Raw genomic sequence first — 115343 nt, forward strand, 5'->3', positions numbered from 1 at the left:
GAACGGTCATCGTCGGGGCTCCTCACCACGAGGCCCACATGCTTCACCCCGTCGTACTTCACCCCGTCGTACGAACGACCCCCGAACACGAAGCGTGAGCACTGATCACTTCTGGGTCACTCATCAGGGTGCGCCGGGGACGCCGGTCGCGCAACAGGGGGACCGTCCGTGCCGGTGGGGGCGGGGGGCGGTCACAGCAGATAGGGCAGCAACCGGTCCGGGGTGAGGGGAAGTTCGCGCAGCCGGGCGCCGGTGGCGTGGCGGACGGCGTTACCGATGGCGGCGGCGGTGCCGACGATCCCGATCTCGCCGATGCCCTTGCTGCCCATCGGGTTCAGATGACGGTCGTCCTCCTCGATCCAGTGCGCCCGGATGTCGGCCGTGTCGGCGCAGACGGGCACGTGGTAGGAGGCGAGGTCCTTGGCGGTGAAGTCGCCGAAGGCCGGGTCGATGCCGGAGCCCTCGGTGAGCGCCATGCCGATGCCCATCACCATGCCACCGGTGAACTGGGAGCGTGCGGTGGCCGCGTTGAGGATGCGCCCGGCGGCGTACACGCCCAGCAGACGGCGTACGCGCACCTCTCCCGTGACGGCGTCGACGGCCGTCTCGGCGAAGTGGGCACCGAAGGCATGCCGCGCGTACGGGGACTCGGCGGCGGTCTCCTGTTCGGTGTCGGCGCTCGCGGTGAGCCCCTCGGCGGGCAGCGGGCCGGAGTGCGCGGCGAGCCGGTCGGCCAGCTCCGAGGCGGCCTTGTGCACCGCCCAGCCCCAGGACGCGGTGCCGGAGGAGCCGCCGGCCAGCGGGGCGGTGGGCAGCTCGGTGGAGCCGATGGCGACGGCGACGGCGTCCGGGTCCGTACCGAGGGCGTCGGCGGCGATCCGGGCGAGAACCGTGCGGGCCCCGGTGCCGATGTCGGTGGCGTTCACCTCGACGCGGTACGTGCCGTCCACCGCCGCGTGGGCGCTCGCGGTGGAGCGGGAGACGAGCACCGGGTACGTCGCGGAGGCCACGCCCGTGCCGAGGAGCCAGCGGCCCTCCTGGCGGGCGGCGGGGCGGGGGTCGCGGTCGTGCCAGCCGAACCGCGCCGCGCCCTCGCGCAGGCAGGCGGCCAGGCCGTGGCTGCTGAAGGGGCGGCCGCTGTCCGGCTCGGTCTCCGGCTCGTTGCGCAGCCGCAGCTCCACGGGGTCGAGCCCGAGCGCGGAGGCGAGTTCGTCCATCGCGGACTCCAGGGCGTACATCCCCGAGGCCTCCCCCGGTGCGCGCATCCAGGAGGGGCTGGGCACGTCGAGGACGGCGACCCGGTGCGCGGTGCGGCTGTGCGGTGAGGCGTACATGACCCGCGCGGGCACGGCGGCCTGCTCGACGAACTCCTTCACCGTGGAGGTGTGGGTGACGGCCTCGTGGCAGACGGCGCTGAGCGTCCCGTCGAGGTCCGCGCCGAGCCGGACCCGCTGGACGGTGGGCGCACGGTGGCCGACGACCTCCGCCAGCTGGCCGCGGGGGAAGGCCAGCGTGACCGGCCGTCCGGTGTGCCGGGCGGCCATCGCGGCCAGGACCGCCTGGGGACGCGTGGTGCCCTTCGAGCCGAAGCCGCCGCCCACGTGCTCGGAGACGACGGTGATCCGGTCCGGGTCGAGGCCGAAGACCCGGGCGAGGCTGCCGCGCACGGTGGCGGACCCCTGGCTGGAGTCGTGGACGGTCAGGTGTCCGCCGCTCCACGAGGCCGTGGCGGCGTGCGGCTCCATCGGGTGGTTGTGCAGCGCGCCCATCCGGTAGGTCGCGTCGATCTGTACGGGGGCCGAGGCCAGGGCCTTGTCCACGTCGCCGCGCTCCCGCACGGCGGGGTGACCGCCGTTGGCCTCCTCGGGGGTGTACAGGCCGGGATGGTCCTCCGAGAGGGTCACGTCGTGCGGGTCGCGTTCATAGGCGACCAGCAGCTCCCCGGCCCCGGTCCTGGCCGCCTCGGGGCTTTCGGCGATCACCAGGGCGATGGGCCAGCCGTGGTGCGGGACGCGGTCGTTCTGAAGCACCGAGAGGATCGGGTCGTCGGGCTCTTCGAGCGTCGGCGCGTTGTCGTGGGTCAGGACGGTGTGGACCCCCGGGACGGCGAGGGCATCGACGGCCCGCACCGCGGCGACCCGCCCGGCCGCGATGGTGGCCGGGACCGGCCAGGCGTAGAGACAGCCGGGCGGAGCGACGTCGGCCGCGTAGCGGGCGGTACCGGTGACCTTCTCCCGGGCCTCTCTGCGGACGAGGCTCGCACCGGGGGACTGCGGGACGTGGGTCATGGGGCGGGTCCTCGGGTCGGGGGGCTTGGGGGGCCTCGGGGGGGGGCGGGAGCCGAGCGGCTCAGGCAGTGCGCGCGGGGGCTGGTTCAGCCGGTCCGGCCGGAGCTTGTCAGGCCGACGCGGACAGTCCGGCAGGGCGGGCGGCAGTCCGACAGGCCAACGGGGACAGTCCGGCAGGGCGGGCGGCCACCTGGCGAGTCGGGCGGCCGCCCGACGGGGCGGTTCAGCCCGTCCGGGTCGGCTGCTGTCTGCCGGTCAGTTCGCCGAGCACGTCCACGGCGAGCCGGCGGGCGAGGTCCACCTTGAAGGCGTTGTCGCGCAGCGGCCGGGCCCCCGCCAGCTCCGCGTCCACGGCGCGTTCGAAGGCGGCCGGGGTGGCCGGCGCCCCGCGCAGCTCGGCCTCGGCCCGCCGGGCCCGCCAGGGCCGGTGCGCGAGGCCGCCGAAAGCGAGGGCCGCGTGCGTCACGTACCCGCCCTCCACCCGGACGCTCGCGGCGGCGGAGGCCAGGGCGAAGGCGTACGAGGCCCGGTCGCGGGCCTTGCGGTAGCGGGAGAGGGCGCCCGGCACCGGAGGCGGCAGTATCACCCCGGTGATCAGTTCGCCGGGTCTGATGACGGTGTCCTGGTCCGGATTGCGGCCCGGGAGTCGGTGGAAGTCGGTGGCGTGGACCGTGCGTTCCCCCTCGGGGCCGAGCAGCAGCACGGTGGCGTCGAGCGCCGCGAGGGCCACGGCCATGTCGGAGGGGTTGGTGGCAACGCACTCCTCGGAGTGGCCGAGAACGGCGAGGTCGCGGTGGGTCCCCTCGCGGGCCGGGCAGCCGGAGCCCGGGAGCCGTTTGTTGCAGGGTTTGGAGACGTCCTGGAAGTAGCGGCACCGGGTGCGCTGGAGCAGGTTGCCGCCGGTGGTGGCGGTGTTGCGGAGCTGCCCGGAGGCCCCGGCCAGCAGCGCCTGCGAGAGCGCCGGATAGCGCTCCCGTACCTCGGGGTGGGCGGCGAGATCGCTGTTGCGGACGGTGGCGCCGATGGCCAGACCGCCGTCCGCCGTCCGGGTCACCCGGTCCAGGGGAAGCCCCGCGACGTCGATGAGGACGCGGGGCGCCTCCACGCCGAGCTTCATCAGGTCCACCAGGTTGGTGCCGCCGCCCAGGAAGCGGGCTCCGGGCCTGGCCGCGCAGAGACGTACGGCCTCGGCGGTGGAGGCGGGGCGTACATAGCCGAAGGGCCTCACGGGATCACGTCCTCGATGGCTTCGACGATCCGGGGGTAGGCCCCGCACCGGCACAGGTTGCCGCTCATGCGTTCGCGGATCTCCTCGGGGCCGAGGTCCGCCCGTCCGCCGGAGGGCGCATCCGGTTCGGTGGCGTGGGAGGGGAAGCCGTCGGCGGCCTCGCCGAGCATGCCGACGGCGGAGCAGATCTGGCCGGGGGTGCAGAACCCGCACTGGAGGGCGTCCCGTTCGACGAACGCCCGCTGCACGGGGTGCAGGGTCCCGCCGTCGGCGAGCCCTTCCACGGTGGTGATCGCGGCGCCGTCCTGGGTGACGGCGAGCAGCAGGCAGCTGGTGACCCGCCGCCCGTCGACCAGGACCGTGCAGGCTCCGCACTGGCCGTGGTCGCAGCCCTTCTTGGCGCCGGTGAGACCGAGTCGGTCACGCAGGGTCTCCAGGACCGTGCTGCGGTGGTCGATCGTCAGCGTCGTCGCGGTGCCGTTGACGTACAGAGTCACGGTGGAGCGTTCGTCGACGACCGGTTCCGGTTCGAGGTCCGCTCCCAGAGCGAGGGAATCCATGCGCCCGCCTTTCAACGCTTGCTGTTCTCCACGGGGGACCGTTCAGGCATTCAGCGGCTCTCCAGCCGCAGCCGGACCTCCAGCTCCTGGTCCCCGGCAGCCGTGCCGACGACGCTCACGGCGAAGGCGCCGCCGAGGTGGTCACGCAGCCGGTCGACCGCCCAGTAGCCGCCCTGGGCGTCCACCGTGACCGGTGCGGAGAGGCGGACGGGGGCGGTCGTGGGCCGGGGTTCGGACACGTCGACCGTGGTGACCCAGGCGGTCGGGTGGTGCCCCTGGGTCTGTCCGGGAATCTCGCCCGCCCGCCGGTCGGACTCGAAGGCGTCGGCGAGGACGTCGAAGACGGTCCGGACGTCCTGGGCTTCGCCCCGGCTGAGCGAGACCACCACCTCCCGGCCCGCCGGGTGATCCGCGCCGCTCTGCTCGGGTGTGCTGTTCACCGTGGTTCCTTTCGCTGGGGTGCCGGCCTTCGGGGACCCACTCCAGGCTGACCCCGCATCCGTCCGACGGCGACACGGGAGGGCGGCTTCGCCACGAAACGCTTTTCCGATGAGATACCCATAAAACATGAATTGCTACGAATAGCGGACTGACCCTCGCCCCGCGGGGTATGCGGACTGTATGGACGTTCTCAACGGAGTAGAACTTTCCGCCCCGGCCACCCTCGCCGACGGCGCGGGGCCCCTCGGGGTCCTCATGGGCGTCGCGGCCCTGGCCGTCGTGGGCATGCTGATCGGCGGCTTCATCCTCGGAAAGCGCAAGCGTGACGCCGAGCCGCCGCCGCCCCACCCGCATGAGCAGCCGCAGAAGCCGGACCACCGCACCCACATCGACCAGCACGACACCCACTCCTCCGACCGGTTCCCCGAGGACGGCCACGCCCTGTCTCCGTACGAGCTGAAGGACCACGGCAACGGGCCGCTGCCCCCCGACAGCGAGCCCCCGCGCAGCTGATCGGCCCCCTCCTCCGGGGGCGGTGCGTCGACCGCCTCCGGCCAGGAGGTCGTGATGGCCGGCACGCTGCCGACCGACGCACCCGCTTCACCGTCCTCGTATCGCTGGCGGCCGATCCGGTGATCGCCGCCGCCAAGACCGTGGGCGGTCCGGTCTCCGGATCGCCCGCCTGCTGTCGGAGGCCGCCCACTCGGTCGCCGACAGCCTCAACGAGGTCTTCCTGCTCGCCGCGCTTCGGCGCAGCCGCCGCCGCGCCGATGCGCGTATCAGGGAGGCGATGACCGACCGGTGGCCCCAGGCCGACCACGTCTTCCCCGACATCACGAACGCCCCGCCGCGCACCGGACTGTGAGGGCGCGGCCGCGTTGCGGGACCGGGCGGGCCGTTCGAGGCTGGTTGCTGGACCGCGGCGGCGGAACAGGGGCCGCCGCCCGAAGAAGGCAGTGGACATGACCGGAAGCGATCCTCGTACGGCCCCGTCGGCGGCTCCGCTGACCGGACCGGCCGCGCCGTGCTGGGTCAACCTGATGACCCGGGACCTGGGGGCCGCCCAACGGTTCTACGCCGAGGTGCTGGGCTGGTCGTTCCGGCCCGGGCGGCTCGGCGCGGAGTTCTCCGTGGCGCGCCGCGGGGAGGTACCGGTCGCCGGTGTCGTCGCCGTCTCGTCCGCGTATCAGGTCGCGGTGGCCTGGATGCCGTACTTCGCGGTGGCCGACGCGGACGTGGCCGCCGCCCGGGTCCGGGAACGCAGTGGGACGGTGGCGGTGGGGCCGCTGACGATCGCCACGGGGCGCGGTGTGCTGGCGTCGGACCGGGACGGGGCGGCCTTCGGCCTGTGGGAGCGCGCCGAGGCCGCCGCCTCGCCGCCTGCCCCGGCCGACCACGCGCACGCCTGGCTGCGGCTGCGGACCCGCAACGCCTTCGACGCGGCGATCTTCTACGGCGAGGTACTCGACTGGGCGAGCGGACGGCCCGGATGCTGCGATGTCGCGTACGAGGGCGAGGAGGTCATCGTGCGCTGCGAGGGGCGGCCGCTGGCCCGGATCAGTTCCGGGGCGGTGGAGTCCGCGGTCGATCCCCTGGTGCGCCCGCACTGGCAGGTGCAGTTCCCGGTGGCGGACCTCGCGGAGACGGTCACAGCGGCCGGCCGGCACGGTGGCGCGCTCGTCGAGGAGCGTACGGTCCTCGGTGGCACGGAGGTCACGCTGCGGGATCCCGACGGCGCGCTGTTCACGGTGACCGATGTACGTACACCGGTGGGCTCGGGCAGCGTCTAGGGCTCGCGCTGCGGTTCCCCGTCGCGCGCGCCGGACCGGTCCCGGGCCAGCGCCCAGACGGGCAGGACGAACCAGCAGATCACGAACCAGAGGGCCATCGCCCCGACCAGCCACAGGGCGAGGGCGTTCTCCACGGAGAGGCGCAGGATCAGCAGGAGCGTCGAGCACATCGTGCAGAACAGCATCACCAGCCCGAGGACGGTCAGCCGCGACGCCCAGATGACCGTCTGGGGCTTCATCCGGCGGCCGGTGAGCAGTCGGTGGTACGAGACGGGGCCGATGAGCGTCGCGGCTGTCCCTGACCCCAGCATGACCGTCACCACGTAGATGGTCCGGTCGGTGTCCCCCAGTTCCGTGAACCTCGACTGGAAGACCACCGCGAGCAGGAAGCCGAAGAGGATCTGCACCCCGGTCTGTGCGACACGCAGTTCCTGGAGCAGCTCGGACCACTGCCGGTCCGCCCGCTCCTCCTGGGTCTCCTGACGTCCACTGCTGGATGTCACGCGGCCTCCCTCTCCGTTCCGTGCACCGGGGCGTGCCGTCCGCTTAAGATCGTCCGCAGGGCATCGCGCGTCGGTCACCGACCGGGTGAGGCGTGGAGGTAGCCCGTGAGATGCCTGTTGGAGGCATTCCACCGTGTCAGTCGAGTTGAACCACACCATCGTTCATTGCCGGGACAACCGGGAGTCCGCCGAGTTCCTGGCGGATCTGCTGGGCCTGTCGGTCGGAGCGCAGTGGGGTCCGTTCGTTCCGGTCGTTCTCGCGAACAGCGTCACCCTGGACTTCGCGACGATTCCCGCGGAGTCGATCACCCCGCAGCATTACGCCTTTCTGGTCTCGGAGGCGGAGTTCGACACCGCGTTCGCGCGGATCCAGGAGCTGGGCATCGAGTATTTCGCCGATCCGCACGGAAAGCACCCCGGCGAGATCAACCGCAACGACGGCGGCCGGGGGGTCTACTTCCCCGATCCGAGCGGTCACGGTCTGGAGCTGATCACCCGCCCGTACGGCGGCTGATCACCAACAGACACCTTCGGGGCCCGGCCCGCTCCACGCGGCCGGGCCCTTCCCGTGATGCTCAGCCGGTGCGGAGCAGGAGCTCGGGGCGGTCCCACAGCACGGCGGGCGGGTCGGCCCGTACCGTACCGACGGGCTCGGCGCCCACACTGCGGTAGAAGCCCTCGGCGGGCGGGTGGGACACGATCCGGACGCCGCTCAGGCCGGCGCTCCTGGCCTCCTCGCGCAGATGGCCGATGAGCAGGCGGCCGATCCCGCGCCCCTGGGCCTCGTCCGCGACGAACATCAGGTCCAGCTCGGGCGGGTCGAGGAGCAGGGCGTAGAAGCCGAGGACCCGGTCCGTGCCGACGTCCGCGGCGACGAAGACCCGGTGCGTCTCGATGTAGTCGGGGCCGATCCGGTAGCCCTGGACCATCGGCGCGTACGGGCCCTCGTAGGCGCGGGAGGTGCGGACCAGCCGGGTCAGCCGTGCGGCGTCGCCCGCAAGGGCCCGGCGGATCGTCGCATCAGTGGATCGTGCGGCACGACGGGGCCGCGGCATGCCTGCTGTCATACGGTGAGTATGACGCACCGCAACGGCGACTTCGGGCCGGTCTCCGCTGTTTCAGCCACTGATCACGAGGCCCTCGCGCAACCGCCTCAGCGCTCCCTCGGGCACGCGCAGCCCGTTGCGCACATAGCCGTCGAGGCCGCCCCAGCGCTCGTCCATGGCGTCGAGCGCCGCCTCCAGGTAGCGGGGGCGGACCTCGATGATCGCCGCCGCCACTGCGGGATCACCGCCGCCGTCGAGGAACTTCTGGACGTAGGGGGCGAAGGCCCGCCGCGCCGCGGGATTCACCGCGAGGAAGTCCGCCCGCACGCTCGCGCGGGACGCCCCGAGGATCATCAGCAGGACGGCCGCCGCCCAGCCGGTGCGGTCCTTGCCCGCCGTGCAGTGGAAGAGCACCGGACGGGCGCCGGGGTCGGCGGCGGTCTCCAGGAAGGCCCGGTAGGCGGCCGCGGCACCGAGTGAGAGCACCATCTTGCGGTAGGTGTCGGCGAAGAGTTCCTCGGCCCGGCCGCCCCCGAGGGTCCGCTCCGCCTCGTCCGGGTCGGCGAGCAGGGACCGCAGTCTGGCGGGCGCGACGCCCGGGTGGTCGCCGAGCACATCGGCGACGAAGAGCCTGGCCCGGTCCGGGAGCCGGTCCGGGGCCCACTGGCGTTCGTCGGCGGTGCGCAGGTCGACGACGGTACGGATACCGAGTGCGGCCACCGCCCGGTCGCGGGCCGGGTCGAGCTCGCTCAACTGCCCCGAACGGAACAGGACGCCCTGCCGCACCCTGCTGTCACGGCCCAGGGTGATACCCCCCAGGTCGCGCAGATTGACAACGGTGGCGGCCGGAACGGTGCGGGCGGTCTGCACGATGAACTGCCTCTTTCCCCGATGAATTCCAGGAATTCCACATACCAGGCGGCGTCCGGACCCCGAGTCCGGCGGGAGCCCGGTCCGGCGGGAGCATCAGTCCGACAGGAGCTTCGTCTTCTGCTGCACGAACTCCTCGTCGCTGAGCACGTCCCGCTTCCACAGGTCGGCGAGCCGCTCCAGCCGGTCGATGATGTCGTCGCCCACGGCCTCCTCCGCGTCGGTCCCGTCCGTGCCGAGGCGCTCGTGCGCGACGAACGCGCCCCCCGCCGCACGGACGGCACGGGCGACCGGAGTGGTCCACAGGTCCTCCCGGACGACGAGCGCGGCGAAATCGCCCTCGGGCACGCTGCCGCCGAGCGCCTCGACGTCCTCGGGGTTCAGCTCCGGCGCCGCCCCGCCCTCCCCCGCGTCGAGCGGCACGATCCCTTCCGGGTCCAGCTCCCGCAGCCCCGCCCGGACCAGTGAGCCGTCCTCGGCCCGGCGGACGAAGGCCAGGTCCGCGGCGCGCGGGGAACCGGACGCCACGGCGTCGGCGAGGGCGGGAGCGACGGCCCCGGTGAAGCGGCTGCCGGGGAAGGCGATGACGAGGTACTCCACAGGTCCGACGGCCACGGTCGCGTCCTCTCCGTATCCCGGCGGCCTCGGGCGCGCCGGGGTGGATACGGGCATTCCAGAGAATGCATAAGAAATCGGGAAACTTCGCACATAATATGCATCTACATCCGATTTCATCCCGATACCGAGGGCCGCCGTGTTGCCCGAAGCCCGGCCACCGCGCCGGTTACGCGACCGTACGTAAAGGATCAAGTGCATACCCGAGAGGGCAAGGTCACAGCACGTGCCCCTGCTGCTCATTCCGCGCACTGGCCTAGCATCTGAGCATGACGGTCCAGCCTGCTGACGGGCTCTCTCAGGCCGCCGCGTTCCCCGACCCCTCCCATGACCAGTGGCAACGCCTCGTCGAAGGCGTACTGCGCAAGTCGGGCAAGGAAGTCTCGGGCTCGGCCGCCGAGGAAGCGCTGTCCACCACACTGGAGGACGGGCTCATCACCCGCCCCCTCTACACCGCGCACGACAGGTCGCCGGACACCGGCTTTCCCGGCTTCGCCCCCTTCACCCGGGGCAGCAGGGCCGAGGGGAACGCGGCGGGCGGCTGGGACGTGCGCCAACGCCACACCCTCACCGACCCCGCCCGGCTGAACGAGGCGGTGCTCGGCGATCTGGAGAACGGGGTCACCTCGCTCTGGCTCACCCTGGGCGGCCCGGCGGGTGTCCCCGCCGACGCGCTGGCCCGCGCGCTGGACGGGGTCTACCTCGACCTCGCCCCCATCGCCCTGGACGCCCCGGACGACACCGACGCCGCGGTGGGCGCGCTGCTCGCGCTGTACGAGGAGCGCGGCGTCGCGAAGGGCCAGGCGCGCGGCACGCTGGGCGTCGACCCGCTCGGCCACGAGGCGCGGACCGGCGTCGAGGGGGACCTCACCGCCGTGGTGCGCTGGGCGCGGGTGTGCGGCGCGGAGTACCCGGGCCTGCGGGCGCTCGCCGTGGACGCGCTGCCGTACCACGAGGCGGGCGGTTCGGCCGGTGAGGAGCTGGGGCTCTCCCTGGCCACCGGGGTCGCCTATCTGCGGGCCCTGACCGAGGCCGGGATGAACGTGGAAGCGGCCTGCGGCCAGCTGGAGTTCCGCTACGCGGCCACCGCCGACCAGTTCCTGACCATCGCCAAGCTGCGCGCGGCGCGCCGGCTGTGGGCGCGGGTCGCCGAGGCCTCGGGCGCGCCCGGGGCCGGGGCCCAGCGGCAGCACGCCGTCACCTCGCCGGTGATGATGACCCGCCGCGACCCGTGGGTGAACATGCTGCGCACCACGCTGGCCACCCTGGGCGCGGGTGTCGGCGGCGCGGACTCCGTGACCGTGCTGCCGTTCGATCACGCGCTGGGCCTGCCCGACGCGTTCGCGCGCAGGATCGCCCGCAACACCTCAACGATCCTGATGGAGGAGTCGCATCTGGCCCGGGTCATCGACCCGGCGGGCGGCTCCTGGTATGTGGAGCGGCTGACCGACGAGCTGGCCGCGGCCGCCTGGGCGTTCTTCCAGGAGACCGAGCGGGCGGGCGGGCTGCCCGCCGCCCTGCGCTCCGGAATGGTCGCGGAGCGGCTGGCCGCCACCTGGGCGGCGCGCAGTGCGAAGCTGGCCCGTCGCAAGGAGCCGGTCACCGGGGTGAGCGAGTTCCCGATGCCCTCCGAGCGCCCGGTGGAACGCGAGCCCGCGCCCGACCCGTACGCCGGGGCTCCTGGCGGTCTGCCCCGGGTCCGCCGGGACGAGGCGTTCGAGGCACTGCGGGCCCGCTCCGACGCGCACCTCGCCGCGACGGGCGCCCGTCCGAAGGTGTTCATCGCCGCACTGGGACCGGCCGCCGCGCACACCGCGCGGGTCTCCTTCGCCGTCAACCTCTTCGGGGCGGGCGGGATCGAGGCGGTGCACGATCCGGTGTCCGTGGACGCGGAGACGGCGGCCGGCGCGCTGACCGCCTCCGGGGCGGGCGTCGCGTGTCTGTGCTCGTCGGACGCGCTGTACGCCGAACAGGCGGAGCAGGTGGCCGGGGCGTTGAAGTCGGCAGGCGCGGCACAGGTGTTCCTCGCCGGACGCCCCGGCGAGTACGCCGGTGTCGACTCCTACGTCTTCGCGGGCTGCGACACGGTCGCCGTTCTCACCTCCGTACTCGACCGCATGGGAGTGGCGTGATGCCGACACCGCCCACGGACCGGAAGTCCTCCGTTCCCGACTTCTCCGACGTGCCGCTCACTTCCGCCGCGGCGCCCGCCGGCTCCGCCGAGGAGTGGCAGGCGGCCGTGGCGAAGGCGGCGGACGGCTCCGAGGCCGCCCCGCTGTGGGAGACGCCCGAGGGCATCACGGTCAAGCCCCTCTACACCGGCGACGACCTCGAAGGCCTGGACGCGCTGCACTCGTACCCGGGCATCGCCCCGTATCTGCGCGGGCCGTACCCGACGATGTACGTCAACCAGCCCTGGACGATCCGTCAGTACGCCGGGTTCTCCACGGCCGAGGAGTCCAACGCCTTCTACCGCCGCAACCTCGCGGCCGGGCAGAAGGGCCTCTCGGTCGCCTTCGACCTGCCGACCCACCGGGGCTACGACAGCGACCACCCCCGGGTGACCGGCGATGTCGGCATGGCCGGGGTGGCGATCGACTCGATCTACGACATGCGCCAGCTGTTCGACGGCATTCCGCTGGACCGGATGTCGGTGTCCATGACGATGAACGGCGCGGTGCTCCCCGTGCTGGCCCTGTACATCGTGGCCGCCGAGGAGCAGGGCGTACCGCCCGAGAAGCTGGCCGGGACCATTCAGAACGACATTCTGAAGGAGTTCATGGTCCGCAACACCTACATCTATCCGCCGACGCCCTCGATGCGGATCATCTCCGACATCTTCGCGTTCACCTCGCAGAAGATGCCGCGCTACAACTCCATCTCGATCTCCGGATACCACATCCAGGAGGCCGGGGCGACGGCCGATCTGGAGCTGGCGTACACGCTGGCCGACGGGGTGGAGTATCTGCGCGCCGGGCAGGAAGCAGGCCTGGACGTCGACGCGTTCGCTCCCCGGCTGTCGTTCTTCTGGGCGATCGGCATGAACTTCTTCATGGAGGTCGCCAAGTTGCGGGCGGCCCGGCTGCTGTGGGCGCGCCTAGTCAAGCAGTTCGACCCGAAGAACGCCAAGTCGCTTTCCCTGCGTACCCATTCGCAGACCTCGGGGTGGTCGCTGACCGCGCAGGACGTGTTCAACAATGTGACGCGTACGTGCGTGGAGGCGATGGCCGCGACCCAGGGGCACACCCAGTCGCTGCACACCAACGCACTGGACGAGGCACTGGCGCTGCCCACCGACTTCTCGGCGCGGATCGCCCGCAACACCCAGCTCCTGCTCCAGCAGGAGTCGGGTACCTGCCGGGTCATCGACCCGTGGGGCGGCAGCGCGTACGTGGAGAAGCTGACGCGCGACCTGGCGGAGAGGGCCTGGCAGCACATCGAGGAGGTGGAGGCTGCCGGCGGGATGGCGAAGGCGATCGACGCGGGCATCCCCAAGCTCCGGGTGGAGGAGGCCGCCGCCCGTACGCAGGCGCGGATCGACTCCGGGCGGCAGCCGGTGATCGGGGTGAACAAGTACCGGGTGGAGACCGACGAGCAGATCGACGTGCTCAAGGTCGACAACTCCTCGGTGCGCACCCAGCAGATCGAGAAGCTGCGGCGGCTGCGCGAGGAGCGCGACGAGGTGGCGTGCCAGGAGGCGCTGCGGGCCCTGACGGCCGCCGCCGAGCGGGACCCGGGGCCGGGCCTGGAGGGCAATCTGCTGGCGCTGGCGGTCGACGCGGCCCGCGCGATGGCCACGGTCGGGGAGATCTCGGACGCCCTGGAGAAGGTGTACGGGCGGCACGCCGGGCAGATCCGTACGATCTCCGGTGTGTACCGCAAAGAGGCAGGGGAATCCCCTTCGGTGGACCGCACACGCAAGCTGGTCGACGCGTTCGAGGAGGCGGAGGGGCGCCGTCCGCGCATCCTGGTCGCCAAGATGGGCCAGGACGGCCACGACCGGGGCCAGAAGGTGATCGCCACGGCCTTCGCCGACCTGGGCTTCGACGTGGACGTCGGCCCGCTGTTCCAGACGCCGGGCGAGGTGGCGCGGCAGGCCGTCGAGGCGGACGTGCACATCGTGGGCGTCTCCTCGCTGGCGGCGGGGCACCTGACCCTGGTGCCCGCGCTGCGCGAGGAGCTGGCCGCCGAGGGCCGGGAGGACATCATGATCGTGGTGGGCGGGGTGATTCCGCCGCAGGACATCGAGGCCCTGCACGCGGCGGGCGCGGCCTCGGTCTTCCCGCCGGGCACGGTGATCCCGGACGCGGCCCACGATCTGGTGACGCGGCTCGGCGCCGCGCTCGGCCACGAGCTGTGAGCCGCTGACCGGATGGCTGTGAAGATCGACATCGACGGTTATGTGCAGGGAGTGCTCGACGGCAAGCGGGCCTTCGTGGCCCGTGCGATCACGCTCGTCGAGTCGACGCGGGCCGAACACCGGCTGCTGGCGCAGGAGTTGCTGAGCCGGCTGCTGCCGCACGCGGGAGCGGCGCGGCGGATCGGGATCAGCGGGGTGCCGGGCGTGGGCAAGTCCACGTTCATCGATGCGCTCGGCACGATGCTCACGGGGCTCGGGCACCGGGTGGCGGTGCTGGCCGTGGACCCGTCCTCCAGCCGTACGGGCGGTTCCATCCTGGGCGACAAGACCCGGATGGAACGCCTCGCGGTGGACCCTGCGGCCTTCGTCCGCCCCTCCCCCACGGCGGGCACGCTGGGCGGGGTGGCGAAGGCGACCCGGGAGTCCATCGTGGTGATGGAGGCGGCGGGGTATGACGTGGTGCTCGTGGAGACGGTGGGGGTCGGGCAGTCGGAGACCGCGGTGGCCAACATGGTCGACACGTTCCTGCTGCTGACCCTGGCCCGGACCGGCGACCAGTTGCAGGGCATCAAGAAGGGTGTCCTGGAGCTGGCCGACGCCATCGCGGTGAACAAGGCCGACGGTCCGCACGAGCGCGACGCCCGCTCGGCGGCACGCGAACTGGCGGGCGCACTGCGGCTGATGCACCCGGCGGACGCGGCCTGGACTCCCCCGGTACTGACGTGCAGCGCACGCGAGTCGACGGGGCTCGACACGCTCTGGGACCGCCTGGAGCAGCACCGTACGGTCCTGGAGTCGACCGGGCGGCTGGCGGCCAAGCGCCGGGACCAGCAGGTCGACTGGACCTGGTCGATGGTCCGGGACGAGCTGCTGGACAGCCTGCGGTCCCATCCGGCGGTGCGGAAGCTCACGCCGGAGCTGGAACAGCGTGTCAGGGAGGGCACGTTGACGGCGACGCTGGCCGCCGAGGAGATCCTTCGGGTGTTCCGGGGGGACGCGGGGACGTCCGGCTGAACCGTCTCGCGCGCGGGGCGGCCGAGGTGTCGGCTGACGGGCGGCGGCGAGGTCGTGGACGCCCCGGACGATGGTCCGGCCCTCGGCGGCGACTTCGCGCACCGGGTCCAGGACCTCGACCGCATGGCCGAGGGCGGTGGCGGGCTCGTCGAGCAGGACGACACGGGGCCTGAACCGTCCGGGGCCGGGACACGGTCCGTCCCGGCCCCCGGCGGCGTACGAACTGCCGGTTCAGGCGCTGCCGAGCGCCTCCGAGACCAGGGCTCGCGCCTCTTCCTGGACCTGGGCGAGGTGTTCGGGCCCCTGGAAGCTCTCCGCGTACACCTTGTAGACGTCCTCGGTGCCCGAGGGGCGGGCGGCGAACCAGGCGCTGTCGGTGCAGACCTTGAGGCCACCGATCGGCGCCCCGTTGCCGGGTGCCTCGGTGAGGACGGCGGTGACGGGTTCCCCGGCCAGGGTGTCGGCCTTGACCTGCTGCGGGGAGAGCTTCGCCAGGACCGCCTTCTCCTCGCGGGTGGCGGGCGCGTCGATGCGCGCGTACGCCGGGCTGCCGAAGCGGGCGGTGAGCTGCGCGTAGTGCTGGGAGGGGGTGGAGCCGGTGACGGCGGTGATCTCCGAGGCGAGGAGGGCGAGCAGGATGCCGTCCTTGTCCGTCGTCCAGACGCGGCCGTCGCGGCGCAGGAACGAGGCCCCGGCGGACTCCTCGCCGCCGAAGCCGAGGCTGCCGTCGTAGAGGCCGTCGACGAACCACTTGAAGCCGACCGGGACCTCCACCAGGCTGCGGCCGAGGTCGTGGGCGACCCGGTCGATCATCGAGGAGGAGACCAGGGTCTTGCCGATACCTGTTCGGGCGGGCCAGGCGTCGCGGTGGGTGTAGAGGTAGTCGATGGCTACGGCCAGGTAGTGGTTGGGGTTCATCAGGCCGCCGTCGGGGGTGACGATGCCGTGCCGGTCGGCGTCCGCGTCGTTCCCGGTGGCGATGGCGTACGCGTCGCGCTGCTCGATCAGCGAGGCCATGGCGTGCGGGGACGAGCAGTCCATGCGGATCCTGCCGTCCCAGTCCAGCGTCATGAACCGCCAGGTGGGGTCGGCGAGCGGGTTGACCACGGTGAGGTCGATCCGGTGGCGTTCCGCGATGCGCCCCCAGTACGCGACGGAGGCGCCGCCGAGCGGGTCAGCGCCGATCCGGATGCCCGCCTCCCGTACAGCGTCCAGGTCCAGGACGGCGGGCAGGTCGTCGACGTACGTGCTCAGGAAGTCGTGCCGGTGCGTGGTGTCGGCGGCCAGAGCGCGGGCGTACGGAATGCGGCGGACCTCTCCGAGTCCGGCCTCGATCAGGGCGTTCGCCCGGTCCTGGATCCAGGAGGTGGCGTCCGATGCGGCCGGGCCGCCGTTGGGCGGGTTGTACTTGAAGCCGCCGTCGGCCGGCGGGTTGTGCGACGGGGTGACGACGATGCCGTCGGCCAGGTGCTCGGTGCGCCCCCGGTTGTACGTGAGGATGGCGTGCGAGACGGCGGGGGTCGGGGTGTAGCCGTCGGCGCTGTCGATGAGGGCGGTGACCCCGTTGGCGGCGAGCACCTCCAGGGCGGTGCCCCGGGCCGGTTCGGACAGGGCGTGGGTGTCGGCCCCGAGGTACAGCGGCCCGTCGGTGCCCCGGCGGGTGCGGTAGTCGCAGATCGCCTGGGTGGTGGCGGCGATGTGGTCGTCGTTGAACGCCGCGGCGAGCGAGGACCCGCGGTGGCCCGAGGTGCCGAAGGTCACCCGCTGGGCGGGGTCGGCCGGATCGGGGTGCAGGGCGTAGTAGGCCGTCACCAGTCGTGCCACGTCGACCAGGTCCGCGGACTGCGCCGGCTGCCCGGCCCGTTCGTGCGCCATCGGGTCTCCTCGTACGTCTTCGTCGTCGGCCGGGCCGCGGGGAGACGGACCGGCGCACCGGGGACAAGGATCACCCCCGGTCCGTACCCGATTCTGTCGCCTCGGCCGCCCCGGTGCGCGACCGGTTCACGCCTTCCTCGTGTCGCTCCCCGGCCGGGGCGGCACCGCGCCCCCGGTCCGCGGGGGGCCGGGGGCGGGGAGAGCGTAGGCACGCGTGCTCAACGGCCCTGCAGGGCCTTCACGTTGTCGCCGAAGGTCCAGCCCTTGGAGCCGTCCCAGTTCAGGGACCAGGTCATCAGCCCCTTGAGCGCGCCGTCGTAGTGGTTCCACGCCTGGGCGACGAGGCCGGTGGACATGTGGCCGCCGCCCGCTCCGATCTGGGCGGGCAGGCCCGGGACCTGCTTGTCGTAGGGCACCTTGATGGTGGTGCCCTGGATGACGAGCCCGGCGTCGAGGCAGTCGGTCTGGGCGACGAAGCCCGCGACCGTACCGGCGGAGTAGGAGTCGCCGGAACAGCCGTACATGCTGCCGTTGTAGTACTGCATGTTCAGCCACCACAGCCGGCCGTTGTCGGCGTACTTCTTGATGATCGGGAGGTAGGCACCCCAGATCGAGCCGTAGACGACGCTGCCGCCGGTGACGTACGCCGTCTCGGGGGCCATGGTGAGTCCGAAGCCGGGGGGCATCGCGGCGAGGACGCCGTCGATGATGCGGATCAGATTGGCCTGGGAGGCGGAGAGTTCGTTGATGTTGCCGGTGCTGATGAGGCCGGTCTCGATGTCGATGTCGATGCCGTCGAAGTTGTACTTCTTCAGGATCGGGACGATCGTCTCGACGAACCGGTCGGCCACCGCGCTGGAGCTGAGGTCGATCCCCGCCGTGGCGCCCCCGATCGACATGAGGATGGTGCTGCCGGAGGCCTTGGCCTCGCACATCTCGGCGGGGGTGGCGACCTTGACCGTGTTGTCCATACCGTCCTCCCACAGCACGGTTCCGTCGGAGCGGATGACGGGGAAGGCCGCGTTGATGACGTTGTAGCCGTGTTCGGCGATACGGGAGTCGGTGATCGGGATCCAGCCGAGCGGCGGGTGCACTCCGTTGGCCGCGCCGTCCCAGTTCTCCCAGTACCCCTGGAGCACCTTGCCGGCGGGCTTCGACTTGACCGCGCAGGTCTCGTCGGCGGCCTTCGGGGGTGCGGCCCCGACCAGCGTCGGTACGACGAGTGCCGCGGCCAGTGCGGTGCCCAGCAGCCGTGATGTCCTGCCCATGACGCATGTCCTTCCTGCCCGGGTCTGCCGCGCCGGTGCGAAGGGTTCGCACCGCCCACCCAATGGCGTGACCCTGACAAAACGTAGAATGGTCCAGACCTACGGTCAAGAGGTCTGGACCAAGTCGAGGCGGACCTGGCGGCGGAGATCGGGGGGCGCCCCGGCGCCCGCGTAGAAGGAATCCTTGAACCGGTGCGCCGGCGCCCAGGGCGCGCATGCCCCTGGCGGGGGCGGACGAGCGGCCCGACCAGGGATGATGCCCGTACAATACGACTGCCAGGGACCTCAGTTCGATACCCGAAAGGGTTGCAGTACCACTTGACATGCGATAGGCCGACCATAGCCGCGAGCCGCGAGCCGCGAGCCGCGAGCCGCGAGCCGCGAGCCGCGAGCCGCGAGCCGCGAGCCGCGAGCCGCGAGCCGCGATCGAGCGGTGTGCCCGTAGCCTTTCGGGGTGGCCATGCACGCTAGCCAGCCCCTCCGCGTCCCCGTCGGGACCGACGCCGAACGGTGGAACACCTTTCAGGGTGAGAAGACCCTGGTCGTAGCGGCCCGTACGGTCACCTCGACGGTACGGGTCCTCGAATGCCTCCCCGCCCTGCTGCGCGGGGACGCCCGGGTTACGGTCGTCTTCGCCCACGACCCCACCTCCGCGTTCAACGACGGAGTGCTGGAGCTGCTGCACGACGCGGGCTGCCGGGTCATCCCCTGGGAACAGGTAGGTCACGCCGAGCCCGACCTGATCCTCACCGCCAGCGAGAACATCGAGGTTCCCGAGGGGCATTGCCCGGTCCTCGTGCTGCCGCACGGCATCGGCTTCCAGAAGCAGGTACCGGACTCCCGGGGGCCCCGCGACCGGCTGTCCGGGGTCGTACCGGACAGCCTCCTGGAGTCCGGGCGCGCATGGCTGGCGATCTCGCATCCGAGCCAGGAGGAGCAGTTGCTCTCCTCGCACCCCAAGGCGGCCGGGCGCACCCTGCTCGTGGGCGACCCGTGCTACGACGAGCTGCTCGTCAGCGCCGGGCGGGCCGGGGCGTACCGGCGCGCACTCGGGGTTCCGGCCGGGCACCGGCTGGTGGTGCTCAGTTCCACCTGGGGCGGCAGTTCGCTGATCGGCCGGGACCCGGGGCTGGCGGCCCGGATGCTGGCGGCACTGCCCTACGACGAGTTCCGGGTGGCGGCGATCATTCACCCCAACGTCTGGGCGGGGCACGGTTCCTGGCAGGTACGCACCCTTCTCGCCCCGGCTCTGGAAGCCGGTCTGATGCTGGTCCCGCATGTGCATGCCTGGCGGTCGGCCCTGGTCGCGGCGGATGTCGTGGTCGGCGATCACGGTTCGGTGACCTTGTACGGGGCGGCGCTCGGCAAGCCCGTCCTGCTCGGGGCCTTCGGCAGCGAGGCGGTCGACGGCACCGCCGTGGCCGCGCTCGGGCGGGCCGCGCCCCGCCTCCACGGTCCGGGGGACCTGTACGAACAGATCACGTCCGCGCTGGCCGGCCGGGACCGGTTCACCGAGGTCGCTGAGGGGGCGTTCGACCAGCCGGGACGGGCCCTGACCCGGCTGCGTACCGCCCTCTACCACCTGCTGGACCTCCCGGAACCGACGCACACGCCCCCGCCGGACCGTTACCTGGGCGAGCCCGAGGAGACGGGAGCGGCGGTCACCTCCTGGCGGGTCACCACCACCGTCTCGGCGGACACCGTCACCGTACGCAGGCGGCCCGCGGCGGTGTCTCCGGGCGAGGACGAGACGGCCGGACGCTTCGTCCACCTCGCCTGCGACGAGCGGGAGGCGGACCGGAACACGAAGGAGAACGCCTCGGCGCTGCTCCGAGGCGCTCCCGCCCCTGCCGCGACGGCTGCGCTCCAGTGGATCGGGGACACGCTGAGCCGCTTCCCGGGGTGTCGTCTCGCGGCGACCTCCGTGCGCGGAGGCGGGCATCTGGTGGGACTGCGGGACGGGCGGATCGTGGAGGCGGCGATGACCGGACCGGCGACCGGTCCGGGCCTGCCCGCAGCAGCCGTCCACGCCCTGCTGCGGGCCGCCGCTCCGCTGGCGGACGCCCAGCTGACCGTCCGCTTCGGAGCGCGCGACGAGGACGTGGTAATCAGGCTGCGTACACCGCCGACGGGCGGCATCTCGGCCTGAGCACATAGCTGTTGGGCGGGTCAGTCGTCCGCCGGTCCTTCCTCCAGCCGCTCGCGGAGTTCCTGCGCCCGGGGGCTTCCCCCGGCCTCGAAGATCGCGAGCGCCCGTTCCAGATGGCCGCGCACCCGGCGGGGGTCACCCTGGGTGCGCTGTTCGATGTCGGCCAGCGCGACGAGCGCCTGGGCCTCGTAGTGGGTCGCCTCCTGCGCGCGGAGGACCTCGGCGGCTTCGCTCAGGGACCGGACCGCTTCCTCCGTCTCGTCCAGGCGGTTGTGTACGAGGCCGATGGCCATGCGGACCCGGGCCGCCATTCTCGGGTCCTCGCGGGCGATGAGCTGTTCGTGCGCGCCGCGCAGGGTGTCCAGCGCCTCGGCGGGGTTCCCGGCGGCGTCCTGGGCACAACCCAGGAAGTAGGACGCTATGGCGGCTCCGCGCCCCTCGTTCGCGGCCGTGTTGAGTTCGAGGGCACCGCGGTAGGCCTCCATGGCCCGGACCGGGTCGCGCTGGTCCCAGTACCGGCCGGAGAATTCCTGTACGGAGGCGCGGACGACCAGGTCTCCCGAGACCTCGGCGCAGGCCTGGGCCCGCTCCAGCTGGCTCCGTGCGGCCGCGTACTCGCCGAGGTCCATCAGTGGGCGGGAGAGGAGACTGCGGAGCCTCGCCTCCGCAGCGGGCACCACGGACTCGGCGGCCGCCGCCGCACCCAGTTCGAGCGACTCCTGCCAGTCACCGAGATGCCGGTGGTGGAGGAACAGTACGGTCAGTGCCTCGGCGAGCTGCCACACCTCGGTCTGCAGCGTCTCCTCGCGCGCGGCGGCCCGCAGTAGGCCGAGGATGTTGCGGTGTTCGGCCTCCAGCCAGTCCACGGGCTGCGGTGCGCCCTCGGCGGCGAAGGGGTCGGGAACGCCGGCGAGCAACCGCGTGTGGTCGGCGATGCGGAGCCGGTCCTCCCGCACGGCCCGGTCGGCCAGCGCGGTCAGGGCCAGATAGTGCAGGGTCACCCGCCGTACCAGCGCCAGCCGTTCACCGGGGCGCTCCTCCTCCGTCGCACGTTCCCGGGCGTGCAGGCGTACGAGGTCGTGGAAGCGGAGACGTCCGTCCGCCGTCCGGTCGAGGAGGCCTGCCCGGTGGAGGGATTCCAGCGCGTCCGCGGCCGGGCCCGGGGCCAGGTCAGCCGCCACCGCGGCGACCCCGGCGTCGAAGGAGGCGCCCGGGTGCCAGCCCAGCAGACGGTAGAGCCGGGCGGCTTCCGGAGCGAGTTCACGATAGGCGAGGTCGAAGGCGGCAGACACGGACCGTTCCTCTCCCAGGGACATTCCTGCCAGTCGGCGCGATTCCGCGGCCAGCTCCGCCACGAGCCCCGCGAGGGTCAGCCGGGTGTCGGCCGCCAGCCGGGCGGCGACCACGTGCAGCGCCACCGGCAGCCCGCCGCACAGCTCCACGAGGCGTTCCGCCGAGGCGGGGTCGGCCTCGACCGTGCCGGTTCCGCACCGGTCGGCGAGCACCTTCAGGCCACTGTCCTGGTCGAGCGGCTCCACCGGCATCAGCCTTGCCCCGTCCAGGGCGAGTTCCCCGATGAGGCTCCCGCTCGCGACGAGCAGCGCGCTGCCCTTTCCCTTCGGCATGAGGGCGGCTGCCTGGGCGGGGCCCGAGACGTTGTCCAGGAAGATCAGCAGCCGTCGGCCCGCCGACCGGGTCCGCAGCAGCCGGGTCCGGTCCTCCAGCGTCGCCGGGATGTAGGGGTCGTCGACCCCCAGGGACTTCAGACAGCGCCGTACGGCCTCGGAGATGTCGGGGGCCTTCGACTCCGTGCGCAGGGAGGCGTAGTCCACGTAGATCTGCCCGTCGGGGAACCGTTCCCGTTCGCGCTCCGCCCAGTGGGTCGCGAGGGCGGTCTTGCCGACGCCGGGCAGACCGTACAACGCGGCGAAGCCGACGCTCGCCCCGCCGTCGGCTCCGTTCCGGGCCAGCCAGGTGTCGAGCGCGGCCAGGCCCTTGGTCCGGTTGACGAACCGTACGGCCAGTGGCGGGATCTCATCGGGTGGAACATACGTTCCGGACGGCGGCGCCTCCTGGACGTTGAACGTGATGCCGCCGTGGATCGCCCCGGCCTGGACGGTCGGCCCGTAGGTGGTGCCGGACAGGTCGTTGCGCGAGGAGACCGGCTCGGACCCGCCCGGCCGCCCCGCCGTCACTCCGCGCCCGGCCGCTGCTCCGGGGCCGTCACACCGGAGCCGTTCAGCGTGAAGTGGGAGATGTTCTGCCCCTGGACCACCGGGGCGTACTGGGTGCCTCCGCTGACGGAGTTGGAGACCGACACCGTGGGGGCCGACGGCTGGAGGGGCGCCAGTTCGTCGAGCAGGGTCCGCAGCTCCTCGGCGGCCTCCGGGTTGGCGCGCAGGGCCCGGCGGAGCCTGGTCCGCCACTCCGCCTCGATGTCGGCCGCCGTCGCCTCGTCTGCGTCGGCCCGGGCCGCCGTCAGCTCGGCGCGGGACTCCTCCAGCTCGGCGTCGACCGCGTCGGTGTCCTCGCCTCGGGACAGGAACCGGGCCAGCCGCCCGCGTACCTGCGTCCAGGCCTCCGTCGCCATCAGCCCCACGACGGTCGTCGCACCCGATGCCGCCAGTGTCATCAACTCGGCTTCCACCGAACCCCCTCTGCCTCGCTCCTCACACCGTACGGGCGGGTGGCCCGTCACTGGTAGCAACCGTAGAGAGCGAACAGTCCCCGCGGAAGCGGAATCGAGGGCGCGGCGCGGTGCAGTTCCGGCCATGTCGCCCGTGGCGTACCGGCCCTGTGGAGGGCTGTGCTCCCGTGCGCGGGAAAGGCCGGTGCCGCGGCGGGGCCGCGAGGTCGGTCACTGACCGGCGTGCCCCGAGATCACGGAGTGAGTACTCACTCAGCCTGCGGCCCGCGGGCCGGAGGCTGCCTCGCGGCGGCCTCCGCAACCGTCGGGCCGCCCGGCGCGTGATGATGGGTAGGGGGCCGCGACGCGGCAGCGTTCCGCCGGCACCGCCGGCCGGCACCCAGGAAGGGCGGTCGTCATGTCCCCAGCCGGAGTGAAGACGTGGGCCGCAGCGCTGCTCACCACGCTCGTCCTGGCCCTCCTCTCGGTCGGGTGCACGGGCGGGGACGGCTCCGGGCCGACGCCCCGCGGCAGCTCCCCGTCCGGGACGGGCTCGGGCACCGAGGGCCACGTGCTCGCCGTGAAGATCGACAACGTGGCACCCGCCCGGCCCCACACCGGGCTGGAGCGGGCCGACATCGTCTACGTCGAGCAGGTGGAGGCCGGGCTCAGCCGCATCCTCGCCGTCTACTCCTCGGATCTGCCACCGGCCATCGGCCCGGTCCGCAGCGCCCGGGAGACCGATCTGGAGCTGCTGCGCCAGTTCGAACAGCCGACGCTGGCGTTCTCCGGCGCCCACAGCAGACTACTGCCGGTCATCGACCGGGCACCGCTGGAGGCCGTACCTCCGTCGAAGGCACCGCAGGCCTACTTCCGGGGGCCCGACCGGCCCGCCCCGCACAATCTCTACCTGCGGCCGGAGAGGGTCCCGTACACCGCGTCCGGTGTCAACGCCGTCGAGGCGCTGGGGCTGCGCTTCGGGGCGGCTCCGCCGGGCGGGGAGCCGGAGGACAGCCATACGGTCCGCTACCCGTCCGCCGCCGTCAGCTTCACCTGGTCCGCCGAGCGCGGCCGGTGGCTGGTCTCGCTGGACGGCTCCCCCGCCCGTACCTCCGACGGGGCGCGGATCGGGGCCGGTACGGTCATCGTCCAGGACGTGACCGTACGCCCTTCGGACTTCCGCGACCGGTCCGGGAGCGTCAGCCCGTTCACCGAGACCGTGGGCTCGGGCGACGCGCTCGTCCTGCGTGACGGCCGCGCCCACGAGGCCCGGTGGTCGCGCGCCTCGGCCGACGACCCCACCGGGTTCAGCACCCCGGACGGCGAGCGCGTCGATCTCGCCGAGGGGCCGCTCTGGATCCTCTACGCGCCGAGCGGGGGAAGCACCGCCCGCTGAACAGCCGGGGGCGGGGCCGACGAGACGGTACGGGGCAGTCCCTCGGGAGGGCGGCCGGGCGCCTGCCCCCTTCCAGCAGCGGGGCAGGCGCACCGGGGCCGGGCCGACGGTCTACGGTCGACTGCGTCGGGGGGCGGCAGCCCGCCGCACGCAGCCGCGCACAAGGAGCACGTACGTTGTCGTCGTCCCCGTCCGGCCTGGTCGCAGGCATGGAACGCCACCAGGTTGCCGTCTATGTCGGGGCCCTGGCCGCCGGAGGCCTGGTGGGCCGGTTCGCTCCGGATGCGGGACCGGGCCTGGAGCACGCCATCAACCCGGCGCTGGCCGCCCTGCTGTACGTGACGTTCCTCCAGGTACCGGCCGCGGAACTGGTGCGCTCGTTGCGGGCGGGCCGTTTCCTGGCCGCCGCACTGGTGGTGAACTTCGTCGTGGTGCCGCTGGTGGTCGCCGCGATGTTCGCCTTCCTCCCCGACGAACAGGCGGTCCGCGTCGGTGTCCTGCTGGTGCTGCTGGCACCGTGCATCGACTACGTGATCGTCTTCAGCGGGCTCGCCGGAGGCGACAACCAGCGCCTGCTGGCCGCCACCCCTCTCCTGCTGCTCGCCCAGATGGTGCTGCTGCCGGGCTTTCTGTTCCTGTTCCTGGGGCCGGGCCTGGCCGACGTGGTGGAGGCCGGACCGTTCGTCGAGGCGTTCGTCGTCCTGATCGTGATCCCGCTGGCTCTGGCCTGGCTGACCCAGGCCTGGACCGCGCGCCGCCCGGCCGGGCGGAAGGCCGTCGACGCCATGGGCACGGCGATGGTGCCGCTGATGGCCGCCGTCCTGTTCACGGTGGTCGCCTCCCAACTGCCGAAGCTCGGCGACACCGGCAGCGTGGCGTACGTGGCCCGCGTCGTCCCGTTCTACGTACTCTTCCTCGTCGTGATGGCGTTCGCGGGGCTCGGCGTCGCCCGCGCGTTCCGTCTGGGCGTTCCCGCCGGGCGGGCGATCGTGTTCACGGGCGCGACCCGTAACTCCCTGGTGGTCCTCCCCCTGGCCCTGGCGCTCCCGGACGCGCTCGCCGTCGCCGCGGTGGTCGTGGTCGCGCAGACCCTGGTCGAGGTGATCGGCATGGTGGCCTACGTGCGGGTCGTACCCCGGCTGCTTCCGCCCCGGGACTGACCCGCACCCGCCACGGCCGCGCGGGGGCGTGTTCCGGCCCACCGGGGCAGGGGCGGGCGCATCGGGAAGCAAGTTCGTTTGTTCATAGGCCAGTTCGGGTAGTCCACCCCTGCGCCCGTTGGGTTAGGGTCACCTGATGACGAGTGCCTCACCGCCTCCCCCCTCCGGCGCGACCACCGACGACAAGCGCCCCTTCGCCGCGTTCGGGCTGCTGTCCCGGCCCGGTACCGACGCGTTCTGGGCGGCGGCACGGACACCCGTGTCGGTACCCGCCGACGGCGGGGGCTGGCTGACCCTCTTCCTGTGGCGCGGCTCCGAGGCCGTACTCGACTTCGAGAGCTGGTCACCGCCCGTGCCGCTGCGTCGCTGGGACTCCACGGACTGCTGGTACGCCGAGGTGCGCATGCCCGCGCGGCTGCGGGTGACCTACCGCGTCCTCGCGGGAGGGGCCGCCCACGCCGATCCGTTCAACCCGGTCGGCGCAGGCGGCGAGCGGTCCATCGCCGCGACGCCGGATGCCCCGCCCCAGCCGCACTGGCCCGCCCTCGGCCCGGACGACGTCCTGCCCCTCCCCCGTACCCGGCTCCGCTGGAACAGCGACCGGCTCGGCGGGCGGCGCACCGTGCGCGTCCACCCGGTGGGCGGCGGCGGTCCCGTGGTGCTGCTGCTCGACGGGGACGACTGGCTCTATCTGCACCCGGCCATGACTGCCTTCGACGCGGCCTTCGACGCGGGTGACATGCCTCCGGTCACCCTCGTCTTCGTACCCGCCAAGGACCGGGAGGCGGAGTTCGGCTGCCGCCCCGCACTGTGGGAGGCGGTCCGGGACGAACTGCTGCCGCTGGTGGCCGAGTCCGGCGTGGTGGCCGATCCGGACCGGCTGGTGGTGGCCGGGCAGAGCCTGGGCGGGCTGAGCGCGCTGTACGCGGCTCTGGAGTTCCCGGAGCTGGTCTCCCGTATCGCCTGCCAGTCGGGGTCCTTCTGGTGGGCACCCGGGGCCATGGAGTCGGCGGATCCGCTGGGCGGGGCAGTCGGGGGCGCGATCGCCGGGCGGCTGCGGCGGGGCGCCGACCTGTCCCGGCTGCGGTGCGCGTTCGACGTGGGGGAGCACGAGGCCTCCATGCTGCCCCACTGCGAGCTGGCCGAGACGCTGACCGAGCGGTCGGGTGCCACCGTGCGCGTGTCACGTTCGGCTTCCGCGCACGACCGCGCGGGCTGGCGGCAGGCGCTGCTGAGGGATGTGGCCTGGGCGTTGGGCTGAGAGGCTCCCCGGGCGGGACCCCCTCGGTTCACCTCGCCACGGCCAGGCAGTACGCCTCGTCCCGTGCCAGCAGGTTGCGGTGCGTGTCCTCGGCGGTGATCACGCCCTCGTCGAGGACCAGGACACGGTCCGCCGCGTCCAGGAGCGGTGGGCTGCTGGTGATCACCACCGTCGTCCGGCCTCGGCGCAGTTTCGCGATGTTGCGCGCGATGAGCTGCTCGGTGACCGCGTCGACGGCCGTCGTCGGGTCGTGCAGGACCAGCACCTCTGTGTCGGCGGCCAACGCGCGGGCCAGTGACAGGCGTTGCCGCTGGCCTCCGGAGAGGTTCGCCCCTCGGTCGCGGACCGCGTAGTCCAGGCCCTCGCGGTGAAGGGCGACGACATCGGTGAGCATGGACGCCTCGACGGCCTCCTCGACCGTCCGGCTGGTGCCCGACGGGTCGATGTTCGTCCGGAGGGTACCGGCGAAGATCTCCCCGTCGTACGGGTTCACCAGCATGTGCTCGCGTACGGCTTCGACCGACAGGTCCGCGATCTCCTGGCCTCCGATGCGCACCACTCCACCGTACGTGTGGGGGGCGACGTTCACCGCGAGGACGGCGGCGAGGTCTGCCGCCGCGCGCGGCTGGTAGGCGGCGATCGCCACGAACTCGCCCGCGTTCACGGTGAACTTGAGCTCCCGCAGGGTGCCGTGCCGTACGCAGTCGACCTCCAGGGTTCCGCCCGGCTCCGGGCGGCCGGGGCCCGGTGTCGCCACCGGTGGGGCGGAGAGCACCAGCGCCATCCGCTCGGCCGAAGCCCGTGCGATCATCACGTACTTGGGCATCTCGGAGAACATCTTCAGCGGTTCCATGATGAACTGCGCGAGGCCCACGGCCATGACCAGTTCCCCGATGGTGATCCGGCCCTCGAACGCCAGCCAGCCCGCCGTCAGGGAGACCGCCGCGGCGAGGACCGCGTTGAGGGCCAGCGCGGTGCCCGCGTACCGGCCGTTCACCCGGGCCACGGTGACGGCCTGGCGCTTCGCGTCGGTGCTGACCTTGCGGTAGGAGCCGAACGCGGCGTGGTTGCCGCCGAAGCCGTGGAGCGGGCGCAGGCCGATGATGAGGTCGGCGACCTTGGCTCCGGCCCGTGCCACCTTGGCCTGCTGCTCCTGGGTGCTGGCGCCGATCCGCTTGGACATCACGGCCAGGACCGACAGGATCGCGACGGTCCCCACGACCACCAGCAGGCCGAGCCGCAGGTCGGCCAGGCTCAGTGCCACGGCCGCGACCGACACGGCGACCAGAGAGCTGATCAGCAGCGGTACCACTTCGATGATGTCGGCCGTCTGGTCGGCGTCCTCGGTGGCGATGGTCAGGATCTCGCCGGACTTGAGGCCGTCGACGTCCCTGGCCACCGGTTGGAGCCCGCAGGCCGCGACCTGGACCCGCCAGCGGTGCGCCTCGGTCGTGTTGGCCTTCTGCAGCACCCGCATGCCGAACCGCCACGACAGGGACACCGTCGTGATGATCACGGCCAGCGCGCCGATCGACACTCCGAGCGAGGGGAGGCTGCGGTCCTGCATCGTGTGCTCGACGATCATGCCGAGCGCGATGGGGAACGCGGTCTCCGCCGCCTGGTACAGGCCCATGAGGACGGTGCCCGCGATCATGGCGCCGATGTTGCGGCGCAGGGCGGTTCGCAGGATGGCGGCGCCCGGGCGGGGCCGCTGCGTGTCGGTCTTCATCAACGGACGTCAGTTCTCATCGAGGTGGCGGGCCATCGCTTCCGGGGTTCGCAGGGTGAACAGATCACGGATGGTGATCACAGGACCGTACTCCCGGCGGAGCAGCCCGATCAGCCGCACCGCCAGCATGGAGTGTCCGCCGAGGGACACGAAGTCGCTCACCGCACTCACCTCGTCATCGTCCAGGTCCAGCGCCTCGGCGAAGAACTCGCAGACCACCCTCTCGGTTTCGGTCTCCGGTCCGCGCTCCTGCGCCGTGGTCAGCGCGCCCAGCGGCCTGGCATCGGGAAGCGCCTTGGTGTCAGCCTTCCCGTTCACGGTGAGGGGGATACTGTCGACCTGTGCGTAGTGGGTGGGGCGCAGGAAGTCCGGCAGCCCCGCGCCGACTTCGGCGGCGACCCGGGCCAGGTCGGCGGAGTCCGCCAGGACGAGATAGGCGGCCAGCCGGTGAGCCCCGTCGACCTGGGGGTCCGGCTGGGCGACCGCGGCGACGAAGCGGACCGCCGGGTGGGCCGCGAACACGGCCTCGACCTCGCCCAGTTCGACGCGGTGCCCGCGGATCTTGACCTGCTGGTCGGTGCGGCCCAGGTAGGCGATGTTCCCATCGGGCCTGCGGAGCACCAGGTCCCCGGTGCGGTACATGCGCTCGCCGGGTGCGCCGAAGGGGCAGGCGACGAAGCGGTGCGCGGTCTGGGCGCTCTGGCCCAGGTAGCCGCGCGCGATGCCGACGCCCGCCACGTACAGCTCGCCGGCCACTCCGTCGGGCAGCGGCCGCAGCCAGGGGTCGAGGACGTACACGTCGGTATTGTCGATGGCCACGCCGACCACCGGGTCCTGGCATTCGAAGGTGCCGACGCCGAGGGTGTTGATGGTGTACTCGGTGGGCCCGTACAGGTTGTAGCCAACCGTGCCCTTCGTCCCGGCGAGCCGCCGCCACAGCGTCGGGGTGACGGCTTCACCACCCAACAGCACCAGCGCGGGGCGTCGTTCGGGGTTGTCGAGCAGCCCTTCGGCGACCAGCTGCTGGGCGTAGGTCGGGGTCACGTTGATGACGTCGATGCCGTGCTCGCCGCAGTACTCGACCAGCCGGGGTGCGTCGCGGCGCAACTCCTCGTCGCAGATGTGGACTTCGTGCCCGTCGGCGAGCCACAGCAGCTCCTCCCACGACATGTCGAACGCGAACGACACGGTGTGCGCGATCCTGAAGGTCCGGTGGCCGTGGTCGGCGAGCACCGGTTCGAAGATCCGTCGCTGATGGTTGATCAGCATGTTGGTGAGCCCTGCGTAGGCGGTCACCACGCCCTTCGGCTTCCCGGTCGATCCCGAGGTGTAGATCGTGTACGCGGGGTGGCGCAGCCGGTCCGGGTCCTCGGGCGTGAACGTCACGAACGGCTCCGCCTCGGGCAACGGGCGGTCCAGTTCGATCAGTTCGCCGCTCAGCCGGGGCGACACGCTGCTCACGGTGAGGATGACCTCGGGCCGCGCGTCCTCGACGATCGCCGCGATCCGCTCGTCGGGGTGGTCCAGTTCCAGCGGCACGTACGCGGCGCCGACCCGCAGGACGGCGAACAGCGCCGCGATCCAGTCGAGGGAGCGGGGGATCGCCAGCCCCACGGTGGTCTCCGGGCCGATGCCCCGCCCGGCGAGCACGCCCGCCACGGCCCGGCTGCGGTCCCGGAGTTCGGCGAAGGTCATCGTCGCGCCGTCGGCGACGAGCGCGATCCGTTGCGGATCGCGGTCGACCGCGAGGTCGAAGCGGTCCACGACGGTGTCCGTGCCGATGTCCGTGCGGTCGGCGGGCTCGGGGTCCGGTCCCGGACCGGGCAGCGCGCCCATCGGGCCGGTCGCCCCCGCCACGTCCTCCAGGACGCGCAGGTAGTCGTCGAGGAGCAGGCGGGCGGCTTCGGGGTCGCCGTGGCGGTGCTCCAGCTTGACCGTGAGCCGGTCGCCAGGCGTGACGACCCAGGTGTACGGGTAGTGGGTGGAGTCGTCCGCCCGGACGGATGTGATGCCGTGGCGGGCGTTCATCGCGGCGAAGGCGTCCCGGTCCAGGAAGTTCTGGAGCACGAACAGGTTGTCGAAGAGGGTGTCGTGGCCGCTGGCCCGCTGGATCTCTCCGAGCCCCAGGTGCTCATGGTCCATCGCCGCGACCCGCGCCGCCTGCACGGCCGCCAGGTAGGCGCCGACCGTGTCGTCGGGCCGGGCCCGCGTCCACATCGGGACGGTGTTCAGGAGTACGCCGACGATGCCGGAGCGCCCCTCGCCCTCACGGCCCGAGACGGTGACGCCGAAAACGGCGTCGGCGCGGCCGGTGCGGGCCCCGAGGAGGAGGCCGAAGGCCCCGGTCAGCACCGAGTTCAGGGTGACGCCGTGGACCCGGGCCGCTTCCCGCAGCAGCTCGGTCAGTTCGGCCGGGAGGGAGTGCACGAGCGGCTGCGGCAGCTCCTGGGCCAGGGCCGGGGCCGGTCCGGCGAGCAGCGTCGGCCCCGGCAGGCCCTTGAGGTGCTCCGCCCAGAAGCGCTCGGACTCGGACGGCTCCTTCGCGGCGAGCTCCCGGGCGTACTCCTCGAAGCCCGGCACGGCGGGGGCCGTGTCCCACGGCTCGCCCGCGACGACGGCCTCGTACGCGTCGAACAGGTCGCGCAGCAGGATCTCGCGGGACCAGCCGTCCCAGAGCAGCAGGTGGTAGCTGAGCAGCAGGTCGTCGTGGCCGTCGGGTCGCCGTACGACGGTGATCCGGATCAGCGGCGGCTCCCCCGGGTCGAAGCCTCGCTCGCGGTCCCGGGTGCGCAGGGCCTCGGTCTCGGCGTCCGTCGCCGCCTCGACCACCCGGACGCCGACCCGGCGGCTCGACTTCAGGACCTGGACCGGGTTTCCGTCGTCGTCGGTGGTGAAGCCCGCGCCGACGACCGGGTGGCGCGCGATGACGTACGCCATGGCGTCGGCCAGCGCGTCGGTGTCCAGGCGGCGGTCGAAGGTGAAGTAGCTCTGGGCGACGTAGTGCCCGGCCGCGCCCGCCATCTGGGCCTGGAAGAACAGGCCCCGCTGGAGCGGGGTGACCGGGGCCGTGCGTTCGGCCGTCGCGGAGGCGTGGGCGATCTGCTCCAGGGCGGCGAGCCAGTGTCCGGCGATCGCGTCCGGTACGCCGTCGGCGAGGGTGAAGGCCGCGTGCAGGCTTCCGGTGGCCTCGTCGGTCCAGGCGTTGACCTCTACGGCGTACGGGCTGCTCCGCTCGCCGCCGGTGAGGTGGGGGGCGCGGGATTCGGCGCCCCGGCCGAGGTAGTTGAAGAGGATCTGAGGGCGGGCGGTCAGCAGCGGGGCGGTCTGCGGGTTGAGGTACCGGAGCCGGCCGTAGGCGGTGTGCCCGTGCTCGTCCGGCTGGCGTTCGGCGACCTCGCGCGCGGCGGTGACCGGGTCGGTGTGGGCCGTGAGGCGTACGGGGGCGATGGAGGTGAACCAGCCGACGGTGCGGGAGTAGTCGTGGTGCTCCAGGGCCGGGACCCGGCCGTGGCGCTCAAGGTCGACGGCGAGGTCGGTGGGCGCGGCGGCCTGGATCTGCGTCAGCGCGGTGCGCAGGGCGCCGCACAGCAGCTCGGTGAGGCCGAGGCCGAGTGCGCCGGGCGCGGTGCGCGTCACCCGGTCGCTCGTTTCGGGCGGCAGGACCGCCGTGATCTCGCGCGTCCCCGTGACGGCGGGCAGCAGCGGCGGTGACTGAAGGATGGTGATCCAGTGGCCGAGGGCCTCGGCCGGCTCCCCCGACCGTACGGCCAGGGCTTCGGCGTACTCGGCGTACGAGGTCGTCGGCGGCGGTAGCGGGGAGCCGCCGAGGGCGGTGGCCAGGTCGTCGAGGAGAACGAGCCAGGAGACGGCGTCCACGGCGAGGTGGTGCACGGTGACGACCAGGGTGCGGCTCGGCTCCAACCAGGTGAAGGCGGTGACCTCTCCGGTCTCGGGGTCGAGCCGCCCGGCGGCCTCGTTCGCGGCGGCCGTCGCGTCGGTCGTGTCCACCTGCACGACGTCGGCCTCGCGGGCGGGTTCGGTGCGAAGGGCCCACACGCCGTGCTCGACCTGGAGGCGCAGGCGCAGGGCGGGGTGCGCGGCCAGGACGGCACTCGCCGCGCGCCGTACGTCCGCGAGTCCCGTTCCTTCGGCGGCGACGAGGGTCCTGGCCTGGGCGAACCGGGCGAGTGAGCCGCCGAGTTCGCGTTGACGCAGGATGATCGGTGTCGCCGGGAGCGGGCCGTCCTCGCGGCGGGGCGGCACGGGTGCGGCGCGTTGCGGGGCGCGCGTGGCGAGGTGGTCCGCGAGGGCGCGCGGGGTCTTGAGGAGGAATACGTCCCGGGGTGCGATCGGCAGGCCGAGTGCGCGGGCCCGGTTGATCACGGTGATGGCGACGATGCTGTCGCCCCCGGCGGCGAAGAAGTCGGTGTCGGCGTCCACGGCGGCCCCGGGCAGCGCGGCGGCGAAGATGTCGACCAGTGCGGTGAGCGCGGAGTCGCCGGTGGCCTGCTCCCGCTGACTGGCCTCCTGCTGTGCGGCGCGCTCGGTGAGGGCTTTGCGGTCGAGCTTTCCGTTGACCGTCAGCGGCAGCGCGTCGACCGGCAGCACCCGGCCCGGGACCATGTGTACGGGCAGCTTGGCGGAGAGCCGGGCGGTGCAGTCAGCGGGCACCTCGCCCACGACATGGGCGACGAGGTGGTCGCCGCTGTCCGCCACGGTGACGGCCACATCGACGACCCCGTCCAGCTCCCGTACGGCTCCCTCCACTTCGCCGAGCTCGACCCGGAATCCCTTCAGCTGTACCTGGTCGTCGGCGCGGCCCGCGAACTCCAGCTCGCCGTCGAGCGTCCGCCGGGCGAGGTCTCCCGTGTGGTACATGCGGGAGCCGTCGGCCGCGAACGGGTCGGCCACGAACCGTCCGGCGGTGAGCCCGGGCCGGCCCAGGTACCCCGGAGAGACCTGGTCGCCCGCGACGTAGACGGCGCCCACCCGCCCCGGCGGCACCGGGCGGAGCCGGTCGTCGAGCAGATAGGCGGTCAGGCCGGGGATGGGGCCTCCGATGGGGCTGGCGTCCGTGCCCCGGGCGAAGTCGTCGTCCGTCAGCACCCGGTGGGTGACGTGGACGGTGGTTTCGGTGATGCCGTACATGTTGACCAGTTCGGGCGTGCCGGTGCCGTGCCGTTCGACCCAGCCGCGCAGCCGCCCGAGGTCGAGGGCCTCGCCGCCGAAGATGATGCGGCGCAGCCCCGTGGCGGGCCGGTCGGCGTGCAGGTCGGCCTCGATGAACCGGTAGAACGCGGACGGGGTCTGGTTGAGGACGGTCACGCCGCGCTCGCGGACCAGCCGGTGGAAGTCGACCGGGGAGCGGGTCAGTGCGTACTCCGGGACCAGCAGCTCGCCGCCGTGTGCCAGCGCGCCCCACAGCTCCCAGACGGCGAAGTCGAAGGAGAAGGAGTGGAACTGGACCCACACGTCGTCGGGTCCGAAGCCCATGTCGGGGCGGGTGTTCGCGAGGAGCGCCGACACCGCGGAGTGCGGTACGACGACGCCCTTGGGCCGGCCGGTCGAGCCGGAGGTGTAGATGATGTACGCCGGGTCCTGCGGGGTCGCTTCGGGCGCGGCGGTCTCCTCGTCGGCCGGGAGCCGGTCGCCCTGGACGAGGACGCGGGCCGCCACGCCCGCCCGTTCCAGCAGCCGGGTGAGGCGGCCGTGCTGTTCGCGGTCCACGAGGACGACCTGCGGGGCGGCGTCGGCGAGGATGTACTCCAGCCGCTCGTCCGGGTAGGCGAGGTCCAGGGGTACGTACGCGCCTGAGGCGGTGACGACCGCGATCAGGGCGACGACCTGCTCCAGGGAGCGCGGCACGGCTACGGCGACCCGTCGGCCGGGGAGCACTCCGGCCGCGCGCAGGGTTGCGGCCAACGCGTCCTTCTCCGCGGCGAGTTCTCCGTAGGTCAGTGAGCGGGTACCGCCGTCGAGGGCACATTGCGTGACGGCGGTGGCCGCCGGGTGGCGCCGTGCCGCGGCGTCGAACAGCGCGCCCAGGGTCGCCGGGGCGGACCGTTCCGGTGCCCTGTCGGCCTTCGGGGCCAGCTCGTCGACCGGGGTGTCCGGGTCGGCCAGCAGCTCGGCGAGGGTCCGGGTGAAGGTGTGCAGGACCGCCTCGGCGCTCTCCCGGCGCAGCAGCTCACCGTCGTAGATGAGGTTGAAGCGCGGGCGGCCGTCGCGTCCTCGCTCGACCACCAGCGTCAACGGGTAGTGCGGGGCTCCCTCGTTGACGATGTCGGTGATGACGAGGGTGTCGTCCGGGCCGCGCAGGGCGTCGACGTCGGTCGCCACGTCGAACACCACCAGTGTGTCGAAGAGGGAGCCCGCGCCGTTCTGCCGACTGATCCTCGCCAGGGAGACATGCTGGTGGGCCAGCACCCTGCCCTGGTGCGCCTTGACCGCCGCGAGCAGGTCCCGTGCGGTGTCGGTGCCTTCCCAACGGGCGCGTACCGGAACGGTGTTGATGAATAGGCCCACCATGTCCCGGATGCCGGGCACGGCCGCGTCGCGCCCCGACACGGTGGAGCCGAAGACGACGTCCCTGCCGCGCAGGATGCCGCCCAGCGTCACCGCCCACGCGCTGTGCACGGCCACGCTGAGGGGCACCCCGGCCGACCGTGCGGCTGCGTCGACGTCCTCGGCGGGCTCGGCGGCGAGGTCGGCGAACCGCGCGGAGGGGGTGTGCCCTTCGGCCACGAGGGACGGGCCGGGCAGGCCGTCGAGTTCCTCGCGCCACACGCGGTCGCTCTCGTCCTGGTCGCGTCCGGCGAGCCAGTTCACGTAGTCGCGGTAGCCGCCGAGCGGGTACACCGTCCCGGGCGCGTGGTATTCGGCCAGCAGCGTACGGAGCATCGGAGGCACCGACCAGCCGTCGGCGATGATGTGGTGCACGGTCTGCACCAGGACCGTGCGGCCCGCACCGGCGCGGATGAGGGTGTACCGCATCAGCGGCCCGGCGGCGAGGTCGAACCCGGCACGGCGGTCCCGCTCCGCGAGGTCGCGGATCTCGTCGTCGGTGATGGAGGGACGGTCCAGTGTGGTGAAGGGCGCCCGTATGCCGCTCTCGACGACGGAGACGACCCGGCCGTCGGCGAGGGACGTGAAGCGGGCCGCCAGGCCGGGGTGGAGCGTGAGCAGCCGGGTGGCCGCCGCGGCGAGCCGTTCGGGGTCCACCTCGCCTTCCAGCGTGAGGAGTTGCTGTTCGACGTAGCTGCCCGTGGTGTCGCCGTCGAAGACCGAGTGGAAGTAGAGGCCTTCCTGCAACGGGGTGAGCGGAAGGATGTCGCGCAGGGCCGGTCCGTCGAGCTCGTCCACGTCGGCCTGGGTGAGCGGCACCAGCGGGAAGTCGCTGGGCGTGTGACCGCCCGTTTCGAGGGTGGCGAGTGCGGTGAGGGCCGAGCGGAAGTAGTCGGCGAGGGTGTCGATGTCGTCGTCGGTGAAGACGCCTTCGGGCCAGGAGATGGTGGTGACCAGTGCGTAGTGGCCGTTCGGGTCGGGCTCGGCGATCGCGTTGAACTCCAGGGCACGCGGCAGGCGCATGTCCGGGTCGCGCCTCTCGCCCAACTGCCCTGTGGTGCCCGCGAGCTGCCAGTCACCGGAGGCTCCCGCGTCATAGCGGCCCAGGTAGTTGAAGAGGACCTGGGGGGCCGGTCCGGCCAGGCCCGCTCCGGACAGATAGCGCAGGGCGCCGTAGGAGAGGCCGCCGGACGGGGTGCGGGCGAGGCCCTCCTTGACCGCCTTGAGGGCGGCGGCGAGGTAGGCGGGCGCGGTGAGGTCGGCGGCCGTTCCGGGGTCCACGGTGACCGGGAAGAGAGTGGTGAACCAGCCGACCGTACGCGACAGTTCGGGTTCGAATCCCGCCGCTTCAGCGACGAAGCGCCCTTCTCGGCCGTGGCCCTCCAGCTCGATGTGGGCGAACGTCTGGTCCTGCCCGTGGTCGCGGCGCCGGCGGGCGAGGGCGACGGCGAGGGCGGTGAGCAGGACGTCGTTGGCGCCCGCGTGGAACTTCGCGGGGACCTCGCCGAGCAGCGCGGCCGTGTGCTCGGGCCCGACGGAGACGGTCCGGGTCCGCTCGCGGGCCACGGTGTCGGTCTCGGCCAGGGCCCGCCTGCCGAGCGGCGCGTCCGGCGCGGGCAGCGGGGTCTCGTAGTGCGTACGGTCCGCGGCGAAGGGGGCACGGGCCAGCAGCTGGGTCCAGCGGCGGAACGAGGTTCCGACGGGCGGCAGGTCGACGGGGCTTCCGGAGGCCGACTGACGCCAGGCCGTGGCCAGATCGTCCATCAGGATGCGCCAGGACACGCCGTCGATCACGACGTGGTGGGCCACCAGGACCAGTTGCCGGGCCTCGCGGCGCCAGACGGCGCGCAGCATCACCCCGCCCGCCGGGTCGAGCCCGTCGGTGGCCAGCGCGACGCACTGCTCCAGCGGGGCGTCGCTCTCCTGCCACCCGATGGCGCCCTGGCCGGGCTGCGGGATGGCGAAGCCCCAGCGGTCGCCGCGCACCAGCCGGGCGCGCAGCATGTCGTGCCGGGCGAGTACGGCGGCGAGGACGCGGTCGAGCGCGTCGGCGGTGAGGGCGGCCGGGGTGTTCAGGACGACCGACTGGACGAAGCCGTCGATCGCGTCCGTGGTCTCGCCGAGCCACTGCACTATGGGCGATCCCATGACCGGGCCGGTGGCTACGTCACCGTGGTCCACGGCGGTGACGCCCTCACGGCTCGCCACCGCCGCCAGTGCCCCGATGACGGTGTTGGTGAAGATCTGGCGTGCCGTCACGTGGAGGCCCACGTCCCGCAGGGCGCTCAGCAGGGAGATCGCCAGGATGCTGTCTCCGCCGAGCTGGAAGAAGTCCTGGTCGACGCCGACCTCTTCCCTCCGCAGCACCGCCGCGACGGCCGCGCACACCAGGCGCTCGTTCTCGGTGGCGGGCGCCAACACCGTGCCGGTGCCGGTCGCGGGCTCCGGCAGGGCGGCCCGGTCGACCTTGCCGTTGGCGGTGAGCGGGAACCTGGCCAGCACCACGAGGTGGGCGGGGACCATGTAGTCGACCATGGTGGCGGCGGCCCACGCCTTGACCTCGTCGCCGCTCAGGCCCTCGTTCCCGGCGGACGGGATGACGTATCCGACCAGGTAGGTGCCGCCCGCCGTGTTCTTCTTCGCGACGACGCAGCTGTGCCGTACCCCGGGGTGCTCGGCGAGGGAGGCCTCGACGTCCTCGATCTCCAGCCGCATACCGCGGATCTTGACCTGGTTGTCGGCCCGGCCGAGGAAGTCCAGCGACCCGTCCGGGGCGTACCGCGCCAGGTCGCCGGTGCGGTAGAGCCGGGACCCGTCCGAGGCGAAGGGGTTGGCCACGAAGCGGGAGGCGGTGAGGCCGGGGGCACCGACGTATCCGCGCCCCAGGAGGAACCCTCCGACGTACAGTTCGCCGCCGACGCCGACCGGGACGGGGCGCAGTTCGTCGTCGAGGACGTAGAGCTGGGTGTTGGGGTTGGCCCGGCCGATCGAGGTCGACAGGCGTTCGGCCGCGCCCCGGTAGATGACGTGGGAGACGCCGATGGTCGTCTCGGCCGGGCCGTAGCCGTGGTAGAGGGGGATGTCGAGGTGGCGGCGGAACCGCTCGTACAGCTCCGGGGTGAGCACCTCGCCGCCGCACCAGACGTGCCGCAGGCTGTCGAGTCGGCCGGAGTCGCCCGCGATCTCCAGCAGCACGTCCAGCATGGACGACACCAGATAGGTGAAGGTGACGCGCTGTTCGGAGATGACGCTCAGCAGGTGGTGGGGGTCGCGTTCGCCGCCGGGCCGCAGGATCACCAGGCGGGCGCCGGAGACCAGCGGCAGGAAGATCTCGTTGACGGAGATGTCGAACGAGAGCGGCGCCTTGAAGAGCGAGGCGTCGTCGTGGCCGAACCGGAGGATCTCACCGGCCTGCCACAGGAGGCGCTCGCTGATCGCGTCGTGGCGGATCATGGCGCCCTTGGGCCGTCCCGTCGAACCGGACGTGAAGATCACGTAGGCCAGGGCGGCGCCGGGGACGGCCGCGTCGGGCGCGTCCACCGGGTGGGCGCCGTACTTCCAGTCACCGAGGTCGACGGCGACGGCGTCCGGCTCCCCGGCGTCGGCCTTGCCCGTGGTGTTGAGCTGGAGCACGACCCGGGCGTCCTGGACGACGACGGCCCGGCGGGCGGTGGGCCACTGCGGATCGAGCGGCACGAAGGCGCCCCGCGCCTGGAGTACGGCGAGGAGTCCGACGACCATGTCGGCGGAGCGGCCCAGCGAGATGCCGACGGCCTGTTCGGAGGTGAGGCCGCGCTCGATCAGATGGTGGGCCAACTGGGCTGACTTCCGGGCCAGCTGCCGGTACGTCAGGGAGCGGTGCTCGTCGACGACGGCGATGGCTTCCGGCCTCAGGCGCGCCTGTTCGCGGAACATCTCCATGATGGTCGGGCGGGCCCGGTCGGCGCGGGTGTCGTTCCACCGGGCCAGGGCCTCGATCCTCGCTCCGGGGCCGGACGGGCCTATGGTGCCGAGGGGCCGGTCGGGGAAGTCGGCGAGGTCGTCCAGCGCCTGCTGCGCGTCGGCCTGATCGACGCCGGCCGGCAGGGCGATGCTCCGGCTGTCGACGTCGACCTCCCAACCTCCTGCCATGCGGCCGCCGTTGTCGACCCATCCGAGGACGTCGGGGAAGGGCGTGGCGGGCGTGAGGCGCATACCGTCCGGGCCGCTGCCGGTCGCCCAGTAGGCGAGTCCGACGGCGCACGCCTCGATGACGCCACGGTCGCTGTAGTCGCCGATCCGCCTGCGTACGGCGGCCAGTCGCGCGGGAGTGAGCAGTACGCAAGGAGCGGTCGGTTCCGTCATCGAAGTCTCAGCACCCTTCCAGGACATGCGAGTTAGCCCAGCCTTCGTTAGGTTTACCTAACTACCTTCTCGCCATGCGCGCCACAGTCGCGCGTACTGGCCGCCCAGGGCCACCAGTTCGCTGTGTGTTCCTTCCTCCACCACGCGTCCCGCGTCCAGCACGGCGATCCGGTCCGCCGCCATGGCCTGGGTCAGCCGGTGGGCCACGAACAGCGTGGTCCGGCCCGAGCACGCCGCCAGCACGGCACGTTCCAGCTCCGCGGCGCCCTCGCTGCCCGCCTCGGCGGTCGACTCGTCGAGCACGACCACCGGTGACCGGCTCAGGACCAGCCGGGCCAGGGCGATCTGGGCGACCTTGGTGACGTCCAGGCGCTCGCCGCCCTCCCCGACCCGGGTGTCCAGCCCGTCGGGCAGCAGCTCGACCCACGCTCCGGCGCCCACCGTCCGCAGGGCGTCCAGCAGTTCGGCATCGCTCGCCTCGGGTGCGGCGAGCCGCAGGTCGTCGCCGAGCGGACCGGCGAACACGTGGGTCTCCTGGGTCAGGATGCTCACCAGGGCGCGCGCGCCGGCCTCGTCCAGGTCGGCGAGGTCGTGCGCGCCGATGCGTACCGATCCGGCCCCCGGTCTCCCGATGCCCGCGATGAGCGCGGCCAAGGTGGACTTGCCCGCCCCTGTCGCCCCGACCAGGGCGAGCGATCCCCCCGCGGGAATGGACAGGGACACCTCCCGCAGCACCGGTTCCTCGGCGCCCGGATAGCGGAAGGTCAGCCCCCGTACGGTGACCGGATGCGGCGCGACGTCGGCCGGCCGGACGGACCTGTCGCCCACCAGCCGCTCCTCGGCGGGCTCCTTGAACACCCCGACCAGGCGGGTGAGGCTCGCGCCCGACTTCTGTGCCTCGTCGAAGGTGAACATGATGGCGCCCAGCGGGGTGAACAGGCGGTGGAACATCAGCGGGGCGGCCGACACCTCGCCCAGCGTGGCGGCGCCGCCCTCCAGGAGTGCGTACCCCACGACCAGGATCAGGACGAGCCCGATGAACTCGGCCCGGTTCTCGCGGCCGACGAACCGTCCGAAGAAGCGGAACACCTCGACGCCGAGATTGCGCACCCGCCACGACTCGCTGGTGACCTTCTCGCGGACGTCGCCCTCCAGTCGGTACGCCCGTACCGTGTCGATCCCGTTCAGCCCGCTGATCAGGGCCTGGGCGCGGTCTGCCTGGGCCATCCTCTGCTGCCGGTAGAGGGGGGCGGACCTGGGCAGGTACCAGCGCAGCGCCAGTGCGTACGCGGGCAGCGCCCCGGCTCCGGCCAGACCGAGGCGCCAGTCCAGGCCGAACATCCCGATGGTCGCGATGACGACCAGGACGCCCGCGGAGAAAACGGTGGGGACGGCCGTTCGGATGCCCTTGGAGAGCACGGCCACGTCGTCCCCGACGCGGGACAGCACGTCACCCCGGCCGACTTGTTCGACGCGGGTGCTCGGCATGCCCAGCACGGCGCGGACGGCCTCCTCGCGGAGCCGGGCGAGCAGTTCGGCTCCGAGTTTCCCGATCAGGTAGGTCGAGGCCGCGGTGGCCGCCGCACCGAGCAGCGCGGCGGCCACCATCAGCACCCCGACCGTGAGCAGTATCGACCGCGACGCACCCCCGACCACCCCGTCGACGACCCGGCCCAGCAGTAGCACGGGGAGCACCTGGAGCGCCGCCCCGGCGACCGTGGTGAGCACGGTGGAGGCCGTCAGCCAGGGGGCCTGCCGGCAGTGCCCGGCCACCCAGCGGGCGGCCTCGCCTCCAGTCGCCGTGTGCAGGTTCACCGAGGTTGCGCGGGTGTCGGTGGCAGTCACTCGGGAACCACATCTCGCCGGGGAAGGGGCCGTCGCTTCGTCACGCTACTTGACCGAAGCGACAAGCTCGTCGATCGCATAGGGCAGGGAGAGCAGGGTGCCCTGGGACATCGCCGCGCCGACCGCGGGGCCTTCACTGTCCAGGAGGTAGGACACCTTGCCGTTCTTGACGGCGGGCAGGTTCGTGAACAGCTCGAACTTCTTGAGCGCTTCCGTGTCCGCCTTGTCGTTGATGACGAAGATGCGGTCGACGTCGATCAGGTCGACACGCTCGGGAGAGAGCGCGACGGAGAAGCCGCCATCGGCGATCTTGTCGATCTCGGACTGATACGTGAATCCGGAACCGGTCACGAGCCGTCCGCGGACGTCGGTGGAGGTGAACGCCGAGATCGAGTCCTTGTACCAGGACAGCGCGACGGCCCTCTGCCCGGCGAACTCGGGGTGGGCCTTCTTGGCCGCGTCGAGCTTGCCCTGGATGCCCTTCACCAGTTCGGCGCCCTCGTCCTCCTTGCCGAGCGCCTTGGCGATGTGCACCGCGTTGTCTTGCCAGGGGGCGCTGAAGAGCTCCTTCTCCCCCTTGGTGCGGCCCACGGTCGGGGCGATCCTGGAGAGCTTCTCGTAAGCGGCCTTGTCGACCTCGGAGTAGACCGCGATGATCAGGTCCGGACGCAGGGAGGCGATCTTCTCGAAGTTGGGGCCCGCGTCACCGTTCTTCATGACGACCTCGGGGCGAGCCTCACCCCACTTGCCCTTCACCCAGGGCCACTGCGTGTTGATGTCGGGCGACTGGCCGACCGGGTTCGGGTACTGGTCGACCATGCCGACCGGCTTGATGCCGAACGCCAGGACCGCCTGGTCGTCGGTGTAGCCGACGGTGACGACCCGCTTGGGGGCCTTGGCCACCTCGGTGGATCCGAAGGCGTGCTCCACGGTCACCGGGAACGCGCCGTCGGCCGCGGCAGGCGCGTTGTCGCCGCCCTTGCCGCCCTTGCCTTCCGCCGAGTCGGAACCGCATCCCGCGAGGAGACCGACGCCGAGGGTCGCGGCGGACACCGCCGCGGCCAGTTTCCGCCACGGCTTCACAGTCGTCGTTCGATGAAGAAGCATCCGCAATCCCTACTTTCGCGCTGTCCACTGCGCCCGGACCGAGGGCAGCCAGACTGTATCCCGGAAAGTGAGGCCAGCCTAGCCTAACCAGCCAACATCCCGCCGCTAAGCATGAGTTGACCGAGGTCAATGCGTCACGGACCGACGAATCAATCTGCCACTCCGTCAAGAGCGGTTGCACACACAGGCGTTCGACTCAGGGTTGCTGTGCATCGAGCCGGACATGCGTGCGACCGATGGGCACGATGAGGGGCCGGTCCCCCACCGGGTCGTCGATCACCTTGGCGTGCAGTCCGAACGCCTCGCGCAGCAGCTCGGCGGTGATCACGTCCCGCGGGTGCCCCTGCGCCAGGACGGCCCCCGCGCGCATGACGACGAGGTTGTCGCTGTAGCGCGTGGCCAGATTCAGATCGTGCAGCACCATGACCACCGTGCGGCCCGACTCGTGCAGATCGTCCACCAGGTCGAGTACGTCGATGGCGTGCGCCAGGTCCAGATAGGTGGTCGGCTCGTCAAGCAGCAGCAGATCGGTGCCCTGGGCCAGGGCCATCGAGATCCACACGCGTTGGCGCTGCCCCCCGGAGAGCGAGTCGACGGGACGGTCGGCCAGGTCCGACACCCCGGTCATGGCGAGCGCGCGCTCCACGACACCGGCGTCGTCCGAGGACCACTGCCGCAGCCAGCTCTGGTGCGGGTGGCGTCCGCGGGCCACCAGGTCGGCGACGGTCAGCCCCTCCGGCGCGACCGGCGCCTGCGGCAGCAGGCCGAGCTTCCTGGCCACGTCCTTGGTCCGGAGCTTGACGATGTCCTCGCCGTCCAGCAGGACGGTGCCGCCGGTCGGCTTGAGCAGCCGGGTCAGGGTGCGCAGCAGGGTGGACTTGCCGCAGCCGTTGGGGCCGATGATCGTCGTGATCACTCCGGCCGGTATCGCCACGTCGAGCCCGTCGATGACGGTGCGACCGCCATACCCGACCGTGACGCCCCTGGCTGCCAACCGTGCGACGTCCTTGACGCCGGCATCGGCCGGGACGGTGAACTGAGCGGCCATAAGCCCCCCTTATTGAGGTTCGCCTTACTGACTACCATCTACCTGACGTTCGCCCGTACCAACAGGTAGACGAGGAACGGCCCGCCGATCGCGGCGGTGACCACACCGACGGGAAGACCGATCGGCAGCGCCGCGCGCGCGACCAGGTCCGAGCCGATCAGCAGCAGCGCGCCCACCAGCCCGGAGGCGATGATGGGCGGCGTCGGCCACTTCGCCAGGCGCATCGCCACCTGGGGCGCCACCAGCGCGACGAACGGCACCGGACCCGCGGCGCTCACCCCCACGGCGGCCAGTAGCACCGCGCACAGCAGCAGGACGGCCCGCACACGCGTGTACCGGACGCCCAGCCCGGCGGCGACTTCGTCGCCGAGGTGCATCGGCTTGAACGAGAAGGCGGCGGCGGCCACGACGACGACGAGGACCAGGGCGCACCAGAACGCCACGCGGACCTCGTCCCACGACCGGTTGTCCAGGGAACCGACCAGCCATGCCTGGGCCCGGGCGACATCCCTGAGGTCGGCCGAGACCAGCAGCCAGTTCTTGATCGCCTCCATCACGGCCGTCACCGAGATGCCGATGAGGATGAGCCGGAAGCCGTCGACCCCGCGCCGCCACGCGAGGAAGTACACCAGCAGCCCCGTGCCGAGACCGCCCAGGAGCGCAGCTGCCGACAGCCCGATCGACCCGGCGATCGCCGCGCCGGCTCCGCCCGAGACCGTCACCAGGAACACCGCGACGGCGCTCGCTCCGCCGGTGATCCCCAGGATGTCCGGGCTGGCCAGCGGATTGCGTGCCACGGACTGGGTGATCGCCCCGGACATGCCCAGCACGATGCCCACCAGGAGACCGGCCAGCGCGCGCGGCATCCTCAGGTCCATGACGACGAACTCGTCGACCTGTTCACCCTGGCCCAGGATCGTGGCGATCACCCGGGACAGGCCGACGGGGAAGTCCCCGATGCTGATGGAAAGGCAGAAGACCAGGAAGGTCGCCGCCATGAGGACCAGCGTGAGGAGCACGAGCCAGGGCCGCCAGAAGAACGACACCCGGCCGAGCCGCACGCCCGGCGCCACCACTGTCCGCGTCTTCACTTCGGTCCCGTTCATGCGCTCCTGAACTTTCCTCGCCACACCAGGACCGCGAAGAACGGGGCGCCCAGGAGCGCGACCACGACGCCCGCGTCCAGCTCACCGGGCCGCACCACCAGACGGCCCACGATGTCGCAGACCAGCAGGACACCTGCGCCGAGCAGACCCGCGTACGGCACCAGCCAGCGGTAGTCCGGGCCGGTCAGATAGCGGGCCACATGGGCCACCATGAGCCCGAGGAAGGCGATGGGCCCGCAGGCCGCGGTGGCCGCGCCGGCCAGCAGTGTGATGGAGACGATGCCGATGGTGCGGCTGGCCGCGAGGTTCACTCCCAGCCCGCGCGCCACATCGTCGCCCAGGTTGAGAAGGTTGAGGGCGGGCAGGGTGACCAGCGCCAGGACCAGCCCGGCGGCGATGAACGCGGTCACCGGCCAGATGACGTCGAACCCGACTCCGGCCACGGAGCCCGCGTTCCAGAACCGCAGCGCGTTCAGCGACTTCTGGTCGGAGAGCGCGACCGCTGTGGTCATCGCCGCGAGGAACACCGTGACGCCCTGTCCGGCGAGGGCGAGCGTCAGCGGGTTGCCCGCGCCCCTGCCGATGCTCGCCAGGCCGAAGACGAGGACACCCGCGACCGCCGCGCCCAGGAAGGCGAACCAGACGTACTGGAACGGGTTGCTGAGCCCGAGCACGGCGATCACCGACACCACGGCGAAGGAGGCCCCGGCGTTCACCCCCAACAGCCCTGTGTCGGCTATGGGGTTGCGCGTGTATCCCTGGATCAGCGCACCGCCCACCCCCAGGGCCAGGCCCGCCACGAGTGCGAGGACCGTACGGGGCAGGCGCACGGTCTGCACGATGAGCCGGATCTCGGTGAGCCGCTGGTCGGTATCGGGGTCCGCGAACAGCCCGTGCCAGACCTCGGCCGGGGTCAACGCGCGTGCGCCGACGGCCAGGGACACCGCGACCGCTGCCACCAGGGTCGCGGCGAGGACTCCCATCCCGGCAACCCGCCTTCTACGAAGGTGCGTTGACCCTGCGGGCGCAGGGCGTTCCACTGCAATCGCGCGCATGTCGACGAACGATATCCCTTTGATCGGAACGGGGACGCGGGCTTCAGCCCGCTGCCGCCTCAGCCGCACCCGTACCCCCCTCGACGACCGGCCGGGACTCGTCGGAGGTGGACTTGACGCGGCGGTCGAGCAGCGAGTCCAGGATTTCCCCGACCCGTATGGCGGTGTTGGAAAGCAAGGACGTCGTGATCCCGTGCGTGTGCTCCGTACCGCCCTGGAGGTAGATGCCGCAGCGCAGTTCGGGGCCGGTCGCGATCCGGTAGTCGCGCTCGACCCGGACGCGGCCCGCGTCGTCGCGCAGGCAGCGCCCGGCGACCTCGCCGAGCAGGCCGAGCGGATCGGCGGGGCTGTAGCCGGTGGCGAAGACCACGACATCGGCGTCCAGGGTGGATTCCTCGTCCGTCACCAGGGACTTCACCGTGGCGCGCACCCGGTCGTCCGCCGTTTCCACTCCGGTGACCCGGGACACGTTGAGGAAGCGCAGCCGTTCGGTGCCGAGGACCTTTTCCCGGTACATCTGCCGGTAGAGGTCGTCGATCAGGTCGATGTCCACCACGGAGTAGTTGGTGTTGCCGTGGTAGGCCATCAGTTGGCTCTTGACGTCCTCGGGCGCGGCGAAGTAGTCGTCGACCGCCGCGGGGTCGAAGATCCGGTTGGCGAAGCTGCTGTCGTCGGCGGGGCTGTAGCCGTATCGGGAGAACACCGCGCAGACCTCCGCGTCCGGGAAACGGCGGTGCAGATAGGCGACGTTCTCGGCGGCGCTCTGACCGGCTCCGACGACGACGAACCGGGAGGGCGACGCACCCTCCAGGCCGTCGACCTTCCGCAGCAGGTCTGAGTTGTGCCAGACCCTCTCCCCGCGCTCGACGCCGTCCGGCATGAGAGGGCGCAGCCCGGTACCGATGACGAGGTTGCGGGCCCGGTGCACCTCAAGGCCCTCTCGGGAACGGACGGTCACGTCGAGGTGCTCCACCACGCCGTCGCAGACGAACGGCGAGACGGAGACGACTTCGTGGCCGTAGGAGACCAGATCCTCGACCTGGGCCGCCGCCCACTCGAAGTAGTCGTGGAACTCCACCCGCAGCGGGAAGAGGTTCTTGTGGTTGATGAAATCGATCAGCCTGCCCCTGCTCTGCAGGTAGCAGAGGAAGCTGTACTGGCTGGCCGGGTTCCGGAGCGTCACCAGGTCCTTGAGGAAGGACACCTGCATGGTGGCGTCGTCGATGAGCATGCCCCGGTGCCAGCCGAAGCTCGCCTGCTGCTCGAAGAAGTGAGCGGTGACCGGCTCCTGCCCGCCGACGCCGGCGTTGTGCTCGCTGAGCGCGATCGCCATGGCCACATTGGACGGACCGAAGCCGATGCCGATGAGGTCGTGGACCAGCGGTGTGTCGCCAGGAAGAACCTGTGACATGTCACTCCCATCGTCCAGGAAGGACGCCTGTCAGGCGCGGAGGGAAGGCGAAGGATCGGCAGGCCGAAAGAGCCGCCCAATGTGAACTTAGGTGAGCCTAAGCTCACTTGGTGGCGTTGTCGATAGGGCCGACTGGCTGAGGCATTAGCTGACAGAGCGTCAACCATGGCTTGAAACAAGCCCTGTTGCAGCACCAGGTAAGGCTTGCTTTACTTGCCGCGGTCCATCCCCGCCCCAAGGAGGTACCCCATGCGGGTCGTCATGTTCGGTTACCAGACCTGGGGGCACCGCACCCTGCAAGCCCTCCTCGAATCCGAGCACACGGTGGTGCTGGTCGTGACGCACCCCAAGAGCGAGCACGCGTACGAGAGGATCTGGAGCGACTCCGTCGCCGACCTCGCCGAGGAGCACGGCGTGCCGGTCCTGATCCGCAACCGGCCCGACGACGAGGAGCTGTTCCAGCGCCTCAAGGAGGCGGACGCGGACATCATCGTGGCCAACAACTGGCGGACCTGGATCCCTCCGCGCATCTTCGGCCTTCCCCGGCACGGCACGCTGAACGTCCATGACTCACTGCTGCCGAAGTACGCCGGGTTCTCGCCGCTGATCTGGGCGCTGCTCAACGGCGAGAGCGAAGTCGGCGTGACCGCGCACCTGATGGACGAGGAACTCGACGCGGGTGACATCGTCCGGCAGGAGGCGATCCCGGTCGGACCGACGGACACCGCCACCGACCTCTTCCACCGGACCGTCGACCTCATCGCCCCGGTCACCATCGGCGCCCTCGACCTCATCGCCTCCGGGCAGACCGAGTTCACCCCGCAGGACCGCTCCCGGGCGACCTTCTTCCACAAGCGTTCCACCGAGGACATCCGCATCGACTGGAGCTGGCCGGCGGAAGACCTCGAACGCCTGGTCCGCGCCCAGTCCGCCCCGTACCCCAGCGCGTTCACCTACCACAAGGGCAAGCGGCTCGAAGTCCTCACCGCCGTCGTCTCCCGGAACAACTACGGCGGTACGCCCGGCCGCATCTTCTACCGGGAGGGCGAGGGCGTGGTCATCGTCGCCGGAGCCGGCGCCCGCACCGGCCGCAACCGCGGCCTGGCCATCACCCGCGTGCGGACGGAGGACGGCCGCGAACTGCCCGCGACCGACTACTTCACCTCCATGGGCGGGTACCTCACGGGGCGCCCCTGACACACCTGCGGCACACTCACACGTTCCGAACCGGCGGGTCCGGTCCGCGGCCGCAACGGCCTGCGGACCGGGCCCGCCGCGTTGCGCGCTCCCCCGGGTGTCCGGCGCGCCGGCGCCGACAGCAGTCCGGCCATCGCCAGCAGACCGGTGATCCCCTTTGTGCACCGTAATTCATCAAGAAGTTGACGATCAGTCAGCCATACCGGTGCCCATGAGCCGCCTGGCATGCTGCGCAGCAGGTCGACGGGTCGGCAGCTGCCGGGGCGTACGAGGTCGGCCACCTCCACGATCGCGGCGGGCGCCCCGCCCAACCCGTACCAGCACCGCCGTACGAGCCGCCGACGAGCCCGCGAGCAGCTGCCTGACGCCGCGTTCCCGTGGCGCGCACGGCAGCGGAACGGTCGTTCCGCACGGATGGCTCGCCCCAGCGAGGCCGCAGCGGCACCTCGGCGGCGGAACCGGGCCGCGTTCGAACAGGGGCATGAGCGGCCGACCGGCAGGGGCGGCCGACCTGCAGGGGCGGAGCCCGGTTCCGGATGCGCTCGCACCGGAGCCGGCTTCCGGATGGGTTCGCGCACACCTCTTGTTGATTGGTATGGACCAATGCCATCCTGCTGGCGCAGACACCACCCCCTAACTCCCCTCATGCGGGCTGGTGTTACTGAGACACCTCAAGAACCTCCCGACGGCCCCTACACGTACGAGAGTGAGCCCCGATGCCCTCTGCCCGGCGCCTTTTCGCCGCAGCCTCCGTTGTCGCCTCCGCCGCGACCTTCGTGTCCCTGACACCCTCGCCCGCGAGCGCGCACGGCTCCGTGTTCGGCCCGGTCAGCCGGGTGAGCGCCTGCTTCGCCGAAGGTCCGGAGGCGCCGAAGTCCCAGGTCTGCAAGGATCTTGTCGCCGACTCGGGGACGCAACCGCTGTACGACTGGAACGAGGTGAACATCGCCGACGCCGACGGCCGACACCAGGAGGTCATTCCCGACGGCAAGCTCTGTTCCGCCAACCGCGAGAAGTACCGCGCCCTGGACTGGGCCCGCACCGACTGGCCCGCCACGACGGTGGCCGCGGGTTCCTACGACTTCGACGTGAGGGTCACCGCGCCCCACCTGGGCACCATGACGATGTACATCACCAAGCAGGGCTTCGACCCGGCCAAGCCGTTGAAGTGGTCCGACCTGGACCCGACGCCAGTGGGTACCCATCCCACGCCACGCACCAGCGACAACGGCTACTACCACTTCACCGGCTCCCTCCCCGCCCGTACGGGCCGCCACATCATCTACAAGGTCTGGCAGCGCCACGACAGCCCCGAGGCGTTCTACGGCTGTTCGGATGTCGTCTTCGGCACAGCGGGCGCATCCGCTGCCAAGGTTCCGGCCGAGAACAGGATCGAGGCGGGCGCGGCCCACTCGACCGTCAGCCACAAGGGCCACGGCGGGGACGAGCACGCGCCCGTACTGGTCTCCGCCGCATCGCGGCCCGCCGACTCCCCGCTGTCAGGCGGCGTGGCCTGGGCAGCCGGCGCTTCCCTGTTCGCGGTGGGCGTCCTGCTCTTCGGCCGCGGCCGCCGCCGGACGAGCTGAGACACCGGCTCTCCGAGCTGCCCCTCGTCATCCAGCCTCGGACCTGGGCGCCGCTGCGAGGAGAGCCCGGGTACGGCCCGGCCCCCGCCTGCCGACCGCACGTTTCGCCACCTCCCGCCTCCGCGGAGCGGGTTGCGGTCGGCAGGCCGCCCGCGGCCGTATCCCGATCGGGCGACTCCGCAGCCTCACACCGCACACGCTGCTCCGGTGTTCAGAAGTACGTGGGCGAAATCCCGCGGGCACCCGGGAACTGTGGCCCGTCGACACCCGACTACTGGGACGCGGGCGGTGGACACCCGTCGCTCCGCAGGGTTCGGTGCCGGGGAAAGGTGTGGGATGGGCGGGCTGGACGTACGCATGAGAGGGGTGAGCTGTCGGCACGGCCGCGTCGAGGCGGTGTCCGAAGTCGACCTGGAGATCGCCGCCGGTGAGCGTGTGGCGCTGACGGGCACGAACGGCTCCGGTAAGACCACCTTGCTGCGCGCGATGCTCGGCCTGCACCGCCAGGTGACCGGATCGATCTCGGTCGGCGGCCGGGAGACCGGCTCCCCCGCCGAGTGGTCCTGGCGGCGCCGGGCATGCGCCTGGATACCCCAGAAGCCGGCCGCGGGCCGGTTCCCCCTCCTCGGTGCCGAGTTGCTCGCCAGCAGTACGGCGCCCCGGGACGCGGGCGAAGCCGCCTGTCGGCTGGGCGTCGGGGACCTGGTCGGACGTCCTCTGCACACGCTCTCCGGCGGCCAGTTGCAGCGTATGTATCTGGCCCGGGCGATCGGCTGCGTCGCCGCGGGTGCACAGGTGCTGCTGGCCGACGAGCCCACCGCCGCCCTGGACTTCAACGGGCAGGAGAAGGCTGCGGACGTCCTCACCTCACTGCCGGTCACCCTGGTCGTGGTGACGCACGACCGGGCTCTGGCCGGCCGTTGCGACCGCGTGCTGGAGATGGCGGCGGGCCGGCTGCGAGAGGTCCGGTGAACCCGGTCCACTTCGCCACCGCCGATCTGGGCGAGCTGCTCCAGCTGCTTCCCGTCCAGCGGGCCGGCCTCGCTCTGCTCCTCGCGGCGATCGGCCTGCCCGTCATCGGGGTGGTCATCGTCGGGCTCGACATCATGCCGGTCCGGTTCGCGATGATGCATGTGGCTCTGCTCGGTATCGCGGTCGGGCTGCTCACCGGCCTGGACCCCATGCTGTGCGCGCTCGTCGCCTGTGCACTCGCCGGAGCCGGAGTCGCCCCGCTCGCCCGCACACCCGACGGGCTGTCCGGAGCCATGGGCCTGCTGATGAGCCTGGCCATCGCTGCCGCACTGCTGCTGCTCGCCGTCTCGGGGGTCAACGCCTCCGGGGCCTTCGCCCTCCTGTGGGGGTCGATCCTCTCGGTCGGTACGTCCGACCTGATCGTGCTCGGCGTGCTGGCCGCCGCCGTCCCCGGCCTGTTCTGGTGGCGGCGGCGTGACATCGGCCTGCTCCTGCACGACCGGGAGCTGGCCCAGTGCTCCGGTGTCCCCGTCCGCGCGCTGACCGCGATTCTCCTCGTCCTCGTCGCGATCGCCGTAGCCGGGGCGATCAAGCTCACCGGCGCCCTCCTCGTCGACGCCCTGACGCTGCTCCCCGCGCTCGCCGCTCGCCGCCTGGGCAGCTCCCTGAAGTCGATCACCCTCTGGGCGGTCGGTATCGGGGTGGCCGTCAACGCGACCGGATTCCTGCTGGCCCTGTGGCTGGACTGGCCGCCCGGCCCCGTACTCGTCCTGACGGCGGGGGCTCTCGTCCTCGCCGTGCACTTCGTACCCGAACGGAGAATCAGCTCATGGCGCGCACCCGCGTCCGCATCACTTCCCTCCTCGCACTGAGCGCGGCACTCGCCCTCGTCACCGGCTGCGGAGACGGCACCGGCCCCAAGGCCTCCGACGACGCCCGGGCCGCAGCGAAGGACAAGCCTGTCGTGGTGGTGACCACGACCTGGGAGGGCGCTTTCGCGAAGGCCGCCGGAGCCGAGGACGTCAAGGTCATCGTGCCGCAGTCCGTCCACCACGCCCCGGACTACGACCCGAAGCCCTCGGACCTGGCTGCCGTGGCCGAAGCGGACTTCGTGCTGTACGCGCCCTTCGAGCCGTACGCGGCGAAGATCAAGGAGGCGGCGGGTTCCGGGGCGAGGCTGGTCGAGGTCGATCTCGACAACGACCCCGCCAAGGTCAGGGCGGAGGTCGGCAAACTGGGCGCGCTCTTCGGTACGGAGGACGCCGCGACGGAGTGGAAGGCCGGGTTCGATACCGAGTACGACCGGCTGAACAAGGATGTCCAGGGCGCATGGCCCGGCGGCAAGGCCCCCTCCGTCGTCTCCCAGGTCTTCACCACCTGGGCCGCGACGCTGGCGGGCGCCACCGTGGCGGGTACCTACGGGCCGGAAGCGGTGACTCCGGCGCAGCTCGCCGAACTCTCCGCGAAGCAGCCGTCCCTGGTGCTGGACAACGCCCATATGTCCACCGGGACGGTGCTGCCCGACTCCGGTGCCGAGCAGGTCGACATCGTCAACTACCCGGGGGACGACCTGGACCTGCTGTCGGTCTACCGCAACGCGGCGACCGAGCTCATGAAGGCCATGGGTACCTCCTGACCATTGGCCCGGCCACCCGGGCATGTCGTGACGGCGCCACTCCAGCCGTCACGACATGCCCGAGGGCCGGAGCAGGTGGCGAGAGTGTTCACGTGCGGCCACCTCACGAACCGATGGGGCCCGGCGGCCGTCCTTGGGTTCCAGGAGTCGTTGCGACACCCCGGTTCAAGGGGTGCGATGGGCTCCGGGGACGCCGTGCTGAGCCTGCCGTGGACTTTCGGCCAGGCGTTCCTTGAGGGCAGCGCGGTCGGGCTTGCCCGCGGGCGTCAGGGGTACCGACTCCACCACGAGGAGCCGTTCGGGGTGTTTGCGCCGCTCCAGCCCTCGTGCCGTCAGATGCTCGCCCAGGATGTCCAGCGTGGGAACCCCCGGGCCCCGCGCGACCACACAGGCCGCCAGCCGCTCGCCCATCAGCGGATCGGGGACGCCCACGCACACCACGTCGCGGACCTGGGGATGAGAGCGGAGTTCACGTTCGACCTCGGCCGGGCTGATGTTGGCGCCGCCGCGTATGACGATGTCCTTCAGACGTCCGACGACGTGCAGGACGCCGTCGGCGTCGAGGTAGCCGAGGTCGCCGGTGCGCACCCAGCCGTCGGGGGTGCGGTAGAGGGCGTCGAGATCCGGGGCGGCCACGTAGCACAGCGGTGTCATGGGCCCCCGTGAGACGATCTCGCCGATCTGGCCGTCGGGCAGGTGCTCGTGGGTCACGGGGGCCGCGATGCGGATCTCGGCGACCCGGGGGTCGGGGCGGCCCGCCACGACCCCCGAAGCGCTGGTCGGAGGCACCGTGCCGCCCAGCCCCGTGTGGCAGTTGACTCCGTCGGCGGAGCCGTAGAGGTTGACCACAGGGCAGCCGAAGACCTCGGCGGCGGCGAGTGCGGTGGTCTCGTCGAGCGGGGCACCGCCCAGGACCAGCGCGGTCGGGGGCGGCAGCGGCTCGCTCTCCGCGGCCGGCCGCTCCAGCATCATGCGGACCGCCGTGGGCACGCCGAGGACGTGGGTCGGCTCGTGCTCACGCATCGCCGCGAGGGCGGCCTCGGGCGAGAAGTGGTCGAGCAGGACCAGGGTGCCTCCGTGCCGTGCGAGGGTGACGGCGGTGCCGTTGGACCCGAAGGCGGAGGCGAGCGGTACGAGGAAGAGACAGCGCGGCGGTTTCCCGTCCGGGATGAGCGAGGCGAGGAAGTTTCCGCGCCCGCCGGCCAGCGCGTTGTGCGAGTACGCGATCATCTTCGGCTCGGCCTCGGAGCCCGAGGAGACCAGGATGCGCGCGGCGCTGTCGGGGTCCGGGCGGGCGGGGACGAAATCACCGGCGTCGGCGCGCATGAGGTCCGACCACGCGGTCGTTCCCTCGGGTGCGGTCCCGGGTCCGACCGCCACCACGTCGCGGAGGGCGGGCAGCCCCGGGGAGAGGGCGTGCAGGTCGGCCGCGTGGTGGCTGCCTCGGTACTCGATCGCGGCGATGACAGCGACGGCTTCGGCCCGGCGGAGCAGGGATTCGGCTTCCAGGGGGCCGCGGCCGGCCGGGAAGGGCAGGGCGACAGCGCCGAGGGCGGCCAGGGCCAGGTCGGCGATGACGGCGTTGCGGTTGTCGGGCAGTTGCACGCCCACCACGTCGCCCTCGCGTACGCCGAGATCCCGGAGGCCGGTGGCCAGGCATCGGACCTTGCGGTCCAGGGCGGTATAGCAGAGCTTTCCTTTGGCGTCCAGGACGGCCGTGTGGTGCAGGTCGGCGATCTGGCGGGCTCTGAAAAGGCTGTAGAGGTCGAGTCCCGGGCAGGTGCCGTCGGCCACCCAGGATCGGCGGAGTTCGGCGGGCAGCAGGTCGTGCGGGGAGAAGGTCACGCGAAGCTCCAGGGGTCGGGAACGGCGGGGGCACCATGCGCGTCACGGCTGATGGAGCCCGGGAACCGAGCGTCGTGGTGAAGGGTGGAGAGATCGGTGGTGACGGCAGTGGCGGTGAGACCCCGCTGACCCAGCCGGGTCAGCGCGTCGCTCGTGGAGAGTTCACGCAGGTCGTACGAGGCGGCAGCCTTGGCGCTCGCATCGGATGGGGCGATCCAGCCGTCGGCGGTGGGCAGCGGATGCCGGAACCCGGCGGGCCGCCGGGCGTCGTCCCCGGAGGCCACCCGCCGGAGCGCGGGGCCGGTCAGGGTGTCGGCGGCGCCGAGGAGGGAGGAGTCCACCCGTACGCCGCTGCCGGTGCGTTCCCTGAGCAGGAGTCCCGCGAGCACGGCTTCGGTGCCGTGCAGTCCCCCGAGCACGTCGAGCAGGGTCATCAGGGATGGGGCGGGCGCCTCGCCTTCGGGACGGACCGCCTCGCCCACCCCGGTACGGGCCTGCACCATGAAGTCGGTACCCATGGGGGCGCCCTGGAGCCGGTCGGCCCAACCGCTCGTGTAGGCGTAGACCAGGGCGGGGTTGACCGAGGCGAGGTCGTCGGCGTCGAGGCCGAGTTCGGCGGCCTTGCCCGGGGCCCAGTTGTGCAGGAAGACGTCGGCTTCCGCGGCCATCTCCCGCAGTCGACGCCGGTCGCCCTCCGCCTTGATGTCGATCTCCACGGCCTTCTTGCCCCGGTTGAGCGCGAGCCAGCGGGCGGATATGCCGGAGCAGGCGGGTGGCATGCCACGCAGCGGATCGCCGCCCGGCGGCTCGATCCGGATGATCTCGGCCCCCAGCAGACCCAGGAGGCAGGCGGAGAGGGGGGCCTGAATCCGTCGGCCCGCCTCCAGGACGGTCAGCCCGGCGAGCGGCTGGGCGGAGGAAGGGGCGGCTGCCGTACGGGTGCTCGTCGAGGCGGGGCCGCCGAGCGGCCGCAGCGACCAGGGCGCTGAGCCGTCGGCCTCCAGAGCCCGCTCCGCCAGGGTCCTCAGTACGCAGACCTCGGCGCCGGAATCCGCCGCGGCCTGCCGGATCCGCGGGAGGAGGTGCGCCCGGGTCACGGTGTGCAGTGCCTCGGGGAAGGGGGCGCAGGCGGTGGCGTAGCGGAACTGGAAAGGCCGCCACCCCGCCCGCACGGCGTCGGCCGGGGCATCCAGGGCCCGCCAGAACGCGGCCCAGGCTTCCGGGTCGAGGGTCTCCAGCTCGAACAGCACGCCTTCGGCCGAGGTGAAGGGCGGTCCGCCTGGGGCGAGTTCGGCTGATTCGCCCTCGTCGGCACCGGCCGCCGCCAGGTACTGGGAGACGGCGAGCAGCCCGGCCCGGTCGGCAGGGGCGATGAGGTGCGAGGACGCGGCTCCGCGGGCCTGCCCGACGAGGCCTGCGAGCAGTCCTTGGACGGTGAGGACCGCGGTGGCCGTCGCCGCGTAGTCGACTGCCAGGCCGCGCGGGCTTCCGTCGCGGCGGCCGTGGACGGCCATCATGCCGGTCGCGGCCTGTACGGTCGCCTCGTCGACGAGCCCGCCGGCGGGGTTCCCCCAGGTCGCGGTCGCACAGGCAGGACCGAAGCCCCCGCCGGAGAGCGTGATGCGGCCCGACGGGTCTGTGTGGTCGACCTCGTCGGGTCGCGCACCGAGCAGCCGCAGGTGCCGGGCGACGACACCGGTGATCTGCGGGGGCCCTGACGTGCCGAAACTCAGTGCGTCCAGGGGCCGGTCCGTCTGCGTGGTGGTGGGAAACGCCATGCCTCTCCTCTCCCGGCACGGCGGTGGCCGTCGCCCGGGTCGAACGGGATGCGGGAACTCGGAGAGGTGCTCACCCGACCAGTTCCACAGACAGAGAGTCGGACAGCAGTTCCCGTGGGTTCCCGGCAATGAGGAGGAATGCAATGGCGAATTCAGCTACCGCACGTCTCGGATCGGCTCAACACACGTCAGGGGCTGGTGAGTTGAGGGAGAGGATCGGCACCTTCATCCGAACGAGGGTGATCCCCGCCGAGACCGTGCTGGACGCCGGTGGAGGCGACGCGACCGGCGCCCTGACGGAGTTGCGGGGAGCGGCACGGGCCGCCGGGCTGTGGGCCCTGCCGCTCCCGGCGGACCTGGGCGGCGGCGGCTTGGCCTTCCCTGAGTACGCGGCGCTCGCCGAGACCGAGGGCGCCAGCGACCACGGTCCCGCCGCACTGGGCTCCGCCCCGCTGCTCGACGTGACCATGCTGAGACGCCACGGCAGCACCCGGGTGCGCGAGGAGTACCTGAAGGGGCTGGTGGCGGGCGAGATACGCAGCTGCTACGCCATGACCGAACCGGGTGCGCCGGGCACCGCCCCGCTCCTCACCGCGACCCGGGCCGAGGCCCGGCCGGACGGCAACTGGTCCGTCAGCGGCCGCAAGTGGTTCACCTCCGGCGCCGCGGGTGCCGATCTCGTCACCGTGATGGCACGCACCGGGGGGACGGCACGCGATCGTGACGGGCTGGCGCTGTTCGTCGTACCGACCGGTTCACCCGGGTTCCGCGTCGTACGCGAACTCCCCGTACTCGGGGCGGCGGGCCAGTACGAGATCGAACTCGACCGGGTGGTAGTTCCCGCCGACCATCTCCTCGGCGCGGAGGGCTACGCCCTGGCCATCGCGGGCGAACGGCTCGCGCTCGGCCGCACCCTGCGCTGCCTGCGCTGGCTCGGCCAGGCCGAGCGGGCGTTCGACCTCATGTGTGAACGTGCCGCCACCCGCAACGGGGCGCGCGGGCCCCTCGCCGACCACCAGTTGGTCCAGCAGCACGTCTTCGACGCGCTCCTCGCCCTGCGCACCACCCGCCCCCTGGTCCACGAGGCGGTCGCGCTGATCGCGGCGGGCAGGGACGCCCGTACGGAAGTGGGGCTGGCCAAGGTCGCCGCTGCCCGGATGCTCCAGCAGGTCACCGACTCCGCCATCCAGGTGCACGGCGCCGCCGGGCTCGGCCCCGACACCGCGCTGCCGTCCCTGTTCCGCGGCGGGCGGGCGGCCCGCATCCTGGACGGCCCGGACGAACTGCACATCACCTCGGTGGCCGGCCGGGTACTGCGCGGCTACGGCCGGGGGCACGGTTCCCCTACACGCGGGTGATGTCGACAAGACCGTCGAGAGCGGCCAGTCCGAGGGCCAGGAAGAAGTCGCCCCAGATCAGTTCATGGCGCACCGCCAGGCCCTTGGCCGCGTCGTAGCAGCCGTCCAGGAGCATGCCCGCCGGGCGCCCGGGGTCCGGTCCGGTGAGGTGGGCCTCGACCAGGCGGTTCAGGATCGCCACGGCCCGGTGCGCACACACCGCGGCCCGGGGTCCCCCGGCACGTCCCAGCTTGAGCAGTGCGACGGCGGTGATCGCCGCCGCCGAGGTGTCCACCGCCCCCTGCGGCCTGGACACGTCATCGGGCGGGACGACCGGCCCGGTCAGCACCTCCGTCCGCGCCAGCAACTGCTCGGCGGCGAGGGCGAGCCGCTCCGGCCGCCGGCCGGCCACATCCGGACGCAAGCGCGCGTCGGCGACGGCCAGGAGCATCCACGCCTCGCCCCTGCTCCAGCCCGGTGCGGGGTCCTCGCGGGGGCGCCACCCCGTTGCCGCGTCGAACTGCCAGGCGGGCTTCGGCCGGCCGACGCTCCCGGCGGGCCCCTCGCCGAGAAAGAGGCCGAGGTGCCGGTGCAGATGTGCCGCCGCCACGGCCGGCCCGTCGCCGCCCGCTCCGGCCAGGAGGGGCACCAGACCCGGTACGGCGTCCGCCCGGGCCAGGAGCCGGGGTCCGCCGAACGCCGCGCCCCAGGGCACGATGCCGGACTCAGGATCGTACGAGGCCAGACAGGCCCGACCCGCCGCTCCTCGCAGCGCGGCGGCTTCCTCCGAATCGAAGGCCGGAGCCGTGGCGTACCAGAAGATCAGCCCCCGGGTGGCGGTGTCGGTGTCCACCCACGGCGCCAGACGGGCCGTGCACCGGGCGGCGGCGAGTCGGTCCGCTTCGCTGCGCGTGCAACGGGCTCGCAGCCACAGCAGCCCGGCCCAGAAACCACCGGTCCATGAACCGCGGCCGGTCGTCGTCCACCGGCCGTCGCCGGGCTCGGCGTACAACGGGAAACGCTCGCCGACCTCGGCCTCGGTCGCCGTCACCCGGTCGACGACGGCTGCGAGCGCCCGGCCGGCCCAGCTGTCGGCCGTCATCCCGCCGTCACCGTCCGCAGGCGCCGGTCCCGTACGCTCCAGAGGAAGGCGACCGCTCCCGCTGCGGCGAACTCCACCGCCACGAGCAACCAGCCCGTCCCGTACCGGCCGCTCTCCGCGAGCAGGCCGAACAGGGGCGGTCCCACGGCGAATCCGGCGAAGAACCCGGCCGCCACGAGCGCCGAGTCCGCTCCGGCCCGGCCGGGTACGGCACGCTGCATGACCAGCACCATCGAGACGGCATTGCCGGAGACCGCGAACACCCCGATGGCGACGGCACCGGCCCACACCAGCGGTATCGCGAGGAGCCCGGCTGCCAGCAGGGCCGCCGCACCCACCGCACCGCAGGCCAGCAGACCCGGCAGCCACTCAGCGCGCCCAGGGCGGGCGGCCTTCGACCAGCCGATCCGCCCGAGGATGCCCGCCACCCCGAGGGCGGCGACGAGACCGCCGGCCACGGTGGGGCCCATCCCCAGGCGCTCCACCCCGTACAGGGCCAGGTAGGTGTTGACGGAGGCGATGCCGGCTCCCAGGAACAGCGAGAAGCCCGCCAGCCAAGCCACCATGCCCCGTGGACGGTACGACGTCGAAGCGGGCGGAACCGACGCCGACGACGGGTCCGCCGGCAGCGCGCGCAGCGCCCACACCCCGGCGAGCAGAGCTACCCCGGCGGCGGTCCACACCGCGCCGCGCCAGCCGAGACCGCCCGCGAGTGCGGCCAGCGGCAGCCCGGCGGCGAACGCTCCCAGCTGCACACCGGACTGTTTGACTCCGGTCACCGCACCCCGCCGGGCAGGTTCGACCGTCGCCAGGATCGCCTTGTTGGTCGCGGGGTTGGCCAGAGCCTGGGGTATTCCCCCCAGCGCGACCGCACCCAGCAGCAGACCCGCTCCGGGAGCGGCCCCGATCAGCGCGAGCGCGAGGGCGGAGACGAGGAACAGGAGCACCAGCGAACGCCGGGGCCCGATCCGGTCCACCATCCGGCCGCCGCTCGGGGACAGCACGGCGGCCGTCCCGAATCCGACCGTGGTCGTCAGTCCCAGCATCGTGGGTGTGATGTCCAGCGCCTCCACCAGGCGCGGCCCCAGGGCACCCAGCAGGAACAACTGCAGCATCGAGAACGCCATGGCGCAGGTCAGCAACACGGTTACGGTGCGGGGCTCCCGCCCTCCCCTGCCCGGCGCTGTCGCTGCCGTTGTTCTCTCCGCCACCACAGAAGTCTCCGTTCCTCAGGAGTTGCAACAGCACGGCCTACCGAGAAGACAGTCGGACGAACCGGCGCTCCGGTTCCCTCATTCCCGACCGGAGTCCTGGGGCGGCGTTCCTCCGCGAGTCCGAAGGTCGACGCCACAGACGCCACATGATGTGCTGGGAGGATCAGTGCGAGACGATCGGCAGCTCACGAAGCCCTCTTCCACGCTCGCGAGGAGACCGACATGAAAATGCTCATCAACGTACCGGAGACCGTCGTCGCCGACGCCCTGCGGGGTATGGCGGCCGCACACCCCGAACTGACCGTCGATGTGGACAACCGGATCGTCGTGCGGCGGGACGCTCCCGTGGCGGGGAAGGTGGGGCTCGTCTCCGGGGGCGGGTCGGGGCACGAGCCGTTGCATGCCGGGTTCGTCGGGCCCGGGATGCTGTCGGCCGCCTGTCCCGGGGAGGTGTTCACCTCGCCCGTGCCGGACCAGATGGTGCGGGCGGCGGCGGCCGTCGACAGCGGGGCGGGGGTGCTGTTCGTCGTCAAGAACTACACCGGCGATTTGCTGAACTTCGCGATGGCCGCCGAGCTCGCCGAGGACGAGGGGGTGCAGGTCGCCCAGGTGGTGGTGGACGACGACGTGGCCGTCAGCGACAGTACGTTCACCGCGGGGCGGCGCGGTACGGGGGCGACCCTGTTCGTCGAGAAGATCGCCGGAGCGGCGGCGGACGAGGGTGCCCCGCTGGAGCGGGTCACCGCCCTGGCGCGGCAGGTGAACGGGGCCTCGCGGAGTTTCGGGGTGGCGCTGAGCGCGGTGACCACACCGGCGAAGGGCAGTCCCACCTTCGATCTGCCGCCCGGGGAGCTGGAGTTGGGCATCGGCATCCACGGCGAGCCGGGGCGTGAGCGGCGGTCGATGATGACGTCCGGGGAGATCGCCGACTTCGCCGTGAACGCGGTGCTGGAGGATCTCCGCCCGACCGGCCCCGTGCTGGCTCTGGTGAACGGCATGGGGGCGACGCCGCTGCTGGAGCTGTACGGGTTCAATGCCGAGGTCCAGCGGGTGCTGTCCGAGCGGGGTGTCCCCGTGGCTCGTACGCTCGTCGGGAACTACGTGACGTCGCTCGACATGGCAGGCTGCTCGGTGACGCTGTGCCAGGTGGACGAGGAGCTGCTGCGACTGTGGGACGCGCCCGTGCGGACGGCCGCGCTCCGCTGGGGCTGCTGATGCCTCCCGGGGCTCCCCGTACCGGGCCGGACCGAGGAACAGGAGATCACGTGCTCGACGCCGACTTCTTCCGCCGCTGGATGGCCGCCACCGCGGCCTCCGTGGAGCGGGAGGCGGACCATCTGACCGAGCTGGACTCGGCCATCGGGGACGCCGATCACGGAAGCAACCTCCAGCGCGGCTTCACGGCGGTGACCGCCGCGGTGGGGAAGGACGCCCCCGCCACCCCGGGCGCCGTGCTCACCCTGGCCGGGCGGCAGCTCATCTCCACCGTCGGCGGGGCGTCCGGGCCGCTGTACGGGACGCTGCTGCGCCGTACGGGCAAGGCGCTCGGGGAGGAGGCCGAGGTGACGCCGGACCAGTTCGCCCAGGCCTTCGCCGCGGGGGTCGCCGCGGTCGGGCAGCTGGGCGGGGCGCAGGCCGGGGACAAGACGATGCTGGACGCGCTGCTGCCCGCGGCACAGGCCCTGGGCTCGTCGTTCGAGGGCGCCGCGAACGCGGCCCGCGCGGGCGCCGAGGCGACGGTGCCGTTGCAGGCGCGCAAGGGGCGTGCCAGCTATCTCGGTGAGCGCAGCATCGGGCATCAGGACCCGGGCGCGACATCGGCGGCGCTGCTGGTGGAGGCCCTGGCGCGGACCGCGGCGGACGGGGGCGGCGCATGAGCGGCGAGCCGCAGGTGGGCATCGTGCTGGTCTCCCACAGCGGCCCGGTCGCCGACTCGGTGGCCGAGCTGGCCCGGGGGCTCGCCGCCGGTGGGGTGACCGCACCGGTCGCGGCGGCAGGAGGGCTGCCGAACGGCGGGCTCGGTACGAGCGCCGAGCTCATCGGCCGCGCCGCCGCATCGGTGGACCGTGGCGTCGGGGTCGCGGTCCTCGTGGACCTGGGCAGTGCGGTCCTCACAGTGAAGGCGATGCTCGCCGAGGGCGACGAACTGCCCCCGGACACCCAGCTGGTGGACGCGCCGTTCGTGGAGGGTGCGGTGGCCGCCGTGGTGACCGCATCGGCGGGCGGCGACCTCGCGGCGGTGGAGGCGGCGGCCTCGGAGGCGTACGGCTACCGCAAGACGTAGGGGCCACGACGTAGGGGTTTGGTGATATGCCGACAGGAAGGCGCAGCGCGGGTCTTCTCCTCTTCCGGGTCACGGGAACCGGGAGCGGCGGTGAGCGGGACGTCGAGGTGCTGATCGGGCACATGGGCGGCCCGTTCTGGGCGGGGCGGGAGGCGGCCGCCTGGTCGGTGCCCAAGGGCGAGTACGGACCGGAGGAGGACGCGGAGGCGGCGGCACGGCGGGAATTCGTGGAGGAGCTGGGGGTGTCCCTCCCGCCCGGCGACTGGATCGCGCTGGGCGAGGCCCGGCAGCGCAGTGGCAAGACGGTGACGGTGTGGGCGGTCGAGGCGGAGCTCGACGTGGCGTCCGTGGTGCCGGGGACGTTCACGATGGAGTGGCCGCGCGGCTCCGGCGTACAGCGGGAGTTCCCGGAGATGGACCGGTTCGCCTGGTGTACGCCGGAGGTGGCCGCCGAGCGGCTGGTCGCGGGCCAGCGGGTGTTCGTCGACCGGCTGCGCGCTCAGGTGCGCGGGACGGCCGCCTCCCCCGAGGCGTAGACCGGCGTCGCCCCTGCCGGGCGGCCGTTGCGCAGTTCCAGGACGTCGCCGGTGAAGCGGGCGCAGAAGCTGCGGTCGTGCGAGACGACGACGACCGCTCCCCGGTACTGGTCGAGGGCCGCCTCCAGCTCCTCCACCAGGCTGAGCGCGATGTGGTTCGTCGGCTCGTCCAGCACCAGCAGATCGGCCGGTCGGGTCATCAGGCGGGCCAGCGACAGCCTGCGCTGCTGGCCGATGGAGAGCGCCGCGACGGGCACGGCCAGGTCCTCGGGCCGGAACAGGCCGAGGGCCAGGAGCTCGTCGGCGTACTCGTCGGGGAAGCCGGGGCGGCCCGCCGCGAAGGTCGCGAGCAGGGTGCGCCGGGTCGGCCGGGCGGGCAGCTCCTGCGGGAGGTAGCCGACCCGGGCGCGGCGGTGGACGGTGCCGGTGTCGGGCGTCAGGTCCCCCGCGAGGACGCGCAGGAGCGTGGTCTTTCCCGCCCCGTTCTCTCCCTTGACCAGCAGGCGCGCTCCGGACTCCACGCGCAGGGAGGGGAGGTGGAGGCGGTCGCCCACGGAGACGGAGTCCAGTTCGAGGAGCGTCCGAGGGGCGGCGCCCCGGCCCGCGGACACGGCCGTCCCCTCGGTTTCCGTCGGGCGGCCGGTGAAGGCCGGTGGGCGGGGCGGGGCCGGTACGGGAGTCCGGCGCAGGGCCTCCAGCCGGGTGCGGGCGGCCCTGACCTGGCCGGACAGTTTCGCCTCGTGCGAGCGGCGGTGCTTGCCGAAGCCCTGCTTGGGGTCCTTGCCGGTGGCCGCGAGCCGTTGTCCTGCGGCCTCGGCCAGCTCTTCGGTGCGGGCCAGATCCGCCAGGTACTCCTGGTGTTCCTGTGCCCAGCGGCGGCGGGCGGCGGCCTTCGCGGTGCGGTAGCCGTCCCAGCCGTCCCCGTACCGGGTGACCGTGCGCAGGTCGCGGTCGACCTCCAGGATCACCGTGGTGACGCGCTCCAGGAACGCCCGGTCGTGGGTGATCGTGACGATGGTGCCCCGGTGGGCGCGCAGGTGCTCCTCCAGCCAGCCGACGGCCCGTGTGTCGAGGTGGTTGGTCGGTTCGTCGAGCAGCAGCAGTTCGGGGGCGGCGGCCAGGACGCAGGCCAGGGCCAGCCGGGACTGCTCACCGCCGGACAGGGTGGCGAGGGCCCGATCGCGGGTGATGCGGGCGAGGCCGAGGCCGTGCAGAGCCGCTTCGGTACGGGCGTCCGCCCGGTAGCCGTCGCGGTCCTCGTAGGCGGTGAGGAGGTCTCCGTACGCCGCGAGCTCCGCGTCCGTGGGCCCGGGGTCGCCGGGCTTGCGCTCCGAGAGGGCCGCCTCCGCCGCGCGGATGCGGTGTTCGAGGTCGCGCAGTTCGGCGAGGGCCGCGTCGACGGCGTCCTGTACGGTCCCGGCCGGGTCGAGGTCGAGCGTCTGGGCGAGGTAGCCGGTGCCGCCGGGGAACCGAACGGTGATCTCACCGCCGTCCGGCGCTTCCACCCCGGCCAGCAGCCGGAGCAGGGTCGACTTTCCGGAGCCGTTCTCGCCGATCACGGCGGTCTTCTCGCCAGGCCGGACGGTGAGGGTGACCTGGTCGAGTACGGAGCGGTCCCCGTACGCCTTGGAGACGTCCTTGAGGGTCAGTTGAGCGCGGTCGCGCTGGGGGTGCATGGGTGCCTGTTCCCTGGGTGACGGCCCGCGACAGCGCGCACGGGGGCGCGGCGGAAGCGGGGCGTGGATGCCGGACGGCGGAGGGGACGGCGAGGGCACGCGCGGCTCGCGAGCGCGCGGCGGCCGTCCGGGCCGGGAATCAGCGGAAGTAGTAGTACGAACCCATGGCGTCGAGTGTAACGGGGGTGCCGCCACCCGTGCCGGGGATTTCTCCCCGGGAGTACCGGGGCGGGTCGCGTGGAGCGGGGGCGGGTCAGTCACGGGGGGGACGGCCCGGCCGTTGCTCCGGCCTTCGTGCGGATCAGGGCGCAGTGGCATCCGGGGACGACTGCGGGCCCGGGCGCTCGCTCAGACAGCGGCGGCCCGTCGGCGCAGCCGGTCCTCGGCCGGCGCCCGGCGCAGGGCGAGCGCGGCGATGTCGTCGCGCCGGACGCCGTCGGAGAAGTCCTCCAGGTCGGCGTGGAGCGCGGCGAGCAGTTCGCGCGGCCCCCGCCCGGCCCAGCGCCCGACCCGGTCGTCCAGGGGGTAGAAGGCCCCGGCGGCGTCACGGGCCTCGGTCACCCCGTCCGTGACGACGAGGAGCGTCGCGTCCGACGGGAGGGCGAACGACTCGGTCGTACGGATCTCCCTGCTGAGCCCGGCGAGGCCGAGGGGCACGTACGTCCGGTGGAGCGTGACGGCCGAGGCCCGGCCCTCGTGCAGGAGCCTCGGCGGCAGGTGGCCGCAGTTCACGGCCTCCACGCGGCCGCTCTCGTCGAACCCGAGAACCAGCGCGGTGACGAAGCGCTCGGCCTCCCCCGTCTGGGCGGAGAAGACGTTGTGCCGGACGACGGCGTCCTCCAGGGCCTCCACCACTCCGGTGAGCGTGGGCTCGCGGATCGCCGCCTCACGGAACGCGGCGATGGCCGCGAACCCGGCGCCGATGGCCGCGATCCCCTTGCCCTGGACGTCCCCGATGATCACCCGGGTGCCGTGGGGCGACTCGACGACCTCGTAGATGTCGCCGCCGACGAAGCGGTCCTCCTCGATCGGCTCGTAGAGCCCGTACGCGAAGACGTGATCGGTCACGACGGGCAGCGGCCGCAGGATCTGGCGCTGCAGAGCGACGGCGGCGGAGCGCAGCCGCGCCATCTCGGTGGCGTGCCGGATACGGGCCGCGCAGGCGGCGACGCCCAGGGCACAGGCGAGCACGGCGAAGCCGATGCCGAAGACGAAGTCCCAGAAGGTTCCGTCCGCGCCGACCCGGAAACCGACGACGACCGTGGTCATCCACACCGCGACCCAGACCGTCTGGCGGAGGGTGCAGTAGACGGAGGCCAGGGCCGGGACGACCACGAGCAGCGGAACGACCCGCAGCTCATCGCCCGTCGTGTGGTCGAGGAACACCACCAGCACGGTCAGCAGCGCCAGCCCGGCGGCCAGCGGCCAGTCGCCGATCCGGCTCGCGGACGCCGCGATGACGCCAGTGTCGGAGGCGACGGCCGCTTCCGTACCGGGCAGGGCGGCATTCCGGTTCCGGGCCGCGTTCCGGCCTCGCGCCGTGTGCTGCTTCCGTGCCATGCGCAGGTTCCTCATGGGCACGGCCTGTCCTCCCGCTGGTCTGTCGGCGCCGCCCGCAGTTTCGGCCGGTCCCTTCCAGTTGACCGGGACCGGGGCGTCGGCGCAGGAGGGCTTAGGACCCTCAGGGGGTGCCGAAGGTCCCGGGCGGGACCTGTGACCCGGGACTTTCGACCCCCGGGCGGGGGCCGGGTCAGCGCAGCGAGGGCCTACGGGGGCATTCGGCCTACAGAAGCTTCGCGGGGGCGAGGGCGGAGAGGAACTCCGTCCGGCGGCGGAGCCGGAAGCCGAGCGATTCGTAGAGCCGGATCGCCCTGGTGTTGGAACCGGCCGCGTGCAGGAACGGGGTTTCGCCGCGCTCGCGGATTCCGTGCGCGACCGCCAGGACCAGTCGGCTGGCCAGCCCCTGCCCCCGTACGGACTCGTCCGTGCAGACGCCGCTGATCTCGGTCCAGCCGGGCGGATGCAGCCGCTCCCCTGCCATCGCCACCAGCGCCCCGCGCCGCCGGATGCCCAGGTAGGCGCCCATCTCGACGGTGCGCGGCAGGAAGGGGCCGGGGCGGGTGCGCGCCACCAGGTCCAGCATCTCCGGCACGTCCGCCGGGCCCAGCCGGACCGCTTCCGGGTCCGGGGCCGCGGCCACCGACTCGTCGACGAGCTGGACGCCCTCGGCCCGGAAGAGGATCTCCCAGTCGTGCGGCGGCGGCTCCCGGAACGCGGTCAGGGCTATGGGGCCGGTGTCCCCGGCGAGCGCCGCGACGTCGGCCCAGTCCTGGGCGTCCGGGGCGTCGGGGAGCGCCAGCCACGGGCTGACGTCGACGGGGTAGCGCAGGATGCGCCCGCGGCGCACGGCGAAGTGGGCGTGCGGGCCGGTGAGGGAGGACCGGGCCGGGTTGTCCAGCGGATGGTGGCGGGACGGGGGGAGCGGGTCGGCCTCGGGGCGGGCCTGGTGCTGTGCCGTGGGGCTGCCGGGGTACTGCACGGGACGTTGCGCCTTTCCGGGTCGTCGGCGTCGGACGGCGGACGGCCGCTTCGAGCACGCCACGCCCACCAGGGGAAAGGCCGATGCCCACGGCGCGTATTCCACGACCGGCCGCTGTTCCTGAGACCGCGGCCGACCGAGCGCGCCGCCCGGCCCCGGCGGCCCGGCCTTCCGCCGCCCCGCGCGCGGCGCACGGCCGCGCGGAGGAGCGGCGAATTCGACTCATCCCTAGGCCGATACAAGCCGGTCGGGCCCCAACTGCCCCCCGCCTGTGGCACTCTGGTGGCGACCGCCCCACCGGGCTCCCCCGTACCGGTGGGGCGGTTCTGCGCGCCTCCGCGGCTCCCACCCTGTCTGTGACGGCACTTCAGTGCCGAACAGGGCTCGTTTCCGGCCAACTCGCGCCACGTGGCCAGATCACCTCCCTCCTTCACGTATGACAGCCCCGACTCAGGGCAGGCGACGAGACCTCATGGCCTACGACCAGAGGAGCGTGACGGAATGACGGAGCACAGTGCGCAGATCGCCGGTCCGGAGCGGGCGGGCGCCACGGAGGAGCTTCCGTGGATCGAGGACGCCGGGAAGGTCGCCCCGATGGACGCGCGCCGGCTCTCACGCCTCTTCTTCGACCGTCTCCAGGTGCTGGACGAGGGCACGCACGAGTACCAGTACGCGCGCAACACCCTCATAGAGATGAACCTGTCCCTGGTCCGCTTCGCCGCCAACCGCTTCCGCAACCGGGGCAGCGGCGACATGGAGGACATCATCCAGGTCGGCACGGTCGGGCTGATCAAGGCGATCGACCGGTTCGACCTCTCCCGGGAGGTCGAGTTCACCTCGTTCGCGGTGCCGTACATCGTGGGCGAGATCAAGCGGTTCTTCCGCGACACCAGCTGGGCGGTGCATGTGCCCCGACGCCTCCAGGAGCTGCGGGTCGACCTCGCCAAGTCGAAGGAGTCGCTCGCGGGCGACCTCGACCGGGACCCGACCGTGCCGGAGCTGGCGGATCACCTGGGCATCGAGGAGTCCGAGGTCACCGAGGGCATCGTCGCCTCCAACGGGTACACGGCGGGATCCCTGGACATGCCGACCGACGCCTCCGAGGCCGGGCCCCACGGGACGGCGGGGCGGACGTTCGCCGATGTGCTCGGCGAACCGGATCCCGCGATGGAGAGCGTCGAGAACCTCCACGCCCTCGCACCGCTGCTGGACGAACTGGACGAACGCGAACGCCGGATCATCGACATGCGCTTCGGCCGCGAGATGACCCAGGCGCAGATCGGCACGGAACTGGGGATATCGCAGATGCATGTGTCCCGGCTGCTGAACCGCATGCTGGGCAGGCTGCGGAGCGCCATGCTCGCCCAGGAGTGAGCCCTCGGCCCGCACGCCGCGAACCGCGGGCCGCACACGCGTTGTGGTTCTGACTGATGCATCAGTCAGAACCACAACGCCGCTCCACTCGCCCGCGACCAACCCATCGAAATTGAGGTTTTCTCAACACACCGTTACGGTGGCTGACCATGCAGCAGGACGAGGTGGCCGCACGGGTCCGGCATGTGATCGACGCGGCGGGGGTGAGCGCCCGGGAGTTCGCGCGGCGGATCGTCATCGATCCGTCGAAGCTCTCCCGTTCCCTGAACGGGACGCGCCGTTTCACCGCCGCCGAGCTGGCCCGTATCGCCGATATCGGCGGCGTGGACGTCGGGTGGCTCCTCGGCTCGGCGGCCGGTACGGCAGCGGCACCGCCACCCGTACGTTCGCCGTCCCACCCGCGCCCGCCCTCGCCCGCACCGGAGGGCGGCAGGCCCTTGCAGATCGTGCGCGAGACCGTCCGGCTGATCGCCGAGCGCGGTTTCCACGCCGTACGGGTCGCGGACATCGCCGCGGCCTGCGACACCAGCACCGCGGCGATCCACTACCACTTCCCCGGCCGCGACGAACTCCTCGAAGCGGCCGTGCGCTGGTGCATGGACGAGGACACCCGCCGCCGTGCGGAGGCCACGGCCGGGACCCGCCATGCCGGGGACGAGCTGCGCCTGCTGATCGCGCTCCAGACTCCCCGCACGGATCAGCAGCGGCGGCAGTGGTGCGTCTGGCTCGACCTGTGGGCGGAGGCCGCCCGGTCCACCACCGTCGGACGGCTCCACGTGGAGTACTACCGCCAGTGGCGGGAGACGGTCGCCGACGTGATCCGGCGCGGCATCGAACAGCGCGTGTTCCGCCCGGTCGACGCGGACGGAGCGGCCCTCGCCCTCACCGCGCTGATCGACGGGCTGGCCTCCCAGGTCCTGGCCACCGAGCCCGGCCGTCCGGGCACCGACGCACAGTCCATGCACGACGCGCTGCTCGCCCATGTGGACGCCTGCCTCAGCGCGCCCACGCGTGCCTGACCTCCCGCCCGCCTCCGAAGAAGACTCCCCACTCCCCACTCCCCGAGAGGAGACGCCCCCACATGCCCGTGAACCAGGACGTCATCATCACCTGCGCCCTCACCGGAGCCGGTGACACCGTCGGCCGAAGCCCCCATGTTCCGGTGACCCCCGAGCAGATCGCCGCGTCGGCGGTCGAGGCCGCCGGAGCCGGGGCGGCAGTGGTGCACATCCATGTCCGTGAGCCGGAGACCGGCGCGCCCTCCCGCGACCCCCGCCTGTACCGCGAGGTCGTCGAGCGCATCCGGGAGAGCGGCACGGACGTCGTCATCAACCTGACCGCCGGAATGGGCGGGGACCTGGTGATCGACCCGCAGGCCCCGCTCCGCCGGCTGCCGGGCACCGACCTGGTCGGCGGGCTGGAACGGCTGCCGCACGTCGAGGAGTTGCTGCCCGACATCTGCACCCTGGACTGCGGTTCGCTCAACTTCGGCGACGGCAGCAACCTCTACGTCTCGACCCCCGACATGCTGCGCACCGGCGCGAAGCGCATCCGGGAACTCGGGGTCCGGCCCGAGCTGGAGATCTTCGACACCGGGCAGCTGTGGTTCGCCAAGCAGCTCCTCGCCGAGGGCCTGCTCGACGACCCCACGGTCTTCCAGCTCTGCATGGGCATCCCGTGGGGCGCGCCCGCCGACCCGGGCGTCCTCCAGTCGATGGTCAACATGCTGCCCACCGGCGCCCAGTGGGCGAGCTTCGCCCTCGGCCGGATGCAGATGCCGTGGGTCGCGCAGTCGATCCTGCTCGGCGGACACGTCCGGGTCGGCCTGGAGGACAACCTCTACCTGGGCAAGGGCGTCAAGGCCACCAACGCCCAGCTGGTGGAGCGCGCCGTACGGATCACCGAGTCCCTCGGCTCCCGGGTCGCCACGCCCGACGAGGCCCGCAAGAAGCTCGGCCTGCGCCCGCGCACCTGACGCTCCTCCCTCCCCCCATCTTCCTTCCCCTCTCCTCCCCTCCCCCCCCTTTTCCCGCCTCGCCCGCCTCTCCCACCTCTCCCGTCTCTTCCCCCCCACCTCGTTCTGGAGTGCCGTCCGTGTCTGTCACCCCCTCGGCCGCCGTGCCCGCCCCCGCCCCCTGCGCCCCGGAGGACGTACGCCGTGTCGCGTGCATCGGGGCCGGGGTGATCGGCGGTGGCTGGGCCGCCCATTTCCTCGCCCGCGGTTACGACGTCACCGCCTGGGACCCGGCACCCGACGCGGCGGCCCGGCTGCGCCGCCTGATCGCCGCCGCATGGCCCGCGCTGGAGCAGCTCGGCCTGGCCGAGGGTGCGTCGCCGGACCGGCTGACCGTTGCCGCGACACTCGAAGAGGCCGTCGCCGAGGCCCAGTTCGTCCAGGAGAGCGCCCCGGAGAAGCTGGACCTCAAGCGCGACCTGCTGGCCCGGCTGGACGCCGCCGCACCCGCCGGTACGGTGATCGCCTCGTCCACCTCCGGCTACCCGATGACGGACATGCAGACCGAGGCCGCCACCCCCGGACGGCTCGTCGTCGGGCACCCCTTCAACCCGCCCTACCTCATCCCCCTGGTCGAGGTCGTCGGCGGCGAACGGACCGCTCCCGCGGCGGTGGAGTGGGCTTCGCGCTTCTACGAGGCCGCGGGCAAGTCCGTCATCACCATGGACCGCGAGGTGCCGGGCTTCATCGCCAACCGGCTCCAGGAAGCCCTGTGGCGGGAGGCCCTGCACATGGTCGCGAACGGTGAGGCGTCCGTGGCGGAGATAGACGCGTCGATCACCGAGGGACCGGGGCTGCGCTGGGCGGTGATGGGCCCGATGCTGACGTTCGCCCTCGCGGGCGGCGAGGGAGGCATGGCCCATATGCTCGACCACTTCGGTCCCTCACTGAAGTCACCCTGGACCCGGCTCGAAGCCCCCGAACTGGACCGCACCCTGTACGACGCGGTGGTCGCGGGCTGCGAGGAGGCGGCCGACGGCCGGAGCATCGCGGACCTGGTGGCAGAGCGCGACCGGGGCGTGATCGACGTCCTGCGCGCGACCGGCCGCCTGCCCCGGTCGGCCGAGGAGGCCACCCGATGAACGAGCAGCAGACTCCCGCGGCGACAGAGGAGACAGCGGTGGCGGAGGAGACGACCGTGATCGGGGACGCCGCAGAACTCCCCCTGGTCCGCCGGACCGTGCGGCCCGAGTGGATCGACTACAACGGCCATATGAGCGAGGCGTTCTACGTCCTGGTCTTCGGGCACGCCACCGACGCCATGATGATCGAGACCGGCCTGCACGCCGGATACCGCGAGAGCACCGGCTGCTCGCTCTACACCGTCGAGTCCCACATCCGCTACCTCCGCGACGTGGCCGAGGGCGCTCATCTGGCCATCCGCACGCGCTTGTTGGGGACGGACGCGAAGAAGGTGCGCCTCTGCCACGAGCTGTACGCGCTCGGCTCGCCCGACGCCGTACCGGAACCGGACGCCGCCCCGGTCGCGACGAGCGAGCTGCTCGCGCTCCACGTGGACCAACAGGCGGGCCGCACCACGCCGTTCCCCGAAGCCGTCCGGGCACGGCTGGCCGGGCTCACCGAACCGGCCCCCGCGTGGGCGGGCCGCTCCATCGCCGAGGTGCCGACGCCCCGCTGAGCCGGGACGGAACCCGCCGCACGATCCAGCACGGCGCGGACATCGTGGTCCACTTCGGGTCTCAGGCGGCCGAAGGCGACCGCGCACCACCCGCAGGGCTCTCTGTACCACGCGGTGGTACGGCATCCGGTCACGGTGAACCGACCCCGTTCACCGCGCCGGGCGGGCGCCTGCCAGTACGGCGGTGTGCACGGCCCGGGCGATCCGCGCGCCCCAGGCGGAGCGGGGTCCGGCGAAGGGTTCGCCGCCGGCCGGGCCCGGTTCCGGGGCGGCGACGCACACGGCGTCCGTGGGGGTTCCGGAGCAGTCGAGTCCGGCGTCCAGGAGCGCCTGGACCTTGGCTTCGGTGGCGGTGGCGACGGCGTTGACGAGGGCGGCGTCGGACAGGGCGACGGGAACGGTGACGACGATGTTGACCGTGCCGGGCCCGTGTGGTGACCCCGTGCCCTCGTCCGGGGCCGCCGCCCACCCCCGTACGCCGAGGCCCGCTGTGACGGTCGCGGTGACGCCGCCGTCGTGCCCGGTGGTGTACGCGGCGACCTCGGCCGCGGTCATCAGCCCGGCGCCGGGGCCGGTGAGCCCCTCCGCCGCGGCGATCTCGGCGAGGTGGCGGTCCGGGTCGAGGCGGGGGTAGCCGCCGGGGACCTGGACGTTGATGATCCAGGCGCGGGGGCCGATGCCGCCGCCGAGGACCGCGCTGCTGCACACCCGGACACCGGGGCCCAGCCGCCAGAGGAGGTGGTGGAGGCGCTGCCCGTCCTCGTGCCGTTCGCGCAGTTCCCCGCGTTGCGCGGGCAACTGGACGCCTACGGAACGGATGGCGCACTCCTGGTGGCTCGGCGGGTCGGCTGTGGGCTTCCCTGAGGTCGCCGTGACCCCCTGATCCTATGCGGGGACCCCCTGATCCCATGCGGGCACCCGCAGACCTCGTGCGGGCGGCGCCGCTCCCGCACGGACACCGCACCCTCACCCGTTCGGCCTAATCCGGGTCGGGGCCGCACCGCCCCGCCGTACCGCGCCCGGCGCCGCTCGCCGGGCCTCCGGGAGCCCGCCCCGGGAGCCCCCGTGGGCGCGGCCCGGGCGGGCGGGCGGTTGCAGCGTCCATGCGGGTGAGGCGCGATGGAAGCCGGACGCGCCACATCTGGTGGAGCCACCCACAGGGCGTGCCCGAGAGGAGGAATCGGTTATGGGAGCCGCTGACGGTTTCACGGATTCCGGAGAGCTCGACGGTCTGACCGTGTACGACGACAAGGGCGAGAAGGTCGGCAGCGTGGGCCGGGTGTACGTCGACGACGCCACCGGCAAGCCCGACTGGGTGACGGTCAAGACCGGCCTGTTCGGCATGAAGGAGAGCTTCGTACCGCTCGCCGGAGCCCGTCGAGTGGGCTCCGACCTGCATGTCGCGCATCCGAAGGAGAGCGTCAAGGACGCGCCTCGGGTGGACGCGGACGCGCATCTCTCCGTCGCCGAGGAGGAGGAGCTGTACCGGCACTACGGCCTGAACCGGAAGTCCGGCAATCTCGGGGAGGACCGGCCGACCGGCATGGACGCGCCGACCGTCGCCGGAACCGGGACGATGGGTGCGGCGGGTGCCGCGGGGACAGCCGGAGCTGCCGGTGGGGCCGCTGCGGGCATGACCCGTACGACGGGAACGGCAGGGACGCCGCCGGGCGCCAAGGCGACCGGGAAGGCCACGACGGTGGGGACGGGTGCCGGAGCGGCCGGTCCGGGCACGGCAGGAGGAACGGGCATGGCCGGGGCAGGCAGTGGTGGTACGGGCAGGCATCGCGACACGGACGCCGCCACCACGGCTCGCCCGCTGGCGGGTGCCGGAGCGGGCACGTCCCGGGCCGCCGACATGAGCGGCAAGGGGGAGATGATCCGCTCCGAGGAGCAACTGCACGTCGGCACGGAGGAGTACGAGAGCGGCAAGGCACGGCTGCACAAGTACGTGGTGACCGAGGAGGTCACCCGGACCGTGCCCGTGTCCCACGAGGAGGTACGCGTGGTCCGCGAACCGCTCCAGCCCGGCCAGAAGACCACCGGCACCACGGACATCGGCGAGCAGGACGTCGAGGTCACGCTGCACGCGGAGCGCGCCACCGTGCGCAAGGAGGCCGTGCCGGTGGAACGGGTACGACTGGAGACCGACCGGGTCACCGAGCAGAAGGAAGTCTCCGCCGAGGTCCGCAAGGAGAAGATCGACTACGCGGACGGCAAGGACATGGGCACCGGCAAGGACGCCGGTGGCGAGTTCGGCCAGGGGCGCCGCCGCTGACCGCGCAGCCATTTCACCGGTGGCCTGAACGGCCGCTCCCACGTCCTCGGCCGCCGGGCGGGCTCGTACCTCCGAGTCCGCCCGGCGGGCTGTCCGCTGCCGTCCTCGGTCAGCGGCGCGGCAGGAACCGTACCGAGGGCCGCCCGTCCGGGCCGTCCGGGGTGACGACGGCGCGCACCCGGTAGACGTCCTCGATGAGTTCCTCGGTGAGCACCTCGGCCGGGGTGCCGCCCGCGACGACCCGGCCCGCCTTCATCACGGTGATCCGGTCGCAGAACATCGCGGCGAGGTTGAGATCGTGCAGGGCGATGACGCTGGTGACGGGGAGGGCGGCGACCAGGGCGAGCAGGTCCAGCTGGTGCTGGATGTCGAGGTGGTTGGTCGGTTCGTCCAGGAGGAGTTCGCGGGGCTGCTGGGCCAGGGCGCGGGCGATCTGGACGCGCTGGCGTTCGCCGCCGGACAGGGTGTGCCAGGACTGCCCGGACCGTTCGGCGAGGCCGGTGCGCCGCAGTGCGTCGGCGACGGCTTCCTCGTCGGTGCGGTCCGGGGCGGACCAGGCGCGCCGGTGCGGGATGCGGCCCAGGCGTACGACGTCCAGGACGCTCAGGTCGACCTGGGTGACCGCGTGCTGGTCGACCACGGCGATACGGCGGGCGACGGTACGGCGGCCGAGACCGGCGAGGGGATGGCCGTCCAGGGTGACGACCCCGGTGGCCGGGGCGAGGAGGCCCGCGAGAATCCGCAGCAGGGTGGACTTGCCGGAGCCGTTGGGGCCGAGGAGCCCGACGGTGGCGCCGGGCGGCGGGGCGATGTCGACTCCGTCGAGGATGAGCCGCCCGCCCGCTCTCCTGCTGACCAGCTCGGCGCTCAGCCCGTGGGCGGGGGCGGCGGTGTGCGTCATGTCGTTCTCCGGGTGCGGTAGAGGACGAGGACGAAGACCGGGACGCCGATCAGGGCGGTGACGACGCCGACCGGCACCTCCTGCGGGTCCAGGACGGTCCGGGCGAGGGTGTCGACCCACACCAGGAACACCGCTCCGGCGAGCGCGGTGACCGGGAGCAGTCGCCGGTGGCCCGAACCGGTCAGGGCACGGGCGGCGTGCGGCAGGACCAGGCCGACGAAGCCGATCGCCCCGGCCGCGCTGACGAGGGCGGCGGTGAGCAGGGCGGTGGTGCACAGCAGCACGATCCGGGTGCGGCCCACGTCGACACCGAGCGCCGCGGCCGCGTCCTGCCCGAAGGCGAAGGCGTCGAGCGTACGGGCGTGAGCCAGGCAGACCACCAGGCAGACGGCGAGGACGGCGGAGCAGAACGCGACCTCGCTCCAGCCGACGCCGCCGAGCGAGCCGAGGAGCCAGAACAGCACCCCGCGGGTCTGCTCGGCGTCGGCGGAGGTCATCACGACGAAGGAGGTGAGGGCGGAGAAGAGCTGCATCGCGGCGACGCCGGAGAGCACGACCCGGTCGGTGGTGCCGCCCAGGGTGTGGCTGAGCAGCAGCACCAGGGCGAAGGAGCAGATCGCCCCGACGAAGGCCCCGGCGGACAGGGACACCGCTCCCCCGCCGACGCCGAGCACCACGATCACGACCGCCCCGGTCGAGGCGCCGGAGGAGACGCCGAGGACGAACGGGTCGGCCAGCGGGTTGCGCAGCAGGGACTGCATCACCGTCCCGCACACCGCGAGCCCCGCGCCGCACACGGCGGCGAGCAGGGTCCGGGGCATCCGCAGGTTCCAGATGATGCCGTCCCTGATCGGGCTGAGCTCCGAGTCGCCGATCCCGAGGTGGGCGGCGACGGCCGACCAGACGTCGGGCACGGAGATCCGGGCGGGCCCGATGGTCACGGCGACCGCGACGGAGAGCAGCAGGAGCAGGAGGCCGCCGGCCCAGAGCAGCACGGCGAGCGGCCCGCAGCCGCGGGCCGGGCGGGGCCGGTCGGTGAGGGGCGGTGTGCCGGCCCGCTCCCCGGCCGTACGGCTGCCCGTACTCAACCCGCGAGGCCGAAGTCGCGCAGTCCGGCCGCGACACGCTCCAGGCCCTCCACGGTGCGGATGGTCGGGTTCATCGCCTGGCCGCTGAGCAGCACGTAACGGCGGTTCTTGACGGCGTCCATGGTCTTGGTGACCGGGTTGGACTCAAGGAACTCGATCTTCTTCTCGGCGCTCTCGGCGGTCTGCATCGTACGGCTCAGGTCGCCGATGACCAGGACGTCGGGGTTGCGGTCGGCGACGGTCTCCCAGCTGATCTGGGGCCATTCGTCGTGCGTGTCGTCGAAGACGTTCTTCGCGCCGAGTTCCTTGGTGATGACTCCGGGGGCGCCGCAGCAGCCCGCGAGGTAGGGGGCCTTGGAGTCGGAGAACCAGTAGAGGAGTGACGCTTGGGAGGCGTCGATGCCCTCGGTGGCCTTCTCCACCCGCGCCTGGAGCTTCTTCACCAGGGCGTCACCACGCTCGGGTACCCCGAACACCTGGGCCAGTTCGCGGACTTCCGTGTAGACGCTGTCCATGGTGAGGGGTGCGGTACGGGCTCCGTCGCCGCCGCCGCTGTTGTCCTTGCCGGTGCAGTCGGCGGGCGAGATGTAAGTGGGGACGCCGAGCTTCTCGAACTGCTCGCGGGGGGCGACGCCGCCCTTGGCGAGGGTCGAGGCGAAGGAGGCGCTGAGGAAGTCGGGTTCTTTGTCGAGGACCCTCTCCGACGACGGCCGGTTCTCGGATATCCGCTCGACGCGCGCGTTGGCCTTCTCCAGGCCCTTCATGACCGGGTCGCTCCAGGTGGCGCTGCCCGCGAGGCGGTCGGCGAGGCCGAGCGAGAGGAGGATCTCCGTCGACCCCTGGTCGACCGAGACGGCGCGCTGCGGCGGGGCCTTGACCGTGACGGTGCGCCCGCAGTTCTTGAGGGTGACCGGATAGCCGTCGGCCTTGCCGCCGCCGTCGGCGGCCTGGTCGGTGGTGGTGCCGCAGGCCGTCAGCAGGACGAGTCCCGCGGCGAACAGGGCAGCGGTGCGTATCGGGGCGGGCAGGGCCGTGGGCAGCACGAAAGGACCTCGGTGTCTCTGGGCCCAGCCGCGGAGCCCGTCGTACGGTTCCCGTGCCCCGGTGCGGGGCGCGGGCGCCAGCAGGTCTTCGGACTCGGGTTCGTCCGGGCGGGACGCCTTCCCGGAGCAGGTGAGTACTCCAGTGGCCGTGGCCCCGCCCGTCCCCCTCACCGCTGCGCGTCAGTTCCGGTTTCGCACCGGATTCCCTGACCCCGTCGTTGGGGTTCGACTGGCCCCGGCAAGCTATCACGCGCCTTCGCACGGAATCAGAGGCGGTGAGGGTGCGCTGCGGACGACGTCCGGGAAGGCGGCCGGACGGGCCGTGCGGCGCGGGATCGTCCCGCCGCACCGGCCCGCCGGCTTCCGTTACGGCGTTACGGCGCTACGGCGTTACGGCGTTACGGCGTTACGGCGCCTGTAGGGCGATCACCGCGTTCTGGCCGCCGAAGCCGAAGGAGTGGCTGACGGCACGCCGGACGGGCAGCTCGCGCGGCGTCTTCGTGACGCAGTCGATGTCGAACCAGGGGGCCGGGGCGTCCAGGTTCGCGATCGGCGGGATCAGCCCGTGCTGGAGCGTGAGGATCGTCAGACCGGTCTCGATGGCCCCGGCCGCCCCCATGCAGTGGCCCAGCACGCCCTTGGGGGCGGTGACGGGCGGCCGGTGCGGGTAGGCCCGGCCGATGAGGGCGGCCTCGGTGGCATCGCCCTGGGGGGTGGCCGTCCCGTGCGCGTTGACATGGCCGACGTCCTCGGCGCGCCAGCCCGCGTCGCGCAGCGCGGCGTCCACGGCCGCCCGTGCGATGTCCCCCGAGGGGTGCGGGCTGGTGGGGTGGTGGGCGTCGGTGGTCTCCCCGACGCCCGTGATCAGGGCCCGGGGCGCGGCCCCCCGGGCGCGCGCCTCGCCGGCCCGCTCCAGGACCATGACGGCGGCGCCCTCCCCCATGACGAGTCCGGCCCGGTCGGCGGCGAAGGGGCGGCAGAGGCGGGCCGGGTCGCCGTCCCGCGGGGCCGCCGCGCCCGAGCGGGCGAGGCCTGTCATGGCGACCGGGAACACGATCGACTCGGTGGCCCCGGCGATCGCGATGTCGCACCGGCCGAGGGTCAGCAGGTCCCGGGCCACGGACAGCGCGGTCACCCCGGACGAACAGGCCGTGCACGGCGCCAGGCTGGGCCCGGTGGCCTTCATCCGGATGGCGATCTCGGCCGCGGGCATGTTCGGGATGGTGAGCAGGATGCCCGAGGGCGAGGTGGCCTCGGGTCCCCGCCGTTCCAGGGCGACGGCCTGTTCGGTGAGCCCGGCCGATCCTCCGCTGCTGGTGCCGACGACGACGGCGACCCGGGCTCCGTCCCAGCGCGCCGGGTCGAGTCCGGCGTCCGCGACCGCTTCCCGGGCGGCGAGTACGGCGAACTTGACGTACCGGCCCATACGGAAGGCCGTACGTCCGCCGACCGCGTCGTCCAGGTCGATGCCGGAGACCGTGCAGGCGAAGTCGACCGCGCAGCCGTCGAGTTCGGGGACGGTCCGGGCGGGCGACCGCCCGGCCAGGACCCCGTCCCAGGTGGTGTCGGTGGTGGTGCCGACCGGGGTGATCATTCCCAGGCCGGTCACGGCGATGGCGGGTCGCTTCATCGGGTGTTGCTCACCGGCACCGTGGCCCCGGCCGCCGCGCCGCCGACGGTCGCGTCGCCGCCGACGGCCGCGTCGATGAACGCGGAGACGTCGGCCAGCGTGGCGTCCTTGTACAGCTTCTCGGAGTCGGCGTCGACGCCGAGGGTCTCCTTGATGATGACCGCGAACTCTGCCACCGCCAGGGAGTCCATCTCCAGGCTGTCCATGGTGGATTCCGGCAGGATCTCGGCTGCGGGCACCTTGAACGTCTCGGTCAGCACCTCGGTGATCTTCGGGTGGATGGTCTTCACGGTGATTCCTCTTCCTCTGTGTGTCATCGACGTCGTGTGATCGGCGTCGCTGGAACGGCAGGTGGTCGAACGCGGCAACCCACCGCCGAAGTAACTGGAAGACGATCTTCCGGTTACGCCCTGGGGCGAACCGATTCGTCTACGCTCACCTGCGACTTCTCGAACCATCGAGAGACCATGGACGTGGTTCCCCAGTACGCCAGCAGGACCCCGCGGACGCCCAGCGCCGCCGCCCTCTCGCGCAGCGGGCGCCTCCTGCTGCCGCGGGCGGGACGCCGGAACTCCCCGGGACGGCCCCCGGCTCCGGCCATGCGGCCCCGGTGCCAGGGCCCCTCGGGGTCGTCGTAGGCCGCCGCGTAACCGGGCCCGGCGATCGGCCAGTCCGACATCAGCCGCTCCGGCAGGGCGAAGGACTCCACCAGGGCGGGCGTGTGCCGGGCCACGGCCGCGATCGCGTCCTCCACCGCGTCGGGGAGAAACGTGACCTGATCGGCGGTCAGCCGTCCGGTGGCGAGCAGGTCGCCGCTGTTGCGGGCGACCCACCGCAGCGCGAACAGCCGCCGGAGCTCCGTGAGCCGATCACGCGCGGGCCCTTCCGGCAGGGAGGCCACGGCCTGCTCGAACGCCTCGCCCGCCTGCCGGTAGCCGTACGCCTCGACGCCGAGCAGCGCGGCCGGGGAGGCGGCGTTCCAGCGGCCGAGCCGGTCGCCGGGCGGGGCGGCGCTCATCCGCTCGCGGGCGCGGGCGAACCACAGGTCCTCCACGGCCGTGAGCAGCCGGTCCAGGAACGCGGGCTCGTCGAGGTCGCCGGGCCCTTCGTCCACCGCCGACTCCCTCGTGGTCGCGCTGAACAGCATCTCGGCGGCGGCCTTGGCATGCACGGCCAGGTTGTCGCCCTCGGCGGTGATCGCGCCCTCGATGCCGGTGAACAGCTCGGTCATGCCGTTGTTCTCCAGCAGCCCCTGGGCCCCGCACCTCTCGCGGCACTCGACGATGACGCCTCGTGCCTGCCAGGTGATCCAGCCCTTGGCAACGGCCACCAGACGCTCCGCCTCGTCCCGGTCGGCCTCGGGAGCCGACTCCCAGCGGTCGAGCGCCCTGCGGTGCAGCAGGCTCATCGCGAAGACGGTCGCCATCGCGTTCGCCAGCGGCCCGTGGTGGGTGCGGTGGGCGTAGACGGGGACGCGCTGCGCGGCCCGCGATCCGGTGATCAGCCGGTGGCCCGCGTAACGGACGGCGATGGCCAGGGTGACCCGGGCGGAACCGACCGCGCAGGCGCTCATGGAGAGCTTGCCGGGGGTGACACGGCCGATGGAGGCGAGGAACCGCCTTCTGCGGTTGGCCAGTTCGCTGGTGAACCGGCCGTCCTCGCCGATCCTCCCCTGCGCACCGTCGAGCAGCGCGTCACGCGGGACGAAGTACCGGTCGAAGGAGGTCAGGCAGTGGTCGACCGGCGAGCCCATCCGGGCGGGCAGCCGCCGCACCCGTACGCCCGGCAGGGCGCGGACGTCGTCGGTGAGGGGGGTGAGGAAGAGGAAGACGCCGTGGTCGGCGCCGTCGGCGAGCAGCCTCGCCGCCACCACACCGGACTTGGGACCGCCGGCGGGGCTGGTGTTGGGCATGAACTTCTGCGCCCCGGCGTGCGGGGTGTGCAGGACGAAGCCGTCGCGTTCGCGGTCGTACGTCGCGGTCGTCTCGACGGCCGCCGCGTCGTTGCCGTGGGCCACCTCCGTACAGAGGAAGGTGCCCACGCGCCGCAGGGCGAGGTAGTCCGACAGATCACGGAGTGTGCCCGGGTCATGGTCGAGGAGGCTGCCGAGGAAGAGGTTGTAGTGGATGCCCGCGACGGTGGTCAGCGCCGGGTCGACCGGGCCGAGCCACTCGTGCAGGGCGGCGAGTGCCCGGGGGTCGGCGGCCAGCCTCGCGCCGCTGTCCAGCGCGTTGTTGAGGATGCGCAGCCGGTGGTAGGAGAGGGCGAGCCGTTCGTCAGGGGTGCCGCCACCGGGGCGGCGAAACGGTTCTGTTGTGAGCAGTCGCCGCCAGAAGCCGTGCTCCCGGCGGAAGTTCGGTCCGAAGAGCACGCCGGTGAGCAGGTCGTTCGTGGACGGCGGGGCCGCGTCGTTCGTGGTTACGGTCACGGTATGGGAACGATCAAGGAACGGCGAGGACACCCCTCGCCGTCCCAAACGGCCGTACGGATCAGGTGCGTTGGAAGGCCAGCGCGACGTTGTGTCCGCCGAAGCCGAAGGAGTGGCTCACGGCCGTCTCGATCCGCCGGGGGCGGGCCTCCTTCAGCACGCAGTCGAGCGGGAACGCGTCGGGGAGCGCGTCCAGGTTGGCGATCGGCGGAATGATGGAACGTTCCAGCGTCAGGACCGTGGCCACGGCCTCGATCGCGCCCGCCGCCGCCAGGGTGTGTCCGACGACGCCCTTGGGCGCGGTCACCGGCGGGCGGTGCGGGAAGAGCCGGGAGATGAGGGTGGCCTCCATGGCGTCGTTCAGGGGCGTGGAGGTGCCGTGGGCGTTGATGTGGTCGACGTCGCCGGGCGCCCAGCCCGCCTGGTCCAGGGCGGCCTGCACGGCCCGTTGGGCGCCCTGGCCGTCGGGGGCCGGGGCGGTGGGGTGGTGGGCGTCCGTGCTGGACCCGGCCCCGGTGAGCAGGGCGCGCGGACGGCCGCCCCGGGCGCGGGCCGTCTCCGCCCGCTCCAGGACGAGCATGGCGGCGCCCTCCCCGATGACGAAGCCGTCCCGGTCGGCGGCGAACGGCCGCGAGGCCCCCTCCGGGTCGCCGGTGCGGGTGGACAGGGCACCCATCCGGGCGAAGGCGGTCACCACCAGCGGGGTCAGGACCGATTCGGCGCCGCCCGCCACCACCACGTCGCAGCCGCCGCCGAGCAGCAGGTCGCGGGCGACGGCGATGGCCGTGGCCCCGGAGGCGCAGGCGGTCGCGGGGGCGAGGCTCGGGCCGCCCGCCTTCAGCGCGATGGCGACCTCGCCCGCCGCCGCGTTGGGGATCATCATCGGGACGAGCAGCGGGGAGACCGCGTCGGGGCCCGAGCCCGCGAGCTTCGCCGCGTTGTCCACCAGCACGGAGACACCGCCGACGCCCACGCCGAGGACCACCCCGACCCGGGTGCCGTCCCACCGCGCGGGGTCGAGTCCGGCGTCCGCGACGGCCTGCCGGGCGGCCACCACGGCCAGTTTCACGAACCTGGCCATCCGCCACACCGACCGGCCGCCCACCGCCGCGTCCAGGTCGATGCCGTCGACCGGACAGGCGAAGTCGACCGGCAGACCGGTCAGTTCCTCGCACCGCCGGGCGGTGGAGTGCCCGGAGCACAGCCCCTCCCAGAAGCTGTGCTCGTCCGCCCCTGCGGGTGTCACCAGACCGACCCCCGTCACCGCGATCGCGGTGCCGGCTCCGGCCTCGGTGCCCTGATCAGCGGGGAGCGACATGCTGTGTTCCTTCCGTAGAATCCGTGGAAATCGTCTGCGGGGTCCCCGGCCAGCGCAGGGCCGCCGAACCCCAGGTCAGCCCGCCCCCGAACGCGGTGATCAGCACCCGGTCTCCGCCCCGCAGCAGCCCCTGGTCCGCCGCGTCGGCCAGGGCGAGGGGGATGGAGGCCGCGCCGGTGTTGCCGACCCGCTCCAGGTGGGTGACGCAGCGGTGCGGCGCGATGCCGACCCGGTCGGCGACGGCGCTCAGGATGCGGGCGTTGGCCTGGTGCGGCACGAACCGGTCGACCTGGGCCGGGTCCCAGCCGACCCGGTCCAGGAGCGTGCGGCACGACCCGGTCATCCGCTCGACGGCGTGCTGGTAGACGGTGCCGCCCTGCATGCGGAAGTACGCGTCGTCCGGCTCCGGCGGCTTCCGGCCGGACCGGGCACGGGCGCCGCCGCCGGGGACCGTGATCAGGTCGTAGCCGGTGCCGTCGCTGCCCAGGTCGAACGCGAGCAGCTCGCCGGGATCGCCGGACTGCCCGGCGGCCACCAGGGCCGCGCCCGCACCGTCACCGAAGACGACGCCCGCCGAGCGGTCGGCCGGGTCGAGCCAGGTCGAGTAGACGTCGGCGCCGACCAGCAGGACCCGCTCGAAGAGGCCCGAGGCGATCAGCCCGTGGCAGACGGCGAGTCCGTAGACGAAGCCGCTGCACACGGCGGCGATGTCCAGCGCCGGTACGGTGCCGAGGCCGAGCCGGGCCGCGAGGGCGGGGGCGGTGCCGGGGCAGAGGTGGTCGGGGGTGGCGGTGGCGAGGAGCACGGCGTCCACGGGTCCGGCCGCCGGGTAGCCCGCGATCAGCCGGGAGGCCGCCTCGTAGGCGAGGTCGCCGGTGGCCACCCCGGGCCCGGCGCGGTGCCTGCTGCCGATTCCGGTGCGGCGGCGGACCCAGGCGTCGTCCACGTCCCAGTCGAGGGGCAGCCGGTCGTTGCCGACGGGCTCCCCCGGCACCCAGCCCGCCACGCTCTCCAACAGCGCCGTGCGCGCCCCGGCCGCTAAGGCGCCCGCCCGCGCCCCCGGCTCCGTACCGCTGTCGGCCGTCCGTCTCCTCGCCACCCGCTGCCCCGATGCCACCCGCTGCCCCGATCCCGTTGTCGTACTGCGACCGGTTGACGAACGGCGGAACGTCTCACGAGGGTGCGTTCGACTGCGCCGAACGGGTCATGACGATCAGTCAGTTGCGGGCCCGGGCCTCCCGGAGCTCGACGGCGTCGGGAGGGTTGGCTCCCGCACGGGAGACGGTCACGGCTGCGGAAGCGGTCGCACGGCCCAGGACATCGGTGACGATGTCCCGGCCGACGGCGTGCAGCCCGGCCCGGCCCGCCGCGCCGAGGAGCCCGTGCCGGGCCAGGGCGTGCAGAGTGCCGGACATGAACGCGTCGCCCGCTCCGACGGTGTCGACCACGGTGACGGGCCGTGCCTCGGCCGAGGCACGGCCACCGTCGAACACCGCGAACGCGCCCGCGCCGCCCCGGGTGACGAGGACCAGCGCGGGCCCGGCGGCGAGCCACCGCTCGGCGATCCGCTCCGCCTCCTCGCCCGGGTAGAGCCAGGCCAGGTCCTCGTCGCTGGCCTTCACCACGTCGCTGAGTGCGACACAGCGCTCGACGCGAGCCACCGCCGGGGCGTGCTCGCCCATCAACTCGGCCCGCACATTGGGGTCGTAGCTCACGGTGGCACCCGCCCGCAGCGACTCCACACCGGCCAGGACCGTCGTCGCTCCGGGCTCGACGACCGACGCGATCGAGCCGGTGTGCACATGAACCGGCGGCCGCTCCAGCGCCACCGGCCCCAGGGTCCAGCCGATCGCGAAGGTGTACGTGGCGTGCCCGTCGGCGTCGAGGGTGACGGCGGCGGTGGGGGTGGGCCCGGTGGAACCGTCGGTGCGGAGCCCGACCCCGGCGGCCGCCAGATGGTCCCGGATGAGCCGCCCGTGAGCGTCGGGGCCCAGCTGGGTGAGCAGGGTGGCGTCATGGCCGAGCCGGGCCAGTCCGTACGCGACGTTCGCCGGGCTGCCGCCCGGGTGTACCACGTCGGCCTCGCCCGGCAGCCGGACGATGTCGGCGACGCACTCGCCGATGACGAGCAGTTCACCGGGGTCGAGCATGGGGCCTGGCCTCCTGAGGTGCCGTGATGGGGGTGTCCTGGTCAAGCCTGACATTCTCCGGGGGCTCCGGAGCGGCTCGGCGGAGCCACAGGAGGGCGCCCGCGAGCAGGACGGCGGCGGCCAGCAGCCAGGGCAGCGGACCGAGCGGCAGCACTCCGGCGACGAGTCCGGCGGCCGCGCCGCACAACTGGAGGGCGAGCGACTGCACGGAGAGCGCGGTGGCCCGGCCCGAGGAGTCGACGCGGCGGTGGAGCAGGTCGTTCTCGTTGGGACCCGCGATGCCGAGCCCCAGGTAGACGAGCCCGTATCCGGCGGCGGCCGTCGCCGCGGCGAACGCGTCCGTGGAGGAGGCGGTGGAGGCCGTGATCCCGAGCAGGGCCAGACCCGCCGCGCCCGCCCCGAGGCCCAGGAGCGCCGCGCGTTCGCTGCTTCCGGTCCATCTGGCCGCTGCCGGGGCGAGTTGGCTGCCCAGGGCGGAGCAGACGAACCCGGCGCAGGCGAGTCCGGCGAAGAGTACGGCCCCGGACTCGGCGGCCCCGGTGAGCGCGGCGGCCCGGCCGGGGGTGAGGAGTTCGAGCGCGGCGAGCGCGGCCCCGGCGGCGCTCGCGGCCAGCAGTACGCGGCGGACCAGGGCGTCCCGGGCGCCGAGCCGCAACCCCTCGGCGACGGCGGCGGGCACGCCGCTCAGGATGGTGCGCAGGGTGGCCTTGGGCCGGGGCGGTTCGGACAGGGCCCGCAGGACGTGGAGGACGAAGACGACTTCGACGACCGCGCCGAGGAGCGCGGGCACCGAGAGCGGCAGGACGAGCCCGGAGGTCGCGTCGGTGAGCCAGGCGCCCGGGTCGGGGCCGAGGCCGAGCAGCCAGGGCAGCGCGCCGCCGAGGAGCGTGCCGAGGGCGAGCGCGACGGAGACCGCCGAGCTGCCCCGGGCCAGACCGGTGCGCACATCGGCGTCGGGTCCGGCGGCGGCGTGCACGGTGTCGACGTACCAGGCCTCGGCGGGGCCGCTGGACAGGGCGCGCGCCGAGCCCATCAGCGCCATGCCGAGGATGAACACCCAGGCGGCGGTGGTGAGTCCGAGCAGGGTCAGGGCGGTCAGGTTGAGGAGTCCGGCGGTGGCGAGGACGGCACGCCGCCCGATGACGTCGGAGAAGCCTCCGGTGGGCAGCTCCATCGCTGCGGCGGTGAGGGAGTGCGCGGCGAAGAATCCCGCGACGGCGGCGAGGCCCATACCGCGTTCGGTGAACAGGAGCACGGCGGGGGCGAGGCTCATACCGATGGGCAGCCAGAAGAGGAAGGAGACGGCGACGAACCGGCGACGCGCGGTCGCCTCGTCCAGGCCCGGCCCGGTGGGGGCGGGGGCGGGCACATCCGCCGCGCCGGTCGCGCCGCTCATATGGCGTCCCCCGCATCGGACGCATCGGACACCGTGCCGGGTCCAGCGGCGGCCGCCGCACGGTCCGGCCCGGCCACCGGGTCCGGGGCCAGCGGGAGTCCGGCGGTGAACAGGACGACCTGCTCGGCGCGGGGGTCGCCCGCGTCGCGGGCGGTCAGCTCGTCCGTCTTCGCCTGGAGAACCTCCCACAGCTCGGCGAGCGACTCGGGGGTCAGCCGGGGCATCGAGTCGCTGACGCCCGACGGCTCCTGCCACTCCTGACCCAGCCGGCCGCTCTCCAGGTCCGCCTCGTGGCGGTCCAGCGACTGCTGGAGGTGCTCGACCTGGCGGCGGCGCAGGACGCTGAGGATCGTGCTGCCGCCGGGGCTGCGGTGCATCGCCTCGTTGCTCCACGAGGTCATGCCGTGCACGGACTTCCAGCGCCGTTCCCGGCCGTCCCGGTGGTCGGCCTCGGTGACGAACGCGTACTTCGCGAGCACCCGAAGGTGGTAGCTGGTGGAGGCCGAGGACTCCCCCGTCCTGACCGCCAGCTCGCTCGCGGTGGCCGGTCCGTGCTGCCGCAGCAGGCCGAGGAGCGTGAGGCGCAAGGGGTGGGTGAGGGCCTTGAGGGCGGCCCCGTCCTGCGCCGGATCGAGCACGCGGTGGTCGTCGTCGCTGTCCATGGCGTCAGCGTAGGACGACGAGGACGCTTTCCCAAAGTATTTTTGCAGAATATTTTTTGGAAAATCCTGGAGCGGTCCGCTCAGGACCCCGGCCCGGCCCCCCGCCTCGCCCGGAGCACCGCCACCACCTCACGGCACCAGTCGCGGTTGGCGCGCTCGAAGTCCAGCCCCCGGCGGCAGGTGAGGTAAGGGCCGACCCGCGCCCCGCGCAGCAGGAACTCCGCCTCGTCGCGGTCGCCGCGCATGACGCGCAGTAGCTGTTCGAACGACGCGGCCTTGGCATCGGCGAAGGCGGCCCGCTCCAGGAGCCGTCCGATCAGCACCTCGGAGTCGAGGTGATCGGCCGCCTGCACCTTGACCAGCAGGTCGTCACGGAGGAACGAGGGCTTGGCGACGGCCGCCGCGAACCGCTCCAGCTCGGCCAGCCCCCCGCCGGTGACGCGGAACAGCCGCTTGTTGGGACGCGTTTCCTGGACGACCTCCCGCCCGGCGACCAGGCCCTCCTTCTCCAGCTTGGCCAGCTCCGCGTACACCTGCTGCGGCAGCGCGTGCCAGAAGTTCGCGACGCCCACCGCGAACGCCTTGGTCACCTGGTAGCCGCTCAACTCCTCGTCGAGCAGCGCCGCCAGCACGGCATGACGCAACGCCATCGGACCGCCTCACTCTCCCGCGCCCCGGCGCACCCCTGTCCGGAACACCGGGCCTCATGATAGTCATGAAACTGACTAGTCACTTTTATGACTATGCAGAGCGCCCCAACGAGGACGCGCCTCATCGAGGAGGACACATGACCACCGCAGTGGACCGCTTCCGCGCCGCCGTCGACAGCCGCGACCTCAGCGCCCTGGACGATCTGTTCACCCAGGACGTCCGGCTCTACAGCCCGGTGAAATTCGGCCCGTTCGAAGGCAGGCCGATGGTGCTCGGCCTTTTCGGGGTCCTGCTGCGCACCTTCGAGGACTTCCGTTACGTCGGCGAGTTCGCGGGCGCCTCGCAGACGAGCGCCGACGGGACCGAGGCCCCGTCGGCGGTCCTGCTCTTCCGGGCGACCGTCGGCGGCCGGGAGATCCATGGCATCGACCTGCTGCACCTGGACGAGGACGGACGGATCAAGGAGTTCACCGTAATGGTCCGCCCGCAGTCCGCGGTCCACGCGCTGGGCGAGGCCGTGCTCGCCGGCCTGGTCGCCGACGGACTCGTCCCCGCCCCGTAGAGCCCGGCCCCGTAGAACCGCCGCGTAACACCGCTGCGCGTCAACGCGCCCGCGCGGCCTCCAGTGCGTCCGCGACCAGGCCCAGGAACCGGGCATGGTCGCGGGGGCCGTACAGGGGCTCCGGATTCCACGGAACGACGGGCGTCGGGCGGGCGTCGCTCCCCCGCAGCGCGTCGAGCGAACCCGCGTGGGCGCGGATGTCGGTCAGGATCACCTCGGGACGCAGGGCGAAGGTGTCCGACCGGTCAAGCGTGGACCAGTTCGCACCGGAGCCTTCGGCCGGTTCCACGACCTGGACGCCCAGTTCGGTGAGGACGCGCAGTTCCGGCCACATCCGGGGACGCGCGACATGCGCCTGGTCCGGCCCGGCCGGAGAGAGAGCGAGCACCCGGGGCGTGTCGGCGGAGGTGGCGACGACGCGCAGCCGGGCCCGGGCGGCGTCCAGGTCCCGGTCCGCGTCCGCCCGGCCCGCCGCGCCGAGCGAGCGCGCCAGCTCGGCGAACCGGTCTCCGATCTCGGCGAACGTACGGGTCTGGCCGACGTCGATGACGACCACCGGGACCCGCTCCTCCAGGGGCTTGGCGGTCTCCGGGGCGAGCCCGTAGACATGACCGTTGCCGTAACTGACGGCCACCACGAGGTCGGGTCCGGCGCTCAGCAGCCGCCCCGCGTCCAGGCCGCTGCCCGCACCGACGTAGTCGACCTCGTGCAGCGGCAGCGTCCCGGCCTTGGCCCGGTCGGGGTCCGGGCCGTCGTGGTCGGAACCGAAGATTCCGACCGGCCGGACGCCCAGGTCCCACAGAGTGGCCCCGGCCTGGACATAGGCGAGCACCCGCTCCGGCGGCCGGGGCGCCGCCGACTGCTGACCCCGGTCGTCGGAGAACCGCCATTCGCTCTGTTCCGTCACGTCACACACGCCCCTCTGCCGCCGACTGCCGTCCCGGTCGTCCGAGTTCGTACAGGTGTACCTGCCCACCTCCCCGCCGCCACACCCCTCTGGCCAGGGAACAAACGCGCCCACCCGGCATCCGGAGCGACGGGCGGGCGAAATCACGGAATGTTAGAAAGTAGACACCCTCGGTCAACAGGGCAGTGCCCTGAGCCGGCCCCCTCCGGACGGAGTCGACTCTCCCCATGCGCCCACCCCTCCTGAAGGCGGCTCTGGCCGCCGCCGGCCTCGCATCGCTCTGCGCGGCCTCCGCGTGCGCCCCGGCACCGGCTCCGCCGCGCCCGGCGACAGGGGTGGCCGGGGCTGCGCAGTGTCCCGTGGTCGACGTCCTCGCCGTCTACACCCCGAAGGCGGCGGAGCGCGTCGGGGGCGAACACCGGGTGCCCGCCTCCGCCCAGCGCATCGCGACCAGGATGAACCTCTCCCTGGCGGCGGGCGGACTCTGCGGCACCATCCGGATCGTCCACCCCTACACGGCGTCCGGCTACGGGGGTTCGGAGGAGTTCCGCGCCGCGTACGCCGTCCTCAAGGACCACGCGTCGGCGGGGCTCGGGCGCCAGGTCCACGAGCAGCGCGCACGGTACGGCGCGGACCTGGTCACGCTCGTCGTGGACCGGGCGGAGCGGGGCGGCGGAACAGCGGACTACACGCCCGCGCTCGACGCTTCGACGCACGAGTACGCCTACGCGGTCGTCGACGTCGACGGCATCGAACTGGATTCGGCGAGCCACGAGATCGGCCACAATCTGGGCCTGGCCCACGACCGTACGACGCTGGCGGGCAACGCGAGCGGCTCGATGAACGTGAGCCGCACCCGCCCGTACAACACCGGCTGGATCACCGAGGACGGGAACCACTACACGATCATGGCGTACCGCTCGGCGTGCGGCGATCACTGCCGGCGGATCAGCCGGTTCTCCGGTGCGACGGGCACCTGGAACGGGCACCGGCTGGGCGACGCGGACAACGACGGTGTACGGGTGCTGCGCGAGACGATGCCGATCGTGGCCGGATACCGCGAGCGGGACTGACCGGCCCGACGCCCCCTAAGGGCCTGTCGTGCCGGGAGAGTCCCGACCGGGCCGGTCCAGTTCGACGTTGAACTGCGCCCCGGCCAGCAGGGAGAGGTTGGCGAACCATACCCAGATCAGGAAGACGACGAGTCCGGCGAGCGAGCCGTAGAGCCTGCTGAAACCGCCGATCCGGGTCGCGTACAGCGCGAAGCCCGCCGAGGCGGCGAGCCACAGGAACGCGGCCAGCACCCCGCCGGGCAGGCCGCGCCGGATGCCGCGCGCCGGACGCGGTCCGGTACGGAAGAGCACCAGGATCAGGCAGGCGACGAGGCACAGGAGCACCGGCCACTTGAGGACCGCCCAGAAGGTTTCGCCCTCGTGGGGCAGGCCGGCGCGGCGGCCGAGCCAGCGGGCCAGGGGGCCGGTCATGACCAGGGCGAACGCGCTGGTCATCAGCAGGACGAGCAGCCCGATCGCGGAGGCGACGATGATGTGCGCCTTGCGCAGCGCCGGGCGGGTGTCCTGGACGTCGTGCATGGCGTGCATCGCCCGCCGGAACACCGCGAGGTAGCTGCACGCCGACCAGACGGCGCTCACGCTGCCGGTCGCCACGAGCACCCAGACTGCGGTGCGCTCCTGGGTGGCCTCCTCCAGCGGGCGGCGCAGTGCCTCTCCGGACTCGGCGGGGGCGAAGGCCGTGATGTCGGCGATCAGGACCCTGGTGGCGTCGGGATTGGCCAGGCCGATCACGGACACGGTCACCAGGAGCGCTGGGAGCAGCGCGAGGATGGCGTAGTACGTCAGGGCGGCGGCCCAGTCGGAGACGTCGTCGTTCCACAGCGAGACCGGGGTGCGGCGCAGGGCGGTCAGCCAGCGGCGCGACGGGCCGGTGCGACCGGGACCGGCGGCGGGGGCGGTGCTTTCCGCGGGTGCGGCGGTCTGGGTGGGCAAGCTGGTACTCCGGGGAGGTGGGCGGACGCGGCGGGCGGTACGGCGGGTCCGTTCCCTTTCCCGGACGCGCCGACCGCTCTCGATCCTCTCCTGCCGCGTCGGCTCGGAAGCACACCCCTCCCCGGGCCCCGGGCGGGTGCGTCAGCCCTGGACGGCCGCGACTCAGTCGTTGACGGCCGTGAGGAGAACCACCGCGTCCTGGAGCGCCAGCAGCCCGTGCCGTTCCTGGGGGATCGGGTGCAGGGTCCCGGCCGGCAGCTCGGCGTCCCCGGAGGCGGCCGTGAGCCGGACCGTGCCGTGCAGGACGAGGAGGGAGGCGGCGGGCGGGGCGTTGTGCTCGTCGAGCGCGGTCCCCTCGGTGAGGGCGATCACCGTCTGCCGCAAGGGGGGCTCCTGGAGCAGGAGGTGGGCGCTGCGGCCGTGCGCGGAGGCGCGGGCCGCGGTCAGGTGTTCCTCGGCGAGTGCGTTGAGGTCGTCCATGTGCCCACTGTGCCGCAGCCGTGGCAGGCCCGCGATCCGCCGGGGCTCAGCCGGGTGCCTTCGCGGTGGAAACGCCGCCGGGCAGCCGGGCGGGCGAGCGGGGCCGGTGAGCGGAGGTACGTGACGCGGTCGCCGCTCACCGGCCCCGACGGCAGGCCGTCAGAGGCCGCCGGTGTACAACAGCCGGTCCGGCGAGCCCTGGCCGAGTCCCGAGAGCACGTCCGGAGTGGCCGTGTCCGTCAGCCAGCGCCTCACGGCGGCGGGCGAGGCCGACGGGTTCTCCTCCTTGTAGAGCGCGGCGACCCCTGCGACGTGCGGGCTGGCCATGGAGGTGCCGTTCAGCGAGACGGTGCCGCCGCCGAGGCGGGCGGAGACGATGTCGGCGCCGGGGGCGTACAGCTCAAGGCAGGAGCCCCAGTTGCTGAAGGCGGTCTCCCGGTCCTGCCGGTCGCTCGCCCCGACCGTGACCACACCGTGAGCGGCGGCCGGGGAGACGCCACAGGCGTCGCGGTCGTCGTTCCCGGCGGCCACGACGGGCAGCACGCCCGCGTGGGCGACGGCCTCGACCGCCGCGTCGACCGCGCGGGAGCGGGCCCCGCCGAGCGAGGCGTTCAGCACGGCCGGGGTGCCACTGCTCGCCGCGTCCCTGGCGACCCAGTCGAAGCCTGCGAGGATGCCCGCCCAGGTGCCCCGGCCCCGGCAGTCCAGGACTCGGACGTTGACCAGTGAGGCGTCCTCGGCCACTCCGGAGGTGGCGCCGCCCGCGGTGCCCGCGACGTGGGTGCCGTGCCCGTTGCAGTCCATGCCCCCGCGGCCGTCCCGGACGGAGTCGTAGCCGTTCACGACCCGGCCGCCGAACTCGCTGTGCGCGGCGTCGATCCCGGTGTCGACGACGTACAGCTTGACGCCCCGGCCGGTGGCCGTGGTGGTGAAGGTGCCGTCCAGCGGCAGGGTCCGCTGATCGATGCGGTCGGTGCCCCAGCCGGCCGCGGGGGCCCGGAAGAAGTCTCCCGCCCTGGGCGCGTCCACGGCCACTTCGGCGTTCTCCTCGACCGCGAGCACCCCCGGTACGGTCCGCACCGCTTCGAGTTCGGTGGCGGTGAGCGTGGCGGCGAAGCCGTGCATGACATTTCCGTACGTGAACAACGGGCGGAGCCCGAACTCCTTCAGGACGGCGTCCGGCGAGAGTTCGGGCTCCAGGGTGACGATGTACTGCCCGGGCACGGCCCGGGTGGACCGCTCCACCGGGACCCCTTGCGGTCCGGTGTCGGCGGAGGCCGGGGCGGGGGCGGCGATCAGCGGGGCGATCAGCAGCAGGGCGGCCGTGGCCCAACGGGCGGGCAGGCGCATGCATTCTCCTCGGGGTGGGGAATCCGTTCACGGATCGGGTGCATCCGCGAAGCACGAACACCCGTTCCTTCGTCCCGGCCCGTCGGGCGCCTTAGCGGGTTCAGCCGGACAGCGCAACGCTCGGGGTCAGCCCCAGCCGGACCAGATCGCGTTCGACGTCCGCCGGCGGGTCGTGGCGCGCCCAGCTGCCCACGGCCACCTCGGCGGTGATGCCGGGGCCGAACCCGGCGATCAGCCCCTGCGCGGACTCGGCCGCGCCCCCGTCGTCGAAGAGCCGCGCCAGGGCGTCGAAGACGACGGAGCTGGCGATGTTGCCGCGCTCGGTGAGGGTGGCCCTGCTGTACCGGAACATCTCCGGCGGCAGTTTCAGGAAGTGGCACAGGTCGTCCAGAATGCGCGGCCCGCCCGCGTGGACGATGAAGAAGTCCATGTCCGGTACGGACCAGCCGTGCAGATCGACCAGGTCCTGGAGCACCGGGGCCAGCATCTCCATGGTGCCGGGTACCCGCTTGTCGAGCAGGAAGTGGAACCCGGTGTCGCGGACCGCGTAGGAGATCCAGTCCTCGGTGTCGGGCACCAGGTGCGAGCCGTTGCGCTCCAGGCGCATGCCGGTGCCGCCCTGACCCCGGACGACGGCGGCGGAGACGGCGTCCCCGAACAGGCCGTTGGAGAGCAGCGATCCGACGCCGATGTCGGTGGGCTGGTAGCAGAGCGAGCAGAACTCGCAGGAGACGATGAGGACGTTGGCCTCGGGGTAGGCCCGGCAGAAGTCGTGCGCGCGGTTGATCGCCGCGCCACCGGCCGCACAGCCGAGCTGCGCGATGGGCAGCTGTCTGGTCTCAGGTCTGAACCCCATGGTGTTGATGAGCCAGGCGGTCAGCGAGGGCATCATGAAGCCGGTGCAGGAGACGTAGACGATCAGGTCGATGTCGGCCGGTTCGGTCTCGGCGTGGGCGAGGGCCTGCCGGACGACTTCGGGGACCCGGGCCTTGGCCTCGGCCTCGTACACCTGGTTGCGCACCTCGAAGCCGGGGTGCTTGAGGGTCTCCTCGACGGGCTGCACGAGGTGCCGGGTCTGGACGCCGGTGTTCTGGATGAGCCGCAGGACGAGGTCGCGCTGCGGGTGCCCGTGATGGGTCTCCCGCGCCAGCTCCAGGGTCTGCTGCATCGTGATGACGTGCTCGGGCACAGCGATGGCCGGTCGGCACAGGGTCGCCATGGGTTCTCCTCGTTCTCTGAAGCGGAGGCTCTCGTCACCGTGCGCTCGCGTCACCATGTGACGGGCAGGGCGAGGGGGTAGCGCCAGATGGACGTCGTGTTCCACCCGATGGCCTCGGGCGACGCGTCGAGGCGCAGGCCGGGGAAGCGGGCCAGCAGGGTGGCGAAGGCGACCTCCAGCTCCATGACGGCGAGCGGCGCGCCGAGGCAGTGGTGGGCGCCCCAGCCGAACGTCATGTGCGGGATGGCGGGGCGGTCGGGGTCCAGCTCGTCGGGGCGGTCGAACTTGGCCGCGTCCCGGTTGGCCGTCAGATACGACACGTGCACCACGTCGCCCGCCTTGATGGTGACCCCGCCGAGCTCCACGTCCTCGGTGGCGATGCGCGGGATGCCGACGCCCTTGCGGAAGGGGATGTACCGCAGCAGCTCCTCCAGGGTGCGGGGCAGCCGCTCCGGTTCGGCCCGGAGGGGGTTCAGCAGTTCGGGGCGGGTCAGCAGGGTGTAGGCGATGTTGCCGAGCTGGTAGGTGGTGGTGTCCTGGCCGGTGATGAGCAGGACCATCGCCATGACGGTCAGTTCGTCGTCGTCGAGCAGTTCGGCGCCGTCCCGGGCGGTGGCCAGGGTACTGATGAGGTCCTGGCCCGGGGAGCGGCGCCGGTCGGCGGTCAGTTCGCCGAAGTAGCCGCGCAGTTCGGCCTTGGCACGGATGGCGTCCTCCCTGCCCGCGGCCCCGACGGTCATCATCGTCATGGCGTGTGCGCGGAGCCAGGGGCGGTCGGCCTCGGGGATGTCGAGCGCCTCGCAGATGGTGATCAGCGGCAGCGGTGCGGCGACACGGGCCATGAAGTCGGCCGGGGAACCCGCGTCCGCCATCTCGTCGAGCAGCCGGTCCACGACGCGCTGGGTGCCGGGGCGCATCTGCTCGACGCGGCGCGGGGTGAAGCTCTTGGCGACCAGGCTGCGCAGTCGGCTACTGGCGGGCGGGTCCATGAGGTTGATGGACTCGGCCTGGACGATCGGCTCCGGGGTCATCCGGGGGAAGTCACGGCCGAGGACGGCACCGCGGCTGAAGCGCCGGTCGGTGGTGACCGTCCGGACGTCCTCGTAGCGGGTGACGAGCCAGGCCTCGCCCTCTCCGTAGGCCATACGGATGCGGGACACCGGCTCCTCGGTCAGCAATTGCCTGAGCTGGGGGTCGAACTCCAATTGCTGCGCGTAGTCGAACGGGCAGCTCCGTACGGATTCCGTGTCCTTCACCGAGGTGTTCTCCACCGAGGTTCTCCCAATGACCGCTTCGAGAATGGGGCGTGCCGGATCCGGGCCCGGGACCAGACCTCCCCTGTGTCCCCCATCGGGTCTCGAAACATGTCAGTCACCCTCCGCAGTGAACCCGATCAGCGGGGGCGCACGCTCCGGCGCTCAGGCGGTGGTCACCTGGGCCTTCACGTGGTGGCGGCCGGTCCACGGCGGGGGTGATCGTCCAGATCCGGTCACCGGCCACCACGGTGGCCCCCTCCGCCCCGGGCGCACGCCCGGGGCACACGCCTCTGCCCCGCCCCCGGGCCTGCCTCGCCCGGAGGTTTGCGCGGTGATCATTCCATCGTTCAGGTGAAGCGGCCCGGGCTTCCTCGTGCCCGGCACCCGTCGGGGCCGACAGTGGGCGGGCGGACCGGGCACCTGACTCCGGTCGCAGCGCACAGTCGCGGAGAAAGGTGACGGATTCATGAGCACTGAGGCCACCAGGCGCGTCGCACTCGTCTTCTCCCTGCTCGACGCCAACGCCAACGGCGTGCTGGAAGCGGACGACTTCGACCTCATGGCCGACCGCGTCGTGCGGGAGGCACACGGCTCGGACCCGGCGGCGAAGGACGCGATGCGCGCGGCGTTCCGCCGGTACTGGACGACCTTGCGCACGGAACTCGACGCCAACGGCGACGGGGAGATCAGCTTCGAGGAGTACACCGCCTGCGTACTGTCGCCGGAGCGGTTCGACGCGACCATCGGCGTGTTCGCGGAGGCGCTCGCCGCGCTCGGGGACCCGGACGGCGACGGCCTGATCGAGCGGCCGCTCTTCGTCGCGCTGATGGCCGCCATCGGCTTCGAGCCCGCGAACACCGACGCGCTCTTCGACGCCTTCGAGCCCTCCGACGGGGACCGCATCCGGGTGGAGACCTGGGTCGAGGGAATCAAGGACTACTACGCCCCCGACAAGGCCGGTATCCCCGGGGACCACCTGGTCGTCGGCACCCCCGTCTGACCCGCCGCCCCCGCAACGACGACGAAGGAGCATGGTTGAAACCGGTCATCGGGCTCGCGGTCGGCCGCGGGACGGGTACGGAAGTGGCCGCCGTCTTCGAACGGGTGCTGGGCGCACTGGCCCGGCTCCACGGGACGGAGATCGGCGTGCTGCGCTCGCCCCGCACCTACCACTCGTACGTATCGCTCAGGGCGGAGGGGGGCGTGGAGGCGGTTCGCCGGCTCACGGAGGAGGACGCCGGGCACTACGAGGACTTCTGCCGCACGCAGGCCGCACTCGGCACCCGGGCGGTCTTCCGCACGGCGATCAACGCGCAGTCCCTCTACCTCGTGCGGCAACGGCTCCAGGCCGTGAAGGTGGACGCCCTGCCCCTCGGGGACGGGTCGTCGTCGCTGCTGCTGGTCCGCGATCAGGCGCAGGGCTTCTACACCGGTGAGAACCACCATCTGGACGGTGTGGTCCGCCGGACCATGGAATTCGGCCGCGATCTCACCGAGAAGGTGCTCTCCTACGCGGTGGAGCGGGCCTGGCGGCAGTGGCCCGACGCGGGTCCGGCGCGGGTCGTCATGGCGTACAAGTTCCATCTGCTGGACGGTGTGCTGGATTCCTGGGTCACGGACATCGCCGCCCGGTACGACGTACCGGTGGGGCTGTTCCAGCCGGACACGGTCAACCGCAACCTGATCGCCCACGGGCTCGGGGACCGCACGGTCGTCGTCGCGGGCAACGAGTGGGCCGACATCATGCACGTCGTCCTGCTGGACCGGTTCGGCTCGGACCGGCAGGAGAACCGCTGCACGGAGAACGTCCATCTCCATCCCGACGTGCACGGGCTGACCGAGTACCAGACGGTCCACGGCTCCGCGGACGACCTGGAGGGGCTGGACCGGGTCAATCCGGTGGCGACCGTACGGGCAGCCGCGGCGATCGCACAGCGGTACGGCGGCTGCGAGGGCGCGGTGGGCGAGGCCGAACGAGCGCTCGCCCTGCTCGCGGAGCGGGGCGTCGGCACGCCGGACGTCGGCGGGCGGCACTCCACCACCGCGGTGGTTGACGCCCTGCTGGAGGCACTGGATTGCCAACAGCCCGTGTGGAAGACCCCGTTGGCCATGTCCGTACGGGCCGACGCCTCATGAGCGCGCCGGGCGGGACCGCGCTGATCGTCGTCGATCTCCAGAACGACTTCTGCGCGGGCCCGCTCGCCGCGTCCCGCTACCCGGGCGATCCGGCCCGGCTGGAGCGGGTCACCGCGAACGCCGCCCGGGCGGTCGCGGCCGCCCGGGCCTCGGGCACGGAGGTGGTCCACGTCCGCTTCCTCGGGGACGCCCGCTTCCAGGGCCCGGGCTGGCGGCGGCGGGACGAGGTGCTCGGGAAGCGGCCGAAGTGCCTGGAGGGCTCCTGGGGTGCGGAGTTCGCCGACGGGGTGGAACCGGGGCCGGGCGAGGCGGTGTTCACCAAACGTGCCTGCTTCGACGCGTTCCTGAGCGACGGCTTCGAGCAGCACCTCCTCGACCGGGGTGCGGACCATCTCGTGTTCGTCGGGCTGTTCGCGGACGTCTGCGTGGACTCGACGGCCCGCACAGCGTTCCAGAAGGGCTTCCAGGTGACGGTGTTGCGCGACTGCACCACCGCGCTGCACCTCACCGACGAACAGATCCTGAGCTTCATGGCCCGCCTGTACGGGGCCCGGGTCACCACCGGCGACCAGGTCGAGGTGTGGTCGCGCAGCCCCGGGGAGGAGGACCTGTGCCCGACACCGCCCGGCAGGACAGCGGCGTCACCGGAGGCGTCGGGCTGACCGCGCTGATGGTGGCCGCCGCCCGGGCGGTGGAGACCCACCGCCCCGACGCCCTGGCCCGGGATGCCTACGCCGAGCACTTCGTACGGGCGGCCCGGCCGTCCGCGCGGTGGCCGGTGCGGCCGGACCAGGTGCCGGACGGGGACGCCGATCCGCTGTGGGGGCGGCTGGGACGCTACTTCGGGCTGCGGACCCGGGTCCTCGACGACTTCCTGCTCCGGCAGACGTACGGCGGCGTCCGGCAGGTCGTGCTGCTCGGGGCCGGTCTGGACACCCGGGCGCTGCGCCTGGACTGGCCGCCCGGCTGCACGGTCTTCGAGATCGACCAAGAGGAGGTCCTGGCGTTCAAGAGGGCGGTCCTCGACGGACTGGCAAGAGAGCGGCGCACCACCCGTGCCACCCGCGTCACGATCGCCGCCGATCTGCGCCTCGACTGGGTCGGGGCCCTCACCGGGGCGGGATTCGACCCGGCCGCGCCCGCGGCCTGGCTGGCGGAGGGGCTGCTGCTCTACCTTCCCGGGGCCGCCGAGCGGCGGCTCGTCGCCACGGTGGACGCGCTCGGCGCGGCGGGCAGCGCGCTCGCGTACGAGGCGAAGCTCGGCATCGAGTCCGCGGCCGTCCGCGACAGCCCGGTCTACGCGGCGGCGAAGGAGCGCATCGGCGTCGATCTGCTCGCCCTGTTCGACGGGGAGCCCCGGCCGGACTCGGCCGCGGACCTGGCCGGGCGGGGCTGGTCCACGACGGTCCACACCCCCTTCCACTTCACCCGCCGCCATGGGCGCGGCCCCCTGCCGGAGCGCCGTGACGCGCTGGCGGCCAACCGGTGGGTGTTCGCGCACAGGCCCCGGGGCTGAGACGGCCCGGGGTCAGCCGGTGAGCAGGCCGGGGCTGCCCGCCAGGGCGGAGAGGCGGCCCCGCGGGTCCGGGACGAGCCGGCGTTCGGTCAGATCCAGAACGCCGGCCACTCCGGTGATCTCGGCGGCCACCGTGCCGTCCTCCTTGATGATCTGCTGCTCCAGGGTGAACGTCTTGCCCGTGCCGTAGTCGAACCGGCAGGTGACCCGCACCCGCTCGCCGCCCCGCAGCTCACGGCGGTACTTGACGGTGACCTCCAGCTGCACCGGCCCGATCCCGTCGGCCAGAAGCTTCTCCTGGGGCAGTCCGGCGGCCCGCAGCAGCTCCCAGCGGGCGTGTTCGGCGTACTGGAGGTAGACGGCCTGGTTCAGGTGGCCCTGGGTGTCGAGTTCGTAGCCGCGCACGGTCACATCAACGGAGAAGGTCATGACCGTGCGAACGCCCGAGCGCGGCGGGGCATTCCGGTTCGGCCGCGAAGTGGGCCCGACCGGCCGGACCGGCAGGTTCGGCAGGTTCGGCAGGTTCGGCAGGCCGATGATCCAGCGGCTGGCCCAGGAAGTCCGGCTCCGCGAGGCGGCGGGCGGCGGGCGGCGGGCGGCGGGCAGGTCATCCTCGCCACCGTGCCGCGCTGGGCAGATCCGACGGTCGAGCCGTCGGCGGCGGGCGCTAATCGTTACGTATCGGTAGAATTTCGGGCATGGGAGAGCGGCCTGCGACCCCGACTGCGCCCGAACTCGTACTGGAGACGGATCTCGGCTCCACGGTGATGAGTCCGAGCCGGGACTACCATGTCGGGCGCGACCCCGAGAGCGACATCGTCATCGACGACATCCGGGTCTCCTGGCACCACGCGATCCTGCGCCCCGACGCCGACCACTGGACGCTGGAGGACGAGGACAGCACCAACGGCACGTACACCGACGGCCACCGCGTTCACGCGTCGGACGTCGGCGCGGGCAGCGTCATCCGCTTCGGCAGTCCGAGCGACGGGCCGCGTGCCGTGCTGGTCGGACGGGAGCCGCCCGTCCCGGCGGTCGCCCGGGACCGGCCGTCGGCCGTCTCGATGCCCGCGGCGACCGGCACGTTCCGCCAGCCGACCACCGTACGCCCGCTGCCCGCGAAGACCCTGCGGATCGGCCGCGACGCGGGCAACGACCTCGTCATCGACGACCTCGTGGTCTCCCGGCACCACGCCGAACTGCGGGCGCTCGCCGACGGCCGTCACGAGATCGTCGACCTCGGCAGCCACAACGGAACCTTCCTCAACGGCCAGCCGGTGGCGCGCGGACCCGTCGGCCCCGGGGACATCGTCGGCATCGGCCACTCCGCGTTCTGCCTGGTCGGGGACGTCCTCCAGGAGTTCGTGGACACCGGTGAGGTGTCGCTGGACGTACAGGATCTGGCGGTCACGGTCGGCCGGGCGGGCAAGGGCGTCAAGACCCTGCTGGACGGCGTCTCGTTCCCCGTCGGCGAGAAGTGCCTCCTGGGCGTGGTGGGGCCCAGCGGCGCCGGGAAGTCGACCCTGCTTAACGCGCTCACCGGGCTGCGCCCCGCCAACAGCGGCACCGTGCTCTACGACGGCCGCGACCTCTACCGCGACTTCGCCGAGCTGCGCCAGCGCATCGGGCTCGTCCCGCAGGACGACATCCTGCACTCCCAGCTGACCGTGCGTAAGGCCCTCGGTTACGCCGCCGAACTCCGCTTCCCGCAGGACACCGCGAAGGCGGAGCGGCAGGCACGGGTCACCGAAGTGATCCAGGAACTCGGCCTCGGACAGCGCGCCGACCAGCCGATCCACTCCCTGTCCGGCGGCCAGCGCAAGCGGGTGAGCGTGGCTCTGGAGCTGCTCACCAAGCCCTCGCTGCTCTTCCTCGACGAACCGACCTCCGGACTCGACCCCGGCATGGACCGTTCCGTCATGCACATGCTGCGCGGGCTGGCCGACGACGGCCGTACGGTCATCGTGGTCACGCACAGCGTGCTCAGCCTGGAGGTGTGCGACCGACTGCTCGTCCTCGCGCCGGGCGGCCGCATCGCCTACTACGGCCCCCCGGAGGACGCCCTCGCCTTCTTCGGCTTCGAGGAGTGGCCGGAGGCCTTCGAGGCGTTCGAGAACGACCGCGACCGGGACTGGGCGACCACCTACGCGGGCTCGCCCTTCCACCGGCAGTACATCGTGGGCGCCTCGGCCCAGCCCCATCTGCCCCCGGCCGCGCCCGGGGCGCTGGTGGCACCGCCCCCCAAGACCCGTAACTGGGGTGCGCAGTTGCACACCCTCGTCCGCCGTTACGCCGCCGCCCTCAGCGCGGACCGGACGTTCCTGATCATCATGATCGCGCTGCCCTTCGTCATGGGCGCGATGGCCCGAGCGCTGGCGGGCAGCCGGCTCACCCAGGAGACGGCGATGAACGCCCTGCTCATCCTGTGCGTGGGTGGCGTGCTGACCGGCGCGGCCAACGCCGTACGGGAGTTGGTCAAGGAACGGGTGATCTACCAGCGGGAACGTGCGGTCGGCCTGTCCAGATCCGCCTATCTGATGTCGAAGATCGTGGTGCTGGGGACCGTCACCGTCCTCCAGGCCGTCGTGCTGACCCTGGTCGGTCTGGTGGGCGTCGATCTCAACGCGCCGGGCGGCGAAGGGGTCTTCCTGCCACCCCTGGTGGAGATCACGCTGGCCGTCGCCCTGCTGTCGTTCACCGCGATGATGCTCGGTCTGCTGGTGTCCGCGCTGGTTCGCAAGGAGGAGGTGACGATGCCGTTGCTCGTCCTCCTCGCGATCGTCCAGGTCGTCTTCTGCGGCGCCCTCCTCAAGCTGCACGGGGTCCCCGGGGTGGAGCAGCTGTCCTGGCTGGTGCCCTCGCGGTGGGCGCTCGGCGCGATGGCCGGGACGATCGATCTGGCGCGGATCGTGCCGGGCGAGCTGACGTCCGACCCCCTCTTCGGGCACTCCGCAGGGGTCTGGCTGCTCAACATGGGCATGCTGGCCGTCCTCTCGCTCGTCTTCGGATACGTGGTCGCGAAACTGCTGAGGCGGCACGAGCCCGCGGTCATGCGGAAGTGAGGCGGTTCCATGGCGACGCCGGAGTTCCGCCCCACGCATGTCGTCCCGCGGGACGGGCTGCCGGCCTGGGAGGCGCCCGACGTCTCCCGGCCCACCGACCCTCTGGACGCCCTGCTTCCGGTGCAGCTGCTGGACCGTCGCGGGGACTGGGCGTACGTCGGCTGTTCCAACGGCTGGTCGGCGTGGGTCGACGGACGGCTCCTCGTCTCCGTACCGCAGACACCCCCGGCCCCCGGGCAGCCGCTCGCCCGCACCGCGGACCCGCGGCCGCTGCTGGCGAGGACGGAGGAGTCGCTGAGCGAGTACCGCCGCGCGGCCCAGGACCTGGCCGAGGGCCGCAGCGACGGTGAAGCCTTCCGGCAGCGGACGCGGGGGCGGCGGGTGGGGGTGGTCGTGGACGGGGAGTCGGTGTGGCTGTACGACGCGGAGCACGAGCGGTGGGTGTTCTGCGACGGGACGCAACTGAGTACGTATGCGGCGCAGTCGGGGCCGGGGGCGAGCCAGGAGGGCGCGGGCCGGGAGGGCGCGGCTCCGGAGGGCGCGGGCGGTGCGGGGGCGCGCGGGGCGGGGGCGAGACCGGAGGGCGCGGGCCATGCGGCGGCGGGCCAGGCCCGTGACGGCGGCGGCCTCGGGGCCCATCCCGCCGAGGACGGCCCCGAGCCTACGCGCGTGGTTCCCGCGGAAGGACCCGAACCGGCTCGCGTCGTTTCGACGGACGGACCCGAGCCCACCCGCGTGGTTCCAGCCGAGGGGCCCGAACCCACCCGCGTCGTACCCCCCGAAGGCCCCGAACCCACCCGCGTAGTCCCAGCCGACGCCCCCGACCCCACCGACGTCGTCCCGGCCGAGGGGCCCGAACCCACCCGCGTCGTACCCCCAGACGCCCCCGAACCCACCCGGGCGGCCCCCGTAGCCGGGGCCGACGAGCCGCGTGGTGGCGGGGCGTCGGGGAACGCAGGGCGGTGACCGCCGATGACGCCTCCGCCTCCGCCCCCGCCGCCTCCCCCGTCGCACGACGCCGCGTTGCCCACCGGGCGGGACGACGATCTCGTCGGCAAGCGGATCGCTGGCTACCTCGTGGAGGCCGAGGTCGGCCGGGGCGGTATGGCGGTCGTGTACCGGGCCAGGGACCTGCGGCTGGACCGGACCGTCGCGCTGAAGCTGCTCGCGCCGGAACTGGCCCGCAACGACACCTTCCGGCAGCGGTTCACTCACGAGTCGCGGGTGGCGGCCGCGATCGACCACCCCCACATCGTGCCGGTGTTCGAGGCGGGTGAGACCGAGGGACTGCTCTACATCGCCATGCGCTATGTCGCGGGCGCCGATCTGCGTGTCCTCATCGACCGGCGCGGGCCGCTGGACCTGACGGCCGCCGTCCGGATCGGCGCGCAGGTCGCCTCCGCGCTCGACGCGGCCCATGACCACGACCTGGTGCACCGGGATGTGAAGCCGGGGAACATCCTGGTGGCGGCGGGTACCGACAGCGACCATCCGGAGCACGTGTACCTCACCGACTTCGGGCTGACGAAGAAGTCCCTGTCGCTGACCGGGTTCACCACGGTCGGCCAGTTCGTCGGCACCCTCGACTACGTGGCGCCGGAACAGATCTCCGGGCGGCCCGTCGACGGGCGGTGCGACGTGTACAGCCTCGCCTGCGTCGTCCAGGAGACCCTGACCGGAGCGCCCCCCTTCCAGCGGGACGACGACATGGCCCTGTTGTGGGCTCATCAGTACGATCCGCCGCCCCCGCCGAGCGGGCTGCGGCCCGGTCTTCCGGCTGCCATCGACGGCGTGCTGGCGAAGGCGCTCGCCAAGGCCCCGGATGACCGTTACGAGACCTGTCTGCGGTTCGTCGCCGCGCTGCGGGCCGCGGCGGCCGGGATCGGGCCCGGGCAGCACGCGCCGACCCGGGTGGACGTGCGGGCCGGTTCGTGGTCGGCGGCCGCCGCGCCGCCGCCCCGGCCGCCGCGCTGGGCCGCTCCGGTGTTCCCGGGCGGCAGCTGAACAGCCATCGGCTGAACAGGCATCAGGCTCGACTGGCGGTCGGCGCGGCCCGGTTATACCCGGGAAGGGGGTCAGGCAGGCGGCGGGCTCTCGTCCGGGATCTCGCCGCGCCGGTGGACGCGGGAGGCGGCGAGGCCCCCGAGGAACCCGGTGACCAGCCCCCAGAGCACGGCGAGGCCGAGGGCGGTCCACAGTTTCGGGCGCAGTGACACCTCACCGCCGAGTCCGCCGCCCAGGTCGCCGAGCCCCATGAGGGACAGCCCGTAGTGCGCGGAGACCCGGGCGGTGAGGCAGATGAACAGCACGGTCAGGGAGAGCGCCGCCGCCATGTGCACCGCGTGCTGCCACAGGCGCATCCGGGCGGGCGAGCGGGCCGCCATGAGGAACGCGGCGCCGAGCAGCAGCAGGGTGGCGGCGGCCACGAGCCAGCGAACGCGCCCGTCCTGCGCGGCGAGGGTGGTCAGGTTGAGGGTGGAGAGGTCGGGGGTGCGCAGGACGGTGTCGAGGACCTGGGGCATCGGCAGTCCGAAGGGGCCCTCGACCTTCCCCTCCCAGGAGGCGCCGAGCCCGAGGGTGAACGCGAGCCAGACCAGGTTGGGAAGCCCGAGGAGGATCACCGCCGCGGTCTCGGCGGGGTGCCCGTGCGTGATCATCACGACGAGACCGGCGACGACGCCGAGCGCGACGCACACGAGGAGCAGCACCACCATGGCGAAGGCAGCCGGGCGTACGGGCTCCTGGAAGCGCACCAGCCGGGGCGGCAGCGGGGCGCGGCGCGAGACGAGCAGGGCCAGGACCAGGACCCCGGCGAGCCAGAGGAGCCCGAAGACCAGGGTCAGGGGGATCTCCGCCCGGAAGCCGACCTTGGGCGAGCCGCCCAGGAGGTCCCCGGCACCGCTGCCGGTGAGCTCGTCGGCCGAAAGGGTGAAGGTGTGCCGGGCCACGAGCGAGAGCACGATCAGGGCGACGATCCACAGCGCGGCGACCCGGCCCGCCCAGCCCGCCAGTTCGCGGGTGCCCGCGACGGCCCGGTGGCGCAGCGGGCGGAGGAATCCGCGGGCGACGAGAAGGGCGCCCACCAGGGTCACGGAGAGCGGGAGCACCGAGAGGTCGGCCTGCGTCCCCACGAGAGGTCCGGTGTCCCCGGAGAGTCCTACGGAGCCTCCGGCCGCCATCACCACGACCGCGGCGACGACCGCTGGAAAGGCCCCGCCGGGCAGCCCGGCCGCACCGGCGGCCCACAGACCGAGGGCCGCGGTCGCCAGCATGGCGAGCACGCCGGGGAGGACCGCGACGAGCGCGTCGCGCCAGCCGTGCGGGGTGCGTGCGGTGTTCCTGTCGTTGCTCGCGCGGACGTTCACACTGTCACGCTAGGCAGGGACCGGATGCCGCGCCCCCCGAAATAACCGGTCCCTCCCTCCGCTTGCGGAGACCAGCCGGGCGGGACACAGAATGAGGCGATATGCCCCGGATTACCGATCAGCGCTCGTACGGCAACGGCATGGGCGCCCCGGTACGGAAACGGACCCGGCACGGGTGTCCGGGGCGGGTACCGACGACGGGAAGAAGAGCCCGTGAGTGTCCAGCCGCCGTCATCCGGCCGCCCCACAGGACCGCCCTCCGGCCCGCTCTCGGGCCCTTCGCAGTCCGGTGGTCCGACGCCTCCGCCTCCCACCGTGTCCAGTCCACCGCCCGGCCCGCCCAGCGGTGACGACCACGGCGGACCGGGCGGCTCCGGCGGTTCGGGGGACGGCGGCGGCTCCGGCGGCGCGGGAGGTTCCGGTGGCGCGGGCGGGGGCCCTGGGCACGGCTCGGGCGCCACTCCCGGTTCCGGCCCCGGGCGCCCCTGGTGGCGTTCGGTCCCCCGGATCGCGGCGATCGCCACAGCGCTGGTGGCGGCGGTCGTGCTGATCGTCTTCCTGACCCGGCCCGACGGCGGCTCGAAGGCGGGCGGCGAGGTGTTCCTCCAGGCGGCGGGCTCCTCGGGGCCCGATCCGTTCACGGAGTCCACGGCCAACGACGACGCGGCCGAGCCGGGGACGGCGACGCCCTCGAAGGCGCCCAGCGGAACGGCGACCGGCACCCAGGTGACACGCGGGGTCGACGGCGCGGCGCCCGGTCTGTACGGGGGCACCCGCCAGGTCGCCAGCTGCGATGTGGAGAAGCAGATCGACACGCTGGCGGCGGCCCCGGACAAGAACCGGGCGTTCGCCTCGGTCCAGGACATCGAGCCGTCCGCCGTCCCCGGCTATCTGCGCGACCTCACCCCCGTGACGCTCCGGATGGACACCCGTGTCACCAACCACGGCTTCCGGGACGGCGAGGCGACGGCCTATCAGGCGGTGCTCCAGGCCGGAACGGCGGTCCTCGTCGACGACCGCGGCGTGCCCCGGGTCCGCTGCGCCTGCGGCAACCCGCTGCTGCCGCCCGTCGCCCAGGACAGCACTCCCCGCACGACGGGGCAGGCCTGGCCCGGTTACCGGGCGTCGGACGTGGTCGTGGTCGAGCCGTCGGCGAAACCGGTGAAGGAGTTCGTGATGGTCGACCCGGAGAACGGCGACTGGTTCGAGCGGCTCGCCGGCGACACGGGCGACGGCGACAAGAGGACCGATCCTCCCGAGGACGCGTCCGCCTCGCCCTGTCCGCCGGGATCGCGTGACGACCAGGACCGGCCGTGTCCCCCGTCGGATCCCTCCGCCTCGCCGGACGAGCAGACGTCACCGCCGGGTGAGGACCCTGCGACCTCCGAGCCCCCGCCGGACGACCCGGCCACCTCGGAACCGCCCCCGGACGACCCGGCCACCTCCGAGCCGCCGCCCGCCGACCCGCCCGGCTCTCAGTCGGCCCCGCAGCCCTCGGCGCCCGGTTCGCCGAACCCGCAGGACCCCGAGCCGCAGACGGGGGCACCGGCGGCCGCCGCCCGGGCCTGAGGGCTGCCCTGTAATCACGCTGATCCGCCAGGGATGACGGGACAGCCCTGGGCCGTGCCCGGAACGTCGAGCCTGGACCGTGACTTTCCGGACGCCCGCCCATCAGCCGCGTCACCAACACCGCGCGGGCCAAGCGGGCCAATACGCCTAGAGGGTCTTCATCTCCACCGGGGTGCCCGTCGGCGCCTCCGCCCGCTGGCCCGTACGCACTCCGGCGGCCGACGCGGCCGAGTGCAGGGAGCGCAGGGCGACCAGCAGGAATCCGATGTCATCGAGGTAGACGGGGTCCGGCAGCAGGTCGACGGGCGACACCGTGTAGATCACGGCCGCCCAGACGAGCGCCTTGCTGCGCAGCGGAATCCCGGAGTCCACCAGGAGTTTCCTGGCCTTGAAGACGCGCACCAGGAGCACGGCGGCCAGAACCAGGGTGATCAGCGCGGCCACGGCGGCGACAACGAGCCAAGCGGTTGTGTCCATGGCTCATCATCTACCCACCTTTTCGCGTACTTCCGCCCGACCCGTACGCCTACGGCGGCGCGCGCCGCTCGTCATCCATGCACGCCCAGGGGCCGGTGCAGGGCGAGGAGCGCCTGATCGTCCTGGATCCGGCCGCCGGTGTGCCGTCCCACGTCCTCGATCATGAGGTGGAGGATCTGCGCCGGGGTGGCCGGATCACCGGTCAGCGCCCGGTGACGTACGAGATGGGGCAGGCGCACGGCCGCGTCGTAGAAGACCCCGGACTCGTCGCGGGCCTCGGTGACCCCGTCGGTGTAGCAGATGAGGGTGGCGCCGGGTGGAAAGGAGAACGTGTCGACCGGGGCCGACCAGGCGCCCAGGGCGCTCATGCCGAGCGGGGGCGCCTCCTCGGACGGTTCCAGGACGGCGGCCCGGCCCCCGGCGTCCAGCAGCACCGGGGGCGGGTGCCCGCGGTTGATGACCCGTACGGTGTCGAGGCCGACGGAGAACTCGGCGATCAGGGCCGTCGTGAACCCCTCGTCCCGCTCGTGGCCGCCGCGACGGCCGCCCTCGCGCAGCAGGGCCCGTTCCAGGGAGGCCACCAGGCGGGGCAGGTCCTCGGCCTCGTCCGCGGCGTAACGGAAGGCGCCCAGGTCCGCGCAGACCGCGCTCACCGCGCCCAGGCCCTTGCCCCGTACGTCCCCGACCATCACGCGCACCCCGTGCGGGGTGTCCTGGACGACGTAGAGGTCGCCGCCGATCATGGCCTCGTCCTCGGCGGGCACGTACCGGGCGGCGATCCTGAGCTCGCCGAGCCGTGACGGGGGCCTGGGCAGGACGGCGCTCTGGGCCACGGCGGCGACCTGCCGGGCACGGCGGGTCCGAGCGGTCTGGCCCTCCAGGGCGCGGTGGATGAGGACGGCCAGCACGGTTACGGCCAGAAGGGTGAGCTGGTTGGCGACGCCCCGGTGCCAGCCGAAGGTGCCGTTGATCCAGGCGAGGGCCGCGTGGACGGCCATGGACAGGGCGCCGATCGCGATGATGCCGGGCAGGCTCAGGAGCGGTGCGGCGGCGACGGGCGCGGCCATCAGCAGCGGCGCGGAGGTGACGTCCGTCGGAGTGGCCAGGTCCAGCACGGCGGCCAGCACGATGACCCCCACCGGGATCCACTGGGCTCTGCGCAGCTCCACCACTCCCCCACGCTGTACGGGGTCGGCGGCCCTCGCATCCCGGCGCGGGCCGGGAGGGCTCCGCCCGTGGCCGCTCACTCCGGCAGCGGAGTCCCGGGACGGGGCGCGGCGGCGCACGCGGCGTCCAGCCGGATGCGGTGGGCCATCACGGTCTCGGGGTCGTCGACGACGTCGACCCGGACGCCGGGGGTCTCCAGGACGGCCTGGTCGCCGATCTCGGGGGCGGGGACCCGCAGCAGGTGAAGCGGCGGCATGCCGGTCAGGGGGTGCGGCGGGTGGTCCATGGGCACCACCTGGACAGTGATGTGCCGCTCCCGCATCGCCTCGGCCAGCGCCGCCCGCTGCCCGGCCATCGTCTCCGGTCCGCCGACCCGGGTGTGCAGGGCCGCGGCCGGGAACAGGGCCCACAGGTCGGCTCCGCGCTCACGCATCCGCCGGCGCCGCTCCCGCAGCAGTTCGACGCGGCGCTCCAGCCGGGCCGGGGGGTCGTCCGGATACTGCGTGCGGTGGAGCGCGGCGGCGTACGCGGGGGTGCGCAGCAGCTCGGGCACGAGCGCCGGGTGCCAGGTCCGCACGAGACTGGCCGAGGACTCCACGCCGATGACCTCCTGCTGCCAGGCGTCCATCGCGTCCCGCCAGCGGTGCCACCAGCCGGGCAGGTTCGCGTCGGCGAGTTTGGCCATCATGGGCTCGGCGACAGCGGGCGGGACTCCGTAGCAGCGCAGCAGTTCGCTGACCTGCCGGGCGTCGAGTCCGGTCTCGGCCCGTTCGATCCGCCGGACGGTGGCGGGGTGGGCATCCAGTGCCTCCGCGGCGGCCCGGAGACTGATCCCGGCGCGTTCCCGCAGCAGCCGGAGGCGGACCGCCAGTACGCGGTGCTCCACGGTGGGACCGGAGCGGGCTCGCATGCGGATACCTTCCTCGTCGAGCCCCGATAGGGAGCACTACACACTCTGTCGGTTGCAAAGTACGCGTTTTGCGTCGAGAGTGCATACATGTCGGAAATAGCCATTTGCGCGGAACGCGCCCCCGATGCCGGAGGCGGCCGAGGTGCGCACAGCTGGTGGGTGCCCCGATCGCCCAGGGGGGTGCCGGAGGCGCGGCACCGGGTGCAGGAGGCGATGCGCGCGTGGGGAGAACCCGCCGACCGCGTCGAGGCGGCCGCTCTCATCGTGACGGAACTGGTCACCAACGCCGTGCAGCACACCAGCACCCGGCGGATCCGCTGTCGCCTCCTGCGCTCGCCCGGCGGGGTACGCCTGTGCGTGTGGAACCGCGGCCGGGCCCGTATCCCCTCCCCCGCCTGTCCTGACGACTCGGTGGAGCTGCTGAGGGCCTCGGCCCGGGAGACCGGCGGCCTCGGCGCCGATGATGCGATCGACTGCCTGTCCGAGGACGGCAGGGGCCTGCTGCTCGTCGACGCGCTGGCGGCCCGCTGGGGCACCCGCGCCGCACTGGCGGGCCGACTCGTCTGGGCCGACCTCTGACGCCGCTCGCCCTCTGACGCCGCCCGCGGTCTCGGCGCCGACGCCGCCCCGCCTCCGGCGGGGACCGGGACCAAGGCAGGGACCCGACCTCAGGCAGGGGCCGTACGGCACTCCGGGTGTCCCCAGCCGTTCGGGTTCTTCGCGATGGGCTCCTTGGCCGCGTACGGCTTTCCGCAGTGGCACCGGCCCGCGAACCGCGCCTTGATCGTGCCGGTGGACCGCCCGCCCCGCGAAGCGCCCGCCGCGCCGGAGTCTTCCGTACGCCCCTTCGCCTTCGTCGACCGTGCGGGAGCGGGCACCGGCAGAGCCGTCTCGCCGTGCGCCGTGCCAGCCGGGCGCTGGGCCACCGCGGCCTCGCTCGCGGCCTGGTCGGCGAGCGCGTTGAGCGGATCCCCGTCCACCTGATGGGCGGGGACATAGCGGAAGGTCACCGAGCGCTCGGCGAGCAGGGCGTCGATCCGGGTGACCAGCTCACGATTGGCGACGGGCTTCCCGCCGGAGGTCTTCCAGCCGTTGCGCTTCCAGCCCGGCAGCCACTTGGTCACGGCGTTCATCGCGTACTGCGAGTCCATCCGCACCTCGACGCGCACCGCCGGATCGACGGATTCCAGCAACTCGGCCAGCGCGGTCAGCTCGGCGACGTTGTTCGTCGCGGTGCCGAGCGGTCCGGCCTCCCAGCGCACGGGGGTCCCCTCCGCGTCAGCCACGACCCACGCCCAGGCGGCCGGTCCCGGATTGCCCTTGGACGCCCCGTCACAGGCGGCGATGATGCACTCGTTCATCCCTCGATCATGCCAGCCCCGCATGACCGTTCCGACCGGCCGCCCGCAGGAGCCACGCGCGGCCTTGACCTCAACCAAACTTCGGGTTTTAGCGTTCTCAGTGCACCCGGGGCCGCACGGCCGACGGGACACCCCTGGCCATCAGATTCGGAGCGCCCCATGGACATGGAAGTCACGGCTTGGCACTCGCTGCACAGTGCGATCAACGCCCAGGAGGACCGCCGGCCATTCTCCCGGGCCACCTTGCGCCGCATCCTGGTCTTCGCACGCCCCCACCGGCGGCGCATCCGCCGGTTCCTGCTGCTCAGCGTCGTGACCGCGCTGCTCGCCGTGGCCACACCGGTCCTCGCCGGCCGGGTTGTCGACGCGATCGTCAAGGGTGAGGAGACCGGGACGGTCATCCGGCTCGCCCTGCTCATCGCGCTGATCGCGGTGCTCGAAGCCGGGCTGGCGCTGCTCACACGCTGGTTGTCGGCGACGCTGGGCGAGGGTCTGATCCTGGACCTGCGCACCGCCGTGTTCGACCACGTCCAGAAGATGCCGGTGGCCTTCTTCACCCGGGCCCGGACCGGCGCCCTGGTCAGCAGGCTCAACAACGATGTGATCGGCGCCCAGCGCGCGTTCAGCAACACGCTCTCCGGGGTCGTCTCCAACCTCGTCACCCTGCTGCTGACGCTCGCCGTGATGCTCACGCTCTCCTGGCAGATCACCCTGCTCTCGCTAGTCCTGCTCCCCGTCTTCGTCGTGCCCGCCCGCCGGATGGGAGCCCGGATGGCCGGGCTGGAGCGGGAGGCCGCGGGCCACAACGCCGCGATGGGCACGCAGATGACGGAGCGGTTCTCCGCCCCCGGCGCGACCCTCGTCAAGCTGTTCGGGCGGCCGTCCGACGAGTCCGCGGAGTTCGCCGCCCGCGCCGACCGGGTCCGGGACATCGGTGTCCGTACGGCGATGGTCCAGTCGGCGTTCATCACCGCGCTGACCCTGGTATCGGCCCTGGCCCTGGCGCTCGTGTACGGGCTCGGCGGCTTCTACGCCCTGCGCGGCAGCCTGGAGGCGGGGGCCGTCGTGGCACTGGCCCTGCTGCTGACCCGGCTGTACGCGCCGCTCACCGCGCTCGCCGGGGCGCGGGTCGAGGTGATGAGCGCGCTCGTCAGCTTCGAGCGGGTCTTCGAGATCCTGGACCTGAAGCCGCTGATCGAGCAGAAGCCGGACGCCCGTCCGGTGCCCGAGGGTCCGGTCTCCGTGGAGTTCGACCGGGTCTCCTTCGGCTACCCCTCCGCCGAGAAGGTCTCCCTCGCCTCCCTGGAGGAGGTCGCCGCACTCGACGACCGGGGCGGCACACCGGTCCTGCACGAGGTGTCCTTCCGCGCCGAACCGGGCCAGATGATCGCCCTGGTGGGCTCGTCCGGTGCGGGCAAGTCGACGATCGCGCAGCTGCTGCCCCGGCTGTACGACGCGGATGCCGGTGCCGTACGGCTGAACGGTGTCGACGTACGGGACCTGAGCGCCGATTCGATCCGGGACACGCTCGGCATGGTCACCCAGGACGGGCACCTGTTCCACGAGTCCGTACGCGCCAATCTGCTGCTCGCCCGGCCCGACGCCTCCGAGGACGAGATCTGGGACGCCCTGCGCCGCTCCCGGCTCGATGGTCTGATCGCCTCGCTGCCGGACGGTCTGGACACGGTGGTGGGCGAGCGCGGCTACCGGCTCTCCGGCGGTGAGCGTCAGCGGCTCACCATCGCCCGGCTGCTGCTGGCCCGCCAGCGCGTCATGATCCTCGACGAAGCGACCGCGCACCTCGACTCCACCTCGGAGGCCGCCGTGCAGGAGGCCCTGACCGAGGCGCTGGCGGGCCGGACCGCCGTGGTGATCGCCCACCGGCTCTCGACCGTGCGGGCGGCCGACCGCATCCTGGTCGTGGAGGCGGGCCGGATCGTGGAGAACGGCACGCACACCGAACTGCTGGCGGCGGGCGGGCGGTACGAGGAGCTGTACCGCACCCAGTTCGATCGGCCGTCGGCGGACGGGGAGGACGAGATCCGGGAGATCGAGCCGGTCCGCTGACCCGCTCCCCCGCCACCTCCCCGTTCCCTACTCCGTACCCCTGACGCCGTCCGGCCGGAAATCACCGGCCGGACGGCGTCGGCGCGCGCCGGGGCGGCCCATGCTCACCCGTTCGGCGGTACGCAGCCTGCGCAGTGCGTGACCGCCGCACCGGCGCCACTCCTTCGGCGACACGCGCGGGCGGTGACCGCCGTTGGTGACCAGCGCGTTCACCGACGTCATCGGGTCCGCCGCCATGGTCCTGGCCAGCAGCACGCCGACCACCAGCGGGAGCAGCGTGACGGCGAGGGCGGTACCGGCGGTGGTGACGTGCTGGATGCACGGGCGGCGCGGCGCTTCGGAGGTCATACGGACGTCGGAGGTCATACGGGTATTCGAACAGCGGCCGGGCGCCGGAACATCGGGGCACGTACTCAGGGGTGACGGCCCGGCATACTCAGGTGGTCACGGGGGGACGCTCAGAGCGGCCGTGCACGACGACGGGCCCGAACTCACCGCCGCACCACGGAAGGACCGCTCCGATGGGTGACAGCCACGGACTCCCGGACGCGCACGACGGCCGGGGGCGTCCGGCCGCGGCGGTGTTCGACGCGCTGGGGGCGGAGTACGAGCGGGCCTTCGCCTCCTCCACGGCTCACCGCGCCTCGCTGGACCGCCTGCTGGCGGACCTCGCGCCGGGCAGCCGCGTACTGGACGTGGGCAGCGGTACGGGCCGTCCCACCGCGCAGACCCTGGCGGAGGCGGGGCACCGGGTGCTGGGCGTCGATGTGTCGCCGGTGATGACGGCTCTCGCGGCCCGACAGGTGCCGGGGGCCGAGTTCCGGTGTGCCGACATCCGCGAACTACCGCTGCCCGAGGGAGAGTTCGACGCCGCCTGCGTCTATTTCTCGCTGCTGCAGATGTCTCGCGGCGAGCAGGGCGAGCTGCTGGAGCGGCTCACCCGGTCACTGCGGGTCGGCGGGGTGCTGGTGGCCGCCACGGTCCCGGTGGACGTGGCGGATGCCGACGCGGTGTTCATGGGGCAGCCGGTCCGGGTCTCCAGCTTCGGGGCCGAGGAGTTCACCGCACTGCTGACACGGTCGGGTCTCATCGTGGAATGGGAGCGGAGCGCGCTGTTCACCCCGGAGCATCCGGCGGGCGAACCCGAGCCGCACCTGTTTCTGCACGGCCGCCGTATCTGACGTTTCTCCCGTCCCACGCGGACCGGTCCCCTCATTGGCTATCACAAAGAACCAGCCGAATGAATGGCAAGAATGGCGCATTCGTGTTCCTTCACGAGAAGGTAATGCGATAGCAAAGTTCTGGTCTATATGGTGAGCTGTAGTCGTATCCCCGCGATGCGATCGGAACGGGTCTCACAGTGGCTGCCTTGCGGCATATCACGAGGTGAGATGCCCCCTCCGTTCCGAACATTCATACGGATATAAACAGCTCATTCGCCAATATGACCCGACCACACCGCTCCCCGGCACCGCCGGATGCAGGAGGCAGGCCACCATGCAGTCCCTCGTAGAACACGCCCGGACTTTCACCGAGCACGTCGCCGCGAACGCAAAGGATTTCGCCCTGCTCGCGGACGGCCAGACCCCCGAAGCCCTCTTCATCACCTGCTCGGACTCCCGGGTCGTCCCCTCACTGTTCACCGGCGCCCGCCCGGGGCAGCTCTTCGAACTCCGTACGGCGGGCAATATCGTTCCGCCCTATCCCGAACGGGACCGGCCCACCGGCGAGGCCGCGACCATCGAGTACGCGCTGCGCATGCTCCAGGTGCGCGACATCATCGTCTGCGGGCACTCCCACTGCGGCGCGGTGGGCGCCGTGTTCCGGGGCGACGACCTCTCCGCCATGCCCGCCGTCCGCCATTGGCTGGAGCGCTCCTCGGACGGCAGGGCCCCCACCGCCCACTCCGGCGATCTGCCCGGGGCGATCCAGGCACACGCCCTCGCCCAGCTCGACACCCTGCGGGGCTATCCCGCGGTGCGGGAGCGGCTCGCCGAGCGCACCCTCGGTCTGCACGCCTGGTACTACGAGGTGCACACCGGCTCCGTCAGCGTGCACCGACCGGAGCACGGGCCCTCGTTCGCCCGCCTCTGACGGCTTCCCTCCCCCACTCTCACGCGCCCGGCCCCGGCCGGGCGCGACCGTACCCACAAGGGAAACCATCCGTGATCTCCGCGAAGGAACTCAAGAACCCCCAGGTCGTTCGACGTGACCTACTGGCCTCGATCGTCGTCTTCCTCGTCGCGCTGCCGTTGTGCGTCGGTGTCGCCGTCGCCTCCGGAGTCCCGGCCGAACTGGGCCTGGTCACCGGTATCGTCGGCGGGCTCGTCGTGGGCCTGATGCCGGGGAGCAAGCTCCAGGTCAGCGGGCCCGCCGCCGGACTCACCGTGCTGGTCTACGAGGCGGTCAAGGAGTTCGGGCTCGGCACGCTGGGCCCGATCGTGCTGGCCGCCGGACTGCTCCAGGTGGTGCTGGGCGCGGCCCGCTTCGGCCGCTGGTTCCGCGCCATCTCCGTCTCCGTGGTCCAGGGCATGCTCGCCGGGATCGGCCTGGTCATCGTGCTGGGCCAGCTGTACGCCCTGGCCGACACCGAACAGCCGGGCAGCGGGCTGTCCAATCTGGCCGGACTGCCCGGACTGGCCGTCGAGATCGCCACCGACGGCGAGGCCCTGACCGCCTTCGGACTGGGCGCCGGGACGATCGCCGTGCTGCTGGTGTGGCCGAAGCTCCCGGCCGCCGTACGGGTCGTGCCCGCGCCGCTGGCCGCGGTGGGCCTGGCCACCGCCGCCGCCTACCTGGCCGGGCTGCGGCCCCTGGTGGCCGATGTGAACGGGCTGCTGCACGCCATCGAGCTGCCGGGCGGCGCGGAGTTCGGACGGCTCGCCGAAGTGGCGGTCATCGGCACCGTCCTCGCCTTCGCCCTGATCGCCTCCGCCGAGAGCCTGTTCAGTGCGGCGGCCATCGACCGGATGCACGACGGGCCGCGCACCGACTACGACA

95 protein-coding genes, 1 pseudogene and 1 riboswitch (2 of these 97 only partly in view) are annotated in these 115343 nt (G+C 72.7%); of the genes and pseudogenes, 42 read left to right on the plus strand and 54 right to left on the minus strand.

Annotated elements, in window-relative coordinates; genetic code table 11:
• From RI138_RS01105 to RI138_RS01125, 5 genes are all read right to left on the minus strand, one after another.
• On the minus strand, nucleotides 1-10 hold the 5' portion of the coding sequence (locus RI138_RS01105) for an ATP-binding protein (protein ID WP_311118359.1). Its footprint begins 449 nt before the window's first position; 10 of the gene's 459 nt are visible here — the first part of the coding sequence; the start codon lies at nucleotides 8-10; the stop codon falls past the left edge of the window.
• 181 nt (nucleotides 11-191) lie between these two features.
• Nucleotides 192-2288 (minus strand): xanthine dehydrogenase family protein molybdopterin-binding subunit, encoded by a 2097-nt coding sequence (locus RI138_RS01110; RefSeq protein ID WP_311118360.1) that lies wholly within the window; start codon nucleotides 2286-2288, stop codon nucleotides 192-194.
• Between the two features lie 223 nt (nucleotides 2289-2511).
• The gene (locus RI138_RS01115; RefSeq protein WP_311118361.1) at nucleotides 2512-3516 is read right to left on the minus strand and encodes an FAD binding domain-containing protein; all 1005 of its coding nucleotides are present in this window, start codon (nucleotides 3514-3516) and stop codon (nucleotides 2512-2514) included.
• Nucleotides 3513-4076 (minus strand): (2Fe-2S)-binding protein, encoded by a 564-nt coding sequence (locus RI138_RS01120; protein WP_311118362.1) that lies wholly within the window; start codon nucleotides 4074-4076, stop codon nucleotides 3513-3515. Before RI138_RS01120 ends, RI138_RS01115 begins: the two co-directional genes overlap by 4 nt.
• Before the next feature lie 50 nt (nucleotides 4077-4126).
• The gene (locus RI138_RS01125) at nucleotides 4127-4516 is read right to left on the minus strand and encodes a hypothetical protein (RefSeq protein WP_311118363.1); all 390 of its coding nucleotides are present in this window, start codon (nucleotides 4514-4516) and stop codon (nucleotides 4127-4129) included.
• A gap of 181 nt (nucleotides 4517-4697) precedes the next feature.
• Between RI138_RS01125 and RI138_RS01130 the strand changes: the two genes are divergently transcribed.
• The 3 genes and pseudogenes from RI138_RS01130 (at nucleotide 4698) to RI138_RS01140 (ending at nucleotide 6307) form a co-directional block, all read left to right on the plus strand.
• Nucleotides 4698-5030 carry a DUF6479 family protein gene (locus tag RI138_RS01130; protein ID WP_096623821.1) on the plus strand — a complete coding sequence of 111 codons (333 nt, stop codon included), beginning with the start codon at nucleotides 4698-4700 and terminating at the stop codon, nucleotides 5028-5030.
• Nucleotides 5030-5295 (plus strand): annotated as a pseudogene (locus RI138_RS32330) (cation transporter); the annotation flags it as partial. The gene RI138_RS01130 and the pseudogene RI138_RS32330, both read left to right, overlap by 1 nt.
• A 184-nt stretch (nucleotides 5296-5479) precedes the next feature.
• Complete coding sequence (locus RI138_RS01140) at nucleotides 5480-6307, plus strand: VOC family protein (protein WP_311118364.1); 828 nt, start codon at nucleotides 5480-5482, stop codon at nucleotides 6305-6307.
• Here RI138_RS01140 and RI138_RS01145 read toward each other — a convergent pair.
• Nucleotides 6304-6810, minus strand: coding sequence for a DUF6328 family protein (locus RI138_RS01145; RefSeq protein ID WP_311118365.1), 507 nt, complete (start codon nucleotides 6808-6810; stop codon nucleotides 6304-6306). The two genes, RI138_RS01140 and RI138_RS01145, sit on opposite strands and share 4 nt — an antisense overlap.
• Before the next feature lie 133 nt (nucleotides 6811-6943).
• Between RI138_RS01145 and RI138_RS01150 the strand changes: the two genes are divergently transcribed.
• The gene (locus tag RI138_RS01150; protein WP_311118366.1) at nucleotides 6944-7324 is read left to right on the plus strand and encodes a VOC family protein; all 381 of its coding nucleotides are present in this window, start codon (nucleotides 6944-6946) and stop codon (nucleotides 7322-7324) included.
• Nucleotides 7325-7385: 61 nt separating this feature from the next.
• Here RI138_RS01150 and RI138_RS01155 read toward each other — a convergent pair whose 3' ends face one another.
• The 3 genes from RI138_RS01155 to RI138_RS01165 form a co-directional block, all read right to left on the minus strand.
• Nucleotides 7386-7877 (minus strand): GNAT family N-acetyltransferase, encoded by a 492-nt coding sequence (locus RI138_RS01155; protein ID WP_311118367.1) that lies wholly within the window; start codon nucleotides 7875-7877, stop codon nucleotides 7386-7388.
• A 51-nt stretch (nucleotides 7878-7928) separates the two neighbouring features.
• Nucleotides 7929-8726 (minus strand): tyrosine-protein phosphatase, encoded by a 798-nt coding sequence (locus RI138_RS01160; RefSeq protein ID WP_096623831.1) that lies wholly within the window; start codon nucleotides 8724-8726, stop codon nucleotides 7929-7931.
• Between the two features lie 96 nt (nucleotides 8727-8822).
• On the minus strand, nucleotides 8823-9341 hold the full coding sequence (locus tag RI138_RS01165; RefSeq protein WP_311118368.1) for an SHOCT domain-containing protein: 519 nt from the start codon (nucleotides 9339-9341) through the stop codon (nucleotides 8823-8825).
• Between the two features lie 269 nt (nucleotides 9342-9610).
• Between RI138_RS01165 and RI138_RS01170 the strand changes: the two genes are divergently transcribed.
• Genes RI138_RS01170 through meaB form a run of 3 tightly spaced genes read left to right on the plus strand, consistent with a single transcriptional unit; the run spans nucleotide 9611 to nucleotide 14715 of the window.
• The gene (locus tag RI138_RS01170; RefSeq protein WP_311118369.1) at nucleotides 9611-11473 is read left to right on the plus strand and encodes a methylmalonyl-CoA mutase family protein; all 1863 of its coding nucleotides are present in this window, start codon (nucleotides 9611-9613) and stop codon (nucleotides 11471-11473) included.
• Complete coding sequence (gene scpA, locus RI138_RS01175) at nucleotides 11473-13701, plus strand: methylmalonyl-CoA mutase (protein ID WP_311118370.1); 2229 nt, start codon at nucleotides 11473-11475, stop codon at nucleotides 13699-13701. Before RI138_RS01170 ends, scpA begins: the two co-directional genes overlap by 1 nt.
• Before the next feature lie 12 nt (nucleotides 13702-13713).
• On the plus strand, nucleotides 13714-14715 hold the full coding sequence (meaB, locus tag RI138_RS01180) for a methylmalonyl Co-A mutase-associated GTPase MeaB (RefSeq protein WP_311118371.1): 1002 nt from the start codon (nucleotides 13714-13716) through the stop codon (nucleotides 14713-14715).
• 231 nt (nucleotides 14716-14946) lie between these two features.
• On the opposite strand, the gene pgm is transcribed toward meaB, so the two are convergent.
• Together pgm and RI138_RS01190 are read right to left on the minus strand one after the other, a co-directional pair.
• Nucleotides 14947-16590 (minus strand): phosphoglucomutase (alpha-D-glucose-1,6-bisphosphate-dependent), encoded by a 1644-nt coding sequence (gene pgm, locus RI138_RS01185; protein ID WP_311118372.1) that lies wholly within the window; start codon nucleotides 16588-16590, stop codon nucleotides 14947-14949.
• A gap of 218 nt (nucleotides 16591-16808) precedes the next feature.
• A complete protein-coding gene (locus RI138_RS01190) occupies nucleotides 16809-17858 on the minus strand; it encodes a chitinase (protein ID WP_311118373.1) in 1050 nt (349 codons plus the stop codon).
• Nucleotides 17859-18318: 460 nt separating this feature from the next.
• Here RI138_RS01190 and RI138_RS01195 point away from each other — a divergent pair, with 460 nt between their 5' ends.
• Entirely contained in the window at nucleotides 18319-20007 is a 1689-nt protein-coding gene (locus tag RI138_RS01195) for a hypothetical protein (protein ID WP_311122777.1), read from the plus strand.
• Nucleotides 20008-20027: 20 nt separating this feature from the next.
• On the opposite strand, the gene RI138_RS01200 is transcribed toward RI138_RS01195, so the two are convergent.
• Together RI138_RS01200 and RI138_RS01205 are read right to left on the minus strand one after the other, a co-directional pair.
• Nucleotides 20028-22202, minus strand: coding sequence for a tetratricopeptide repeat protein (locus RI138_RS01200; RefSeq protein WP_311118374.1), 2175 nt, complete (start codon nucleotides 22200-22202; stop codon nucleotides 20028-20030).
• Nucleotides 22199-22654 (minus strand): hypothetical protein, encoded by a 456-nt coding sequence (locus tag RI138_RS01205; protein ID WP_311118375.1) that lies wholly within the window; start codon nucleotides 22652-22654, stop codon nucleotides 22199-22201. Before RI138_RS01205 ends, RI138_RS01200 begins: the two co-directional genes overlap by 4 nt.
• Nucleotides 22655-23051: 397 nt before the next feature.
• On the opposite strand from RI138_RS01205, the gene RI138_RS01210 reads away from it, so the two are divergent.
• The 3 genes from RI138_RS01210 to RI138_RS01220 all read left to right on the plus strand — a co-directional run bounded on the left by RI138_RS01210 (nucleotide 23052) and on the right by RI138_RS01220 (nucleotide 26450).
• On the plus strand, nucleotides 23052-24029 hold the full coding sequence (locus RI138_RS01210; RefSeq protein WP_311118376.1) for a DUF3048 domain-containing protein: 978 nt from the start codon (nucleotides 23052-23054) through the stop codon (nucleotides 24027-24029).
• 209 nt (nucleotides 24030-24238) lie between these two features.
• The gene (locus tag RI138_RS01215) at nucleotides 24239-25189 is read left to right on the plus strand and encodes a bile acid:sodium symporter (protein ID WP_311122778.1); all 951 of its coding nucleotides are present in this window, start codon (nucleotides 24239-24241) and stop codon (nucleotides 25187-25189) included.
• Nucleotides 25190-25325: 136 nt separating this feature from the next.
• On the plus strand, nucleotides 25326-26450 hold the full coding sequence (locus RI138_RS01220) for an alpha/beta hydrolase-fold protein (RefSeq protein WP_311118377.1): 1125 nt from the start codon (nucleotides 25326-25328) through the stop codon (nucleotides 26448-26450).
• Between the two features lie 28 nt (nucleotides 26451-26478).
• Here the strand turns inward: RI138_RS01220 and RI138_RS01225 are convergent, their stop codons facing one another.
• The 8 genes from RI138_RS01225 to RI138_RS01260 form a co-directional block, all read right to left on the minus strand.
• The gene (locus RI138_RS01225) at nucleotides 26479-28179 is read right to left on the minus strand and encodes an ABC transporter ATP-binding protein (RefSeq protein WP_311118378.1); all 1701 of its coding nucleotides are present in this window, start codon (nucleotides 28177-28179) and stop codon (nucleotides 26479-26481) included.
• A gap of 9 nt (nucleotides 28180-28188) precedes the next feature.
• Nucleotides 28189-39087, minus strand: coding sequence for a non-ribosomal peptide synthetase (locus RI138_RS01230; protein WP_311118379.1), 10899 nt, complete (start codon nucleotides 39085-39087; stop codon nucleotides 28189-28191).
• 57 nt (nucleotides 39088-39144) lie between these two features.
• A complete protein-coding gene (locus RI138_RS01235) occupies nucleotides 39145-40932 on the minus strand; it encodes an ABC transporter ATP-binding protein (protein ID WP_311118380.1) in 1788 nt (595 codons plus the stop codon).
• 45 nt (nucleotides 40933-40977) lie between these two features.
• Nucleotides 40978-42039 (minus strand): iron-siderophore ABC transporter substrate-binding protein, encoded by a 1062-nt coding sequence (locus tag RI138_RS01240; RefSeq protein WP_311118381.1) that lies wholly within the window; start codon nucleotides 42037-42039, stop codon nucleotides 40978-40980.
• Between the two features lie 196 nt (nucleotides 42040-42235).
• Nucleotides 42236-43087, minus strand: a complete 852-nt coding sequence (locus RI138_RS01245; protein ID WP_311118382.1) for an ABC transporter ATP-binding protein — start codon at nucleotides 43085-43087, stop codon at nucleotides 42236-42238.
• A 38-nt stretch (nucleotides 43088-43125) separates the two neighbouring features.
• Complete coding sequence (locus tag RI138_RS01250; protein WP_311118383.1) at nucleotides 43126-44193, minus strand: FecCD family ABC transporter permease; 1068 nt, start codon at nucleotides 44191-44193, stop codon at nucleotides 43126-43128.
• Nucleotides 44190-45248, minus strand: coding sequence for a FecCD family ABC transporter permease (locus RI138_RS01255; protein ID WP_311118384.1), 1059 nt, complete (start codon nucleotides 45246-45248; stop codon nucleotides 44190-44192). Before RI138_RS01255 ends, RI138_RS01250 begins: the two co-directional genes overlap by 4 nt.
• Before the next feature lie 43 nt (nucleotides 45249-45291).
• Entirely contained in the window at nucleotides 45292-46659 is a 1368-nt protein-coding gene (locus tag RI138_RS01260; RefSeq protein WP_311118385.1) for a lysine N(6)-hydroxylase/L-ornithine N(5)-oxygenase family protein, read from the minus strand.
• Between the two features lie 249 nt (nucleotides 46660-46908).
• Here RI138_RS01260 and RI138_RS01265 point away from each other — a divergent pair, with 249 nt between their 5' ends.
• The 5 genes from RI138_RS01265 (at nucleotide 46909) to RI138_RS01285 (ending at nucleotide 52050) form a co-directional block, all read left to right on the plus strand.
• Nucleotides 46909-47856, plus strand: a complete 948-nt coding sequence (locus RI138_RS01265) for a methionyl-tRNA formyltransferase (protein WP_311118386.1) — start codon at nucleotides 46909-46911, stop codon at nucleotides 47854-47856.
• A gap of 716 nt (nucleotides 47857-48572) precedes the next feature.
• Complete coding sequence (locus RI138_RS01270; RefSeq protein WP_311118387.1) at nucleotides 48573-49442, plus strand: lytic polysaccharide monooxygenase auxiliary activity family 9 protein; 870 nt, start codon at nucleotides 48573-48575, stop codon at nucleotides 49440-49442.
• 336 nt (nucleotides 49443-49778) lie between these two features.
• On the plus strand, nucleotides 49779-50414 hold the full coding sequence (locus RI138_RS01275; protein WP_311118388.1) for a metal ABC transporter ATP-binding protein: 636 nt from the start codon (nucleotides 49779-49781) through the stop codon (nucleotides 50412-50414).
• Nucleotides 50411-51286: a metal ABC transporter permease gene (locus tag RI138_RS01280; RefSeq protein ID WP_311118389.1), complete on the plus strand. Its 876-nt coding sequence runs from the start codon at nucleotides 50411-50413 to the stop codon at nucleotides 51284-51286. Before RI138_RS01275 ends, RI138_RS01280 begins: the two co-directional genes overlap by 4 nt.
• On the plus strand, nucleotides 51244-52050 hold the full coding sequence (locus RI138_RS01285; protein WP_311118390.1) for a metal ABC transporter solute-binding protein, Zn/Mn family: 807 nt from the start codon (nucleotides 51244-51246) through the stop codon (nucleotides 52048-52050). The genes RI138_RS01280 and RI138_RS01285 overlap by 43 nt, the downstream gene beginning before the upstream one ends.
• 165 nt (nucleotides 52051-52215) lie before the next feature.
• On the opposite strand, the gene RI138_RS01290 is transcribed toward RI138_RS01285, so the two are convergent.
• Both RI138_RS01290 and RI138_RS01295 read right to left on the minus strand, forming a co-directional pair.
• Complete coding sequence (locus RI138_RS01290) at nucleotides 52216-53895, minus strand: class I adenylate-forming enzyme family protein (protein WP_311118391.1); 1680 nt, start codon at nucleotides 53893-53895, stop codon at nucleotides 52216-52218.
• The gene (locus tag RI138_RS01295; protein ID WP_311118392.1) at nucleotides 53892-55673 is read right to left on the minus strand and encodes a CoA transferase; all 1782 of its coding nucleotides are present in this window, start codon (nucleotides 55671-55673) and stop codon (nucleotides 53892-53894) included. The genes RI138_RS01290 and RI138_RS01295 overlap by 4 nt, the downstream gene beginning before the upstream one ends.
• A 143-nt stretch (nucleotides 55674-55816) precedes the next feature.
• On the opposite strand from RI138_RS01295, the gene RI138_RS01300 reads away from it, so the two are divergent.
• Complete coding sequence (locus tag RI138_RS01300) at nucleotides 55817-57031, plus strand: acyl-CoA dehydrogenase family protein (RefSeq protein WP_311118393.1); 1215 nt, start codon at nucleotides 55817-55819, stop codon at nucleotides 57029-57031.
• Here RI138_RS01300 and RI138_RS01305 read toward each other — a convergent pair.
• Both RI138_RS01305 and RI138_RS01310 read right to left on the minus strand, forming a co-directional pair.
• Nucleotides 57018-58112 carry a sugar ABC transporter permease gene (locus RI138_RS01305; protein WP_311118394.1) on the minus strand — a complete coding sequence of 365 codons (1095 nt, stop codon included), beginning with the start codon at nucleotides 58110-58112 and terminating at the stop codon, nucleotides 57018-57020. The two genes, RI138_RS01300 and RI138_RS01305, sit on opposite strands and share 14 nt — an antisense overlap.
• Entirely contained in the window at nucleotides 58109-59239 is a 1131-nt protein-coding gene (locus RI138_RS01310) for an MFS transporter (protein WP_398864185.1), read from the minus strand. The genes RI138_RS01305 and RI138_RS01310 overlap by 4 nt, the downstream gene beginning before the upstream one ends.
• Before the next feature lie 309 nt (nucleotides 59240-59548).
• Between RI138_RS01310 and dhaK the strand changes: the two genes are divergently transcribed.
• The 4 genes from dhaK to RI138_RS01330 are packed head-to-tail and all read left to right on the plus strand — an operon-like array spanning nucleotide 59549 to nucleotide 62146.
• Nucleotides 59549-60541, plus strand: coding sequence for a dihydroxyacetone kinase subunit DhaK (gene dhaK / locus RI138_RS01315; protein WP_311118396.1), 993 nt, complete (start codon nucleotides 59549-59551; stop codon nucleotides 60539-60541).
• Nucleotides 60542-60591: 50 nt separating this feature from the next.
• The gene (gene dhaL / locus RI138_RS01320) at nucleotides 60592-61203 is read left to right on the plus strand and encodes a dihydroxyacetone kinase subunit DhaL (RefSeq protein ID WP_096623965.1); all 612 of its coding nucleotides are present in this window, start codon (nucleotides 60592-60594) and stop codon (nucleotides 61201-61203) included.
• Entirely contained in the window at nucleotides 61200-61610 is a 411-nt protein-coding gene (locus tag RI138_RS01325; protein ID WP_311118397.1) for a PTS-dependent dihydroxyacetone kinase phosphotransferase subunit DhaM, read from the plus strand. Before dhaL ends, RI138_RS01325 begins: the two co-directional genes overlap by 4 nt.
• Nucleotides 61611-61636: 26 nt before the next feature.
• Nucleotides 61637-62146 carry an NUDIX domain-containing protein gene (locus RI138_RS01330; RefSeq protein ID WP_311118398.1) on the plus strand — a complete coding sequence of 170 codons (510 nt, stop codon included), beginning with the start codon at nucleotides 61637-61639 and terminating at the stop codon, nucleotides 62144-62146.
• Here RI138_RS01330 and abc-f read toward each other — a convergent pair.
• The 3 genes from abc-f to RI138_RS01345 all read right to left on the minus strand — a co-directional run bounded on the left by abc-f (nucleotide 62110) and on the right by RI138_RS01345 (nucleotide 66280).
• Nucleotides 62110-63822 carry a ribosomal protection-like ABC-F family protein gene (gene abc-f, locus RI138_RS01335; protein ID WP_311118399.1) on the minus strand — a complete coding sequence of 571 codons (1713 nt, stop codon included), beginning with the start codon at nucleotides 63820-63822 and terminating at the stop codon, nucleotides 62110-62112. The genes RI138_RS01330 and abc-f overlap by 37 nt on opposite strands.
• 348 nt (nucleotides 63823-64170) lie before the next feature.
• Nucleotides 64171-65382: a PP2C family protein-serine/threonine phosphatase gene (locus RI138_RS01340; protein WP_311118400.1), complete on the minus strand. Its 1212-nt coding sequence runs from the start codon at nucleotides 65380-65382 to the stop codon at nucleotides 64171-64173.
• Between the two features lie 223 nt (nucleotides 65383-65605).
• Nucleotides 65606-66280 carry a GNAT family N-acetyltransferase gene (locus RI138_RS01345; RefSeq protein ID WP_311122779.1) on the minus strand — a complete coding sequence of 225 codons (675 nt, stop codon included), beginning with the start codon at nucleotides 66278-66280 and terminating at the stop codon, nucleotides 65606-65608.
• A gap of 582 nt (nucleotides 66281-66862) precedes the next feature.
• Between RI138_RS01345 and RI138_RS01350 the strand changes: the two genes are divergently transcribed.
• The 5 genes from RI138_RS01350 to RI138_RS01370 all read left to right on the plus strand — a co-directional run bounded on the left by RI138_RS01350 (nucleotide 66863) and on the right by RI138_RS01370 (nucleotide 71388).
• On the plus strand, nucleotides 66863-67735 hold the full coding sequence (locus RI138_RS01350) for an RNA polymerase sigma factor SigF (RefSeq protein WP_311118401.1): 873 nt from the start codon (nucleotides 66863-66865) through the stop codon (nucleotides 67733-67735).
• A 149-nt stretch (nucleotides 67736-67884) separates the two neighbouring features.
• On the plus strand, nucleotides 67885-68754 hold the full coding sequence (locus RI138_RS01355; RefSeq protein ID WP_311118402.1) for a TetR family transcriptional regulator C-terminal domain-containing protein: 870 nt from the start codon (nucleotides 67885-67887) through the stop codon (nucleotides 68752-68754).
• 62 nt (nucleotides 68755-68816) lie between these two features.
• A complete protein-coding gene (locus tag RI138_RS01360) occupies nucleotides 68817-69710 on the plus strand; it encodes a BKACE family enzyme (RefSeq protein ID WP_311118403.1) in 894 nt (297 codons plus the stop codon).
• Nucleotides 69711-69829: 119 nt separating this feature from the next.
• The gene (locus tag RI138_RS01365; protein ID WP_311118404.1) at nucleotides 69830-70831 is read left to right on the plus strand and encodes a 3-hydroxyacyl-CoA dehydrogenase NAD-binding domain-containing protein; all 1002 of its coding nucleotides are present in this window, start codon (nucleotides 69830-69832) and stop codon (nucleotides 70829-70831) included.
• On the plus strand, nucleotides 70828-71388 hold the full coding sequence (locus RI138_RS01370; RefSeq protein ID WP_311118405.1) for a thioesterase family protein: 561 nt from the start codon (nucleotides 70828-70830) through the stop codon (nucleotides 71386-71388). Before RI138_RS01365 ends, RI138_RS01370 begins: the two co-directional genes overlap by 4 nt.
• A 150-nt stretch (nucleotides 71389-71538) precedes the next feature.
• Here RI138_RS01370 and RI138_RS01375 read toward each other — a convergent pair whose 3' ends face one another.
• Nucleotides 71539-72186: an adenosylcobinamide amidohydrolase gene (locus RI138_RS01375; RefSeq protein WP_311118406.1), complete on the minus strand. Its 648-nt coding sequence runs from the start codon at nucleotides 72184-72186 to the stop codon at nucleotides 71539-71541.
• Between the two features lie 388 nt (nucleotides 72187-72574).
• Between RI138_RS01375 and RI138_RS01380 the strand changes: the two genes are divergently transcribed.
• Complete coding sequence (locus RI138_RS01380; protein ID WP_311118407.1) at nucleotides 72575-73666, plus strand: PRC and DUF2382 domain-containing protein; 1092 nt, start codon at nucleotides 72575-72577, stop codon at nucleotides 73664-73666.
• A gap of 109 nt (nucleotides 73667-73775) precedes the next feature.
• Here RI138_RS01380 and RI138_RS01385 read toward each other — a convergent pair whose 3' ends face one another.
• From RI138_RS01385 to RI138_RS01440, 12 genes are all read right to left on the minus strand, one after another.
• A complete protein-coding gene (locus tag RI138_RS01385; protein ID WP_311118408.1) occupies nucleotides 73776-74567 on the minus strand; it encodes an ABC transporter ATP-binding protein in 792 nt (263 codons plus the stop codon).
• Nucleotides 74564-75655, minus strand: a complete 1092-nt coding sequence (locus RI138_RS01390; protein ID WP_398862120.1) for an iron chelate uptake ABC transporter family permease subunit — start codon at nucleotides 75653-75655, stop codon at nucleotides 74564-74566. The genes RI138_RS01385 and RI138_RS01390 overlap by 4 nt, the downstream gene beginning before the upstream one ends.
• Nucleotides 75652-76698, minus strand: coding sequence for an ABC transporter substrate-binding protein (locus RI138_RS01395; protein ID WP_311118409.1), 1047 nt, complete (start codon nucleotides 76696-76698; stop codon nucleotides 75652-75654). The genes RI138_RS01390 and RI138_RS01395 overlap by 4 nt, the downstream gene beginning before the upstream one ends.
• 62 nt (nucleotides 76699-76760) lie before the next feature.
• Nucleotides 76761-76947, minus strand: a riboswitch (cobalamin riboswitch).
• Nucleotides 76948-77104: 157 nt separating this feature from the next.
• Nucleotides 77105-78328 (minus strand): beta-ketoacyl-[acyl-carrier-protein] synthase family protein, encoded by a 1224-nt coding sequence (locus RI138_RS01400; RefSeq protein WP_311118410.1) that lies wholly within the window; start codon nucleotides 78326-78328, stop codon nucleotides 77105-77107.
• Entirely contained in the window at nucleotides 78325-78618 is a 294-nt protein-coding gene (locus RI138_RS01405) for an acyl carrier protein (protein WP_311118411.1), read from the minus strand. The genes RI138_RS01400 and RI138_RS01405 overlap by 4 nt, the downstream gene beginning before the upstream one ends.
• 113 nt (nucleotides 78619-78731) lie before the next feature.
• On the minus strand, nucleotides 78732-80756 hold the full coding sequence (locus RI138_RS01410) for an acyl-CoA dehydrogenase family protein (RefSeq protein WP_311118412.1): 2025 nt from the start codon (nucleotides 80754-80756) through the stop codon (nucleotides 78732-78734).
• A 61-nt stretch (nucleotides 80757-80817) separates the two neighbouring features.
• Entirely contained in the window at nucleotides 80818-82074 is a 1257-nt protein-coding gene (locus RI138_RS01415; RefSeq protein WP_311118413.1) for a beta-ketoacyl-[acyl-carrier-protein] synthase family protein, read from the minus strand.
• Entirely contained in the window at nucleotides 82058-83092 is a 1035-nt protein-coding gene (locus RI138_RS01420; protein ID WP_311122781.1) for a beta-ketoacyl-ACP synthase 3, read from the minus strand. The genes RI138_RS01415 and RI138_RS01420 overlap by 17 nt, the downstream gene beginning before the upstream one ends.
• Before the next feature lie 199 nt (nucleotides 83093-83291).
• A complete protein-coding gene (locus tag RI138_RS01425) occupies nucleotides 83292-84224 on the minus strand; it encodes a carbohydrate kinase family protein (protein WP_311118414.1) in 933 nt (310 codons plus the stop codon).
• The gene (locus tag RI138_RS01430) at nucleotides 84208-85620 is read right to left on the minus strand and encodes an MFS transporter (protein ID WP_311118415.1); all 1413 of its coding nucleotides are present in this window, start codon (nucleotides 85618-85620) and stop codon (nucleotides 84208-84210) included. Before RI138_RS01430 ends, RI138_RS01425 begins: the two co-directional genes overlap by 17 nt.
• Nucleotides 85617-86282 (minus strand): helix-turn-helix domain-containing protein, encoded by a 666-nt coding sequence (locus tag RI138_RS01435; protein ID WP_311118416.1) that lies wholly within the window; start codon nucleotides 86280-86282, stop codon nucleotides 85617-85619. Before RI138_RS01435 ends, RI138_RS01430 begins: the two co-directional genes overlap by 4 nt.
• 80 nt (nucleotides 86283-86362) lie before the next feature.
• A complete protein-coding gene (locus tag RI138_RS01440; protein WP_311118417.1) occupies nucleotides 86363-86932 on the minus strand; it encodes a PadR family transcriptional regulator in 570 nt (189 codons plus the stop codon).
• Nucleotides 86933-87069: 137 nt separating this feature from the next.
• Between RI138_RS01440 and RI138_RS01445 the strand changes: the two genes are divergently transcribed.
• Nucleotides 87070-87495, plus strand: coding sequence for a nuclear transport factor 2 family protein (locus RI138_RS01445; protein WP_311118418.1), 426 nt, complete (start codon nucleotides 87070-87072; stop codon nucleotides 87493-87495).
• A 40-nt stretch (nucleotides 87496-87535) separates the two neighbouring features.
• Here the strand turns inward: RI138_RS01445 and RI138_RS01450 are convergent, their stop codons facing one another.
• Nucleotides 87536-88402, minus strand: coding sequence for a substrate-binding domain-containing protein (locus RI138_RS01450; protein ID WP_311118419.1), 867 nt, complete (start codon nucleotides 88400-88402; stop codon nucleotides 87536-87538).
• 227 nt (nucleotides 88403-88629) lie between these two features.
• Between RI138_RS01450 and RI138_RS01455 the strand changes: the two genes are divergently transcribed.
• Entirely contained in the window at nucleotides 88630-89475 is an 846-nt protein-coding gene (locus RI138_RS01455; RefSeq protein ID WP_311118420.1) for a M12 family metallo-peptidase, read from the plus strand.
• 15 nt (nucleotides 89476-89490) lie between these two features.
• Here RI138_RS01455 and RI138_RS01460 read toward each other — a convergent pair whose 3' ends face one another.
• From RI138_RS01460 to RI138_RS01480, 5 genes are all read right to left on the minus strand, one after another.
• On the minus strand, nucleotides 89491-90408 hold the full coding sequence (locus tag RI138_RS01460) for a YihY/virulence factor BrkB family protein (RefSeq protein WP_311118421.1): 918 nt from the start codon (nucleotides 90406-90408) through the stop codon (nucleotides 89491-89493).
• A gap of 162 nt (nucleotides 90409-90570) precedes the next feature.
• The gene (locus tag RI138_RS01465) at nucleotides 90571-90888 is read right to left on the minus strand and encodes a cupin domain-containing protein (protein WP_311118422.1); all 318 of its coding nucleotides are present in this window, start codon (nucleotides 90886-90888) and stop codon (nucleotides 90571-90573) included.
• A 159-nt stretch (nucleotides 90889-91047) separates the two neighbouring features.
• Nucleotides 91048-92238, minus strand: a complete 1191-nt coding sequence (locus RI138_RS01470; RefSeq protein WP_311118423.1) for a S8 family peptidase — start codon at nucleotides 92236-92238, stop codon at nucleotides 91048-91050.
• Between the two features lie 100 nt (nucleotides 92239-92338).
• Nucleotides 92339-93457: a 3-oxoacyl-[acyl-carrier-protein] synthase III C-terminal domain-containing protein gene (locus RI138_RS01475; protein WP_398862127.1), complete on the minus strand. Its 1119-nt coding sequence runs from the start codon at nucleotides 93455-93457 to the stop codon at nucleotides 92339-92341.
• Between the two features lie 50 nt (nucleotides 93458-93507).
• Entirely contained in the window at nucleotides 93508-94728 is a 1221-nt protein-coding gene (locus RI138_RS01480; protein WP_311118425.1) for a cytochrome P450, read from the minus strand.
• A gap of 451 nt (nucleotides 94729-95179) precedes the next feature.
• On the opposite strand from RI138_RS01480, the gene RI138_RS01485 reads away from it, so the two are divergent.
• The 4 genes from RI138_RS01485 to RI138_RS01500 are packed head-to-tail and all read left to right on the plus strand — an operon-like array spanning nucleotide 95180 to nucleotide 98365.
• Nucleotides 95180-95713 (plus strand): EF-hand domain-containing protein, encoded by a 534-nt coding sequence (locus RI138_RS01485; RefSeq protein ID WP_311118426.1) that lies wholly within the window; start codon nucleotides 95180-95182, stop codon nucleotides 95711-95713.
• Between the two features lie 35 nt (nucleotides 95714-95748).
• Nucleotides 95749-96849, plus strand: a complete 1101-nt coding sequence (locus RI138_RS01490) for an isocitrate/isopropylmalate family dehydrogenase (RefSeq protein WP_311118427.1) — start codon at nucleotides 95749-95751, stop codon at nucleotides 96847-96849.
• Nucleotides 96846-97511, plus strand: a complete 666-nt coding sequence (locus RI138_RS01495) for a cysteine hydrolase family protein (protein ID WP_311118428.1) — start codon at nucleotides 96846-96848, stop codon at nucleotides 97509-97511. Before RI138_RS01490 ends, RI138_RS01495 begins: the two co-directional genes overlap by 4 nt.
• Nucleotides 97460-98365 carry an SAM-dependent methyltransferase gene (locus RI138_RS01500; protein WP_311118429.1) on the plus strand — a complete coding sequence of 302 codons (906 nt, stop codon included), beginning with the start codon at nucleotides 97460-97462 and terminating at the stop codon, nucleotides 98363-98365. The genes RI138_RS01495 and RI138_RS01500 overlap by 52 nt, the downstream gene beginning before the upstream one ends.
• Nucleotides 98366-98377: 12 nt before the next feature.
• On the opposite strand, the gene RI138_RS01505 is transcribed toward RI138_RS01500, so the two are convergent.
• Nucleotides 98378-98794: an acyl-CoA thioesterase gene (locus RI138_RS01505; protein WP_096623947.1), complete on the minus strand. Its 417-nt coding sequence runs from the start codon at nucleotides 98792-98794 to the stop codon at nucleotides 98378-98380.
• A 269-nt stretch (nucleotides 98795-99063) separates the two neighbouring features.
• Between RI138_RS01505 and RI138_RS01510 the strand changes: the two genes are divergently transcribed.
• Genes RI138_RS01510 through RI138_RS01520 form a run of 3 tightly spaced genes read left to right on the plus strand, consistent with a single transcriptional unit; the run spans nucleotide 99064 to nucleotide 103431 of the window.
• On the plus strand, nucleotides 99064-101427 hold the full coding sequence (locus tag RI138_RS01510; protein ID WP_311118430.1) for an FHA domain-containing protein: 2364 nt from the start codon (nucleotides 99064-99066) through the stop codon (nucleotides 101425-101427).
• Nucleotides 101428-101436: 9 nt separating this feature from the next.
• Complete coding sequence (locus RI138_RS01515) at nucleotides 101437-102393, plus strand: SH3 domain-containing protein (RefSeq protein ID WP_311118431.1); 957 nt, start codon at nucleotides 101437-101439, stop codon at nucleotides 102391-102393.
• 6 nt (nucleotides 102394-102399) lie between these two features.
• Nucleotides 102400-103431: a serine/threonine-protein kinase gene (locus RI138_RS01520; protein WP_311118432.1), complete on the plus strand. Its 1032-nt coding sequence runs from the start codon at nucleotides 102400-102402 to the stop codon at nucleotides 103429-103431.
• Between the two features lie 71 nt (nucleotides 103432-103502).
• Here the strand turns inward: RI138_RS01520 and RI138_RS01525 are convergent, their stop codons facing one another.
• The gene (locus tag RI138_RS01525; protein ID WP_311118433.1) at nucleotides 103503-104792 is read right to left on the minus strand and encodes a streptophobe family protein; all 1290 of its coding nucleotides are present in this window, start codon (nucleotides 104790-104792) and stop codon (nucleotides 103503-103505) included.
• A gap of 213 nt (nucleotides 104793-105005) precedes the next feature.
• On the opposite strand from RI138_RS01525, the gene RI138_RS01530 reads away from it, so the two are divergent.
• Nucleotides 105006-106361 carry a DUF6777 domain-containing protein gene (locus RI138_RS01530; protein WP_311118434.1) on the plus strand — a complete coding sequence of 452 codons (1356 nt, stop codon included), beginning with the start codon at nucleotides 105006-105008 and terminating at the stop codon, nucleotides 106359-106361.
• A 147-nt stretch (nucleotides 106362-106508) separates the two neighbouring features.
• Here the strand turns inward: RI138_RS01530 and RI138_RS01535 are convergent, their stop codons facing one another.
• The 3 genes from RI138_RS01535 to RI138_RS01545 form a co-directional block, all read right to left on the minus strand.
• On the minus strand, nucleotides 106509-106838 hold the full coding sequence (locus RI138_RS01535) for a YkvA family protein (protein ID WP_311118435.1): 330 nt from the start codon (nucleotides 106836-106838) through the stop codon (nucleotides 106509-106511).
• Nucleotides 106839-106909: 71 nt separating this feature from the next.
• Nucleotides 106910-108010, minus strand: a complete 1101-nt coding sequence (locus tag RI138_RS01540) for a PP2C family protein-serine/threonine phosphatase (RefSeq protein WP_311118436.1) — start codon at nucleotides 108008-108010, stop codon at nucleotides 106910-106912.
• 71 nt (nucleotides 108011-108081) lie between these two features.
• Nucleotides 108082-108915, minus strand: a complete 834-nt coding sequence (locus RI138_RS01545) for a helix-turn-helix domain-containing protein (RefSeq protein ID WP_311118437.1) — start codon at nucleotides 108913-108915, stop codon at nucleotides 108082-108084.
• Between the two features lie 213 nt (nucleotides 108916-109128).
• Between RI138_RS01545 and RI138_RS01550 the strand changes: the two genes are divergently transcribed.
• The gene (locus RI138_RS01550; RefSeq protein ID WP_373558822.1) at nucleotides 109129-109494 is read left to right on the plus strand and encodes an ATP-binding protein; all 366 of its coding nucleotides are present in this window, start codon (nucleotides 109129-109131) and stop codon (nucleotides 109492-109494) included.
• An 89-nt stretch (nucleotides 109495-109583) separates the two neighbouring features.
• Here RI138_RS01550 and RI138_RS01555 read toward each other — a convergent pair whose 3' ends face one another.
• A complete protein-coding gene (locus RI138_RS01555; RefSeq protein WP_311118438.1) occupies nucleotides 109584-110276 on the minus strand; it encodes a ribonuclease H family protein in 693 nt (230 codons plus the stop codon).
• Between the two features lie 159 nt (nucleotides 110277-110435).
• Here RI138_RS01555 and RI138_RS01560 point away from each other — a divergent pair, with 159 nt between their 5' ends.
• The gene (locus RI138_RS01560) at nucleotides 110436-112343 is read left to right on the plus strand and encodes an ABC transporter ATP-binding protein (RefSeq protein ID WP_311118439.1); all 1908 of its coding nucleotides are present in this window, start codon (nucleotides 110436-110438) and stop codon (nucleotides 112341-112343) included.
• 27 nt (nucleotides 112344-112370) lie between these two features.
• On the opposite strand, the gene RI138_RS01565 is transcribed toward RI138_RS01560, so the two are convergent.
• Entirely contained in the window at nucleotides 112371-112709 is a 339-nt protein-coding gene (locus RI138_RS01565) for a hypothetical protein (protein WP_398862135.1), read from the minus strand.
• 155 nt (nucleotides 112710-112864) lie between these two features.
• On the opposite strand from RI138_RS01565, the gene RI138_RS01570 reads away from it, so the two are divergent.
• From RI138_RS01570 to RI138_RS01580, 3 genes are all read left to right on the plus strand, one after another.
• The gene (locus tag RI138_RS01570; protein WP_311118440.1) at nucleotides 112865-113524 is read left to right on the plus strand and encodes a class I SAM-dependent methyltransferase; all 660 of its coding nucleotides are present in this window, start codon (nucleotides 112865-112867) and stop codon (nucleotides 113522-113524) included.
• 316 nt (nucleotides 113525-113840) lie between these two features.
• Nucleotides 113841-114437, plus strand: coding sequence for a carbonic anhydrase (locus RI138_RS01575; protein WP_311118441.1), 597 nt, complete (start codon nucleotides 113841-113843; stop codon nucleotides 114435-114437).
• A gap of 71 nt (nucleotides 114438-114508) precedes the next feature.
• On the plus strand, nucleotides 114509-115343 hold the 5' portion of the coding sequence (locus RI138_RS01580) for a SulP family inorganic anion transporter (protein ID WP_311118442.1). 635 nt of this gene lie beyond the right edge of the window; only the first 835 of its 1470 coding nucleotides appear in the window; the start codon lies at nucleotides 114509-114511; the stop codon falls past the right edge of the window.

The organism is Streptomyces durocortorensis (assembly GCF_031760065.1).
Lineage (GTDB): Bacteria > Actinomycetota > Actinomycetes > Streptomycetales > Streptomycetaceae > Streptomyces.

Bases quoted from the DNA above. Each gene is read 5' to 3' on its own strand.
- RI138_RS01110 (WP_311118360.1), bottom strand. From the start codon at position 2,288: ATGACCCACGTCCCGCAGTCCCCCGGTGCGAGCCTCGTCCGCAGAGAG.
- RI138_RS01120 (WP_311118362.1), bottom strand. From the start codon at position 4,076: ATGGATTCCCTCGCTCTGGGAGCGGACCTCGAACCGGAACCGGTCGTC.
- RI138_RS01130 (WP_096623821.1), top strand. From the start codon at position 4,698: ATGGACGTTCTCAACGGAGTAGAACTTTCCGCCCCGGCCACCCTCGCC.
- RI138_RS01140 (WP_311118364.1), top strand. From the start codon at position 5,480: ATGACCGGAAGCGATCCTCGTACGGCCCCGTCGGCGGCTCCGCTGACC.
- RI138_RS01155 (WP_311118367.1), bottom strand. From the start codon at position 7,877: ATGACAGCAGGCATGCCGCGGCCCCGTCGTGCCGCACGATCCACTGAT.
- RI138_RS01170 (WP_311118369.1), top strand. From the start codon at position 9,611: ATGACGGTCCAGCCTGCTGACGGGCTCTCTCAGGCCGCCGCGTTCCCC.
- scpA (WP_311118370.1), top strand. From the start codon at position 11,473: ATGCCGACACCGCCCACGGACCGGAAGTCCTCCGTTCCCGACTTCTCC.
- meaB (WP_311118371.1), top strand. From the start codon at position 13,714: ATGGCTGTGAAGATCGACATCGACGGTTATGTGCAGGGAGTGCTCGAC.
- pgm (WP_311118372.1), bottom strand. From the start codon at position 16,590: ATGGCGCACGAACGGGCCGGGCAGCCGGCGCAGTCCGCGGACCTGGTC.
- RI138_RS01190 (WP_311118373.1), bottom strand. From the start codon at position 17,858: ATGGGCAGGACATCACGGCTGCTGGGCACCGCACTGGCCGCGGCACTC.
- RI138_RS01195 (WP_311122777.1), top strand. From the start codon at position 18,319: ATGCACGCTAGCCAGCCCCTCCGCGTCCCCGTCGGGACCGACGCCGAA.
- RI138_RS01210 (WP_311118376.1), top strand. From the start codon at position 23,052: ATGTCCCCAGCCGGAGTGAAGACGTGGGCCGCAGCGCTGCTCACCACG.
- RI138_RS01215 (WP_311122778.1), top strand. From the start codon at position 24,239: ATGGAACGCCACCAGGTTGCCGTCTATGTCGGGGCCCTGGCCGCCGGA.
- RI138_RS01220 (WP_311118377.1), top strand. From the start codon at position 25,326: ATGACGAGTGCCTCACCGCCTCCCCCCTCCGGCGCGACCACCGACGAC.
- RI138_RS01225 (WP_311118378.1), bottom strand. From the start codon at position 28,179: ATGAAGACCGACACGCAGCGGCCCCGCCCGGGCGCCGCCATCCTGCGA.
- RI138_RS01230 (WP_311118379.1), bottom strand. From the start codon at position 39,087: ATGACGGAACCGACCGCTCCTTGCGTACTGCTCACTCCCGCGCGACTG.
- RI138_RS01240 (WP_311118381.1), bottom strand. From the start codon at position 42,039: ATGCTTCTTCATCGAACGACGACTGTGAAGCCGTGGCGGAAACTGGCC.
- RI138_RS01245 (WP_311118382.1), bottom strand. From the start codon at position 43,087: ATGGCCGCTCAGTTCACCGTCCCGGCCGATGCCGGCGTCAAGGACGTC.
- RI138_RS01250 (WP_311118383.1), bottom strand. From the start codon at position 44,193: ATGAACGGGACCGAAGTGAAGACGCGGACAGTGGTGGCGCCGGGCGTG.
- RI138_RS01255 (WP_311118384.1), bottom strand. From the start codon at position 45,248: ATGCGCGCGATTGCAGTGGAACGCCCTGCGCCCGCAGGGTCAACGCAC.
- RI138_RS01260 (WP_311118385.1), bottom strand. From the start codon at position 46,659: ATGTCACAGGTTCTTCCTGGCGACACACCGCTGGTCCACGACCTCATC.
- RI138_RS01265 (WP_311118386.1), top strand. From the start codon at position 46,909: ATGCGGGTCGTCATGTTCGGTTACCAGACCTGGGGGCACCGCACCCTG.
- RI138_RS01270 (WP_311118387.1), top strand. From the start codon at position 48,573: ATGCCCTCTGCCCGGCGCCTTTTCGCCGCAGCCTCCGTTGTCGCCTCC.
- RI138_RS01275 (WP_311118388.1), top strand. From the start codon at position 49,779: ATGGGCGGGCTGGACGTACGCATGAGAGGGGTGAGCTGTCGGCACGGC.
- RI138_RS01285 (WP_311118390.1), top strand. From the start codon at position 51,244: ATGGCGCGCACCCGCGTCCGCATCACTTCCCTCCTCGCACTGAGCGCG.
- RI138_RS01295 (WP_311118392.1), bottom strand. From the start codon at position 55,673: ATGGCGTTTCCCACCACCACGCAGACGGACCGGCCCCTGGACGCACTG.
- RI138_RS01300 (WP_311118393.1), top strand. From the start codon at position 55,817: ATGGCGAATTCAGCTACCGCACGTCTCGGATCGGCTCAACACACGTCA.
- RI138_RS01305 (WP_311118394.1), bottom strand. From the start codon at position 58,112: ATGACGGCCGACAGCTGGGCCGGCCGGGCGCTCGCAGCCGTCGTCGAC.
- RI138_RS01310 (WP_398864185.1), bottom strand. From the start codon at position 59,239: ATGGCGTTCTCGATGCTGCAGTTGTTCCTGCTGGGTGCCCTGGGGCCG.
- dhaK (WP_311118396.1), top strand. From the start codon at position 59,549: ATGAAAATGCTCATCAACGTACCGGAGACCGTCGTCGCCGACGCCCTG.
- RI138_RS01325 (WP_311118397.1), top strand. From the start codon at position 61,200: ATGAGCGGCGAGCCGCAGGTGGGCATCGTGCTGGTCTCCCACAGCGGC.
- RI138_RS01330 (WP_311118398.1), top strand. From the start codon at position 61,637: ATGCCGACAGGAAGGCGCAGCGCGGGTCTTCTCCTCTTCCGGGTCACG.
- abc-f (WP_311118399.1), bottom strand. From the start codon at position 63,822: ATGCACCCCCAGCGCGACCGCGCTCAACTGACCCTCAAGGACGTCTCC.
- RI138_RS01340 (WP_311118400.1), bottom strand. From the start codon at position 65,382: ATGGCACGGAAGCAGCACACGGCGCGAGGCCGGAACGCGGCCCGGAAC.
- RI138_RS01350 (WP_311118401.1), top strand. From the start codon at position 66,863: ATGACGGAGCACAGTGCGCAGATCGCCGGTCCGGAGCGGGCGGGCGCC.
- RI138_RS01355 (WP_311118402.1), top strand. From the start codon at position 67,885: ATGCAGCAGGACGAGGTGGCCGCACGGGTCCGGCATGTGATCGACGCG.
- RI138_RS01360 (WP_311118403.1), top strand. From the start codon at position 68,817: ATGCCCGTGAACCAGGACGTCATCATCACCTGCGCCCTCACCGGAGCC.
- RI138_RS01370 (WP_311118405.1), top strand. From the start codon at position 70,828: ATGAACGAGCAGCAGACTCCCGCGGCGACAGAGGAGACAGCGGTGGCG.
- RI138_RS01380 (WP_311118407.1), top strand. From the start codon at position 72,575: ATGGGAGCCGCTGACGGTTTCACGGATTCCGGAGAGCTCGACGGTCTG.
- RI138_RS01385 (WP_311118408.1), bottom strand. From the start codon at position 74,567: ATGACGCACACCGCCGCCCCCGCCCACGGGCTGAGCGCCGAGCTGGTC.
- RI138_RS01400 (WP_311118410.1), bottom strand. From the start codon at position 78,328: ATGAAGCGACCCGCCATCGCCGTGACCGGCCTGGGAATGATCACCCCG.
- RI138_RS01415 (WP_311118413.1), bottom strand. From the start codon at position 82,074: ATGTCGCTCCCCGCTGATCAGGGCACCGAGGCCGGAGCCGGCACCGCG.
- RI138_RS01425 (WP_311118414.1), bottom strand. From the start codon at position 84,224: ATGCTCGACCCCGGTGAACTGCTCGTCATCGGCGAGTGCGTCGCCGAC.
- RI138_RS01430 (WP_311118415.1), bottom strand. From the start codon at position 85,620: ATGAGCGGCGCGACCGGCGCGGCGGATGTGCCCGCCCCCGCCCCCACC.
- RI138_RS01435 (WP_311118416.1), bottom strand. From the start codon at position 86,282: ATGGACAGCGACGACGACCACCGCGTGCTCGATCCGGCGCAGGACGGG.
- RI138_RS01440 (WP_311118417.1), bottom strand. From the start codon at position 86,932: ATGGCGTTGCGTCATGCCGTGCTGGCGGCGCTGCTCGACGAGGAGTTG.
- RI138_RS01445 (WP_311118418.1), top strand. From the start codon at position 87,070: ATGACCACCGCAGTGGACCGCTTCCGCGCCGCCGTCGACAGCCGCGAC.
- RI138_RS01455 (WP_311118420.1), top strand. From the start codon at position 88,630: ATGCGCCCACCCCTCCTGAAGGCGGCTCTGGCCGCCGCCGGCCTCGCA.
- RI138_RS01465 (WP_311118422.1), bottom strand. From the start codon at position 90,888: ATGGACGACCTCAACGCACTCGCCGAGGAACACCTGACCGCGGCCCGC.
- RI138_RS01470 (WP_311118423.1), bottom strand. From the start codon at position 92,238: ATGCGCCTGCCCGCCCGTTGGGCCACGGCCGCCCTGCTGCTGATCGCC.
- RI138_RS01475 (WP_398862127.1), bottom strand. From the start codon at position 93,457: ATGGCGACCCTGTGCCGACCGGCCATCGCTGTGCCCGAGCACGTCATC.
- RI138_RS01485 (WP_311118426.1), top strand. From the start codon at position 95,180: ATGAGCACTGAGGCCACCAGGCGCGTCGCACTCGTCTTCTCCCTGCTC.
- RI138_RS01495 (WP_311118428.1), top strand. From the start codon at position 96,846: ATGAGCGCGCCGGGCGGGACCGCGCTGATCGTCGTCGATCTCCAGAAC.
- RI138_RS01505 (WP_096623947.1), bottom strand. From the start codon at position 98,794: ATGACCTTCTCCGTTGATGTGACCGTGCGCGGCTACGAACTCGACACC.
- RI138_RS01510 (WP_311118430.1), top strand. From the start codon at position 99,064: ATGGGAGAGCGGCCTGCGACCCCGACTGCGCCCGAACTCGTACTGGAG.
- RI138_RS01515 (WP_311118431.1), top strand. From the start codon at position 101,437: ATGGCGACGCCGGAGTTCCGCCCCACGCATGTCGTCCCGCGGGACGGG.
- RI138_RS01520 (WP_311118432.1), top strand. From the start codon at position 102,400: ATGACGCCTCCGCCTCCGCCCCCGCCGCCTCCCCCGTCGCACGACGCC.
- RI138_RS01535 (WP_311118435.1), bottom strand. From the start codon at position 106,838: ATGGACACAACCGCTTGGCTCGTTGTCGCCGCCGTGGCCGCGCTGATC.
- RI138_RS01545 (WP_311118437.1), bottom strand. From the start codon at position 108,915: ATGCGAGCCCGCTCCGGTCCCACCGTGGAGCACCGCGTACTGGCGGTC.
- RI138_RS01550 (WP_373558822.1), top strand. From the start codon at position 109,129: ATGCGCGCGTGGGGAGAACCCGCCGACCGCGTCGAGGCGGCCGCTCTC.
- RI138_RS01555 (WP_311118438.1), bottom strand. From the start codon at position 110,276: ATGAACGAGTGCATCATCGCCGCCTGTGACGGGGCGTCCAAGGGCAAT.
- RI138_RS01560 (WP_311118439.1), top strand. From the start codon at position 110,436: ATGGACATGGAAGTCACGGCTTGGCACTCGCTGCACAGTGCGATCAAC.
- RI138_RS01565 (WP_398862135.1), bottom strand. From the start codon at position 112,709: ATGACCTCCGACGTCCGTATGACCTCCGAAGCGCCGCGCCGCCCGTGC.
- RI138_RS01570 (WP_311118440.1), top strand. From the start codon at position 112,865: ATGGGTGACAGCCACGGACTCCCGGACGCGCACGACGGCCGGGGGCGT.
- RI138_RS01575 (WP_311118441.1), top strand. From the start codon at position 113,841: ATGCAGTCCCTCGTAGAACACGCCCGGACTTTCACCGAGCACGTCGCC.